Consider the following 115,343-nt stretch of genomic DNA (forward strand, 5'->3'; position numbering starts at 1 on the left):
CAGACAACATTCGTTTTGGCGGCGCGCTGATGGCGGTGAAAACCGCTGAGAAACTGGTTCAGGAGTATCTGTAACCATGTCCGATGGTCAGACGCAAAAACTGGCGCTCGGCATCGAGTATGACGGCAGCCGTTACTACGGCTGGCAGCGTCAGAATGAAGTCCGCAGCGTGCAGGAGAAGGTAGAGCGCGCGCTGTCGAAAGTTGCCGATCATCCGGTCAGCATTTTTTGTGCCGGCCGTACCGATGCGGGCGTTCACGGGACGGGGCAGGTGGTCCATTTCGAGACTACGTCGCAGCGACCTGATGGCGCCTGGACGCTGGGCGTGAATGCTAACCTGCCGCCGGATATTGCCGTGCGCTGGGTGAAAGCGGTGCCGGATGAATTTCATGCCCGCTTCAGCGCTACGGCCCGCCGTTATCGCTACCTGATCTACAATCAGCGTCTGCGCCCGGCGGTGCTGGCACAGGGCGTCACGCACTTCTACCATCCACTGGATGCCGAGAAGATGCAGCGCGCCGGGCAATGTTTGTTAGGCGAGAATGATTTCACCTCATTCCGCGCGGTGCAGTGCCAGTCGCGTACCCCGTGGCGCAACGTGATTCACCTCAACGTGACGCGTCAGGGGCCCTACGTGATTGTGGATATCAAAGCCAACGCCTTTGTGCATCACATGGTGCGCAATATCGTGGGCAGCCTGATGGAGATAGGCTGCGGCAACAAGCCGGAGTCATGGATGGCAACGCTGCTGGCGGCGAAGGATCGGACATTAGCCGCAGCCACAGCCCGGGCAGAGGGGTTGTATCTGGTGGCGGTGGATTACCCATCCCACTTTGCGTTACCACAGCCGTCGATGGGACCATTGTTCCTCGCGGATTAATTCACTTTCAGGACTTAAAAGGGCGCGCTATGGAGTTTCTCCATTTTCTGGTTGATTTCATTCTGCACATTGATGTGCATCTTGCCGAACTGGTTGCACAGTACGGTATCTGGATTTACGCTATTTTGTTCCTGATTTTGTTCTGCGAAACCGGACTGGTGGTGACGCCGTTCCTGCCGGGTGATTCGCTGCTGTTTGTGGCGGGCGCACTGGCCGCGCTGCCGGGTAACGATCTCAATGTGCACATTATGGCGGCATTGTTAGTGGTCGCGGCCGTTCTGGGTGACGCGGTGAACTACACCATTGGTCGCCTGTTTGGCGAACGGTTGTTCAGTAACCCGAACTCGAAAATTTTCCGTCGCAGCCATCTGGATAAAACCCATGCGTTTTATGCCCGTCACGGCGGAAAAACCATTATCCTGGCGCGCTTTGTGCCGATCGTCCGTACGTTCGCGCCGTTTGTTGCCGGTATGGGCCATATGTCCTATCGCCACTTCGCGCTGTTCAACGTGACGGGGGCGCTGTTATGGGTGCTGCTGTTCTCCTATGCCGGCTACCTGTTCGGCGATCTGCCGGTGGTGCAGGAAAACCTGAAGCTACTGATTGTGGGCATTATCCTGGTCTCGATTCTGCCGGGTGTGATTGAAGTCTGGCGTCATCGCCGCCAGGCTAAGCAGCAGAAGCTGCCGTAAGACTTCGCTCAGGGATAAGACCAGATTTTTATCCACAGTCTGAACAGGTTGTGGTTTAATGAGCGACATTTACCGTCTGCTGAAGCGGTTTTCAGCAGTATCAAGACGACTGGACCAGGTCAGTTTTAAACAGAAAGGTCATCAATGAGCTGGATTGAACGCATTCTTAATAAAAGCACCGGAACGCCTGTGCGCAAAGCCAGTATCCCGGAAGGGGTCTGGACCAAGTGTGACAGTTGTGGCCAGGTTCTTTACCGCGCCGAGCTGGAGCGTAACCTTGAGGTCTGCCCGAAGTGTGACCATCACATGCGTATGCACGCACGTGAGCGTCTCAACAGTGTCCTCGATCAGGGCACGATGGTTGAGCTGGGCAGTGAACTTGAACCAAAAGATCTGCTCAAGTTCCGTGACTCCAAGAAGTATAAAGACCGTCTGGTAGCGGCCCAGAAAGACACCGGCGAGAAAGATGCGCTGGTCGTCATGAAAGGTCAGCTGCACGGCATGCCGGTTGTGGCGGCAGCCTTTGAATTTGCCTTCATGGGCGGTTCAATGGGTTCTGTAGTCGGTGCGCGCTTTGTGCGTGCGGTTGAGCAGGCGTTAGAAGATAACTGCCCGCTGATCTGCTTCTCCGCCAGTGGTGGTGCCCGTATGCAGGAAGCGCTGCAGTCGCTGATGCAGATGGCGAAAACCAGTGCGGCTCTGGCCAAAATGCGCGAGCGCGGTCTTCCGTATATCTCCGTGCTGACTGACCCGACCATGGGTGGTGTTTCGGCCAGTTTTGCGATGCTGGGTGACCTCAACATTGCGGAACCTAAAGCGCTGATCGGCTTTGCTGGTCCACGCGTGATCGAGCAGACCGTGCGTGAAAAACTGCCGCCGGGCTTCCAGCGCAGTGAGTTCCTGATTGAGAAGGGTGCGATCGATATGATCATTCGCCGTCCGGAAATGCGCTACAAACTGGCAAGCCTGCTGGCAAAAATGATGAACCTGCCGGCACCGCTGCATGATGGTGAACAGTCCGCTCCTGCGACGACTGAATCGGAAAGCAACGAGGCCTGACAGGAGATAGAGAGGCGCGTCCACAGCGCCTCTTACCAATGCACCGTATACCGCAGCACCAGTCTGCCAGGTATAAATAAGCAAAACGGGACATATGGACAATCTTCACCTTCCTCAAGCCACGTCGCCTTTGGCCACGTGGCTTTATTATCTTGAGCACCTGCATACTCAGGCCATCGAACTGGGTCTGGACCGTATTCGTCAGGTAGCACAACGTCTCGACCTGCTGAAACCCGCTCCCTTTGTCTTTACCGTGGCCGGTACAAATGGCAAAGGCACGACCTGTCGCACTCTGGAAACGCTGCTGATCGCTGCGGGCTACCGCGTTGGCGTCTACAGCTCGCCGCATCTGGTGCGCTACACCGAGCGCGTTCGGGTGCAGGGCGGGGAGTTGAGTGAAGCGCAGCACTGCGCCAGCTTTGCGGAGATTGAAGCCGGACGAGCCGACATTTCGCTGACCTATTTTGAATTTGGCACGCTCTCCGCGCTCAATCTGTTCCGCCAGGCGCAGCTGGATGTGGTGATCCTGGAAGTCGGCCTCGGCGGACGACTGGATGCCACCAACATAGTGGATGCCGATGTCGCCGTGGTCACCAGCATTGCGCTGGATCACACCGACTGGCTGGGCCCGGATCGCGAAAGCATCGGGCGCGAGAAAGCGGGCGTATTCCGTGCGGGGAAACCGGCGGTAGTGGGTGAGCCCGATATGCCACACAGCATCGCTATGGTCGCGCAGGAAAAAGGCGCTCAGCTGTTACAGCGCGACCGCGACTGGTCCTGGCATGCCCAGGCCGAAAGCTGGTCGCTGCGTGATGCGCAGGGCGAGCTGAACGATCTGCCGCTGCCACAGGTGCCGCTGCCTAACGCGGCGACCGCGCTGGTGGCGCTGCGTGTTTCAGGGCTTGAGGTCAGTGAAGCGCAGATTCGCGCCAGCCTGCCGCTGGCGATGCTGCCAGGGCGTTTTCAGACTATCAGTGAATCACCGCGCGTGATTCTGGATGTCGCCCATAATCCGCATGCGGCGACCTGGCTGGCATCGCGGCTGGCGGCTCTGCCGAAACGCGGCAAAGTGCATGCGGTCGTGGGCATGCTGCATGATAAAGATATCCCCGGTACGCTGGCGGCGCTGGCACCCATGGTCGATGTCTGGTACTGCGCACCGCTTGACGGTCCGCGCGGCGCCAGCGCTGAGCAACTGCTGGAGTGTCTGTCGCAGGGCGAAGCCTTTACCTCGGTAGAGCTCGCCTGGCAGCAAGCGCGCAAGCGGGCAGCGCCGCAGGACACTGTGCTGGTCTGTGGTTCATTCCACACCGTTGCACAGGTCATGGAATCGATTGAAACGGAGAAAGGACGTGGCTAGTAAGTTTCAGAACCGTTTAGTCGGCACTGTTATTCTGGTCGCCGTTGGCGTGATTGTGCTGCCAGGGCTGCTGGATGGTCAGAAAAAGCATTACAAAGAGGAGTTCGCCGCCATTCCACTGGTGCCGAAACCTGACGATCAGCAGGACAGCGAAATGGTGCCGCCGGTCACCCAGTCGCTGCCGGCTCAGCCGCCGGAGGGCGCGGGCAATGCGGTCAGCAGCAGCACTGGCAATGGCAAAACCAACGCCACGGCAGAGCAGGGTCGGACTCAGCCGGACGAAGAGAGCGATCCGGTCGTTGTATCGCCGCCGCCGGTTCATCAGTCTGTACCTGCACAGACGGTGACGAAGCCGAAAGTGACAGAGCAGCAGAAACCTAAAGTCACTGAACAGCCTAAGCAGAAACCGGTCGAACAGCAGAAGCCAAAAGCCGTGGAACAGCCTAAACCGAAGCCGGTTGAACAGCCTAAAGCGGTCGAACAGCCGAAGCAGGAAGAGGCGCCGAAAGCCGCAGAGACGACGGCGCCAGCAGGGCAGGCTTATGTGGTGCAGTTAGGTGCGCTGAAAAACGCCAGCAAAGTGAATGAGATTGTCGCGCAGTTGCGGCTGTCGGGCTATCGCGCCTTTACCGTGCCGTCAACGCCGGTACAGGGTCAGATCACCCGCATTTACGTAGGCCCGGATGCCTCGAAAGCCAAAATGCAGAGCGCGGTTGGCGAGCTGAAAAGCATCTCAGGACTGGGCGGTGTGGTGAAACCGTACAGCGCCCGCTAAAGCCGGCGATTGGCGCTGCCGATAGCAGTAACAGGCAGCGTCTTTTGCCCGGCACGCAGCACGCTTACGGCGCGTTGCAGGATAAAATAGTGACGATTTTCAACGGCCTGTCCGGCTGAGAATCTACCGGGCGATTGAGGTTTTTTTCATCGCCGCATTTATGGATGCAGAAAAAGAAAACCGCTACGCAAACGTTTTCTTTTTCTGTTAGAATGCGCCCCGAACTGGATGCAGGGGTGCAATTGCACTGGCGCTGGAAGAGTTCATGATCTGGATTGATTACGTCATTATTGCGGTAGTTGGTTTTTCGGCTCTGGTCAGCCTCGTCCGTGGGTTTGTCCGGGAAGCCTTATCTCTCGTTACCTGGGGATGCGCGTTTTTTGTCGCCAGTCATTACTACGCCTACCTTGCAGTCTGGTTTACAGGTTTTGACGACGAACTGGTTCGTAACGGTATCGCCATCGGTGTGCTGTTTGTCGCTACCCTGATTGTGGGGGCCATTGTGAACTACGTTATCGGCACGCTGGTGGAGAAAACCGGCCTGTCGGGAACCGACCGGGTGTTGGGAGTCTGTTTCGGGGCGTTGCGAGGGGTGCTGATTGTAGCCGCCTTGCTGTTCTTCCTTGATACATTCACTGGCTTTTCCAAAAGTCCGGACTGGCAACAGTCTCAACTCATTCCCGAGTTCAGTTATATCATCAGGTGGTTTTTTGATTACCTGAAAAGCACGTCGAGTTTTTTACCCCGGTGATGTGACCGGGAGTGCGGCTTAATGAGGAAATGACAACATGTGCGGTATTGTCGGTATCACCGGTTTCATGCCGGTCAACCAGTCGATCTATGACGCGTTAACGGTGCTCCAGCACCGCGGGCAGGATGCCGCAGGCATTTGTACAATCGATGCGCTGAAATGTTTTCGCCTGCGAAAGGCAAACGGCCTGGTCAGCGACGTTTTCGAAGCACGCCACATGCAGCGTCTGCAGGGCAATATGGGGATCGGTCACGCGCGTTATCCAACCGCGGGAAGCTCCAGTGCCTCTGAAGCGCAGCCATTCTATGTAAACTCCCCGTACGGCATCACCCTGGCGCATAACGGTAACCTGACCAACGCCCATGTGCTGCGTAAGCACCTGTTTGAAAAGGGCCGCCGTCACGTTAACACCACCTCAGATTCTGAAATCCTGCTGAACATCTTTGCGCAGGAGCTTGATCGTTTTCAAAACGATCCGCTGGAAGCCGACAACATTTTCGCTGCGGTGGCTGCCGTGCATCAGCAGGTACGCGGTGCTTACGCCGTCGTGGCGATGATTATCGGTCACGGCATGGTTGCCTTCCGTGATCCCAACGGCATCCGTCCGCTGGTACTGGGCAAGCGCGTTATCGCGGATGGCCGTACCGAGTATATGGTCGCCTCCGAGAGCGTGGCACTGGATACGCTGGGCTTTGAATTCATCCGTGACGTCGCACCGGGTGAAGCGGTCTATGTCACTGAAGCGGGCCAGCTGTCTACCCGCCAGTGTGCTGAGAACCCGAAAAGCAATCCGTGCCTGTTCGAGTATGTCTATTTTGCGCGTCCTGACTCTTTCCTGGACAAAATCTCCGTCTACAGCGCCCGTGTCCGCATGGGCACCAAGCTGGGCGAGAAAATTGCCCGCGAGTGGGAAGATCTGGATATCGACGTCGTGATTCCGATTCCGGAAACCTCAACCGATATCGCGCTGGAAATCGCCCGTATCCTCGACAAGCCTTATCGTCAGGGCTTCGTGAAAAACCGTTACGTTGGCCGTACTTTTATCATGCCTGGTCAGCAGTTACGTCGCAGCGCGGTTCGCCGCAAGCTCAACGCTAACCGCGCTGAATTCCGTGATAAAAACGTCCTGCTGGTGGATGACTCGATTGTTCGCGGCACCACTTCAGAGCAGATCATTGAGATGGCACGTGAAGCGGGCGCAAAACGGGTTTATCTGGCCTCCGCGGCACCGGAAATTCGTTTCCCGAACGTCTACGGCATCGATATGCCGAGCGCCACGGAACTGATTGCGCACGGCCGCGAAGTGGAAGAGATTCGCCAGCTGATTAAAGCCGATGCGCTGATTTTCCAGGACCTGGACGATCTGATTGAAGCGGTGCGTGAAGAGAATCCGGACATTGCCCAGTTCGAATGTTCGGTGTTCAACGGAATTTACGTGACGAAAGATGTCGATCAGCAATATCTGGAGTATCTGGAGTCGCTGCGTAACGATGATGCCAAAGCGCTTCAGCGCCAGAATGAAGTCGAAAACCTTGAGCTGCACAACGAGGGCTGATACCTCTGACAGGCGGGCAGCATAAAACAGGGCGGGAGCAATCCCGCCCTGTTTGTTTTCAGAAACCCGCTGGCCGCGTATGATGGCGCATTGGCTGACATAAGGTTGGAATATGAAACGACTCATCATTGGCATCTCTGGCGCAAGCGGGGTGATCTATGGCGTGCGCATGCTGCAGGTGCTGCAGCAGGTGGAAGAAGTAGAAACGCATCTGGTCATGAGCCAGGCGGCACGTCAGACGCTGGGTCTGGAGAGTGATTATTCGCTGCGTGACGTGCAGGCGCTGGCCGATGTGGTGCATGACGTGCGCGATATTGCAGCTAATATCTCGTCGGGTTCGTTTAAAACGCTGGGCATGGCGATTTTACCCTGCTCAATGAAAACGCTTTCAGGCATCGTTCACAGTTACAGTGACTCATTGCTGACCCGTGCGGCGGATGTCGTGTTAAAAGAGCAGCGTAAACTGGTGTTGTGCGTGCGGGAAACCCCGCTGCATGTCGGCCATCTGCGCATGATGACCACAGCCGCCGAACTGGGGGCGATTATCATGCCGCCTGTACCGGCTTTTTATCACCGGCCTGAAACGATCGATCAGCTGATCGATCAGACCGTCAACCGGGTTATTGACCAGTTTGATATCGAATTACCGGAAGATCTTTTCGCGCGCTGGCAGGGTGCATAAAGTTCCGCTGGCGCACTTATTTAGTGCATAAGCGCGCCTCGGATCACTCTTCGTGCATTTGATGCACCAAAAGTTAACAACGTCGCTTTTTCTCTTTCACCACACTGCTATATTCCCCTCACAAACACAGCGTTTTCGCCTGTCTGACATCACGCTAACTGCGTGGATAACTTGCAGATCTGGCATGAAACATGCAAATTACTTTGCGCAAACACATCACGAACCACATAACAAAAAGCACTTCACTTGAGGGTAATCTATGAAAAAGCGTGTTCTGGCTCTTTCCCTGATGCTGGGCTTATCCAGTGCTGCCAGCGTCTTCGCGGCAGTGCCGGGTTCAATCCGCATCGGCACAGATCCAACTTACCCACCGTTTGAGTCGAAAGACGCGCAAGGCAAGTTAGTGGGCTTCGATATCGACCTCGCTAACGAAATCTGTAAACGTATTCATACCCAGTGTACCTATGTTGAAAGCGACTTCGATGCGCTGATCCCCTCGCTGAAAGCGAAGAAAATTGATGCCATCATCTCCTCACTTTCCATCACAGCAAAACGTCAGGAAGAGATCGCCTTCTCGGAAAAACTCTACGCCGCTAACGCGCGTTTAGTGGCACCGAAGGGATCGAAAATTCAGCCGACCATCGAGTCGCTGAAAGGCAAAAATATCGGCCTGCTGCAGGGCACCACGCAGGAAACCTATGCCAATCAGAACTGGCGGCCAAAAGGGGTTAACGTCACCCCTTATGCTAACCAGGATCTGGTTTATCAGGATCTGAATGCGGGTCGCATCGATGCAGCCTTCCAGGATGAAGTCCAGGCCAGCGAAGGTTTCCTGAAACAGCCAGTCGGTAAAAACTACGCCTTCGCGGGTCCGGCCGTGAAAGATGACAAGATCTTTGGCGTCGGCACCGGTATGGGACTGCGTAAAGATGACAGCGAACTGAAAGCGGCCATCGACAAAGCCTTCACTGACATGCGTAAAGATGGCACCTACGACAAGATTGCGAAGAAATACTTCGATTTCAATGTGTACGGCGACTAACCATCCTGTCGCTTTACCCTCTGTGTCCGTGTTGCCGGGACTGAGCCGGTTCTGCCTGATGCAGAAACCGGCGCCGTTCCGCTGATGACGGATGGCATCTGCAACGGAGAGGTAAAGCTAAACTGCCCGTCGATTGCTGACGGGCAGCGATTCGTTTCCACCCCACGACAGGACCCTCTCGATGCTGTATGGCTATTCTGATGTAATTCTTCGGGGCACGCTGGTGACGCTGGAGCTGGCTCTCACCTCCGTCGTGCTGGCAGTGCTGCTGGGCCTGATTGGCGCAGGCGCGAAACTGTCGCGCAGCCGGCCACTGGCGATGATTTTTGAAGGCTACACCACGCTGATCCGTGGCGTGCCTGACCTCGTACTGATGCTGCTGATCTTCTACGGTCTGCAGATTGTCCTCAACCAGATCACCGATGCGCTGGGCATGGCTCAGTTTGATATCGATCCGATGGTGGCCGGTATCATTACGCTCGGCTTTATCTATGGTGCCTACTTCACTGAAACCTTCCGCGGGGCCTTTATGGCCGTACCGCAGGGGCAAATTGAAGCGGCCACCGCGTTTGGTTTTACCGGCGCGCAGGTGTTCCGCCGCATACTGTTTCCGGCCATGATGCGCTATGCGCTGCCGGGTATCGGCAACAACTGGCAGGTGATCCTGAAAGCCACCGCACTGGTCTCGCTGCTGGGGCTGGAAGATGTGGTAAAGGCGACGCAGCTGGCCGGTAAAAGTACCTGGCAGCCGTTCTACTTCGCCATTGTGGCGGGTGTGATTTATCTGGTGTTTACCACGCTGTCGAACGGCGTGCTGTGGTGGCTGAACCGTCGCTATACGGTCGGTGTGAAGAGGGCGAGTTATGATTGAGATTATTCAGGAATACTGGAAATCGCTGCTCTGGACTGACGGTTACCGTTTTACCGGTGTGGCGATCACCCTGTGGCTGCTGATCCTCTCGGTGACCGTTGGCGGCTGCCTGGCCATCCTGCTGGCGATAGCGCGGGTTTCACCTAACCGGTTTATCAGTTTTCCGGTCTGGCTCTTTACCTATGTGTTTCGCGGTACGCCGCTCTATGTGCAACTGCTGGTGTTCTATTCCGGCATGTATACGCTGGAAATTGTGAAAGGCACTGAACTGCTGAACGCGTTTTTCCGCAGTGGCCTGAACTGTACGCTGCTCGCCTTTACTCTGAACACCTGTGCCTACACCACGGAAATCTTTGCGGGTGCGATTCGCTCGGTGCCACACGGTGAGATTGAGGCGGCGCGGGCCTATGGCTTCTCCACCTTTAAACTCTATCGCTGCATTATTCTGCCCTCGGCGCTGCGGACGGCACTGCCGGCCTACAGCAACGAAGTGATTCTGATGCTGCACTCCACGGCGCTGGCTTTCACCGCCACCGTGCCGGATCTGCTGAAAATCGCGCGGGATATTAACTCGGCGACCTATCAGCCGTTTACCGCCTTTGGCCTTGCGGCTGTGTTGTACCTGATTATCTCTTACGTGTTGATCAGCCTGTTCCGCCTGGCGGAACGTCGCTGGCTGGCCCACGTGAAACCCTCTTCATCGCATTGAGTAGAACTATGGCTGACAATAAATTAAGCGTCACCGAATTGCATAAACGTTACGGTGAACATGAAGTGCTGAAAGGGGTCTCGTTAACTGCTAAAGCGGGCGATGTGATCAGTATCATTGGATCGTCCGGTTCAGGGAAAAGTACCTTTTTACGCTGCATCAACTTCCTCGAAAAACCGAGCGAAGGCAGCATCGTGGTTAATAACCAGCAAATTACGCTGGTTCGTGACAAAGATGGTCAGCTCAAAGTGGCTGACAAAGAGCAGCTGCGCGCATTGCGTACCAGCCTCACCATGGTGTTCCAGCACTTCAATCTGTGGAGCCACATGACGGTGCTGGAAAACGTGATGGAAGCGCCGATTCAGGTGCTGGGGCTGAGCAAAGCGGAAGCGCGTGAGCGCGCCATTCGCTATCTCGATAAAGTAGGCATTGATGCGCGGGCGCAGGCGAAGTATCCGGTGCACCTTTCTGGTGGTCAGCAGCAGCGTGTGTCGATTGCGCGCGCGCTGGCGATGGAGCCTGAGGTGTTGCTGTTTGATGAACCGACCTCGGCGCTGGATCCGGAGCTGGTAGGCGAGGTGCTGCGCATCATGCAGAAGCTGGCGGAAGAGGGCAAAACCATGGTGGTGGTGACCCACGAGATGGAGTTTGCCCGTCACGTCTCAAATCACGTGATTTTCCTGCATCAGGGCAAAATCGAAGAGCAGGGTCCGCCTGCGGACGTGTTCGGCAGCCCGAAAAGCCCGCGTTTACAGCAGTTCCTCAAGGGATCGCTGAAGTAAGGGTTACCTGTCAGTTAAGGCGAGGGAAGCAGGGCACTGGCGTAACGTGCCCTGCGCGCAATAAGTGCGAACCGCGTTTGAGAGTTTGCGTCATCCCTGCGTTCTGCCCTCGCACTCAGTATCCAGTCTGAGATATCACTTCTGCAGTAGCTTCAGCGCCGTATCCTCATCGGTCACCAGTCCCGATACCCAGCCGCCCTGTAATGCGGCACGGATGGCTGGATACTTGCGCTCACTACCCGCAAAGCCAATAATTTTGCGCTGAGTCTGGCTTTCCAGCCGTACGCTGGTCAGCAGTTCATCCGTTTCGCCCCACACCCGTTCACCCTGGTGATTGAAAAAGTGACCAAGCATTTCGCCCACCACGCCGCGCCCATTTAGCGCCCCGACCTGCGCATCGGTGATAAATCCCTCGGCGTTCAACGGACAGCCCGGCATCACTTCTCCAATCCCCACAAAGGCTACGTCCGCCTGTAAGGCGCGATCAATGACACGCTGGTACACCTTATGCTGAACCCACATCGCTTTATCCTGTGGGGAGTCGGCGTATAAGGGCGCAGGGATGAAGAAATACTTGCCCTGCATCTTTTCGGCCATTTTCAACGGTACGTCATAGCGTGTACCGGAATCATCCCGCGCGATGGCACCAATCATGGAAACGCAATGATGCTGGGGACGATCAACCCAGGGAAGCGCATCGATCATTGAGCGCAGGGTTTTGCCGGAACCAATACCGAACACCTGTGGCGTTTCCTCATGAATAAATTGTGCCATCACCGCCGCGCCTTCTACTGCCAGCATTTGTTGAATAGCCTCATCATTCAGACTGGCCGATGGCACAACGCGACACAAATCCAGACCAAATTTCGCCTGTATCTCACTCGCCAGCTGCAGGCAGTGAGTGACGGGATGATCAATTTTTACATTCACCATGCCCATTTCGCGTGCACTGGAGACCAGACGCTGCGCGACCTGTCGTGACAATCCCAGTGCCTGCGCTATCTCCTGCTGTGTCACGCCTGCGACGTAATACATCCATGCGGCACGTGCGGCCAGCTCCTGCTTTTTCTCTTCTTTGCTCATCACGCTGTTCCGTCGAATTCGAGGGGACATCTTAACGCTGCGCGGCAGGAAAAGCACTAACTGAGCAAATGCCCTTAAAAGGAGCAAAAGTGTTATTTGTGACCCGGCTCGCAGAAGGATCCGCCTAATGGAGACTATGCTACACGCAATCGGGCAAATGCCCTTTAGTGTGGCAAATGTTTAAAAGAGGCGATTATGAACAACCAATCAGTGTGGATGCACATCGGCGCGGGATCTTTTCATCGGGCACATCAGGCGTGGTATCTGCATAAACTGCGTGAGCAGGGTGACGAAAGCTGGAGCATCGCGCTCGGCAATATCCGTAATGACGCGGAGCCACTGCTTAATCAGCTCGCGGCACAGCAGGGAGAATATGTGCTGGAAACCGTAACGCCTGAAGGTGAGCGTGACTACGAAACCATCACCTCGCTGCGCAAAATTTTGCCCTGGGACAGTGATATCCGTGCGTTGATTGAGCAGGGAGCCCGTGCGGAAACACGTGTGATTAGCTTTACCGTGACCGAAGCGGGTTACTACCTGACCCCCGCGTTTACACTGGATCTTACTCATGCAGAAGTGAAGGCCGATCTGGATGGCGATATCCGCACCCTCTACGGCGCACTCAGCCATATTCTGACACAGCGAGTTAAGCAAGGCGGTGCGCCTGTTACGCTGCTGAACTGCGACAATCTGCGCCACAATGGCGAACGTTTTCGTGACGCCTTCCTGGCGTTTCTTATGGCCAAAGGCGATACCGGACTGGCCGACTGGGTGCGTACACAAACCCGCTCACCCAATACCATGGTCGATCGCATTACACCGCGTCCTGTGCCGGAAGTGGCAGAACGCGTGCTGGCGGCGACCGGCAAACAGGATGGCGCAGCAGTGATGGCCGAATCTTTTATTCAATGGGTCATTGAGGATGATTTTATTGCCGGGCGCCCGGCGCTGGAAAAGGTGGGTGCTGAACTGGTGGAATCGGTACTGCCGTGGGAAGAGGCGAAAATTCGCATCCTTAACGCGACACATGCTGCGATTGCCTGGGCGGGTACACTGATTGGTCTGAACTATATCGATGAGAGCACCCGCCATCCGGCGATTTATCAACTGGCTTACGACTACGTGACCCAGGATGTTATTCCCTCTCTGTCGCCCAGCCCGCTTGATTTAGCGGATTATCGAGACGTCGTGCTGGCCCGCTTCAGTAACCCTTACATTAAAGACACCAATCAGCGCGTCGGTGCCGATGGTTTGTCCAAAATTCCCGGTATGGTGACGCCAACCCTGCAACAGTGCTACCAGCGCGGTGCGCAGCCCACCGCAACGGCGGTCATTCCGGCTCTGTTCTTCCTGTTTATGCAGCGATGGGCCAGTGACGATTTACCCTATTGCTATCAGGACGGTGCGCTTCAGGCCGATACGCTCCGTGAGCAGTTCGCCAGCGCCGATCCGCTCCATGCGTTCCTGAGTGATAACGCGCTGTTTGCTGAACTGGCGTCTGATAAGGCGTTTCATGAACTGGTGACCCGCCGTGTTGCAGGTTTGCTGCAGTGGCTGAAACTGCCTGAACTGGCGGCGGTGTAATCATGTATCTCGGTATTGATATCGGCACCTCAGAGCTTAAAGCGCTGATCATTGACAGGCACGGTGAGATTGTTGCGTCTCAGCACGCCACGCTGAGCGTGCAGCGTCCCCATCCCCACTGGGCTGAACAGGATCCTGAATGCTGGTGGCAAGCCTGCAGTGAGGTTCTGGCAGGATTGCGTCATCAGTTTCCTCTGGCATGGGCCGCAATTCGCGCAATCGGGTTATCGGGACAGATGCATGGGGCCGTGTTGCTGGATGCCGGGGGCAAGGTGCTGCGTCCCTGTATTCTCTGGAATGACACGCGCAGTGCCCCGCAGTGTGAAAGGCTGAAGAAGAGCGATCCCCGGATAATGGCAATCAGCGGCAATATGATTATGCCCGGCTTCACGTTACCGAAACTGCACTGGATAGCGGAACAGGAGCCAGAAATCTTTAGCCGTATCGATAAGGTCCTGTTGCCGAAAGATTATCTGCGCTGGCGTCTTACCGGACACTTTGTCAGTGAGCCTTCGGATGCTGCCGGAACGCTGTGGCTCGATGTGTCCCGGCGTGACTGGTCGGATGAACTGCTGGCCATCACCGGACTGACGCGAAGCCAGATGCCTGAACTGGTAGAAGGCAGTGCAATAAGTGGACGCCTGCAGCCGTCACTGGCGAGCGAGTGGGGCTTGTCTGCTGCGGTCACTGTCGCGGGCGGCGGTGGTGACAATGCCGCATCGGCAGTGGGTGTGGGCGCGGTGAATCCCGGTGATGCGTTTATCTCACTGGGGACGTCCGGCGTGATCTTTGTCGTAAACGACCGCTTACAGGCTGACCCTCAATCCGGGGTACACGCCTTTTGCCATGCGTTACCGGGCCGCTGGCACCAGATGAGTGTGATGCTCAGCGCCGCCAGTTGTCTGCGCTGGCTGTGCAATCTGCTGTCGGTCAGTGAAAGCCAGCTGATGGAGGAGATGGTACAGATCAGTGATGAGCAAATGCGAAGCGCCCCGGTCTTCCTGCCTTATCTGTCAGGTGAACGCACGCCCCATAACGATCCTGATGCCTCCGGTTCTTTCTTCCATTTACGCCATGAAACACCGCGCGCCCTGTTGGGCTATGCGGTGGTTGAAGGCGTGGCATTTGGGCTGGCGGATGGATTGAAGGCGCTCGGCGATGTCCGGCATCACATTCAGCAGTGCAGCCTGACCGGGGGCGGTGCGCGTAGCACGCTGTGGGCTCAGCTGATTGCCGACGTGCTGCAACTGCCCATCGTTACCCATCCGGCCAGCGCATCTGGCGCGCTGGGCGCTGCACGATTAGCGTGGCTGGCTGATGGCGGCCTTGAGCATGAGGTGTGTCTCAAGCCGGCTGTGCAGGCGCGTTACCTGCCGGATGAGACGCGTGGTGCCGTGCTGCAAAAGCGGCACCGTCTGTTCCGGGAACTCTATATCCAGCAACAACAGGTGCGCAGCTTGCTGCCTGCATAACGACTAACCAGACAGAAGGTCATTGAAATGCAATCGAATGAATACTGGTTTGGCTTACCGAAAAAGATGTTCTGGGGCTTCCTCGCTATCGCCCTCTTTATGGCGGGTGATGGCTTTGAAATGGCGTTTCTGTCACGTCATATCACCGATATGGGCTTTACGCCCGCGCAATCAGCAGTCGTATTCACCTTCTATGGCTTAGCGGCAGCCCTGGCGGCCTGGGCATCTGGCGTGGTAGCCGAGTTGATCACGCCGCAGCGCGCGATGATGATTGGCTTTGTGCTATGGATCGTGATGCATGCGCTGTTTATGTCGCTGGGACTTGGCCTGCGCAACTATCCGCTAATGGTGCTGTTCTACGGCATTCGCGGACTGGCTTATCCGCTGTTTATCTACTCTTTCATGATGATGCTGGTGCAGGTCTTACCGCGCGAAAAACTGGCGGCGGCAACCGGCTGGTTCTGGGCGATGTATTCTGTAGGCATCGGGGTTATTGGCAGCTATCTGCCAAGTCTGACCATTCCTGTGCTGGGAGAAACCGGAACGCTGTGGCTGGCTATTATCTGGGTGGCCTGTGGTGGGATCCTCGCATACTTCAGTCTGCGCAAGGTACCGGTAGATCGCTCTCGTGTGAATTTGCCGATGCGTGACAAGATGACAGAAATGGCGCGTGCCGTGACCATTCTGTTTACCAATCAGCACGTATTTTATGCCTGCCTGATTCGCATCATCAACACGCTATCGCTGTTTGGTTTCGCCATTGTCATGCCACTGTTGTTTGTCGATCGTCTCGGCTTTACGATCTCTGAATGGCTACAAATCTGGGCGGTGTTCTTCTTTGTGACTATCTTTACGAATATCTTCTGGGGCCTCACGGGTGAGAAGCTGGGCTGGATCCGTCAGGTGCGCTGGTTTGGTTGCCTGGGGATGGCCATCTCCAGCCTGGCCTTCTATTACCTGCCGGTCTATGCGGGTCATAACTTCTGGGTCGCATTAATCCCTGCGGTCATGCTGGGAATCTTTGTCGCTGCATTTGTACCGATGACCGCCGTCTTTCCGACGCTGGAGCCGCATCATAAGGGGGCTGCAGTCTCGATTTACAACCTCTCCGCAGGACTCAGTAACTTTGTGGCACCGGCTATCGCCTCCGTCATGTTGCCCTTTTTCGACATTGTGGGGGTGGTATGGGCCTATACCGGGTTATACCTGTTCGCTGGCGTGCTGACCTTTATTATTCGTGTGCCACAACCGGGGCACACGCGTGACGAAAAGGCAATGAAGTCGCCGGTAGCAGAGCAGCGTAGCTAATTAAACACAGGGCGGCTCAGGGCCACCCTGTGTTTATCCTGCGACATCCTGCAACGCCTCCTGCAAATCGTACCAGCGGAAGCCAAAACCAGAGGCTTCCAGCCGCTTTGGCAGCACATGCTGTCCTCCCAGCACCAGCACCGACGATTCGCCCATCATGAGCTTAATGGCGCTGGCTGGCGTGCGCATAAAAGCCGGACGATGCATGACCCGGCCGAGTGTGGCGGCAAACTGCTCATTACGCACCGCGTAAGGCGCGACCATGTTGAACGGACCCCGCAGATCGTCATGATCCAGCAACCAGATAATGGCGTTAAGCATGTCATCTATGTGGATCCACGGCATGTACTGTTTACCACTGCCGATCGGCCCGCCGATGCCGAGCTTAAAGGGCAGCTTCATTTTGCTGAGTGCGCCGCCCTCCGGGGCCAGCACCACGCCGGTGCGCAGCAGACAGACGCGCGTACGTTCGCTTTCCGCCGTGAGCGCCAGCTGCTCCCAGCGGGCGCAGAGTTGATGCGTGAACTCATCCTGACCCTGATCCTCTTCCGTCAGCACCAGGTCGCCGGTATTGCCATAAAAGCCGGTCGCCGAGCCTGAGATCAATACGGAGGGTGGCGTGGCGCTGGCGTTGATCAGTGAGGCGATCTGCTCGGTGATCTGCCAGCGGCTTTCGCACAGCTGCTGTTTATGCGGCTCCGTCCAGCGTTTGTCAGCAATAGGTTCTCCTGCCAGATTAATCACCGCATCGATGTTATCCAGGTTCGGTTGTTGCGCCAGTCCTGACCAGAGCGCGACGTTTTCGCCCAGTTTTTCACGCGCGCTGACCACGTCACGCGTCACCACACTGATCTGATGCCCCAGCTGCTGCAGGCGCGGAATCAGGTGACGGCCAATCAGTCCCGTGCCACCGGTAATTAGAATGTGCATGTTGCGGCTCCCTTGATGTTTTTGTTATTTGCACCTTTCAGCATAGAAGAGTGGAGCCACTCTATAGTGAGTCGCGTCGCGCTTTCTTCTTCCGGAGCAAGAGATCGGATCAGCTCAGCGTTGCCTTCCCAAAAAAAAATCGGTAAACATGATGCAACCCTGACAGCCAATTGAGGTAACCGATGAATTATCCGTCCATCACCCTGTGGTCAGATTCATCATTTTTCAGTCCTTACGCCATGTCGGCTTATGTAGCTCTTACCGAAAAAGGGGTCCCGTTCCACCTCAAACGCGTCGATTTGTCGCAGAACCAGCAATATGCCGCGGCCTACCGTGAGCTATCGCTGACCTGCCGGGTACCGACCCTGCAGATTGATGACTTTCTGTTGAGCGAATCCTCGGCGATTACCGAATATCTTGAAGAGCGTTTTCCGGCGCCCGAGTTTGAACGCCTCTATCCCCGTGACCGCGAGAAGCGTGCCCGTGCCAGAGAGATTCAGGCCTGGCTGCGCAGCGACTTCCTGTGGATCCGTCAGGAACGTCCGACGGAAGTGCTGTTTGCGGGTGAACGCTTTGCCCCGCTGACCGCGTCAGCGCAGCTGGCGGTAGATAAACTCGTTGCGGCTGTCGATCGCCTGCTGCCGGACGGGCAACAGAACCTGTTTGGCGAGTGGTCAATTGCAGATACCGATCTGGCGGTGATGCTAAACCGGCTGGTCCTGCATGGCGATCCTTTGCCCGCACGCTTACAGCATTATGCTGAGTTTCAGTGGCAGCGAGCCTCGGTACAGCTGTGGTTAGCAGAAAGTGGTAAAAATCGGTAACAGCCAGGGCTTGCTCAGGCTGGCGTAAGTGATTACCTTACGCCACATAAAAATAACGACGTGGCAAACTGCGTATGCAACTGTACGCCAAACAGGAAAGGGTTACGGATGGTGGATCAAACTGCGGGTGACGGCATCGAGTGGGTCGATATCGTAAACGAAGAGAATGAAGTCGTTGCTCAGGCAACACGTGCACAGATGCGTGCTCAGTGCCTGCGTCACCGCGCCACCTATATCGTCGTTCATGACGGTATGGGTAAGATTCTGGTACAGCGTCGCACCGAGATAAAAGATTTTATGCCGGGCAAACTGGACGCTACCGCGGGCGGCGTGGTGCAGAGCGGTGAAGACATGCTGGAATCTGCGCGACGTGAAGCGGAAGAGGAGTTAGGGATTGCCGCGGTGCCGTTTGCTGAGCATGGCAAATTCTACTTCGAAGATCAGCATTGTCGTGTCTGGGGCGGTCTGTTCAGTTGCGTGTCACATGGTCCATTCGCCATGCAGGAATCGGAAGTCGATGAGATTATCTGGATGACGCCCGACGAGATCACCGCACGCTGTGATGAATTTACGGACGATTCGCTGAAAGCGCTCTCCCTATGGATGAGCCGCAACGGCGATAACCGGGCCTGATAACGGCCGCTTAACTGCGTAACATCAACCCGCGTTAAAGCGGACAGCGTTGTTACCGGCGAAAAAAAAGGCATGCTCTGGGGCATGCCTTTTTTGTTTTCTTCTGACGCTTAGCCTTCAGCCTGCTGAGACTGAATGGCGGTCAGGGCGATGGTGTAAACGATGTCATCAACCAGCGCACCCCGTGACAGATCGTTGACCGGCTTACGCATACCCTGCAGCATCGGTCCGATTGAGATCAGATCGGCTGAACGCTGTACCGCTTTGTAGGTGGTGTTACCGGTGTTCAGATCCGGGAAGATAAACACAGTCGCGCGACCTGCAACCTGTGAGTTGGGCGCTTTCGATTTCGCCACATCTTCCATGATCGCAGCGTCATACTGCAGCGGACCATCAATCACCAGATCAGGGCGTTTCTCCTGCGCAATACGCGTTGCTTCACGCACTTTCTCTACGTCGCTACCCGCACCTGACGTGCCGGTAGAATAAGAGATCATCGCAACACGCGGATCGATACCAAAGGCGCTGGCAGAATCGGCTGACTGGATAGCGATCTCAGCCAGCTGCTCAGCGGTTGGATCCGGGTTAATGGCGCAGTCACCGTAGACCAGCACCTGCTCTGGCAGCAGCATGAAGAACACTGATGAAACCAGTGAGCTGTTAGGCGCGGTTTTGATCAGCTGCAGTGGCGGACGAATGGTGTTGGCGGTGGTGTGAACCGCACCTGAAACCAGGCCATCCACTTCGCCGCTTTCCAGCATCATGGTGCCGAGCACCACGTTATCTTCCAGCTGCTCCTGGGCGACCACTTCGGTCATGCCTTTGCTCTTGCGCAGCTCAACCAGGCGCGGCACGTAGTTTTCACGCACCTGTTCCGGGTCAACAATCTCAACCCCTTTGCCCAGGACAACACCCTGAGCCGCAGCGACACGCTGAATCTCATCCGGGTTGCCTAACAGGACGCAGGTGGCGATACCGCGTTCTGCACAGATCGAGGCCGCTTTAACCGTACGCGGCTCATCACCTTCTGGCAGTACGACGCGTTTGCCCGCTTTACGCGCCAGCTCAGTCAGCTGATAGCGGAAGGCTGGAGGCGACAGGCGACGGCTGCGTTCTGACGTGGCGGTCAGTGACTCAATCCACTCCGCATTAATGTAGCCGGCAACATACTCCTGCACTTTCTCGATGCGCTGCGTATCGTCAGCAGGCACTTCAAGATTAAAGCTCTGCAGGCTCAAAGAGGTCTGCCAGGTATTGGTTTTCACCATAAACACCGGCAGGCCGGTCTGGAAAGCACGGTCGCAGAGACGGGCGATACGATCGTCAATCTCGTAGTTACCGGTCAGCAGGATTGCGCCAATCTCAATGCCGTTCATCGCGGCCAGACAGGCGGCGACCAGCACGTCCGGACGGTCTGCAGAAGTCACCAGCAGTGAGCCAGGACGGAAATGCTCCAGCATGTGCGGGATACTGCGGGCGCAGAAGGTGACAGATTTAACCCGGCGGGTCTGAATCTCACCTTCGTTGATGATGCGCGCATCCAGGTGGCGGCACATATCGATCGCGCGGGTGGCGATCAGATCAAAGCTCCACGGCACGCAACCCAGCACCGGTAGCGGGCTGTCTGAGAACAGCTGCTTAGGATCGATGTTGGCGATGCTGGCTTTTGACGAGTCATCAAAGATTTCTGACAGGTCAGGACGGGTACGGCCCTGATCATCGACCGGCGCGTTGAGTTTGTTGATAATCACGCCAGTGATGTTTTTGTTCTTCTGGCCACCGAAGCTGCTCTGCGTCAGTTCAATGCGCTCTTTCAGCTGTGCCGGAGAGTCATTGCCCAGCGCCATCACGAAGACGATTTCCGCGTTCAGGGTTTTGGCGATTTCATAGTTAAGCGCGTTGGCGAACTGATGCTTACGGGTCGGAACCAGACCTTCAACCAGTACCACTTCCGCATCCTGGGTGTTGGCATGGTAACGGGAGATGATCTCTTCCATCAGCACATCCTGCTGGTTCGATCCCAGCAGTGACTCAACACGTGACATCTGCAGCGGTTCAGCGGCAGGAATCGAGGAGTTCTTACGGATGATGGTGGTGGTTTGATCCGGGGTATCGCCGCCGCTACGCGGCTGAGCAATCGGCTTAAACACGCTGAGACGAACGCCTTTGCGCTCCATGGCGCGGATAACGCCGAGGCTGACGCTGGTCAGGCCGACGCTGGTGCCGGTCGGAATGAGCATAATTGTACGTGACACGTTTGAACCTCTCAGTAATGGCAGGGTGTCAAAAACAACTCCGTCAGCCTGAGCTGACGGAGAGAAGTGTTTTACGCAGTCAGACGCGCGGCGTCCTGGGCGATGACCAGCTCTTCGTTGGTCGGAATCACCAGCGCCGGGCGGGTGCCTTCTTTATTGATGTAACCAGACTTGCCGAAGCGGGCCGCCAGGTTGCGATCGTGGTCGACTTCAAAGCCCAGCAGCGCCAGCTTTTTCAGTGAGAGTTCACGTACCATCGCGGCGTTTTCACCGATGCCGCCAGTGAAGACGACTGCGTCAAGACGGCCATCCATCAGCGCGGTGTAGCTGCCGATATATTTTGCCAGGCGATGACAGAAGACATCCATTGCGCGCTTCGCATCTTCTTTGGTGGCGTAATTATCTTCTACGTAGCGGCAGTCGCTGGTGACTTCGGTCAGACCTAACAGGCCAGACTCTTTGGTCAGCAGTTTATTGATGGCGTCAACGCTCATACCCAGCGTATCGTGCAGGAAGAAGATAATCGCCGGGTCGATGTCGCCACTGCGGGTTCCCATCACCAGGCCTTCCAGCGGGGTCAGGCCCATAGAGGTGTCCACGCACTCGCCGTTGCGAATCGCAGAGACCGAACCGCCGTTGCCGAGGTGGCAGGTGATGATGTTCAGTGACTCAAGTGGCTTGTTAAGCATTTTGGCCGCTTCGTGAGTGACATAGAAGTGGCTGGTGCCATGCGCGCCATAGCGACGAACGCCATGCTCTTTATACAATTTGTACGGCAGCGCATAGAGATAGGACTCTTCCGGCATTGTCTGATGGAAAGCGGTGTCAAATACCGCGACATTCTTATCAGACAGGTGAGGGAAGTTTTTCATCGCTTCATCAATACCGATCAGATGAGCCGGATTGTGCAGCGGTGCAAAAGAGGAGGCGTCTTTGATGCCCTGTACCACTTCTTCCGTGATGATGACTGACTGCGTCAGCTTCTCGCCGCCATGTACGATACGATGGCCGATTGCAGCAATTTGTGCCGAAAGCTCAGGTTTTTGTGCCAGAATGGTTTTAACGATAAAGTTCAGCGCTTCGCTGTGCGCTGCGCCAGCACCCAGAGGCGCTTCCTGTTTTTCGCCTTCCAGCTTCCATTTGATGCGGGCTTCAGGAAGATGGAAACATTCCGCCAGGCCAGACAGGAACTCTTCACCGCTGGCAGGGTTGAGGATGGCAAACTTAAGGGAAGAGCTGCCACAGTTCAGAACCAGAACTAACTTACTCGACATGGAAGTACCTATTTTTTGAGAGTGGCTAAATAAAACGCAATCAGACTATCAGCGTAGCCCATGAAAGCTGGTAGATTAATGACAAACATCATGCGGTAGATAGAAAACTGCGTTTCCGCAAAAAAATTTCAGCAATCTTACGCGAAAATTTGAAGATTGCCTTGTCGTAATATGGCTCAGGCCTCTTCCCAAAGGCGCATTCCGCTTCCGGAGAGGTGTAAAACGGCGTCAGAATAGCCGGAGTCATCTTTAAAGACAAAAATAATTGAAGGTTGTTACGTAAAGTTGTGTCTTTATAACTATTTTTTAATTTTTGCAGCATTAGTTGAGGTGAGCTATGGCGAATGAATCTGGCAGTACCAATTGGTTTCGGATGTTTCAGCGCGGCCAACACTATATGAAGACCTGGCCTGCTGATAAGCGCCTGGCCCCCGTGTTCCCGGAAAACCGGGTTTCATCGGCAACGCGTTTTGCCATTCGTTTTATGCCACCTCTGGCGATTTTTACGCTGACCTGGCAGATCGCGATGGGCGGTCAGTTAGGCCCGGCGGTGGCGACCGCGCTGTTTGCCTGCAGCCTGCCGATGCAGGGACTGTGGTGGCTGGGCAAGCGTTCAGTAACGCCACTGCCGCCCACTCTGCTTAACTGGTTTCATGAAGTGCGTATCCGGCTGGAAGAAGCAGGGCAGGCGATAGCCCCGGTCGAAGGCAAGCCAACTTATCAGGCGCTGGCCGATCTGCTGAAGCGGGCATTTAAACAGCTCGACCGTACTTTCCTCGACGATCTCTGACCTATCCCGGGCTGGCGGTAAAATAGTTACCGCTAACCTGCGGCCAAATCAAAGAAAGGCGATACGGCGATTTCCGTGTTGCTAACGCTGTGCAATCATTTCTCCATTGTTGATTAACTGAGCGGTCTCTGACCGGGAGTGAATGATGGAAATGACCCATGCACAGCGTTTGATTCTCACCAACCAGTACAAAATCATGGCCATGCTTGAGCCAGAAAATGCTGAACGTTTTCGCCGTTACCAGACCATCATCGAACGCGGTTATGCGCTGCAGATGCGTGAGCTGGACAAGGAGTTTGGCGAACTCAGCGAGGCGATCTGCCGGACGGTGATCGACATTATGGAGATGCATCACGCGCTCCACGTCTCCTGGTCGAACCTGAAAGATAAAGGTCAGCTGGAAGAGCGCCGTCTCGCCTTTCTGGGCTTTGATGCGGCAACCGAGGCACGCCTGCTGGGCTACGTCCGTTTTATGGTCAATACCGAAGGGCGCTATACCCACTTCGATTCCGGCACGCATGGTTTTAATGCGCAGACCCCGATGTGGGAAAAGTATCAACGCATGTTAGCTTTGTGGCAGACTTGTCCGCGCCAGTACCATTTAAGTGCAAACGAAATTGCGCAAGTGATTAATGCCTGATGAGGAGGAGTGCGTGACCTACAGAGGTTTTCTATTTGATTTAGACGGCACGCTGGTGGATTCATTGCCAGCGGTTGAACGAGCCTGGAGCCAGTGGGGTGCCCGTCATGGCATCGCCGCTGATGAGATCCTGGATTTCATCCATGGTAAACAGGCGATTACCTCTCTGCGTCATTTCATGGCAGGCCAGTCGGAAGAGGCTATCCAGGCGGAGTTTGTTGCGCTGGAGCAGGCTGAAGCGGCGGACACCGACGGTGTGCAGGCGCTGCCAGGTGCCAGTGCGCTGCTGAACCGGCTGAACGAACTGGAGATTCCCTGGGCGATAGTGACCTCAGGCTCAGTGCCGGTTGCTCATGCTCGTCATAAAGCCGCAGGCTTACCCAGGCCTGCCGTGTTTATTACCGCTGAGCAGGTGGCGAAAGGCAAACCTGAACCCGATCCCTATCTGCTTGGCGCGAAGAAGCTGGGATTACCGGCAACATCGTGCGTGGTGGCAGAAGATGCCCCCGCCGGAATTTTATCCGGCCTGAACGCGGGCTGTACGGTGATTGCTATCAACCCCCCGGCGGAGACACCGCGTCTGGATGACGTGGCGCTTAAGCTCGACTCACTGGCATCGCTGGTGGTCACCCGCGAATCCGACGGCAGCTTTACCTTCAGTCAGCAGGCTTAAGGGGCGGCCCGGCGGCCAGACCGTCGGGCTTACAGTGGCGTATCCTGTGAGATCTCATCCAGCGACAGGCTGAAGCTCGGAATAAATACCTCAACGAAGTAATCCATCTCCGGCGAACGCCGCTGCGCTAACGTCTTTTCCAGTCGCGCTTTGGCCAGTAAAAATTCGTTATTCCCGGCAGACAACTCCTCAAGACACTTAACGTAGGCGCAGAGTGCATCCGCCTGTTTCACAACGGCCTGTTCCTCTTCACTGTGCAGATGCTCATCAATCAGCGGGCGATAGATTGCCTGAAACTCTTCCGGCAGCATCTCAATCAGCTTCTGCTGGGCAATCTTCTCGATTTTTTTATATTCGTGAGCAATCTGCGCGTTGTAATACTTAACGGGCGTCGGTAAATCGCCGGTGAGCACTTCGCTGGCATCGTGATAAAGCGCCAGCATGGCAATGCGATCGGCATTAAGCGACCCGCTGAACTTAAGATTTTTGATCACCGCCAGGGCGTGCGCCACCATGGCGACCTGCAGGCTGTGTTCAGAGACATTTTCGGTGCGCACGTTGCGCATCAGCGGCCAGCGATTGATCAGCTTAAGACGGGAGAGGTGAGCAAAGAAGTGGCTTTGTGTCATGCGCGTTCCTGTTGGCAGGCAGGGGAGAGACCGGCTCTCCCCAAATAGCGTCAGTATACGCGGGCGGGATTACTGACGATAGCCTTGCAGGAAACGACCAAATTTATTAATCGCCATCTCCAGATCATCGACGCGAGGCAGCGTAACGATGCGCAGGTGATCGGGCCACGGCCAGTTAAAAGCACTGCCCTGAACCAGCAACACTTTCTCCTGTAACAGAAAATCCAGCACCATCTTCTGATCGTCAAAGATGTTGAATTTTTTGGCATCGATTTTCGGGAACATATAGAGCGCGCCCTGCGGCTTCATACAGCTGACGCCAGGAATATCGTTAATCAACTCCCAGGCGCGCTGGCGCTGTTCATAGAGACGACCGCCAGGCATGATAAATTCGCTGATGCTCTGATAACCGCCCAGTGCCGTCTGAATCGCATGCTGCGCCGGTACGTTGGCACACAGTCGCATCGAGGCGAGCATTTCCAGCCCTTCGATGTAGCCTTTCGCATGTTTCTTCGGCCCGTTCAGTACCATCCAGCCCTGACGGAAACCAGCCACGCGATAGGTTTTGGAGAGGCCATTGAACGTCACGGTCAGCAGATCGGGTGCCAGCGCCGCGATGCAGTGGTGTTGTGCGTCATCGTAGAGGATCTTGTCGTAGATCTCGTCGGCGAAAATGATCAGGTTATGCTGACGCGCAATTTCAACCACCTCTAACAGCAGTTCTTTGCTGTAGACGGCACCGGTAGGGTTATTCGGGTTGATAATGACGATGCCGCGGGTGCGGGGCGTTATCTTGCTGCGAATATCATCCAGGTCAGGGAACCAGCCAGCTGACTCGTCACAAAGATAGTGCACCGCTTTACCGCTGGAGAGGGAAACCGCAGCCGTCCATAACGGATAGTCGGGAGCCGGCACCAGCATTTCGTCGCCGCTGTTCAGTAAGGCCTGCATCGCCTGCACGATAAGCTCTGACACACCGTTGCCGATGTAGATATCTTCTACCGTGACATCGCGCATGTCGCGTGCCTGGTAGTGCTGCATGATCGCTTTACGGGCGGAATAGAGACCCTTGGAGTCGCAATAGCCCTGCGAGCTGGGAAGGTTACGAATAACATCGACCAGGATCTCATCCGGTGCTTCGAAACCAAACGGCGCCGGGTTGCCGATGTTCAGCTTCAGAACTTTATTACCTTCTTCTTCGAGGCGTTTAGCCTCTTTCAATACCGGGCCACGGATGTCATAGCAGACGTTATCGAGTTTTCCGGATTTATCAATTTGAAAAGTCATTGTTACCGCCTTAATGGGCAGAATCCTTTTGGCTGCCGCAGAATTCGAACCAGCACAATGTACTCTCCTGACGGTCACAAAAGAAGGGTGCCGCCCCGTTTTGGCGGGTTCAACACCTTTTTGCACAGTGCGCAGCGTAAAAAATAAGGGTTAAAGCCGGATGTGGTTAATAATCCCATAAATAGTGATTAAGGCAGGATTTAAATGTGCACAAAGCACTGCTGAGCCAACATCTGGCTCTGACATTAAGAAAGCTATGCGTACGTTATCGAAATAACCGTTTTCTTTGCACCTGAAATATACCCTTAGAGAAATAGTTAAAGGATATTTTATAAATGTTCATTTTATGGACGATTTTATAACGTGCGTAATGATTACGCCTTAACGCTGCTTAAGAGTGCTGTGTTTAAGGCCTTGTGATCGCCGGAAAAGTATCAAAAGAAGCCTTTAAGATGGCTCGCTAATCGCAGGATAGTGAGCACTACTTAACACTTCTTCACTAAATTTCAGAACGTTGAAGGCTTAAAAAGTGATCAATAATGTGGCATAAGGGTCCGGAAATGCGTTTGCCTCAAAATTTACAGCGCTTTTCACAAAATCATTTCCATTTTGAAGTCAAAAATGATTAAGTATAATTTATTATTTAGTGCACTAAGCCGCTTCGTCTTAATGGCCCGCAAAGTGCGATTTTTAGCCCGCCCGATTCTTTCAGGTGGGAATAAGACAACTACGCAGCTTCCTGCATTTGCGCACCCAGCGCCATCGGTTCAGAAGTTGTATCTGTCTTAATAACACTGTGACCCCTTCAGGTGAGTCAACAGTGCAGGTACCACATAAAAATTTTTTTTGTGTCAGTCTTCACACAGGACTGTCATTAAGCACCATTACTGCTTATCACTTTGATAAGCTTGTAATAACACCAGGGTAGTAGTTCGTAAAAATCTTATAAGTGAAGAAAAAACATGACTAATGCAAATCGTCCGATACTGAATCTCGACCTCGATCTGCTGAGAACCTTCGTTGCCGTTGCGGATTTGAATACCTTTGCGGCAGCCGCTGCAGCGGTCTGCAGAACCCAGTCAGCAGTCAGTCAGCAGATGCAGCGTCTGGAGCAATTGGTAGGTAAAGAGCTGTTTGCCAGACATGGACGTAATAAGCTTCTGACAGAGCACGGTATCCAGCTTTTAGGCTATGCGAGAAAAATTCTTCGTTTTAACGACGAAGCCTGCACGTCTCTGATGTACAGCAACATTCAGGGCGTTCTGACCATTGGTGCCTCTGATGACACCTCTGACACTATTCTGCCGTTCCTGCTAAACCGCGTGACCTCGGTTTATCCGAAACTGGCAATCGATGTGCGGGTTAAACGTAATCCATTTATGATGGAAATGCTCAATCAGGGTGAAGTGGACCTGGTTGTGACGACGTCCAGCCCGGGTAACTTTACCTATCAGGTTCTGCGTACTTCACCTACCTTGTGGTACTGCGCAGCGGACTACATCTTCCAGCGCGGCGAAGCCATTCCATTGGTACTGCTGGATGAGCCAAGTCCTTATCGTGATATGGCCATTGATCATCTTAATGAAGCCGGTATTCCGTGGCGTATTTCTTACGTCGCGTCAACGCTGGCTGCAGTGCGAGCTGCGGTGAAAGCCGGTCTGGGTGTGACTGCACGTCCGGTTGAGATGATGAGTCCGGAACTGCGTGTTATGGGTGCAGCTGAAGGCCTGCCGGTTCTGCCAGATACGCAGTATCTGCTGTGCCGTAATCCTGACAGCGATAATGAACTGGCACTGGCTATCTTCAATGCCATGCAGTCCACCAATGATCCGTATAACCTGAGCAACAATCCAGACGGTACATTGCTGCTGGATGACGAAGAGTAGTTTCGCTAACGTGTTGTACCCAACACCCGCGTCATTGCCTTAACAAACGCTTATAAATGAGCCTCTCCTTCTCTGAACAGAACGAGAGGCTTTTTTTATCTCTGACCCTCTTCAGAGGCTCTCCGCCTGCCACTTCCCCTGATGTCATCCCCTCACTGCGTTTCACGCGCTAAAAAACTGAAATCTGCCATCCACCTGAATGAACCATTTGTTCCGTATTGTCCTGCTGGCTGGAGAAAATTAACGCAAAAAGGGCAAAAGTGTGCTCTGGATCAAGAAAATACCCCTGATAAGGGGAAGGAAAACAGAGGCATACCTGTCAAAATATGTTTGTTAAATGCACGATCCATGCGTGTGAATACCCGCTACACTAAAATTAACCCTACAGACTGAAGCGATTTAGCTGGAAAGCGGGGCATCATTTGTTAATAATATGATGCAGGTGTGAAATAATGTTTGGATACTTTTGTCAAAGTTGACAAAAGGTTATAGAAAGGAGTAAAAAACCCCATTAATTAGCTGTTTATTGCCTGATAACAGCGACATTTATAAGGTTTTTACCCTTCCCTTGAATCGATGTGGTCAGTTTGCTGCGGGAAACGCGTGCAGGATGCCAGCGCCACTTTTGATGAGTAAGCAATGAGTATGTCAACAACCACCGAAATCATCGCTCAGCACTGGGCGTTTATCGTATTTATCGTTATTGCCTTTGGCCTGTGTGCTTTCATGCTGACCGGAGGATGGCTGCTTGGCGGCAGAGCACGCGCCCGCTACAAAGACACGCCATTCGAATCGGGCATTGAATCCGTTGGTGATACCCATATCCGCCTGTCGGCGAAATTTTATCTGGTTGCGATGTTTTTCGTCATCTTTGACGTCGAAGCCCTCTTTTTATACGCATGGGCGACTTCAATCCGTGAAAGCGGTTGGATCGGCTTTGTGGAAGCCGCAATTTTCATTTTGGTGCTCCTGGCGGGTCTGGTCTATCTGGTACGCATTGGCGCACTGGACTGGGCGCCAGCACGCCGTCGCGTAGTGGTGAAAACGACTACGGTCAGCCACACCAATCCTCATAAGCAGTAAAAGAGAGGCAATAAGATGGACTATACGCTCACCCGCATAGACCCGAACGGTGGTGAGAACGACCGTTATCCTCTGCAAAAGCAGGAAATCGTCAGCGATCCGCTGGAGCAGCACGTTCATCGCAGCGTTTATATGGGCAAACTCGAAAATGCCCTGCATGACATGGTGAACTGGGGACGTAAAAACTCCCTCTGGCCGTATAACTTTGGCCTGTCCTGTTGTTACGTAGAGATGACAACATCGTTTACCGCCGTTCACGACGTGGCACGTTTTGGTGCGGAAGTGATGCGCGCCTCGCCACGTCAGGCGGATTTCATGGTGATTGCCGGTACGCCGTTTACCAAAATGGCCCCGGTTATTCAGCGTTTGTACGATCAGATGCTGGAGCCAAAATGGGTGATCTCCATGGGGGCCTGCGCCAACTCGGGCGGCATGTATGACATCTATTCGGTGGTGCAGGGCGTCGATAAATTCCTGCCGGTAGATGTCTATATTCCTGGCTGCCCGCCACGTCCTGAAGCCTACATGCAGGCACTGCTGCTGTTGCAGGAGTCGATCGGCAAAGAGCGCCGTCCGCTTTCATGGGTTGTCGGCGACCAGGGCGTTTACCGCGCCAACATGCCTTCAGAGCGTGAAAGAAAACGCGGCGAGCGCATCGCAGTCACAAACCTGCGCAGCCCGGACGAAGTCTAAAACCGTATGGATGGAAAACAGCGCCTGCAGCAGAACATCACAATTTAATGCATGGCCCCATCCTGACGCCTTCATTTGAGTGCCTGAGACCAGGCCGGAATGGTGAGTAACGTATGACAGATTTGACCACGCAAGATCTCGCTCAGCCTTCATGGCAAACCCGTGATCACCTTGATGACCCGGTGATCGGCGAGTTGCGTAACCGTTTTGGGCCGGATGCCTTCACTGTACAGCCAACCCGCACCGGCATTCCGGTGGTCTGGGTTAAGCGTGAACAGATACTGGAAATTACCGAGTTCCTGCGTAAATTACCGAAGCCGTACGTCATGCTGTATGACCTGCATGGCGTGGATGAGCGTTTACGTACCCACCGTGCAGGCCTGCCTGCGGCGGACTTTTCCGTTTTCTACCACCTGCTGTCGATTGAGCGTAATCGCGACATCATGCTCAAGGTGGCACTCTCTGAAAACGATATGCATCTGCCGACCATTACCCGTCTTTTCCCGAATGCCAACTGGTATGAGCGTGAAACGTGGGAGATGTTTGGTATCACCTTTGATGGTCACCCGCACCTGACGCGCATCATGATGCCGTCGACGTGGGAAGGCCATCCGCTGCGTAAAGATTACCCGGCGCGCGCCACCGAATTCGATCCTTTCACGCTGACTAAGCAGAAAGAAGATTTAGAGATGGAGGCGCTGACCTTTAAGCCTGAAGACTGGGGTATGAAGCGCAGCACCACCAACGAAGACTTCATGTTCCTGAACCTCGGGCCTAACCACCCGTCGGCGCACGGTGCGTTCCGCATCATTCTGCAGCTGGATGGTGAAGAGATTGTCGACTGCGTGCCTGACATCGGTTATCACCATCGTGGTGCCGAAAAGATGGGCGAGCGTCAGTCCTGGCACAGCTATATTCCTTACACTGACCGTATCGAGTACCTCGGCGGCTGCGTAAACGAAATGCCTTACGTGCTGGCGGTGGAAAAACTAGCCGGTATCGTAGTGCCCGATCGCGTTAACGTGATCCGCGTGATGCTCTCCGAGCTGTTCCGCATTAACAGCCATCTGCTCTATATCTCGACCTTTATTCAGGACGTCGGTGCTATGACACCGGTGTTCTTTGCCTTTACCGATCGCCAGAAAATCTATGACGTGGTTGAAGCCATTACCGGTTTCCGTATGCACCCCGCCTGGTTCCGTATCGGTGGTGTCGCGCATGACCTGCCGCGTGGATGGGAACGTCTGCTGCGTGACTTCCTGGACTGGATGCCGAAGCGTCTGAAGGAATATGACAAAGCGGCACTGCGTAACACCGTGCTGATTGGTCGTTCCAAAGGCGTTGCTGCGTACAACATGGAAGAGGCGCTGGCGTGGGGTACCACCGGTGCCGGTCTGCGTGCAACCGGTCTCGACTTTGACGTGCGCAAATGGCGTCCATACTCCGGCTACGAAAACTTCGATTTCGAAATCCCGGTCGGCGATGGCGTTAGCGATGCTTACAGCCGTGTTCAGCTGAAGATGGAAGAGATGTGGCAGTCGCTGCGTATTCTTGAGCAGTGTCTCAACAATATGCCAGAGGGTCCGTTCAAAGCGGATCACCCGCTGACCACGCCGCCACCGAAAGAGCGTACGCTGCAGCACATTGAAACGCTGATCACCCACTTCCTGCAGGTTTCGTGGGGACCGGTGATGCCAGCCAACGAATCGTTCCAGATGATTGAAGCGACGAAAGGGATCAACAGCTACTACCTGACCAGCGATGGCAGCACCATGAGCTACCGCACCCGCGTGCGTACGCCGAGCTTCCCGCATCTGCAGCAGATTCCTTCAGTAATCCGTGGCAGCCTGGTATCCGACCTGATCGTATATCTGGGTAGTATCGATTTTGTTATGTCAGACGTGGACCGCTAAATTATGCACGATCAACACATTGCCATTAAAACGATCGACCCTAACGAGGTCTTCGTGCTGAGCGCGGAAGAGCATCACGCCATTGAGCACGAAAAACACCACTACGAAGATGCGCGTGCAGCCTCGATTGAAGCGCTGAAGATCGTGCAGAAACAGCGCGGCTGGGTGCCGGACGGCGCGATCAACGCGATTGCCGACGTCCTGGGTATCCCGGCGAGTGATGTTGAAGGTGTGGCGACGTTTTACAGCCAGATCTTCCGCCAGCCGGTTGGCCGCCATGTGATCCGTTACTGTGACAGCGTGGTCTGTCACATCACCGGTTATCAGGGCATCCAGTCCGCACTGGAGCAGCAGCTGAATATCAAACCGGGTCAGACGACCTCTGATGGCCGCTTTACGCTGCTGCCGACCTGCTGCCTGGGCAACTGCGACAAGGGCCCAACGATGATGGTGGATGAAGACACGCATGTGCATCTGACGCCGGAAGGCATCCCTTCTTTGCTGGAGCAGTATCAATGACAATTAAACAGATCATTCGTACTGCTGAAACCCATCCGCTGACCTGGCGGATGCGTGACGATAAGCAACCTGTCTGGCTTGACGAATACCGCAGCAAAAACGGCTATGCCGGTGCGGAAAAAGCGCTGAAAAGCATGTCACAGGATGAAATCGTCGCAGCAGTCAAAGATTCCGGCCTGAAAGGGCGCGGCGGTGCGGGCTTCTCTACCGGTCTGAAGTGGAGCCTGATGCCGAAAGATGAGTCGATGAACATCCGTTACCTGCTGTGTAACGCCGATGAGATGGAGCCAGGCACCTATAAAGACCGCCTGCTGATGGAGCAGATGCCGCACCAGCTGGTGGAAGGCATGCTCATCAGCGCCTTTGCGCTGAAGGCCTACCGTGGCTATATCTTCTTACGTGGCGAATACATTGAAGCGGCGGTGCATCTGCGCCGTGCGATTGCTGAAGCGACGGAAGCGGGCTATCTCGGTAAAAATATTCTCGGTACCGGCTTCGACTTCGAGTTGATCGTCCACACCGGCGCAGGGCGTTATATCTGCGGCGAAGAGACGGCGCTGATTAACTCACTGGAAGGCCGTCGTGCTAACCCGCGTTCCAAACCGCCATTCCCGGCGAGTGCAGGCGCGTGGGGCAAACCGACCTGCGTGAACAACGTGGAAACCCTCTCCAACGTGCCAGCGATCCTGGCCAACGGCGTGGAGTGGTACAAAAACATCTCTAAAAGCGAAGATGCCGGAACCAAAATGATGGGCTTCTCCGGACGGGTTAAAAATCCCGGCGTCTGGGAACTGCCATTCGGTATCACCGCGCGTGAAATCCTTGAAGATTATGCGGGCGGCATGCGTGACGGACTGAAGTTCAAAGCCTGGCAGCCGGGCGGGGCAGGGACCGACTTCCTGACCGACCAGCATCTGGATCTGCCGATGGAATTTGTCAGCATCGGCAAAGCGGGCAGCCGTCTCGGTACCGCGCTGGCGATGGCCGTCGATCACGAGATCAATATGGTCTCGCTGGTCCGTAACCTGGAAGAGTTCTTTGCCCGTGAGTCGTGCGGCTGGTGTACACCGTGTCGCGATGGCCTGCCGTGGAGCGTAAAAATTCTGCGTGCGCTGGAGCAGAAACAGGGACAGCCAGGGGATATTGAAACCCTGCTGCAACTCTGCCGTCAGCTTGGTCCGGGTAAAACCTTCTGCGCGCATGCGCCGGGTGCGGTTGAGCCGTTGCAGAGTGCAATTAAATATTTCCGTGAAGAGTTTGAAGCTGGCATGGCACCGCAGGTGTTTGGCAATACCCGCGCCATTGGCGGGATCCAGCCAAACCTGCTGAAAGCGCGCTGGTAATTCACCAAAGAATACGGAACAGGCCTGGTGCCGCCGCCCCGACAATGTCGTGCGTCGGGGCAAGAATATGATTAACGCTCGTCTCTGACGAGCCTTACGGAAGCATGTCACTATGGCTACAATTCATGTAGACGGTAAAGAGTATGATGTGAACGGAGCGGACAACCTGCTACAGGCATGTCTCTCTCTGGGCCTTGATATTCCTTACTTTTGCTGGCATCCGGCGCTGGGAAGCGTTGGGGCCTGCCGCCAGTGTGCGGTAAAGCAATTCCAGAATGCCGAAGATACCCGCGGTCGTCTTGTCATGTCCTGCATGACACCGGCCTCTGACGGCACATTCATCTCCATCGATGATGGCGAAGCGAAAGAGTTCCGCGAAAGCGTGGTGGAGTGGCTGATGACCAACCACCCGCACGACTGTCCGGTGTGTGAAGAGGGCGGTAACTGTCATCTGCAGGATATGACAGTAATGACCGGCCACAGCTTCCGCCGCTATCGCTTCACCAAACGTACTCACCGTAATCAGGATCTCGGCCCGTTCATCTCCCACGAGATGAACCGCTGTATCGCCTGTTACCGCTGTGTGCGTTACTACAAAGATTATGCCGATGGCAAAGATCTGGGTGTCTACGGCGCGCATGACAACGTCTACTTTGGTCGCCCGGAAGATGGCACGCTTGAGAGCGAGTTCTCTGGCAACCTGGTTGAAATCTGCCCGACCGGCGTCTTCACCGACAAAACCCACTCTGAACGCTATAACCGTAAATGGGATATGCAGTTTGCACCGAGCATCTGCCAGCAGTGCAGCGTCGGCTGTAACACCAGTCCGGGTGAGCGTTATGGTGAGTTACGCCGTATCGAAAACCGCTATAACGGCACCGTAAACCACTACTTCCTGTGTGACCGTGGCCGCTTTGGCTATGGCTACGTGAACCGCAAAGATCGTCCACGTCAGCCGATGCTGCTGCGCGGCAACGACTGGGTCACGCTGAATGCAGAGCAGGCGGTCAATGCCGGTGCAGATTTACTGCGTCAGGCGAAGAAAGTGATCGGTATCGGCTCACCGCGCGCCAGCATTGAAAGTAACTTTGCCCTGCGTGAACTGGTGGGTGCAGAGAACTTCTCAACCGGCATGCCAGCGGATGAGCAGGCCCGTCTGGAACTGATGCTGAAAGTCCTGCGTGAGGGCGGAATCTATACGCCATCGCTGCGTGAAATTGAAAGCTACGATGCGGTGCTGGTGCTGGGTGAAGATCTGACACAGGTGGGCGCACGTGTAGCACTCTCTGTTCGCCAGGCAGTGAAAGGTAAAGCGCGTGATATGGCCGCGGCGCAGAAAGTCGCAGACTGGCAGATCGCCGCCATCATGAACATCGGTCAGAACGCCAAACATCCGCTGTTTGTAACCCACGTTGATGAAACCCGTCTGGATGATATCGCGGCGTGGAGCTATCGTGCGCCGGTCGAAGATCAGGCGCGCCTCGGCTTCGCTATCGCCAGTGCGCTGGATGAATCTGCGCCAGCAGTCACCGATTTCGACAGCAAACTCAACGGAAAAATGGATGTTGTCGTTCAGGCGCTGGCCGGAGCGAAAAAGCCATTAATCATCTCCGGTACGCACTCAGGCAGCAGCGCAGTCATTGAAGCCGCGGCTAACGTGGCGAAAGCCCTGAAGGCACGTGGTGCAGATGTCGGCATTACGCTGCTGGCGGGCCACGCCAACAGCATCGGTCTGGGCATGATCGGCGGTAATCCGCTGGAGCATGCGCTGGAACAGCTGAGCAACGGCGAAGCCGATGCGCTGGTCGTGCTGGAAAATGATCTCTATCGCCATGCACCGAAAGCCGTGGTGGATGCGGCGCTGGCCCAGACCACAAACGTGATTGTGGTTGATCATCAGCGTACCGCCACGCTTGAGAAAGCGGGCCTGGTGTTATCTACCGCCAGCTTCGCTGAAAGTGATGGTACGTCGATCAACCATGAAGGCCGCGCACAGCGCTTCTTCCAGGTTTATGACCCTGCTTATTACGACAACAACATTGTAATGCTCGAAAGCTGGCGCTGGCTGCACTCGCTGCACAGCACGCTGGAAAGCCGTCACGTGGACTGGACGCAGCTCGATCACGTGATCGATGCCGTAGTTACCCGCCTGCCACAGCTGGCGGGCATTAAAGACGCGGCGCCTGATGCCAGCTTCCGTATTCGTGGTCAGAAACTGGCGCGTTCTCCGATCCGTAACAGCGGACGTACTGCGATGCGCGCGAATATCAGCGTTCACGAACCGCGTCAGCCACAGGATCAGGACACCATGTTCGCCTTCTCCATGGAAGGGAACAACCAGCCATCGGCTCCGCGTTCGCAGATTCCATTTGCCTGGGCGCCAGGCTGGAACTCACCGCAGGCGTGGAACAAGTTCCAGGTGGAAGTGGGCGGCAAACTGCGTCATGGCGATCCAGGCGTGCGCCTGTTTGAAGCCAGCAGTAGTGAGTTGCCGTGGTTCACGACCGTGCCTGAAGCCTTTGTCAGTGATGCGCAGTGGCGTGTGGCGCCTCTCCACCGGTTGTTCGGTAGCGAAGAGATGTCACAGCGTTCACCGGTCTTCCAGCAGCGTATGGCTGAGCCTGCCCTGGTGATTAACCCGGAGGATGCAGCCAGACTGGGCGTCAACAATGGCGCAGCGGTTGAGTTCAGCTGTGCCGGTGAGACAGTGCGTCTGCCGGTCCGTTTCTCGGCGTCACTGCAGGCGGGACAGATTGGTCTGCCGCTGGGTATGCCGGGCGTTCCGCCATTCCTGGCGAACGGTAAAATCGATACTCTGCAGGAGGCGGCGCAATGAGCTGGTTAACACCGGACGTTATCGACATTCTGCTGGCCATTGTTAAAGCCATCGTGATTCTGCTGGTGGTTGTGGCCTGCGGCGCGTTCATGAGCTTCGCCGAGCGTCGTCTGCTCGGCCTGTTCCAGAACCGTTACGGACCCAACCGCGTAGGCTGGGGCGGCTCGCTCCAGCTGGTCGCGGACATGATCAAAATGTTCTTTAAAGAGGACTGGGTCCCGCCGTTTACCGACCGCTTTATCTTTACCCTTGCGCCGGTTATCGCCTTTGTTTCCCTGCTGCTGGCCTTTGCTATCGTGCCGGTGTCGCCCACCTGGATGGTGACAGACCTGAATATCGGTCTGCTGTTCTTCCTGATGATGGCGGGCCTTGCGGTCTACGCGGTGCTGTTTGCCGGCTGGTCGAGTAATAACAAATACTCGCTGCTGGGTGCGATGCGCGCCTCAGCGCAGACCCTGAGCTACGAAGTGTTTCTGGGGCTGTCGCTGATGGGTGTAGTGGCGCAGGCGGGCTCGTTCAACATGAACGATATCGTCAACAGCCAGACGCATCTGTGGAACATCATTCCGCAGTTCTTCGGTTTCGTGACCTTCTGTATTGCTGGCGTGGCGGTGTGTCACCGTCATCCGTTTGACCAGCCAGAAGCGGAGCAGGAACTGGCGGACGGTTATCACATTGAATATGCCGGTATGAAGTTCGGCCTGTTCTTTGTCGGCGAATATGTGGCGATTACCACCGTTTCAGCGCTGATCGTAACGCTGTTCTTTGGTGGCTGGCACGGACCTTTCCTGCCGCCGTTCATCTGGTTCGCCCTGAAAACGGCGTTCTTTATGATGATGTTCATCCTGATTCGTGCTGCGCTTCCGCGTCCACGCTACGACCAGGTGCTGTCATTCGGCTGGAAAGTGTGTCTGCCGTTGACGCTGTTGAACCTGCTGGCGACTGCCGCAGTGATTCTCTACACAGCGCCGTAAGGGGTTAACAAATGACTTTGAAAGATATTGTCGTAGGTTTTGGCACGACAGTTCGCAGTATCTGGCTGATCGGGCTGCACGCCTTCGCCAAACGTGAAACTCAGATGTACCCGGAAGAGCCGGTTTATCTGCCACCACGCTATCGTGGCCGTATCGTGTTAACCCGCGATCCGGATGGTCAGGAGCGTTGCGTCGCCTGTAACCTGTGTGCGGTTGCCTGTCCGGTGGGCTGTATTTCACTGCAGAAAGCCGAAACCAAAGATGGCCGCTGGTACCCGGAGTTCTTCCGCATCAACTTCTCACGCTGCATCTTCTGCGGCATGTGTGAAGAAGCCTGTCCGACCACGGCGATTCAGCTGACTCCCGATTTCGAACTGGGTGAGTTTAAGCGTCAGGATCTGGTGTATGAGAAGGACGATCTGCTGATTTCGGGACCGGGTAAATATCCGGAGTACAACTTCTACCGCATGGCAGGTATGGCGATTGACGGTAAAGATAAGGGCGAAGCGGAAAACGAAGCCAAGCCTATCGACGTCAAAGGCTTATTACCTTAAGGAGCAAGGCATGGAATTTGCGTTTTATCTTTGCGGACTGGTGGCGGTGCTGACGACGTTGCGCGTCATTACCCACACTAATCCGGTACATGCGTTGCTGTACCTGATCGTTTCGCTGTTATCGATCGCGGGCGTCTTCTTCTCGATGGGGGCCTATTTTGCGGGTGCGCTGGAGATTATCGTTTACGCCGGTGCCATCATGGTGCTGTTCGTCTTCGTGGTCATGATGCTGAACCTGGGCAAACAGACTGAGAAGCAGGAGCGCGAGTGGCTCAGCCCGTCACTGTGGATTGGCCCGGGCATCGTTTCATTACTGCTGCTGGTGGTGATGATCTACGCCATCCTGACAGCCAATGACCAGGGCATTGATGGCACCATCATCGACGCCAAAGCGGTCGGCATCAGCCTGTTTGGTCCTTACGTACTGGCGGTCGAACTGGCCTCTATGCTGCTGCTGGCGGGTCTGGTCGTGGCGTTCCATATCGGTCGTGAAGAGCGTCAGGGCGAAGTCCTGAGTAACCGTAATGCTGACGCCGCTCAGGTGAAAAAGGAGAACGCATGATCCCGTTACAACATGGATTGATTCTTGCTGCCGTGCTGTTTGTCCTTGGACTGACGTCGCTGGTGATACGCCGCAATCTGCTGTTTATGCTGATCGGCCTTGAAATCATGATCAACGCCGCCGCCTTAGCCCTGGTGGTTGCCGGGAGCTATTGGGGTCAGGCCGATGGACAGGTGATGTATATCCTGGCGATCAGCCTGGCGGCAGCGGAAGCCAGTATTGGTCTGGCACTGCTGCTTCAGCTCTATCGTCGTCGTCAGACGCTGAACATTGATACTGTGAGCGAGATGCGCGGATGAATCTTCTCTATTTAACTGTCTTGTTTCCGCTGATTGGCTTTCTGCTGTTAGCGTTTTCCCGCGGTCGCTGGTCAGAGAACCTGTCGGCCACGGTAGGTATGGGATCGGTGGGTCTGGCAGCACTGACGACATTGATGCTCGGTTTCGAGTTCTTCGCCAGTGGTCAGCAAGCCTACACCCAGTCACTCTGGACCTGGATGCATGTCGGCAACTTCGACATGAAGGTGAACCTGACGCTGGACGGCCTGTCGCTGACCATGCTGTCGGTGGTAACCGGCGTCGGCTTCTTCATTCACATGTTCGCCTCCTGGTACATGCGTGGAGAAGAGGGTTACTCCCGCTTCTTCGCCTATACCAACCTGTTTATCGCCAGCATGGTTGTTCTGGTGCTGGCCGATAACCTGATGCTGATGTATCTGGGCTGGGAAGGGGTAGGGCTTTGCTCTTATCTGCTGATCGGCTTCTATTACAGCAATCCGGAAAACGGCAAAGCGGCGATGAAAGCCTTCATCATCACCCGCGTGGGCGACGTCTTCCTGGCATTTGGCCTGTTCATTCTCTACAACGAGCTGGGCACGCTGAACTTCCGCGAGATGATGGAACTGGCACCGGCGCACTTTGCCGCTGACAACCATATGCTGCAGTGGGCAACGCTGATGCTGCTGGGCGGCGCGGTCGGTAAATCGGCACAGCTGCCGTTACAGACCTGGCTGGCAGATGCGATGGCAGGTCCGACACCGGTTTCGGCTCTGATCCACGCCGCGACCATGGTGACGGCGGGTGTTTACCTGATTGCCCGCAGTCACGGTCTCTTCCTGCTGACGCCGGAAGTGCTGCATCTGGTTGGCATCATCGGGGCCATTACCCTGGTGCTGGCAGGCTTTGCCGCGCTGGTGCAGACCGACATTAAACGTGTTCTCGCTTACTCCACCATGAGCCAGATTGGCTACATGTTCCTGGCGCTGGGTGTTCAGGCGTGGGATGCGGCGATTTTCCATCTGATGACGCACGCCTTCTTTAAAGCATTACTGTTCCTCTCCTCGGGTTCAGTGATTCTGGCCTGCCATCACGAACAGAACATCTTCAAAATGGGTGGTCTGCGTAAGAGCATTCCGCTGGTCTACACCTGCTTCCTGGTTGGCGGCGCGGCGCTGGCGGCACTGCCGCTGATTACGGCGGGCTTCTACAGTAAAGATGAGATTCTGTTTGGTGCACTGGCTAACGGCCACATCAATCTGATGGTTGCGGGTCTGGTAGGGGCGTTCCTGACCTCTATCTATACCTTCCGCATGATCTTCATCGTGTTCCACGGCGAAGAGAAAATTCATGCGCATGCCGGTAAAGGCATCACCCATCATCTGCCGCTGATTGTGCTGCTGCTGCTCTCTACCTTCATTGGTGCGCTGATTACGCCACCGCTAGCGGGCGTACTGCCAGCCAATGAGTTTGGTGAAGCGGGCAAAGTGGGACTGGAAATCACCTCGGGCGTCGTAGCGATTGTCGGCATTCTGATCGCTGCCGCACTGTGGCTGGGCAAACGTGAGCTGGTTACCCGTATCGCAAACAGTGCGCCAGGCCGCTTCTTCGGCACCTGGTGGTTTGCGGCCTGGGGCTTCGACTGGCTCTACGATAAAGTGTTCGTCAAACCTTATCTGGGTATTGCGTGGCTGCTGAAGCGCGACCCACTGAATGGCCTGATGAACCTGCCTGCGCTGCTGTCACGCATTGCCAACAAAGGCCTTGTGGTCAGTGAGAACGGCTACCTGCGCTGGTACGTTGCGTCAATGAGCCTGGGTGCCGTACTGGTGCTGGCTCTGCTGCTGGTGATTTAAAGATTGATGAGCGGGGCAGGTTAGCTAATCTGCCCATTGAGAATGTCAAAAATTGTCCTGAGCAAGGGCGTTATCGTCGCGGCCAGTTTGGTTACCGCCAGCGCACAGCAACCGGAGCATACCGAGGTATGTGAGGATTGCGAGCACTGCCGGGAAGCAAAATGGCAAGTAAGATAGCCCGAACTAAGACAAAGAAAAGGGAAGTGTGCCGTGTTATTACCTTGGCTAATTATCATACCCTTCGTCGGCGGTCTGATCTGCTGGCTCACTGAGCGCCTTGGCGCGAAGGTGCCACGCTGGATCGCGCTGATCACCATGGGGCTGACGTTGGCGCTTTCGCTGCAACTCTGGTTGCAGGGAGGCTATTCACTGACGCAGGCAGCGGGCATTCCGCAGTGGCAGTCAAGTTTCTCCGTTCCGTGGATCCCACGCTTCGGCATCAGCTTCCATTTAGCCATCGATGGCCTCTCGCTGCTGATGGTGGTGCTGACCGGCCTGCTCGGTCTGATGGCGGTGCTCTGTTCATGGAATGAGATCTCAAAGTATCAGGGCTTCTTCCATCTGAACCTGATGTGGATCCTGGGCGGCGTAATCGGTGTGTTCCTCTCCATCGATCTGTTCCTGTTCTTCTTCTTCTGGGAAATGATGCTGGTGCCGATGTACTTCCTCATCGCGCTCTGGGGTCATAAAGCATCGGACGGTAAAACCCGTATTTCCGCCGCGACCAAATTCTTCATCTATACCCAGGCTTCGGGTCTGGTGATGCTGATTGCGATTCTGGGCCTGGTGTTTGTTCACTACAACGCGACCGGCGTGTGGACATTCAACTACGAACAGCTGCTGCAGACGCCAATGTCGAGCGGTGTTGAATATCTGCTGATGCTGGGCTTCTTTATCGCCTTTGCGGTGAAGATGCCGGTAGTACCGTTGCACGGCTGGCTGCCGGATGCGCACAGTCAGGCGCCAACAGCCGGTTCTGTTGACCTGGCGGGTATCCTGCTGAAAACCGCGGCGTACGGCTTACTGCGTTTCAGTCTGCCGCTGTTCCCGAACGCGTCGGCCGAGTTTGCGCCAATCGCCATGTGGTTAGGCATCATCGGTATCTTCTACGGTGCGTGGATGGCCTTCTCGCAGACCGACATCAAGCGTCTGATTGCTTACACCTCGATTTCGCACATGGGCTTTGTACTGATTGCCATCTACACCGGCAGCCAGCTGGCGCTGCAGGGTGCGGTGATCCAGATGATTGCGCACGGTCTGTCTGCTGCTGCACTCTTCATTCTGTGTGGTCAGCTGTATGAGCGTCTGCATACCCGTGATATGCGTCAGATGGGCGGCCTGTGGTCGCGCATCAAATGGATTCCGGGTCTGTCGCTCTTCTTTGCTGTTGCCAACCTCGGTATGCCGGGCACCGGTAACTTCGTCGGCGAATTTATGATTCTGACCGGCAGCTTCCAGGTGGTGCCGATGATTATCATCATCGCAACCTTTGGTCTGGTGTTCGCCTCGATTTACTCGCTGGTGATGATGCAGCGCGCTTACTATGGCGAAGCGAAATCGAAAGATCCGCTGCCAGGCATGTCACCGCGTGAGTTTATGACCATCGGTGTTCTGGTGGTGCTGCTGGTGCTGCTGGGCGTCTATCCACAGCCGATTCTGGATACTTCGCACGCTGCCATGAGCAATATTCAGCAGTGGTTTACCGCTTCAATTTCAACTACAAGGCCGTAATTCGCCATGACAATAACTCCTCACCAATTGATTGCGTTGCTACCGCTGTTAATCGTCGGATTGACGGTGGTGGTTGTGATGCTGTCCATTGCCTGGCGACGCAACCACTTCGTTAACGCCACGCTAACGGTAGTTGGCCTGAACCTGGCGCTGCTCTCGCTCTACTTTGTCGGTCAGGTGGGGGCGATGGATGTCACGCCGCTGCTGCGCGTCGATGGCTATTCGATGTTCTATACCGCGCTGGTGATGCTGGCGAGCCTGGCGACCTGTACCTTTGCCTATCCATGGCTGGCGGGTTACCCGGACAACAAAGATGAGTTCTACCTGCTGGTGCTGATTGCGGCGCTGGGTGGCATCGTGCTGGCCAGTGCAAACCATCTGGCCTCGCTGTTCATCGGCATTGAGCTACTGTCGCTGCCGCTGTTTGGTCTGATTGGCTACGCTTTCCGTCAGAAACGTTCGCTGGAAGCGGCGCTGAAATACACCATTCTTTCCGCAGCGGCCTCATCGTTCCTGCTGTTTGGTATCGCGCTAATCTACGCCGACTCCGGTAACCTGAGCTTCGTTGCGCTGGGTCAGAGCCTGACTGACAGCATGATCCACGAGCCACTGCTGCTGGTGGGTCTGGGCATGATGATTATCGGTCTGGGCTTCAAGCTCTCACTGGTTCCGTTCCACCTCTGGACCCCCGATGTTTATCAGGGTGCGCCTGCGCCGGTTTCAACCTTCCTGGCGACCGCCAGCAAGATTGCGATCTTCGGTGTCATCATGCGTCTGTTCATGTATGCGCCGGTGACTGACAGCGAAGCGGTGCGAACCGTGCTGGCCATGATCGCCTTTGTGTCGATTCTGTTCGGTAACCTGATGGCGATTTCGCAGAGCAACATCAAGCGTCTGCTGGGTTACTCCTCTATCGCCCACCTCGGTTATCTGCTGGTGGCGCTGATTGCGGTGAAAGATCATCAGCTGTCGCTGGAAACCTCCGGTGTTTACCTGGCAGGTTATCTGTTCAGCAGCCTGGGTGCCTTTGGTGTGGTGAGTCTGATGTCCAGCCCGTATCGTGGCCCGGATGCCGATTCGCTCTACTCTTATCGCGGTCTGTTCTGGCATCGTCCTATCCTGTCAGCCGTGATGACGGTGATGATGCTGTCGCTGGCGGGTATTCCGATGACGCTGGGCTTTATCGGTAAATTCTACGTGATCGCTTCAGGTGTGAGTGCGCACCTGTGGTGGCTGACCGGTGCAGTGGTCGCGGGTAGTGCGATTGGCCTCTACTACTATCTGCGCGTGACGGTAAGTCTTTACCTCAGCCCGCCGGAACTGCATACCCGTGATACCCCGGCGAACTGGGCATTTACGGCCGGTGGTGTGGTGGTTCTGATCTCTGCCATTCTGGTGCTGCTGTTAGGGGTTTACCCGCAGCCGCTCATCAGACTGGTGCAGATGGCTCAGCCACTGATGTAAGCAGATGACTGCAACTGATGAATCAGGCCTCCGGGCCTGATTTTTTTTGCCTGTCAGACGCGGTGACCAGCAGGTGCTGGCGACACCACACTGAGGTAGAGTGTTTTGTTTAGCAAGGAGAGACCATGAACATTGACTGGCAGGATAAACATCATAGTGAACTCACCGCTCCGGAACTCTATGCGCTGCTGGCGTTGCGCAGCGCCGTGTTCGTGGTCGAACAGCAGTGTGCTTACCTTGATGTGGATGGCAAAGATTTGCAGGCGGAAAACCGGCATCTGCTGGGCATGGCGGATGACCAGCTGGTGGCTTATGCGCGACTTATCACGCCAGAGGATGAGACCAGCCCGGTGAAGATCGGGCGGGTGATCGTGTCAGATCGGGTTCGCGGTGCGCGTCTGGGCAATCGTCTGATGGAGCAGGCGATCAGCAGTTGTCAGCAGCACTGGCCGGGCCGGGACATGTTTCTCTCCGCGCAGGCGCATCTGGAAAACTTCTATGGCCAGCATGGCTTTGTGGCGGTGGGGGAGAACTACCTGGAAGATGGCATCCCGCACGTCGATATGCTGAAGAACGCGCCATAAAAAAGGCGAGGCCTGAGCCTCGCCTCATACTGCCGACAAACTCAGGTCAGAGTGAAACTGACAGCAACCTCTCAACTCAACGCGAAGGAAACACGGTCAGAGGAGGAAAGCGTCCCGCGCCAGGACGGCGCGGGCCGAGCATGTCATGGATGACGGCTTTTGCGACTTTCCGATCTGATCGTGTTCCCTGAGCAGGCTCGCTCTCATCGCAAATTGGTGCAGACTTTGTCAGAAAAAAAGGCGAGGCCTGAGCCTCGCCTTTTTCCATCAACCCACCGTCATCTGACGGTCGTCGACATATTTGCGCTGATCCGGCGCAGGCGGGAAATACTGATAAAGCCAGGTTTCACTCAGCGTCTCATCCTTGCTACGCAGGAACAGACGCATCTCCACCGGCTGGGTGGAATCGCTGTTCGGATACCAGTCAAACAGGATGCGGTAACCCTGGAGCGGATCGACATACAGAATCTCAACCTGCTTCACACTACCGGATGAAACGGTAATCACCGGCTCAATGCCTTTCGGCGCAGCGGCCTGCAGATCACCACCAATAAAATCGATGGCGAAGCGGCGGCACCAGGTTTCCGGGAAGTGTTCGCCAGGCGCCCAGCCTTCCGGGAAACCACCGATACCGGTACGGGTGGCATCCACGCGCGCCAGACCGCTGCGGACCGGCGGCAGACCACTCCAGTAAAGCTTGTAGGAGAAGTTCAGCTCGCTGCCCGCTTTGACCGGTTCAGCCGGTTGCCAGAAGCAGACCACGTTATCCAGCGTTTCGCCGGTGGTCGGGATCTCCATCAGGTTAATTGCGCCTTTGCCCCACTTGCCGACCGGCTCAACCCACAGGCTCGGACGTTTGTCATACCAGCCAATCACATCCTGATAATCTTTGAAGTCATGATTCAACTGCAGCAGGCCAAAGCCACGCGGATTCTCATCTTCATAGGCGTTGAACTGCAGACGCTGCGGGTTATTCAGCGGGCGGGCAATCCATTCGCCTTTACCGGTCCACATTGCCAGACGATCGGAGTCATGGATTTGCGGATGGTAGGTGTTGCACATGCGGCGCTCATTGGTGCCGCAGCTGAACATGCTGGTCATTGGCGAGATGCCGATCTGACGGATCTCTTTCCGCGCGAACAGGTGGTTCTCCACCTCCATCACCACGCGTTTCTCTTCGCAGTGGATGATGAACTTATAGGCACCGGTGACGCTGGCACCATCCAGCAGGGCGTAACAGGTAAAGGTTGTGTCTTCCGCTTTTGGCGTTTCAAACCAGAAGGCGGTGAAATCCGGAAACTCTTCCTGACCATTGCTGAAGGTGTTGATTGCGACGCCACGCGCCGAGAGGCCATACTGGTACGTATCGTCAACCGCACGGAAGTAGCTTGCGCCCAGGAACGAGACGATATCGCGACGGGCCAGTTCCGGTTTTTTAAAGGCGCGGAAACCGGCGAAGCCGAGGTCAGTTTTGCCTTCCAGCTGCTTCGTATCCACCTTCGCGTTGTTGTAGTTGAACAGCTCGGGGCGGAAGTGAATTTCGCGCGCCTGGCGGCTCTCGCCATCAACAGAGAACATGCGGATGCGCCGCTTAAAGCCCATACCAACATGGAAGAACTGCACGTCAAGCTGACGATCGGGCAGGTTGTTCCAGAGTGAGTGGTTGGCGTCATACTGAATTTCGTTGTACGCCTGCGGGGTCAGTGTGGCCAGCGTCTCCGGCAGCGCGCCTGGTGCACCGCCCCAGGGTTTCTTCGCCAGCGCAGCCGCGTTTTTCTTCAATACGTCGAAATCGAAGCGTACGGCGGTTCCGTCAGCAATGCCATCTTCTGCCCATGCGGATTGCGCAAACAGCGTTGACAGGCCGGTCATGCCGCTGACGGCAGAGAAGGCCATTGACGCTTTCATAAACATTCTTCGATTCATGCCAGAGATCATTCCTTAGCTGTTCGAGGGTGTCGTGACTGTTGTGCCAGATGCACTTTCATGGCCCGATAATCACAGGCAACAGAGGGGTACGACAGTAGGGTTACTGGAAAATTCACTCACGACAAAATTTATCAGATTAATCAAAGAAGCGAAGCGAAATTCGGCGGTTGCCGCTGCGTTTTCCACTTCTTTGCGCAGCGAAACGGCGTACCGCCTGCACTGAGGAAGATTAACGAATGAAAAATCAGGTGATTCCTGGAGCAGGAAATCAGCAGAGCGTCAGATTATGTCTATAGTTAATGGACTGCTTTGCAATTCACACGGAGGAAATGATGGTAAATCAGACAAATCAATTCGAATCGGGCCTCGATGACGATATTGCGTTACTGACCGAAACCCTGGAAGAAGTGCTTAAGGCATCAGGCGATCCGGCCGATCAGAAGTACATTGAGCTTAAAAGCAAAGCCGAACAGGCGCTGAACGACGTGAAATCCCGTGTCAGCCAGGCGTCCGATAGCTACTACTATCGCGCTAAACAGGCGGCGTACCGTGCAGATGATTACGTGCACGAAAAACCGTGGCAGGGTGTCGGTATCGGCGCAACCGCCGGTCTGGTACTCGGTCTGCTGCTGGCGCGTCGTTAATCGCGACTCGCTGTCTGAGTTTTAGCAGACATCAGCAGTAAAAAAGCGGCGGGGAAATCCCGCCGTTTTTATTGGTTTTTTTACGCGCATGACACACCCACCTCCCTTTAATCCTGCTTCGCCCCCGCTATCTTTATGTGCAACGTGCTGCCCCAGGCGCAACGGTCACGATCACGGGTGAAGCCGATTGTGTTTCGCGTGTGGACTTCCTACAGTTAAGCAAACGTGAAAAGGAGAACCGGACGTGATTAGAGTAGAGATGCTGTCAACCGGGGATGAGGTGCTGCATGGCCAAATCGTCGATACCAACGCAGCCTGGCTGGCGGACATACTGTTCCAGCAGGGCTTACCGATGACCAGCCGCACCACGGTAGGGGATTCACTGGCGTCGCTCATCGCCACGCTGCAGGCGCGCAGTCATGAAGCCGATGTGCTGATCGTCAATGGCGGGCTGGGGCCAACCAGTGACGATCTGAGTGCGCTGGCTGCGGCCCGCGCCTGTGGGGTTGAACTGGCGATGCAGCAGGACTGGCTGGAACAGATGGAAGCCTGGTTCGCCAGCCGCGGACGGGTAATGGCGGCCAGCAATCGCAAGCAGGCTGAAATCCCGGCCAATGCGGAGCTGATTGATAATCCGGTCGGAACCGCCTGTGGCTTTGCCCTGCAACTCAATCGCTGCTGGATGTTCTTCACGCCTGGCGTGCCGTCTGAATTTAAAGTGATGGTTGAGCAGCAGATCATCCCCCGCCTTAAAGCAAAATTCTCGCCGCCCGAGCCGCCGATTTGTCTTCGACTGACCACCTTTGGTCGCGGTGAAAGCGATATTGCCGCGGAACTGGAGCCGCTGGCGTTGCCGGAAGGCGTGGTGATGGGGTATCGCTCATCGATGCCGATTATCGAGATCAAACTCACCGGTCCGGCCAGCCAGCGGGTGGCGATGGAGCAGGTGTGGCAGCAGGTGCGTCTGCTGCTGGCAGAGTGCACCCTCTTTGAAGGCACGGAAGGATTACCGGCGTTGCTGGCACGTGAGCTGGAGCAGCGCGGTGAGCAACTGGCGGTCAGTGAGCAATACACCGCCGGGCTGCTTTACTGGCAACTGGCCGCCGCCAGCGTGCCGTTGCGTGGTGCTGACATCCTGCCAGCCCGACAGGAGACGCTGGAGCAGCAGATGACGCGCACCCGCGATCTGGCCGCGCAGCAGCAGGCAGCGCTGGCGCTCTCTGTTGGCAGCCTTGATCAGGAAGAGATTTCGATAGCGCTGCATACACCGGATGCCAGTTTTGGTCAGCGCGTGAAGTTCAGCACCGGTCGCCATAATCTGGAGACGCGGCAGAAGGTGGTGGCGATGATGGCGATGAACATGCTGCGTCGCTGGTTACACGGCAGCGAAGTGAGCACCGGTTACGGCTGGATTGATGTGGTTGAAACTGTCAGACAGTAATATCAGTGAAAATAAAACGGGCGCCTGAGGCGCCCGATTTGTATGTGACTGAGAATTACCCCAGGGGCACTCTCACAGCAATAAATAAGCTCAAAGCGCGGGGAACACGGGCAGAGGAGGAAAGCGTCCCGCGCCATGGACGGCGCGGGCCGAGCTGTCAGGGATGACGCTTTTTGCGTCTTTCCGATCTGACCGTGTTCCCTAAGCGGACTCGATCCCACAGCAAATCAAGCCAGACTTGCTCCGCCTCAGTTATAACTCAAGCTCAATCTCGCCTTTGGCTTTGCAGCAGCAGGGCAGGATCTCATCCTGCTGCACAAAGGCCAGCGGCCGCTGTGGATAATGCACTTCGCCTTTCAGCAGCCGCATCCGGCAGGAGCCGCAGTAACCTTCGCGGCACTGAAACTCCACGCAGAGATTATTAGCTTCCAGAAGGGACAGCAGATTGGGGTGATCTTCTGCGCACTCCAGCCGGGCGCCGGAACTGCGCAGAATAACAACGTCGCGGCTCATGATTAAAGCTGGAAGTCGTCGAAGTCGTTAGCGCCTACTTCAGAATCGATCTGACCTACCAGATAGGAGCTCACTTCTACTTCCTGTGGCGCAACCTGCACGTTGTCAGACACCAGCCAGGAGTTGATCCATGGAATCGGGTTAGAGCGAGTCTGGAAGGGCAGATCAAGGCCAACTGCCTGCATACGGATATTGGTGATGTACTCAATGTACTGGCAGAGAATGTCTTTGTTCAGGCCGATCATTGAACCGCCGCTGAACAGATATTCCGCCCACTCTTTCTCCTGCAGTGCCGCCTTCTTAAACAGCTCAAAGCACTCTTCACGGCACTCTGCCGCAATCTCTTTCATCTCCGGATCGTCTTCACCGCTGCGCAGCAGGTTCAGCATGTGCTGAGTGCCGGTCAGGTGCAGCGCTTCATCGCGGGCGATCAGCTTAATGATTTTAGCGTTACCTTCCATCAGTTCACGCTCCGCGAACGCGAATGAACAGGCGAAGCTGACATAGAAGCGGATCGCTTCAAGCGCATTGACGCTCATCAGACAGATATAGAGCTGCTTCTTCAGGGCACGCAGGCTGACGACAACCTCTTTATCGTTGACCTTATGAGTGCCTTCGCCCAGCTGATGCCAGTAGTTGGTCATCTCAATCAGATCGTCGTAATAGCGTGAAATATCCTGGGCACGCGCCAGAATCTGCTCATTGGTGACGATATCGTCAAACACCACCGCAGGATCGTTAACGATATTACGGATGATATGGGTGTAAGAACGGGAGTGAATCGTCTCGGAGAACGCCCAGGTTTCAATCCAGGTTTCCAGCTCAGGAATCGAGATCAGCGGCAGCAGGGCGACGTTCGGGCTACGACCCTGAATTGAATCCAGCAGCGTCTGATACTTCAGGTTGCTGATGAAGATATGCTTTTCGTGATCCGGCAGCGCCTGATAGTCGATACGGTCGCGGGAGACATCAACCTCTTCCGGACGCCAGAAGAAGGAGAGCTGCTTTTCGATCAGCTTTTCAAAAATGTCATATTTTTGCTGGTCGAAGCGCGCCACGTTTACGGACTGACCGAAAAACATCGGCTCTTTCAGCTGATCATTTTTGTTCTGTGAGAAAGTGGAGTAAGCCATAAAAGTTGTCCAAAAGTAGACGAAGCCAGGCCTCGTGAAATGAATGAGGCGGGAGAATCTCCCGCCTGACCATTAGATTTTACAGGCGCCGCTCTCGCAGCCATCATCCTGGATAGAAGGTGCCAGGTCATCCTGCGCATCTTCCGCACCGTCACGGGTGTTCTGATAGTAGAGCGTTTTCACGCCGAACTTGTACGCCGTCAGCAGATCTTTCAGCAGCTGTTTCATCGGCACTTTACCGTTGGCAAAGCGTGACGGATCGTAGTTGGTGTTAGACGAAATCGCCTGGTCGATGAATTTCTGCATCAGACCCACCAGTTGCAGGTAGCCGTCGTTGTTCGGCATTTCCCACAGCAGTTCGTACTGATCTTTCAGACGCTCATACTCCGGCACCACCTGACGCAGGATGCCATCTTTCGATGCTTTGATGCTGATGTGGCCGCGTGGTGGCTCAATGCCGTTGGTGGCGTTGGAGATCTGCGACGAGGTCTCAGACGGCATCAGCGCAGACAGCGTCGAGTTACGCAGGCCGTGCGTTTTAATCTCTTCACGCAGGCTCTCCCAGTCGAGATGCAGCGGTTCGTTGCTGATCGCGTCCAGGTCTTTCTTGTAGGTGTCGATGGGCAGAATGCCCTGCGCATAGGTGGTTTCATTGAACCACGGGCAGGCACCTTGCTCTTTCGCCAGCTCGTTTGAGGCTTTCAGCAGGTAATACTGAATCGCTTCAAAGGTTTTATGGGTCAGGCCGTTGGCGCTGCCATCGGAGTAGCGCACACCATGCTTCGCCAGATAGTAGGCGTAGTTGATCACGCCGATACCCAGGGTACGACGACCCATTGCGCCACGCTGTGCTGCCGGAATCGGGTAATCCTGATAATCGAGCAGGGCATCAAGCGCACGCACCGCCAGGGTAGCCAGCTCTTCCAGATCGCCGAGGCTTTCGATGGCGCCGAGGTTGAACGCAGAGAGCGTACACAGGGCGATCTCACCGTTTTCGTCGTTAACATCTTCCAGCGGTTTGGTCGGCAGGGCGATTTCCAGGCAGAGGTTAGACTGGCGAACCGGCGCGATGCGCGGATCAAACGGGCTGTGAGTGTTGCAGTGATCGACGTTCTGAATGTAGATACGGCCAGTAGAAGCACGTTCCTGCATCATCAGTGAGAAGAGATCGACCGCTTTAACACGCTGCTGGCGGATGCTCTTATCCTGCTCGTATTTGGTGTAGAGGCGCTCAAACTCATCCTGATCGGCGAAGAATGCGTCATACAGGCCAGGCACGTCAGACGGACTGAACAGGGTGATATCTTCGCCTTTCAGCAGGCGCTGATACATCAGCTTGTTGAGCTGTACGCCGTAGTCCATGTGACGCACGCGGTTACCTTCAACACCACGGTTGTTCTTCAGTACCAGCAGGCTTTCGATTTCCAGATGCCACATCGGGTAGAACAGCGTCGCTGCACCGCCGCGCACGCCGCCCTGAGAACAGGACTTCACCGCCGTCTGGAAATGCTTGTAGAACGGGATACAGCCAGTGTGGAACGCTTCCCCGCCGCGAATCGGGCTGCCCAGCGCACGGATACGGCCGGCATTGATGCCGATACCGGCACGCTGAGAGACATATTTCACAATCGCGCTAGAGGTGGCGTTGATGGAGTCCAGGCTGTCGCCGCACTCGATCAGCACACAGGAGCTGAACTGACGCGTTGGCGTACGCACGCCCGACATGATTGGCGTCGGCAGCGAGATTTTGAACGTCGAGATCGCATCATAGAAACGCTTGATGTAATCCATGCGCGTGTCGCGCGGGTAGCCAGAGAACAGGCAGGCCGCGACCAGAATGTAGAGGAACTGCGCGCTCTCGTAGATTTCACCCGAGACGCGGTTCTGCACCAGATATTTGCCTTCCAGCTGCTTCACAGCGGCGTAGGAGAAGTTCATGTCACGCCAGTGGTCGAGGAACTCGTCCATCTGTGCGAACTCTTCCTGGCTGTAATCTTCCAGCAGGTGGCGATCATATTTGCCCATGTCGACCATCTTAACGACCTGGTCATAAAGCTTCGGCGGCTCAAACTGACCGTACGCTTTTTTGCGCAGGTGGAAGATCGCCAGGCGGGCAGCCAGGTACTGATAGTCAGGGGCATCGCGAGAGATGAGGTCTGCTGCGGCCTTGATGATGGTTTCATGAATGTCAGAAGTTCTGATTCCATCATAGAACTGAATATGGGAGCGCAGTTCAACCTGTGAAACTGAGACGTTGTTCAGCCCTTCAGCTGCCCAGTCCAGCACACGGTGAATTTTGTCGAGATCAATGCGCTCCTGGCGGCCATCGCGTTTAGTAACGAGCAGACTCTGGTTCATGTCGCGTATTTACCTTTGCGTGAGTATCCAAAAATTAAAAGAAATCCCGGTTTATACACAGCCTATTCATTGTGAATAATGTGTGGATAAACACTACATCTAGGGGGTGATGTGAAAAGTCATAACTACATGGGGGCATATTTTAGTATTTTACGGCCGCTTAACAAGAGCAAAAAATGATGGCTGGAGGGGTTGTAATTCTTGCGAAATTTCTTAGCCCACGCCTTGTAAGGCCTGGCATCATGTCAACCGGATCACACTTTTTTTTCTTATTATGATCGGGCGCGTGTTTCTTATTCAATCCGCAGGTTTCAGGAAAAAAAGAAGGGCCAAAGGGGGGAAAGCCGCTAGCGGGAGCCGCAACATTGAACGGGCTGACGTAACCCACTGGCAGATATCACAATGCCTGGGAAGCCGTCTCTGTTGTGACCCATCTGGCAGAGAGCGTCTCCGGAAAAGAACGAGCCCGCCCTGAATCAGGCGGGCTGTTTGTTCAGACGGCGCGGTGGGTATGCACCATATAATTCACGTCCGTACCGGGGGCCAGTTTGAAGCGATTAGTCAGCGGATTGTAGTGCAGGCCGATGATGTTACGTTCACGCAGCGTCGTTTCATCGACCCAGCCCAGCAGTTCGGAAGGACGGATAAACTTCTTCACGTCATGGGTGCCGCGCGGCAGCATACGGAGCACATATTCCGCGCCAAAGATCGCCAGCAGCCAGGCTTTGGGATTGCGGTTCAGCGTAGAGAAAAAGACTTCGCCGCCGGGTTTAACCAGTTTCGCACAGGCGTGAATCACCGAGCGGGGATCCGGCACATGCTCCAGCATCTCCATGCAGGTCACCACATCATATTTCCCGGCGTTCTGCTCAGCATGCTCTTCAACGGTCTGCTGCACGTAGTCCAGCGTTACGCCGCTCTCCAGGGCATGCAGGCGCGCCACGGCCAGCGGTTCCGCACCCATATCCAGGCCGGTCACGACGGCGCCTTCACGCGCCATGCTTTCGGATAAAATGCCGCCGCCGCATCCGACGTCGAGCACGGTTTTACCGAACAGGCCATTGCTGTGCTGCGCGATGTAGCCCAGGCGCAACGGGTTGATACGGTGCAACGGTTTAAATTCACCCTCCAGATCCCACCAGCGCGAGGCAACGGCCTCAAACTTGGCAATTTCCTGCGCATCGACGTTATGCTGATGATTCTGCGGTTGTGCATTCATTGAATCGTAACTCCTGACAAAATGTGCCCACAGTATAAACGCTTAACCGCAGTTGGCACACCTTTCAGGGGCAATGAAAAGCGGGGGAAATCGGTGGTTAACGTTCACCAGAGCATTGCAGTGTGATATACTTTCGCACCTTTAAAATCCGGGATTAAGTAGAGGGATAGCGGCTCCATGAGCGACCTTGCGAGAGAAATTACACCGGTCAATATCGAAGAAGAATTAAAGAATTCTTACCTCGGTTACGCCATGTCGGTCATCGTTGGCCGAGCTTTACCCGATGTGCGTGATGGCCTGAAGCCGGTTCACCGTCGCGTTCTTTTTGCGATGAGCGTACTGGGTAACGACTGGAACAAACCCTATAAAAAATCTGCCCGCGTCGTCGGTGACGTTATCGGTAAATATCACCCGCATGGTGATTCCGCCGTTTACGACACCATCGTACGTATGGCCCAGCCTTTCTCCCTGCGTTACATGCTGGTGGACGGACAAGGCAACTTCGGTTCCATCGACGGCGACTCCGCCGCGGCGATGCGTTACACCGAAATTCGCATGTCGAAAATCGCCCACGACCTGTTAGCTGACCTGGAAAAAGAGACCGTCGATTTCGTCCCGAACTACGACGGCACTGAGCAGATCCCTGAAGTTCTGCCGACCAAAATCCCTAACCTGCTGGTGAACGGTTCATCCGGTATCGCCGTGGGTATGGCAACCAACATTCCACCGCACAACCTGCGTGAAGTGATTAACGGCTGCCTGGCGTACATTGAAAATGAAGACATCAGCATTGAAGAGCTGATGGAGCACATTCCGGGGCCAGATTTCCCGACCGCTGCCATTATCAATGGTCGCCGTGGTATTGAAGAAGCGTACCGCACCGGACGCGGTAAGATTTATATTCGTGCGCGTGGCGAAGTGGAAGCCGATGCTAAAACGGGCCGCGAAACCATCATTATTCATGAGCTGCCGTATCAGGTTAACAAAGCACGCCTGATTGAGAAGATTGCGGAGCTGGTGAAAGAGAAGCGTGTCGAAGGCATCAGCGCACTGCGCGATGAGTCTGATAAAGACGGCATGCGTATCGTGATTGAGATTAAGCGTGATGCAGTCGGCGAAGTGGTTCTGAATAATCTCTATTCACTGACCCAGCTGCAGACCTCGTTTGGTATCAACATGGTGGCGCTGCATCAGGGCCAGCCAAAGATTATGGCACTGAAGGAGATTCTGGACGCCTTCGTTCGCCATCGTCGTGAAGTCGTTACGCGTCGTACCATTTTCGAACTGCGTAAAGCCCGTGACCGTGCGCATATCCTGGAAGGTCTGGCGATTGCGCTGGCGAATATCGATCCAATTATCGAGCTGATTCGTCGTGCACCTAACCCGGCTGAAGCGAAAGCGGGTCTGATTGCTCAGGCGTGGGATCTGGGTAACGTGTCAGCGATGCTGGAACGTGCAGGCGATGACGCCGCCCGTCCGGAGTGGCTGGATCCGCAGTACGGCATCCGTGATGGTCAGTACTATCTGACCGAGCAGCAGGCTCAGGCGATCCTGGATCTGCGTCTGCAGAAACTGACCGGCCTTGAGCACGAGAAGCTGCTGGATGAGTACAAAGCGCTGCTGGAGCAGATCGCTGAGTTGCTGCACATTCTGTCGAGCGCCGATCGTCTGATGGAAGTGATTCGCGAAGAGCTGGAGCTGATGCGTGATCAGTTCGGCGATGAGCGTCGCACAGAGATTACGGCCAACACCGCAGATATTAATATCGAAGACCTGATTAATCAGGAAGATGTTGTGGTGACCTTGTCGCATCAGGGCTATGTGAAGTATCAGCCGCTGACCGACTATGAAGCGCAGCGTCGTGGTGGTAAAGGCAAGTCAGCCGCACGTATCAAAGAAGAGGACTTCATTGATCGTCTGCTGGTGGCGAACACCCATGACACGATTCTTTGCTTCTCAAGCCGTGGCCGTCTCTACTGGATGAAGGTTTATCAGCTGCCGGAAGCAAGCCGTGGCGCGCGTGGACGTCCAATCGTCAACCTGCTGCCGCTGGAAGCCAACGAGCGTATTACGGCGATTCTGCCGGTACGTGAGTATACCGAAGGCTTCAATATCTTTATGGCGACCGCTCTGGGAACCGTGAAGAAGACTGCGCTGAAAGAGTTCAGCCGTCCACGCAGCGCCGGCATTATTGCCGTGAATCTGCGTGACGACGATGAGCTGATCGGTGTGGCGCTGACCAACGGTAACGATGAAGCCATGCTGTTCTCAGCGGCCGGTAAAGTGGTGCGCTTTGCAGAAACCGCAGTCCGTGCGATGGGTCGTACCGCCTCTGGCGTACGCGGCATCAGGCTGGCTGAAGGCGATCGCGTTGTCTCTCTGATTGTGCCGCGTGAAGAGGGTGCAATTATGACTGTGACGCAGAATGGCTACGGTAAGCGTACTGCCAACAGCGAATACCCGACCAAGTCGCGTGCGACGCAGGGTGTTATTTCAATCAAAGTGACCGAGCGTAATGGTCCGGTGATTGGCGCAGTTCAGGTTGTTGATGGCGATCAGATTATGATGATCACCGATGCCGGTACGCTGGTGCGTACACGCGTGTCAGAAGTGAGCGTCGTGGGTCGTAATACCCAGGGTGTGATTCTGATTCGTACCGCAGAGGATGAGAACGTAGTCGGACTGCAGCGTGTTGCTGAGCCGGTTGAAGAAGAAGAGCTGGATTCAATCGACGGTAGCGTGGCGGAAGGCGAGGATGATATCGCGCCGGAAGCCGAGATCGACGATGAAGAGATTGCACCGGAAGCGGATGCAGAAGACGAAGGCGACGCGGCTGAAGACGAAGAGTAATTTGTCTGAGGTAAGCTGAGGTTCGTTGCAGAAACGGCAGGTCAGGGGAAACCCGGCCTGCCGTTTTTTTTGTGCCTGCGGACAGGGGCTGGATAAAAGCGGCTGTGAGTCGGGAGCCGCCGAAAGACCCGCTATGCCCGATCGCAAAGGATTCCCGCATCCCTGCGGATCGGCCACGCCATCGCAGGCCAGACGCTTTGCTTTTAGGGCATTGCAGGTCTTTCTTGTTGGGATTACTGCGTTGCTTTAAGTGGGGCAGGGTCGGGGTGGCTGGGGAACAGGAGTGGGTGGCTGTGAGTCGGGAGCCGCCGAAAGACCCGCTATGCCCGATCGCAAAGGATTCCCGCATCCCTGCGGATCGGCCACGCCATCCCTGGCGTGGACGCTTTGCTCTTCGGGCTTAGCGGGTCTTTCTTGTTGGGATGGTGGAATTGCTTTGAGTAAATGCAGATGCCGCTTTCACTATCCTAAAAGATTCCCAAACCTTCCGCTAAGCCTGCGGCTGGCTGGCTTTTTTCGCCCGATAAAGCTAGTGTATGGGCATTAAAAATCGATGATGCGACTAACCTTGCCAACTGCGAGTTACCTTTGAAATATCCTGTCTCTTTCCGCACTACGCTTCGCATCTCGCGCTATCTTTTCCGCGCGCTGGCGCTGCTAATCTGGACGCTGGGCGCTGTTCTGACGGCGTTTTACATCATCAGCGTGCTGCATAACAAAGAGACGCAGGTCCGGCAGGAGTTCGCCAGTAACTACGGCACCATTCAGTGGTATGTGCGCCATTCGGCGGACATGATGCGTGAGCTGAAATATATCACCGAGAACCGCTTAACCAACGCCAGCAGTGGTCTGGATGTGCTGACCGGCATGATGCCGGGCAAAGCCACCCAGCCGCAGTTTACGCCGCTGTTCTCAGATGGCGACTGCACCTCAATGAGCAATACCTGGCGCAACTCACTCGATTCACTCAGCTACTACATCAATTACTGGAAAAGTAACTTCGCCTCATCGTATGAACTCAATCGGGTGTTCTTTATCGGTGGCGAGAGTCAGTGTCTGGCCGATTTTACGATTGGCAGCAACAATGCGGATCGGGACCGCAGCCTGAAATCGCTGCGTGAGAATGTGCTGCGCTATCGCAATAGCAGCGAAGAAGAGCGCCGTAATCCGATGTACTGGATCAACAGCAGTGCTCAGCCCGGTGTCGGAACCTTCTACATGGTGGTGCCGGTTTACGTCGCCAATAAGTTACAGGCACTGCTGGGTGTTGAGCAGAATATCCGTCTGGATGAGTTTATCCAGCCGGGCAGCCTGCCAATTATCGCCTCTATTACCGATGAAAATTATCGTCCACTGCTGAACTCACGGCGCGGCGGGCTGGGCTTCTCGCTTGATAATCTGCCGGATGATAAAACCTGGTTCGGTTATCTGAATGGTTATCGTCAGCTGGTCCTGAAAAAACCATTGCCGCCTTCCGATCTTAACGTGGTGTGGTCGATACCCACCGACGTAATGGTGGATCAGCTCAAGCTGATGATCATTAATGCGCTGCTGCTGAATATTTTCACTGCGGTGATCCTGTTTACGCTCGCCTGGGTGTTTGAGCGGCGGATGTTCCTGCCCGCAGAAGAGAATGCGCACCGGCTGGAAGAGCATGAGCAGTTTAACCGTAAGATTGTCGCCTCTGCGCCGGTCGGGATCTGTATTTTACGCACCAGCGACGGCACCAATATTCTGAGTAACGAGCTGGCGCACAACTATCTGACGTTGCTGACGCAGGAAGATCGCCTGCGGTTGAATGAGATTATCGGCGGCCAGCAGGTCAACTTCGTCGATGTGCTGACCGGCAGCAATACCAACCTGCAAATCAGTTTTGTGCATTCGCGCTATCGTAATGAAAACGTGGCGATCTGCGTGCTGGTCGATGTCTCGGCACGTGTGCGGATGGAGCAGTCTCTGCAGGAGATGGCCCACGCGGCAGAGCAGGCGAGCCAGTCGAAATCGATGTTCCTTGCCACCGTCAGTCACGAACTGCGCACGCCGCTGTATGGCATTATCGGTAACCTCGATCTGCTGCAGACCAAAGAGCTGCCCAGCGGTATCGACTCGCTGGTGACGGCGATGAACAACTCCTCCAGCCTGCTGCTGAAGATCATCAGCGATATTCTCGACTTCTCCAAAATCGAGTCCGAGCAGCTGAAAATTGAGCCGCGTCCGTTCGCCCCACGTGAAATCGTCACGCACATCGTCGGCAACTATCTGTCGCTGGTGGTGAAGAAGCGCCTGACGCTCTACTGCTTTATCGAACATGACGTTCCGCAGGTGCTGGACGGCGATCCGCTGCGCCTGCAGCAGGTGATCTCTAACCTGCTGAACAACGCGATTAAGTTCACACACACCGGCTGCATTATCCTCCACGCCTATGTGGCTGAGGGCTATCTGGCCTTCCGCGTCCGTGATACCGGCGTCGGTATTCCGGCCAAAGAGCTGCCGCGACTGTTTGATCCCTTCTTCCAGGTGGGAAATGGCGTGCAGCGTAATTTCCAGGGCACCGGGCTGGGACTGGCGATTTGTGAAAAGCTGATCAATATGATGGACGGGGATATTGAGGTCGACTCAGAGCCGGGCATGGGCAGCCAGTTCATTGTGCGAATCCCGATCTACAAAGGACAGAAGCCGTCACTGATGCTGCTGGAGGATTTACAGGAGACGAAAATCTGGCTGGCAATGCGCAACGACTATCTTGCCGCGTTTATTACCCGTCAGATGGAGCAGCAGGGCATTCAGGTCGCGGAGTATAACGGCAAGCCAGGGCAAGACGATGTGGTGATGACCGATTACGACGTGGAGATTGATGCACCGTTGCGCGCACTGATCACGTTTGATGGATCGCATGTGGATATGCCGCGTGAACGTCAGCCGGGGCGCTGGATCCATTCGACCGCCACGCTGCATGAAGTGCCGGCACTGCTGGCGCGCATCTATCGCATCGCGCTGGGCAACGACGCGGCGGATGCGCTGTTACTGGCGGCACCGGTTGAGGAGAAAGTGCATAACGACGACATCATGGTGCTGATTGTCGATGACCATCCGATTAACCGTATGCTGCTGTCGGAACAGCTCGGCACGCTGGGCTATCAGGTGAAAACCGCGCAGGATGGTGTTGATGCGCTGAATGTCCTGAGCCGCAATGAGATCGATATCGTACTGACCGACGTGAACATGCCGAACATGGATGGCTATCGCCTGACGCAGCGTTTACGTCAGCTGGGCCATCTCTTCCCGGTGGTGGGCGTGACGGCGAATGCGCTGGCGGAAGAGAAACAGCGTTGTATGGATGCGGGAATGGATAACTGTCTGTCGAAACCGGTGACGCTGGATGTACTGAAAGTGACGCTGGCAATCTATGCAGATCGGGTGCGTAAAACGCGGACAGGATAAGGCAGAGGAGAGGCGGTGCAGGGTGCACCGCCTTTAAGTCACTTAGTCTCTTTCGACCTGACTCTGGCTGACAGAGGAGAGGTAGTTCAGCAGCGCGATATCGTTATCCACGCCCAGTTTCATCATCGCTGATTTCTTCTGGCTACTGATGGTTTTGATACTGCGGTTCAGTTTCTTGGCGATTTCGGTGACCAGGAAACCTTCTGCGAACAGACGCAGCACTTCGCTCTCTTTCGGTGACAGGCGCTTGTCGCCATAACCACCCGCGCTGATCTTCTCCAGCAGCTTCGCAACGCTTTCCGGCGTATATTTCTTGCCTTTCTGCAGTGCAGCCAGTGCTTTTGGCAGATCGGTAGGCGCGCCCTGTTTCAGGACGATCCCTTCGATATCGAGATCAAGCACCGAACTCAGAATCGCCGGGTTATTGTTCATGGTCAGAACAATAATCGAAAGATCCGGATAGTGGCGTTTAATATATTTAATCAGCGTAATACCATCGCCATACTTCTCACCTGGCATAGAGAGGTCGGTGATCAGGACGTTGGCGTCAAGCTTGGACAGATTGTTGATCAGTGCTGTTGAGTCTTCGAACTCACCTACAACGTTGACCCATTCAATTTGCTCCAGAGACTTTCGGATACCGAAAAGGACAATTGGATGGTCATCGGCAATAATTACGTTTAAGTTATTCATCTTATTGGTTACCTTGCTGCAGCAGTTGATTGACGTAAGCGTCAATATCACTGGTGGTATTTGTAATGTTTGAATCGTCACACGCTTTAATGTGGTGTTCTAACTCTTCACAAAGCTGTTTGCCGGGAGTCAGATTGAGCATGGCAAACACGCCCTTTAGGCGATGCGCTGTCTGAGCAAGCGAGGCGTAGTCCTTTTCCGCCGACTCAGTATACAGTCTCTTCACATCAACCGGTACTGTCTCCGTAAACAGCTGGAAATAGCCGCCGCTCATCAATGGCGTGGCCGCGTCGTCTTCCATGTCGTTATCCATCACATCATGCGACAGTTGTTTCTCAATCAGGGCCAGCAATGCATCGAGCATCGCATTACTGAGATTGAAATTGACCCGATACTGCTGGTCGTTCAGTGCATGATGACCCAGTTCATCTTCCGCCAGCAGCAGTGCCCAGCCGCTAAGCTTCGATGGATCGTCGGTCACCATGACATCGTGATCCTGTCCGGAGATACGCTCATCAGGCGTCAGACAACGCGCTCCCCAGTTCTCCAGATGGCGGCAGACGATTTTATGCACGTCCTCCACGGTGATCTCCACCAGCGCGGTCACACCATCCAGAATTTTTTCCTCTTCTTCTTCGCGCTTCTCTTCCAGCACCAGCGGCAGCTGCATGTTGTAGCGCGTACCGATATCGGCTTTTGCCACGATATCGAGACTGCCACCCATCTGCTTGCAGAGCTGCTTACACAGGAAGAACGCCATACCGGAAGCCTGTCCATAGCGATCCTGACTGGTATCGCCCAGGAACGGGAAGTCCACATTCGCCAGTTCATCCACCGTCAAACCGGCACCGGTATCCACCAGTTCGATGATCACTCTATCGGCCTGCTTTTCGGCAGCCTTAACTTCCAGGGTGATTTTGCCCCAGCGGGTCGTGGTCAGGGCGTAGTGCATCAGCGTGGTCAGCACTTTACGCAGAGCGCGACGGTCGCCAAAGCGTGTCTCGTCATTCGCCAGATGATTATTCACCACCAGCGACAGCCCTTTGCGGCGCATCAGCGGCAGACTTTCCAGCGCGATTTCATCCAGCAGTTCCTGCAGGTTAAAGACCGTCGCATCGGGTGACCAGTCATGCGCTTCAAGGCGGTTCAGCAGCACGATATCATCCACCAGTCGGGCCAGGCCCTGACTCTCATCGAGCAGGTCCAGCACGGTTTCATCGGCATCACGCTGGCTGAGCTGCACCAGCTGCGTCACCATTTTCTCCAGGGGCTGATTCAGCGCATGGCCCAGATTATGCAGCAGTTGCTGGCGCATCTGATGGTTGCGATCCAGCACCTGTTGCGCTTTCTGCAGTTTTTTATTCACCAGCAGCTCGCGATCCTGGTCACGCATCATAAACAGCTGGGTATGCGGTGACAGCACGCTGCGGGCGTGGCGAATCTCATACACTTCGTTATTGATGGTGGCCTGCAGCACGCCCTGATGCTGGTCGGACATATTAATGATCTTCTGCAGATTGAGGTGAGGCAAAAGATGTTCAGCAATCTTATTGCTCAGCAGGGTGCGGTTGCTGGCAAAGTCATACACCAGCAGGCCGACCGGCAGGCTGGCGACAATCTCTTCATTCAGAACCCGAAGGGAGTCGAGTTCAGCGCTCTGATTCTCGCTGGGACGCAGTGACTGCTGGCGCAGCAGCACGATACCCGCCAGCGACAGCAGGAACAGCAGCAGGTTGATCAGCAGCGGCCAGAGCAAGTTGTGCAGGGTATCGATAATCAGGCGGGTAATCGGCACCTGATAGACCAGCTGCAGCGAGGTACTGGGCAGGGTGGCCGCAATCTCAATATTGGGATTAACCAGTGAAACACGGGTGTTTTCCACTTCCTGCTGTTCACTGCTGCTGGCCGGCATCGAGCTATCCTGTCGCAGCTGGAAGTTTTCCAGCGGCATGTTCTGCGGAACGAGATCGTTAACCGGCAGATCAAAGGCGACGACCGTGGCCAGATGGCCTGGCTGGTTAAAGGTGGTGCGCAGCGTGAAATAGTGATCGTTCTGGAAGGCGAGGTGGCGCAGCGGCGAGAAACTCTCGCGCTCATCCAGCGCATTGGCCTGCTGCAGCATCTCAGCGCGACGGCCATCCACCATGGAACTGATGGCGCTCTCTTTGTAGCGTGTCGCCATATCTTTCAGCGGCAGGGTCGAGATCATGATCAGGCTGTTGTCCTGACCATTTAAAAAGTACATCGACCAGGTCGGATTTTCCGCGCCCCACAGCGTGTCGAGATAGTTCGACATCCGCATGGTCATGTCCAGCGTGCTGCTGTCATGGGAGCCGAAAATCAGCGCTTCGGTTTTACGGCGGGTTTTTTCCAGATAATAGACGTCAGGACGCAACCGCGTTTCCTGCAGGTTACTGCCAGGCGTCGCACCGGCGGCACTGGTCGAAAGGTTTTCATAGATTTGCCAGGTGGCAAAGCGATAGGCGTCGATGCGCTTCTGCACGTCGCGCGCCAGATCGTCCATGGCATAGCGTTTCCCGGTCAGCCAGGCGTTGACCGAGTTATGCACCATAAAGCCCAGCGCCAGCAGGAGCACCAGATTGAAAACCACAAAAAAGCGGGTGACATTGCCGGAGGTCAGTGGAAACTTATACAACATAGCGTGTCGGGTACCTGAATTATCGCGCAACTTTTCGCGCACTGGCGGCTACCGCTAACAGCAACAGGGCGATGACTATAAATGCGCCGCTGAGGCTGATCCATTGCGAAATGAATCCGATTAAAGCCGGACCTGAGAGAATACCCGCATATCCCAGCGTTGTCATGGCAGAAATCGCCAGGTTCGCAGGCATATCCTGTTGATTCCCGGCAGCATTGAACAACATCGGCACCGTGTTGGATAAACCAAAGCCGACCAGCAGGAAAGCGAGCAGGGCGATCTCCGGCCACGGCAGCCAGACGGCCAGACTCATGCCCGCTGCGGCGGTCAGCGCGCCGGTCAGCATTACCGGGTAGCGACCAAAACGCTGGATGATCTTATCGCCGCTGAAACGGCCCAGCGTCATCGCCACGGAGAAGACCGCATAGCCGAGTCCGGCCGAGGCGGGTGTCATTTCCGGATTCTGCAACAGCAGCAGCGCGCCCCAGTCCAGAACCGCCCCTTCCGCCAGAAACAGGATAAAGCAGAGCAGGCCCAGGAAGGCCACCCAGCCACGTGGGATCACCAGCCAGGGCTGATCGGGCTGGTGCAGACGTTCGTTCATTAACACCGGAAGTCGCCACAGCAGCAGTAACAACATCACTGCCATCACGACCAGCGTGGCGGTCAGCGGGGTGAAAGACTGGCTCAGCAACAGACTGACCGTGCCCGCGCCCAGAATCCCGCCAAGACTGAAGAATCCATGGAAGCCCGACATCATCGGCTTATCCGCCGCCTGCTCAACCTGAACCGCCTGATAATTCATTGCCACATCCAGCATGCCCAGCCCGGCACCAAAAAGCATCAGCGCAGCCGCCATCACCAGATGAGAGTCAGCCGTCGCCAGCAGCGGCATCATAATCAGCACTAACAGGGTAGAGAAGCACATCACCCGGCGGCAGCCAAACTTCGCCACCAGTGTGCCGGTCACCGGCATCGCGGCTAACGAACCGACCCCCAGACAGAGCAGTAACGCGCCCAGTGAGGCCCCGCTGAGCTGCAGACGATCGCGGGCAAAGGGGACCAGCGGCGCCCAGGCCGACATCCCTAACCCATTGATTAAGAAGATGGTGCGCGTGCCCCAGTTCAGGCGGCTCTGATGTTTATGTTGTTGTGCAGCGTCCAGTGCAGTCATAGGTCAGATTCATCAATGGTAAAGCGGAAAAGTGTAGCACTGGCCGCGAGTCAGTGGCCGTTTCGCCTCTTATCCGAAGGGGTGCAGCAACATCGTATAAATGACAAAACCGGGAGTTTACCGACTTTTGTTGCGCCGCGAATTTTTTCCAGAACTTTCCTGGTATGACCACCCACCGCCCGAGGTGACTTAACTCAAATTTCAGTTTCTCTTTTCAACGGCTTGCGGCTGGAAAAAGCGGATCAGGACCACGCATAAATGATGGCTGAATCGCATAATTAACAAATTTTTTTTGCAGCCCTCATGTTTATGAAACGGTGGTTTTTTAACCTTTTCGCATCATTTATGGAAACAGTCAGTAATAAATTGACATGAAAAAACAAAGGCAAAGCGCATTTTCTGAAAACCTTATCTCAGGCAGTGCTTAAGTAATAAAGATTAAAACATAATAAATTCTGCATATTGAAATTGATTTCTGAGACCGTTACGCTAAAAATTAAGCTGTCAGAACCGTTACAGTTTGCTTGAGTCTGTACAACTAAAACTAACAATAATACCGTCATCCACCGCTTCCTTTGGGTTTGTGACGCGGCTTTGCTTTGCCGTATCTGCATACACCAGGTTAAGACACTTTCTGAACTTCAGAAGGTGAAACTATGAGTGAAGACTGTAAGCATAAAATAATTTTATGTTTATGGATTCAGTATATTAGCTAATCTGGTGGAACAGAGGTTACAAATGGCAGAACTCACGCAAGGCCGTGTAGACATCATCTCGCGCGAAAACGGCACCCTCATCTCGCAGTCTGTTGGCAGTTCGTCACAAACCATTAACCTCACAGAGCCCAGCGTTGTCCGCATCAGCGGCACCCGCGACATCGTGACGCAGTACGAGCGTCAGGGTAACGATCTGGTGCTGCACATGCGTGACGGCCAGACGGTCCGCTATCAGAAATTCTTCCTCGACGACGCCGATGGCCAGCACAGCGAACTGGTGTTCGATGATGGCGTCAATCCACCGGAGCATGCGCTCTTTCCGCAGACTGCAGAGGGGGCTGAACTCGCGTCCAGCTCTGTCACACCAACCTATGAATCGCTCGACAGCGTAGAGCCGCTGCTGCTGGCGGATAACGCCAACACCTCAATGGGTGTGATCACCGCGGGCGGTCTGGGTGTGCTCGGCTTAGCGGGACTGGCCGTTGGCATCGGCGGTGGTGGCGGCGGAGGTGGTGGGGGTAACGGCGGCGGTAACGCCGGTGGCACCGATCCGGGAACACCGGGAACTCCGGTCACGCCGGGAACGCCTGCCATTACCCTGAATACGTTCGCTGGCGATGATGTGCTGGATAACGCGGAAAAAACCACCGATCAGGTGCTGAGCGGGACCACCAGCAACGTCGAAGCCGGTCAGATTGTCACAGTCACGCTGGGCGGGCAGACCTTCAACACCACCGTCGGCGCGGACGGCAGCTGGAGCGTCACCATTCCGGCCGCCGTGCTGGCAGGGCTTCCGGCTGGCGCCACCACCATCGACGTCAGCGTCACTAATGCGGCGGGCACCGGCGCTACCGGCAGCCTGCCGGTTACCGTCGCTGCCGCCGATCCCGGCACACCCGCCGGGCCTTCTGTCAGCCTGAATCCGTTTACAGGCGATAACCAGCTGGATAACAGCGAAAAAACCACGCCACAAACGCTCTCCGGCAGCACCAGCAACGTCGAGGCCGGGCAGGTGGTCACCGTGACCCTGGGCGGCCAGAGCTACAGCGGCAGCGTTGCCAGCGATGGCAGCTGGAGCATCACCGTTCCTGCGGATGCGCTGGCTGCACTCGCCTCCGGCACCACCACGGCCACGGCAACCGTTACTAACCAGGCGGGAACCGCTGCCAGCGGCAGCGTGACGTTTAACGTCGAGCCGCCCCTGACCGAGCCGGGAACGCCTGTTATCACCATCAATCAGTTTGCCGGTGATGACGTCCTCAGCAATGCGGAAAAAAGCAGCGACCAGCTGCTGAGCGGTTCCACCAGCAACGTGGAAGCGGGACAGGTTGTCACCATCACGCTGGGCGATCAGACCTTCAGCGCAGTGGTGGATGCGCAGGGCAACTGGAGCGTCACGCTCTCGCCAGCAGCGCTGAATGCGCTGAATAGCGGTTCAGTTGCGATCTCTGCGGTCGTCACCAATCAGGCTGGCACTGAGGCCAGTGAAAACCGCGACATCAGCGTCGATACGCCAGTCGTTACAGGCCCGCCTGCAGTCACGGTGGAGGCGTTTACCGGTGATAACCAGCTGAGCAATGCGGAGAAAGGCGCCGACCAGACCGTTACCGGCAGCACCAGCAACATCGAACCCGGACAGGTCGTGACGGTCACGCTGGGCGGTCAGACATACAGCGGCAACGTAGATGCACAGGGCAACTGGAACGTGACGCTGCCATCGGCGGCCCTGAGTGCGCTGGCGGCCGGTGAAACGACGCTGACGGTTTCAGTCAGCAATGCGGCCGGTGATACCGTGACCAGCAGCCTGCCCATCAGCGTGGAAGCCCCGGCCACACAGCCGGGCGAACCGACCCTCATCATCAACCAGTTTGCCGGGGATGACATCCTCAGCAACGACGAAAAAGGCACGGCTCAGACGCTTTCCGGCACCACCACCAATGTCGAAGCAGGCCAGACGGTCACTGTCACCTTAGGGGGACAGACTTACGTTGGCACCGTGGATGGCAGTGGCAACTGGAGCGTGGTCGTTCCGTCCGCTGCGCTGGATAACCTGCCATCAGGATCCAACGCCATCAGCGCCACCGTTACCAACAACGATGGCGTGAGCGCCAGCGAAACCCGCGATATCTCGGTTGAGACGCCGGTGACAGAGCCAGGCGTGCCGACCCTGACCCTGAATGACTTTGCCGGCGATAACGATCTGAGTAACGACGAGAAAGCGTCCGATCAGCCTGTCAGCGGCACCACCACCAACGTTGAAGCCGGTCAGATCGTTACCGTAACGCTGGGCGGTCAGACCTACAGCGCCAGCGTGCAGGGTGACGGCAGCTGGAGCGTCACCGTGCCATCCGCCGCGCTGAACGCGCTGGCAGCAGGCACCACCACTCTGACCGCTTCAGTCAGCAATGCGGCGGGCGACACCGCGACGAACGCGGAGTCGATCACCGTGGAAGCCCCGGCGACGCAGCCGGGTGAAGCGACCCTCACCATCTACGAATTTGCCGGGGATGACATCCTCAGCAACAGCGAGAAAGCCACCGATCAGCTGCTGAGCGGCACCACCACCAATATCGCTGAGGGCCAACAGGTTACTATCACCCTGAACGGGGAGACCTTTATCGCCACGGTTGGCGCGGATGGCAGCTGGAGCGTCCCAATCCCAGCCAGTTCGCTGGCGGCGCTGGCCACCGGAAGCGTGACCCTGAACGCGACTGTCACCGATTCGCTCGGCGCGCCGGTCACTGAAACCCGCGATTTCCGGGTGGAGTCATCCGGCACTTCACCGAATGCCCCGACGTTAACCATCAATCCCTTTGCTGAAGATAACATCCTCAGCAACGACGAAAAGCAGGAGGCGCAGGCGGTCTTCGGCAGCACCACCAACGTCGAAGCAGGCCAGATTGTCACCGTGACGCTGGGCGGAGAGAGCTACAGCGGCACGGTCAATCCTGACGGCAGCTGGAACATCGCGATTCCGGCCGATGCACTGAATGCGCTGGCCGCAGGAACGGCCTCGCTGGTGGTGACGGTCAGCAACGCGGCGGGCACCACCGTCAGCGACACCGTGCCGATCACCGTGGAGCCACCGGTGACTGAGCCGGGCCAGCCCACCATCACCATCAACCCCTTCGCCGGTGATGACGTGCTGAGCAACGAGGAAAAAACCAGCGAACAGCTGCTGAGCGGCAGCACCACCAATGTCGAGGCGGGTCAGATCGTGACGGTCACGCTGGGCGACCAGACTTACAGCGCCACGGTCGGCGCGGATGGCAGCTGGAGCCTGAACGTTCCCGCCAGCGCGCTTTCAGCCCTGGCGGCGGGCAGCGCGACCATCGAGGCCACGGTCAGCAATCAGGCGAACGTAAACGCCATTGAAGATCGGCCGATTTTGGTGGATGCCCCGGCGCAACCGGGGACGCCAGCGGTGACCATCGCCGTGTTTGCCGGTGACGATCTGGTAGATAACAGCGAGAAAGCCGTCGATCAGACGCTCTCCGGCAGCACCAGCAACGTGGAGGCGGGTCAGACGGTCACCATCACCCTGGGCGGTCAGAATTACAGCGCCACGGTCAATCCAGACGGCAGCTGGAGCACGCAGATTCCGTCTGAGGCGCTCAGCGCACTGGCGGCGGGCAGCAGCTCAATCGCGGTCAGCGTCAGCACGGTAGCCGGTACCCTGGCCACTGACACCCGCGACATCAACGTCGCGCCTGCGGCAGGCGAACCTGGTGTGGTCTCGATTAATGAACCGGTCAGCGTGGATGGCTTCCTTAACCAGCAGGAGCTGAACAGTGATCTGATCATCAACGGCTCTGCGGTGGGCGTTAATCCGGGCCAGACGGTGCAGCTTAACTTTAACGGCATCAATTACAGCGCGGTGGTGGGCAGCAATGGCTTCTGGAGCGTCACCGTTCCGGCAGCCGATCTCGGGGGCATCACGGACGGTGTGAAACAGATTTCAGTAACCACCAACGACACCACGGGTGCGCTGCTGACTGACTCCGCGCCGCTGAATGTGGTTGTGACCACGCTGCCGCAAATCACGCTGAACGAGAGCGCGATTACCGACGGCATTCTCAACCAGACAGAATCGGGCAGCGATCTGCTGCTCAGCGGCAGCACCGGTAAAGCCGTGGCAGGCCAGCTGGTTGAAGTCGAGCTCAACGGCAAAACCTACAGCACCACGGTCAATACCGACGGCAGCTGGAGCCTGCCGCTGCCTGCCGCCGATCTCGCTTTACTGGCGCAGGGTGCTAACAGCCTGACCGTCACCGCCATTGACGAGGCGGGCAACCGCGTGGACCAGCTGGTGAACTTCAGCGTCGACACGCTGCCACCGAATCTGATTGTGGCAGAGGTCGCAGGCGGCGATGGCATTCTCAACAGCAGTGAAGTAGCGGCAGGCGTGCCGGTCAGCGGTTCAGGTGCGTTGCCGGGCGACGTGGTAACGGTCACGCTGAACAACGAAGTTTATAGCGCGACCGTGGATGAGCAGGGCAACTGGACAGTGCCACTGCCGTCAGCGGCGCTGCAGGCGCTGTCAGATGGCAGCAGCTATGCGCTGACCGTCACACTGACCGACGCCAGCGGCAACATCGCCACTCAGACCCAGACACTGGCCGTCAGCACGCAGCCACCGGTTGCGACCGTGACCGCACCGGGTGGTGATGGCGTTCTTACCAACAATGAACTGACCCAGCCGCTGTTGATCAGCGGTACCGGCACCCCGGGCGACACCGTGGCGGTGGCGTTAAACGGCAAGACCTATAACGCGATTGTCGATGAGAACGGAATCTGGAGTGCCTCGGTTCCGGTTGCCGATCTGGGCTCGCTGACCAATCAGACCTATCCGGTCACGGTCACCGTGACCGATCCGGCCGGTAACAGCAGCACGCAGGATACGGCATTGCGGGTCGCGACGGCGGTACCGGCGCTGACGCTGAACGAGCTCACCGATGATGGCGTGATCAACAACAGCGACGCGCAGCAGCCGCTGACCATCAGCGGCACCGGCGACGAAGGCGACATCATTCGCGTTACGCTGAATGAGGTCTCTTACACCGCCGTGGTGGCGCCGGATGGCAGCTGGAGTGTCAATGTTCCGGCCTCCGATCTGGCCGCTGTCTCTGACGGCACTCAGACGGTATCGGTGGTGGCTACTGACGCCGATGGCAACACGACACAAACCGGCAGCTCACTGATTTTCGCCACCACGGCGCCGCTGCTGGAAATCTCGACGCCGGGCAGCGATGGTTATATCAATATCGCTGAGCACACCCAGGATCTGATACTCGACGGGCGCGGCGGTGCGCAGGGCGATACGGTCACGGTGACGTTCAACAATGAAACCTACACCGCCATCGTGGATACCAGTGGCGCGTGGAGTGTGACGGTGCCCGCCGCAATCGTCAGTCAGCTGGGCGATGAGAACTACCCGATCAACGTGCAAATCAGCGATGCGTATGGCAACACCACCACGCAATCGACCAGCGTCGTCGTGCTGGCGGCCACGTCGCCAGCGCTGACCATCGATCCAGTGACCGGCGACAACCAGGTCGACAGCGCGGAACAGCTCACCGATATTCTGGTCACCGGTAGCGTCACGGGCGTACCGGCCGGTCAGCCGGTATCACTGACCCTCAACGGTCAGTCGTACGATGGCGTGGTTCTGGCAGATGGTCGCTGGAGTGTATCGCTGCCCGCCGGATCGCTGGGCGGCATAGGTGAAAAAACCTTTACCGTCGCGATTACCGACGTAGCCGGTAACCCGGCGCAGCCTGCGGAAGGGCAGTTCAGCGTGGTGACCTCACCCGCACCGTCGCTGTCGATTGGCCCGATCAGTGGCGATAATGCGCTGAATGCGGAGGAAGTGCAGAGCGATCTCATCCTTAGCGGCGGTTCCGCTAACCTGCCCGCTAACAGCCCAATCAGCGTGACGCTGGAACCCAACGGCACTGTTTACTCAACGATCACCGATGCCAGTGGCAGCTGGACCCTGACTGTGCCCGCCGCCGACCTGGCGAATCTGGCACAGGGCAACACCACGGTTACGGTGACCTCCGGGGAGGTGCAGAGCACCCAGACGCTGCTGGTGGCGACCACGCCGCTGGTAGCCCCGGAAATCAATACGCCGTTCACTGACGGCATACTTAACACCGCGGAAGCCAGCGTCGCGCAGACGCTGACCGGCACAGTCCAGGCAGGCCAGGCCGTCAGCGTGACCCTGGGCGGCGAGACATATCCGGCAACCGTCGATGCCAATGGTCTCTGGAGCGTCACGCTGCCACCGGCTGCACTCCAGGCGCTGGCGCAGGGCAGTAATCCGATTACCGTGACGGTGAGCGACACGGCGGGTAACAGCACCAGTTCCAGCGTACCGCTGACTGTGGATACCGGCATTCCGGCGCTGACCGTTAACCCGATTGCCACCGATAACATTATCAATGAGGCTGAAACGGCCACGGATCTGACCCTGAGCGGCACCGTTGCGCCGGGCAGCAGCGTCAGCCTTGCGCTGAATGGTGAGACCTATAACGCGGTGGTTGCCGCCGATGGCAGCTGGACCGCCTCTGTGCCGTCTGCCGATCTGCAACAGCTGCCAGATGGACGTTACGATCTCAACGTGACCGTCACGACCGTGGGCGGCAACGTGGTCACCACGCCTGTCGGAGTTATCGTGGACACCACGCCACCTGACTTCAGCATTGATCCGCCAGCTGGCGATGGCGTGCTGAACATTGCGGAACAGGCCGCAGGCTTCAGTTTCAGCGGCGCAGGTACGGAAGGCGATCGGGTCAGTGTGACGCTGAATGGCGTGACCTACACCGGCAACGTTGAGGGTGACGGAAGCTGGACGCTGGCCGTACCGCCAGCGGCACTGGCCGGTCTGACCAATGGCACGACTTATCCGGTGGTGGTCACCGTCACCGACGAGGCGGGTAACAGCAACAGCCAGAACAGTGCGCTGACAGTTGCCACAACGCCGCCTCCGCTGGTGGTCGCACCGATCAGCGGGGATAACGCGCTGAACGTCGGCGAGCTGGCTGAGCCGCTGGTAGTCAGTGGCAGCGGTCAGAACGGCGATGTGGTCACGGTCCAGCTTAACGACCAGCTTTACAGCACGACCGTCGGTGTTAATGGTCAGTGGACGCTGGAGATCGCGCCGGAAGCCCTGGCGGCACTGCCTCCGGGCAGCAATCTGGTGACCGTCACCGAAAACAGTGCAAACGGCAATCAGACCAGCCAGGTGGTGGATCTGAATGTCGCCACCTCGCCTGACGATCTGCCTGTACTGACCATCGACAGCAGCACTTTTGCCGGTGACGGCATCGTTACGGCGGCGGAGCAACTGCAGCCGATTACGGTGCGCGGCAGCAGCAGCAACGTCGAGGCGGGCCAGCAGGTCATCATCTCCCTGAACGGCACCGAATACAGCGGAGTGGTCGCGGCCAGCGGCAGCTGGAGCATTATTCTGCCTGCGGGCGCCCTGGCGGAGCTGGGTGAGGGCAATCAGACGCTGAACGTCAGCGTGATCAACCTCGTCGGCAATACCACCAGCAGCCCGCTGAACTTCAGCGTGGATAACACCCAGCCGTCGATCGCGCTGGCACCGATCAGCGACGACAACTACCTGAATGCTATTGAGCAGAATGGCGCCGTCGTCGTTAGCGGCAGCACCAGCGGTCTGCCTGACGGCAGCATTGTCACTGTAGTGGCTAACGGAACGCCGGTCAGCACTACCGTAGCGGCAGATGGAAGCTGGAGCCTGACCTTACCGACAGGTACCTTTACCGGAACTGCGGATGGCCCGCAGACCATCACCGCCACCGTCACCGATGTTAACGGCACACAGCTGGCGACCGGTGACACCACGCTGACGATCCTCGCCAGTGCACTGCCGGTAGCGACGCCAGGCGTGGCCTTTGGTGATGGCATTCTCAACGGTGAGGAAGCGGCCAGCGTCGGCCTCATTACCGGCAACACCGGCGTCAACGGTGACGGTCAGACCGTTGTCGTAACGCTAAGCGGCACTGACTACAGCGGCACGGTCGATGCTCAGGGCAACTGGCAGGTCGCGGTTCCGGCTGATGTTCTGGCTGCGCTGCCTCAGGGCAACACACCTTACACCGTGGTGGTCAGTGACGTGGCGGGCAACAGCAGCCAGGCCAATGGCACCGTTGTGGTGGATACCGTGCCGCCGGTGCTGAACTTCATCACGCCATCCGATGGCATTATCAACGCCGCCGAGAGTCAGCAGCCGCTGACGCTGAACGGCAGCAGCGAAGCGAACGCGCTGATTGTTGCCAGCTTCAACGGCACCACGCTGAGTACCACCGCTGGCGCCAACGGCAGCTGGTCGCTGGAACTGCCCGCCACGGTTTACACCGGGCTGGGCAATGGCAGCTACCCACTGACCGTGACCGCCAGCGATGCGGCAGGCAATGCCACCACCACCAGCCGCGACCTGGCGCTGAAAGTGGACCCAGCCACGCTGCCCACCCTGACGCTGGATGCGTTTGCCGGTAACAACGTGGTCGATGGCGCGGAACGCCTCACCGATCAGCGTCTCTCCGGCACCACCACCAATGTCGAAGCGGGCCAGCTGGTCACTGTCAATATTGAGGGGACGGTTTACAGCGCCACCGTGCAGGCGAGCGGCGCATGGAGCCTGACCGTGCCAGCCGGTGCGCTGGCGGCCATTAATGATGGCACCGCCAGCTTCACCGTGGCAGTCAGCGACGTGGCGGGCAATACAACTTCCAGTAACCTCACCTTTGACGTTAACAGCAACGCCTCTGGTCTGGCGATGGATGCGATCAGCCAGGATAACTATCTGAATGCGCAGGAGCTGGGTCAGGCGCTGATCGTGACCGGCACCTCAGCGAACGTGACTGAGGGCAGCACGGTTACGCTGCTGTTTAACAACGTCAGCTACACCGCGCAGGTCTCGGCCACGGGCCGCTGGAGCGTGATCGTTCCGGCTGAGTCACTGACGGCGCTCGCCGACGGGCCTTACACCGTGACGGTTACCGCCACGGACAGCGGCGGGGCGACGTTGAACAGTGAAGCAACGCTTAGCGTGCTGGCGACGCTGCCAGCACCGCAGATTGTCTCTGCTTTCGGCGATGGTCTGCTCAACAGCAGCGAGATCGCCACAGCACAGACGCTGAGCGGCACCACAGGGGTGACCGGTGATGGTCAGAGCGTCAGCGTGCTGCTGAATGGCGTCACGTATAACGGCACGGTCGACAGCAACGGCAACTGGCAGATCAGCGTGCCAGCCACGGCGCTGGCAGGCCTGCCGGAAGATAGTCTGAACTATACCGTTACGGTGCAGGATGCCGCGGGTAACACCGGCAGCGCGCCGGGCAGCGTAACGGTGGATCTGACGCCACCGACCCTGACCCTGAACGCGGTTGCGGGCGATGACAGCGTTAACATCGCCGAAAGCCTCGCACCGATTGTCCTCAGCGGCAGCACCAATGCTGAAGCCGGACAGCAGGTCACCATTACCCTTAACAACCAGGTCTGGACCACTACTGTTACCCAGGATGGCGACTGGAGCCTGACGCTGCCTGCGGGATCGCTGGCCGGTATTCCGGCCGGCGCCTACATCCTGACGGTCACGGTCAGCGATGCGGCGGGCAACCCGGTCACAGAAACGCGTGACCTCACCGTGTCAACGGCGGCGCTGGCCGTCAGCATTGACACGCCGTTTGGCGATGGGTACCTGAACCTGGCGGAACAGGGTGTCGGACAGACGCTGACCGGCAGCACCGGTGTGGCCGGCGACGGCCAGACCGTCACCGTGACGCTGGGCGGAAATGATTACACCGCTACGGTCGATGCGCAGGGCAACTGGACGCTGAACTTAACCCCGACGGAGATGCAGACGCTGACCGAGGGGATCAATACCCTGGTCGTCAATGCCAGTGATGCGGCCGGTAACAGTGGTTCGCTGACCAGCGCCGTCACGGTTGATCTCACACCGCCGGTGCTGACCGTCAACCCCATTGGCGGCGACAACATCATTAATTCCCTGGAGGTGCTGGAAGCGGTCGCCATCAGCGGCACGGCGACGGAGGCCGACGCCGGACAGACCGTTACGGTCAGTTTCCAGAATGTTGATTACACCACCCTGGTGCTCTCTGACGGCACCTGGCAGGTGACGCTGCCTGCCAGCGTCGTGCAGGGGCTGACAGACGGCAGCTATCCGGTTGTTGTCTCAATGACCGATGCGGCGGGCAACCCGGCGGTTGCGGTTCAGACCACCCTGACGCGCGATGCTGACAGTCTGAACCTGCCGACTCTGACCATCGGAACGCTCAGTGAGGATAACTTCCTTAATCTGGCGGAGTCGCAGCAGGATCTGAGCGTTGGCGGCACCAGTACTAATCTGGCTGAAGGCCAGCTGGTGACGGTGACGCTGAACGGCGTCCAGTACAGCGGCACGGTAACCGCGGATGGCAGCTGGACGGTGACCGTTCCGGCCGCCGCGCTGGGGACGCTGCCGGATGGCGATCAACTGGTGCAGGCGGTGGCGACGGATGCCTCTGGCAATCCGGCCAGCAGCAGCGCCAGCCTGGTTGTGCTGGCCAGCGCACAGGCACAGCCGACGCTGACCATGAACGTGGTCGCAGGCGATGATGTGATTAATGCCACCGAGGCCACCGCGGAGGTTGCGGTCAGCGGCGGCAGCACCCAGCTGGCAGCGGGAACGGTGGTGACGGTGACCATGAGCGTCTCCAGTGGCGCGGCTTTCAGCACCACCACCACGATCGACGCTGACGGTAACTGGACGGTGAATGTACCCTCTGCGGCCTTTGACAATGTCGCGCCGGGCAGCACACAAACCTTTACTGTGACGGCCACGGATGTCGCGGGTAACCCGGCGACCGCCACGCAGGAGGTGAGTTTCAGTACGACACCGCCTGTGCTGACGGATATCACGGTCAATGCGGGTGACACCCTTAACCTGGCGGAGTCGCTGCAGGATCTCACCCTCAGCGGCACCACTACGGGCGCATTGCCGGTGACGGTGACGCTGAATAACGTCAGTTACACCACCACGGCAGATGCTGACGGGAACTGGACCCTCACCATTCCGACGGCCGACGTACAGCAACTGGCGGATGGCCCTAACGCGATCGCCGTTTCGGTCACCGACGCGGCGGGCAATATCACCACGGATACCAGCACCTCACTGGATGTGGCGTTTAACACGCTGCCAGCGCTGACTCTGAATACGCCGTTTGGCGATTCGCTGCTCAATGTGGCAGAGACAGAAGGTGCAATAACGCTGAGTGGTGACAGTACCAATCTGCCGGAAGGCAGCGTGGTCAGCATCGCTGTCGGCAATCTGACGTTCAGCACCACGACGGATGCCAGTGGCAACTGGACGCTGAATCTGGCTCCGGATGCGCTGGATGCTCTGGCTGATGGACTGACACAGGTTGTCGTCACTGCTGTGGATGCTGCCGGAAATCCGGCGGAGGCCATAGCAGACGTTGAGATCCTGCAGTCCCTGCCGGTTTCCGCAAGCTTCGCTGCTACGCAGTTCGGCGACAATATCATTAACATCACTGAAGCGGCCTCGGTTCAGCTGGTGACCGGCACCTCTACCGTCGTGGCGGGCCAGACTCTCAGCGTCACGGTGGGTGATGACAATATTCCGCTGTCGGTAACGGTCGATGCCAATGGTGACTGGACGGCCAGCCTGACACCCGAGGTGATTGCCAGCCTGGGGGCCGGTGTCCACACGCTGACCCTCACCACTACGGATCGGGCCGGTAACAGCATCACAGACACGCAGACCTTTACCTCCGCGATTACCCCGATTGCTGCGCCAACGCTGGATACGCCATTTACGGATGGCCGTCTTAATGCGGCGGAAGCGGCAGCGGATGGTATCCTGACCGGTGCCGTCAGCAGTGGTGATCCGGCCTCGGTTGCAGTGACCATCAATGGCACCGTCTATGCCGCGACGCTCATTGATGGGGGAGCGAACTGGTCACTGGAACTGCCGTCTGCCGTCTTGCAGTCATTGCCGGATGGCAACCTGCCGGTAACGGTGACCGTCACCGATGATAACGGCAATACGGCCAGCATCACCGGCACGCTGCTGGTGGCGGTTAATACGCTGCCGGATGTCACGCTGAATCTGCCATTTGGTGACGGTGCGCTGAACGCCACCGAGGCGGGAACTGAACAGATCCTCACTGGCACCACCGGCATTACCGGTGCCGGTCAGACGGTCTCGGTGCTGATCTCCGGCTTTAACAACGATCAGCCGCTGGCCGCCACGGTGCAGACCGATGGCAGCTGGTCGCTGGCCCTGTCGCCTGCGCAGCTAGCCACCTTTACCAGCGGTGCCCACACCGTGACCGTGACCGCGACCGATGTCGCGGGTAACAGCGACAACACGGCGCTGAGTGTGGTAACCGAAGTGGCCGTGCCGGTGCCGACCTTCACCCCTGGCGCGTTTGGCGGCGATAACCTGCTGAACATCGGTGAAGCCGCAGCAGGGTTCACTCTGACCGGCAACACCGGCAGCGTGGGGGCGAACCAGGCGGTCAGCATTACCGTGGATGTCAACGGCAGCCTCTATTCTGGCACCGTAGCCAGCAACGGTAACTGGAGCGTGGATATTCCGCCGAATGCCCTGAGTTCTCTGGGTGATGGCCCGCAGTCACTGACGGTTAACGTGGTGGATGCGGCGGGCAACAGCGCGTCGGCACAGCTGCCGTTCACTGCGGATCTCACCGCGCCGCTGCCTGTGGTCAGTCCGGAATTCCTCGGCGGCTATGTGAACAGCGCCGATGTTGCCACAGGCATTACGCTGAGCGGCACCACCGGCGAGACGGGCGCGAATCAGACGGTGCAGCTCACGCTGGGCGGCACGGCTTACCCTGCAACCGTCGATGCCAATGGCAACTGGACAGTGCCGCTGACACAGGCGCAGCTTTCAGCGCTGCCGGATGCCACCTATCCGGTCACCGTGACGGCAACGGATGCGGCGGGCAACAGCACCACCATTAATAGTTCGCTGGTGCTGGACAAAACCCCGCCGGTGCTTAGCTTCACTGCTTTTGCTGGCGACAACGCACTGAACTACGCCGAGAGCATTCAGCCGCAGATCCTCAGCGGTACCGCGACAGGCGCTGAAACGGGCGCCGTCGTCACGGTGTCGCTGAATACCACAACCCTCGGCACGGCAATAGTTGACGGTAGCGGCAACTGGAGCGTGACGCTGACGCCAGAGCAGATGGTGACCTTTACGCCATCGACCACCCTTACGCTGGCAGTGACCGATCTGGCTGGCAATACCGCAGCGGTGCCGGTCAATCTCACTGTGGATCTGACACCACCGCCAGGCCCGCTGGTGACGCTGGGTACGGTGTCGGGCGACAACATTATCAGCACCCAGGATGTGGCGGGTGGCGTGGTGTTAAGTGGTACTTCGGCTAACCTCGGCACGAGTGGTTCAGTGACGGTCACTATTAACGGTCAGACCTATGCCACTACGCTGGATGCATCGGGCAACTGGTCAACGGCGGCCTTGCCGGTCAGCGCCTTTGGCAATGCGGACGGCAGCGTCGGCATCACCGTGACGGCCACTGATGGCACGACACCGGTGACCACCAGCGGTAACGTCCTGATCGACCTGACGCCACCTACTCTGACGATCAACGCCTTCGCGGGTGATAACCAGGTCAATGGCAATGAAAGTACCACCAGCCAGGCGATTAGCGGCACCGCCGATATCGCTGAAGCAGGCCGTACGGTCGTAGTGACTTTCAATAACCAGACCTACAGCGCGGTGGTCCAGAGCAACGGCACCTGGTCCACTACCGTGCCTGCCAGCGCGATGCAGGCACTTCCCGATGGCAGCACGTCGGTCATCACCGCGCAGCTGGCGGATGTCGCCGGTAACGTGGGGACGGCCACCCAGACAGTGACGGTAGATACCGCCGCGCCGCTGGTGCAGGTTGACGCTTTCCTCGGCGACAACGTGGTCAACGCCGCAGACCTGGTGGTTGGTCAGGTGCTGACCGGTACTGCGCAGGGAGCCGAAGGCCAGACTATCGGTCTCTACCTGGGTGATGCCTCGCCGATCGCCACCGCGACGGTGGGGGCTGACGGACGCTGGAGCATCGATCTTGCGCCGAACGTCCTGTCGAACCTCACTGACGGTGCGCTGGTGTTTGGCGTGCGGGTCAATGACCTTGCAGGCAACCAGACTGACGCCACGCTAACGGTCAACAAAGTCGCCAATACTGCCCTGACGCTGGTGGTTGATTCGGTGTTCGGCGACGGCACGCTCAGCGCGCTGGATACCACCGTCGCGCAGACGATTTCCGGGACCGCGCTCTCGGCGGGCGTCGGTGCCACAGTTTCAGTGGTACTGGGCGGGACCACGCTCTCTGCCTCAGTGGGCCAGGATGGTAAATGGGCCATCGTAGTGCCACCTGCCGTGCTTGATCTGCTCACCGATGGCAACCTTGCCGTTAACGTCACCCTGACGGATGCCGCAGGTAACACCCGCACCCTGGGTGAAACCGTCACGGCGATTGTCGATTCGGTGCCGGTAGTAGGCCCGCTCACCGGGCTGTTTGGCGGTGATAACCTGCTGAACATTGCTGAAGCCGCCGCCGGACAGCTGGTCGGTGGCGTGATCAGCAATGCGGCTGAGGGATCACAGGTGACGGTCACCTTTGGCAGCAAGACTTACAGCACCACGGTGCAGGCGGGCGGAACGTGGAGCGTTAACCTGCCGGGCAGCGATCTCACGTCACTGCTGGATGGCAACCTGACGCTGGGCGTCAGTGTCCGGGATGCGGCGGGTAACGTCGCCACGAATAGCGCGTCGATCGGTATCTTTACCCAGGCGCCATCGATTTCACTGACCTCACTGTTTGGCGATGGCGTGCTGAATCTGGCCGATATCGCCACCGGACAGGTGATCAGCGGCGTGGTAAATAACGTTGCGCAGGGCAGTGTGGTCACTATCTCGGTGGGCAATAGCCAGCTCAGCGCGACCGTGGGTGCGGGCGGCGCCTTCAGCACCACGGTGACGCCGGATATTCTGGGCACGCTGGCACAGGGCAACGTGACCGTAGGGGCCTCGGTTACCGATGCAGCGGGTAATACCGCCAGCACCAGCGCCGGTGTCCGCGTCGATACGCTGCTGCCGACCATCACAGTGAATCCGCTGTTCGGTGATGGTCTGCTGAACGTGGCAGATGCGCTGTCGACGCAGATCATCAGCGGCGTCGTGGGCGGTGCCGAAACAGGATCGCGCGTGGTGGTGTCGGTGGGCGCACAGCAGTTTGTGACGGCGACCGATGCGAATAGCAGTTTTAACGTCTCGCTGACGCCAACGCTGCTGCAGGGGATTGCCGATGGCAACCTGACAGTGGGCGTCAGCGTCACCGACAGCGCCGGTAACACCACCAGCACCACTGCCGGGGCGCTGGTGGGTATTCACAATCTGCCGAAAGTGACGCTCAATCCGCTGTTTGGTGACGGCGTGCTGAACCTGGCCGAATCGCTGGTCACGCAGACTATCAGCGGCACCGTCTCCGGGCTGGCGGCGGGCAGCAGCGTCAGGCTGGCGATTGGCAGTACCAACGTCACCGCGCTGGTCAACGCCGACGGCACCTTCTCGACGACCGTCTCGCCAGCGGTGCTCTCGACGCTGCTTAACGGTAACTTCACCGTCAGTGCGTCGGTCACCGACACGGTCGGTAACGTCAGCAGCACCAGCGCGGGCGTCTCCCTGGGACTGGTCCAGCCAACCCTGACAGTGAATACGGTGTTTGGCGACGGGGTACTGAGCGCCTTTGATCTGGCCTCTAACCAGACCCTGAGTGGCACCTCCAGCCTGTCAGCGGGTTCTACCGTCAGCGCCACGCTGAATGGTCTGACCTACACCACCAAAGTGGTGAGTGGCGGCAACTGGAGCATCAGCGTGCCGAAAGCGGATCTTGCCGCTATTACTGACGGCACGAAAACCGTGGCGGTCACCGGCACCGATACGTACGGCAACACGGTGAACAGCACCGGCACGCTGAGCGTCATCAGTCAGTCGACGCCTGTCGTCGCCATTACTTCACTGTTTGGTGACGGTGCGCTGAGCGCGGTGGACGTGAAAACCGCACAGACTATCTCCGGTACCGCCAGCAACGCGGAGGGATCGGTGGTGCGCGTCACGCTGGGTGGCCAGACTTACAGCACGACCGTAAGCAGCAACGGCAACTGGAGTCTCTCTGTTCCGGCAGCTAACCTCGCCGCCATTACGGATGGTCTGCAGACCGTCACCGCCAGCGTCATCAACGGTGCAGGCACCAGCGGCTCCACTTCGGCGTCGCTGGGCGTAGTGAGTCACACCACGCCGACAGTCAGCGTGAACAGCTTCTTTGGTGGCGATGGTTACCTCAACATCTCAGAAGCCAATGCCCCTGAAACCATCAGAGGAACCAGCACCAACGCAGCGGGCGGCACGGTCACGGTGAACGTGGCGGGCAATATTCTCACTACGACCATCGGTGCGAATGGCGCATGGAGCATCAGCGTGCCGTCAGCGACGCTGAAAGGGATCTCTGATGGCAGCCATCCGCTGACCGTGACGGTGGCAGACATCGGGGGCAACACCGCAACCAGCACCAGCAGCTTTACCGCGCTGTCGCATAATCAGCCGCTGGTGGGGGTCGATCCGGTGCTCAGCATCGTCGGATCGCTGCTTGCCGGTCTGGTGGTGCAGGGCGGTTCGCTGAATGCTGCGCAGGGATCGAAAGTCACCGTCACGCTGCTGCTGGCTAACGGCAACAACGGACCGACGCTGACGACCACCACCGATGCGCTGGGACGTTACGCGGTTAACTTCTCACCGTCACTGCTGTCAGTGGGGGGCCTGCTGCTGTCGCTGAATACGCTGGCAAAAGTCTCCATCACCGACGTGGCGGGTAACAGCTACACCACCACCAACACGTTGCTGCTCGGCTCACTGCTGCCGGTGACACTGGCGGCAACTGAGTCGCTTGCTCTGTTCTCGGTGGCGGATGACAGCGCCACGGTCGCCAGTGCCAGCACGGAAACGCAGCACAACAGCAGCACCAGCAGCGACGATAACAGCGCCCATGTAGCAGTGGCCTCGACGCTGATTACCGAAGCGGATACGGTGACGCCGGTCAGCAGCAGTGAAACCGTGGTGGCTACTGACACCGCTGTGGCGGCAGCACCGGTTGAGGAGGTGGGTTACACCATCGGCGGCGTCGTCATTACGCTGGCTGATGGCACCACAGCTGAGGGCGCCACGGTCACCGGCAGCAGCGGTGCGGATACCGTGACGGTCAGTGACCTTAACTTTACTCATATTGATGGCGGCGCAGGCACCGATACCCTGGTGCTTAACGGAGAGCATCTCAATCTGGATCTCACCGCGCTGGGCCTGAAAGTCGAACACATTGAAGTGCTCGATTTGGGTAAAACCGGCACTAACGCCGTGAAACTCGATCTCAATGAGGCACTCAATATTACGGATAAACAGAGTGATGACTTGATGATCAAAGGGGCGGATGGCAGTCAGGTAACCCTGGCGAACAGCAACGGTGGGATCTGGGAAGTCACCGGCGAGCGCACGGTGGAGGGCAGGGTGTTCGAGATCTACCACAACTCGGCGCTGACCAGTGAAAACACCCTGGGTGATGTGCTGGTGCAGCAGAACCTGCAGGTACATGTCGTGTAGTTGATTTCACGTCTGTCAGGCTGCTCTGAGAAGCGGGTGCGAAAGCACCCGCTTTTTTTTGTTTTAGTCACCTGATAATTCCATTTTCCAGACAATCGCCAATATTCATTAGCGGAATGAACGATTAGGGTAGGCGCAGCAAACGGCATCAAGCCGTAAATTAACGATTCTGGCTCCATTTGTCGCTTTTATTAGCGTTCTCTTTCCTGATCTTTGTTACCTGCGGGTAATCAGTTCCGACCAGCGGAAACGGGCAGCAACAGCTGACCCTTTATCACGTCGTCAGAGTTAACAATCTGTTTATCAGAGGGTTTTGCTCTGCGTTTCTGTTCTGAACTGAGGTTACCCATGTCATCACGCGATACGCTTCGTCATATTCGCCTTGAATCCATTTTCCAGACGGCAGTCAGCGACTTTGCCGTTGCCGACAGCACTCTGCCAGCCATTGCGTCACTCCCCCTGCAAAGCCTGAGCCTTCCTGTTGCGACACAAAGCCTTAACCTGCCGATTAGCACGTTCTCTGCGGAGTCGCTGGATAGCAGCCCGGTTAATTACAACACGCTGGCCACGGTTAAGAGTTCGTCGCCCGCCGCACTGCGGCCGTACGAACCTGTCGCCAGTGATGGCGTGATCGCGGGCTGGGAAGCGCAAAAGCCGGTGCATCTGCGTGGCCGGGCCGAAGGCGAAGCGGGCTCCACCGTCACGCTCACCTTCAACGATCAGAGCTGGCACAGCACGGTGAATAAGTGGGGCTACTGGAACGCTTCGATGCCAGCGGAGGCGCTCAAGGGCGTGGCGGATGGTAATCACAGCCTGGAGCTGACCATCACCAATAAAGGGGGCCACAGCACTACTACCGACGTCGACTTTGGTCTCTATGTTGATCGCACCATCAAACCGACCCTGACTGTGGACACAGTCAGTGGTGACAACGCGGTGAGTATTGCCGAGAGCATTTATGGCGTTGAGATCAGCGGCAGCGCAACGCACCTGCCGGTGGGATCGGTGGTGAAACTGACTCTGGGCACGCAAACCGCCATTGCCCACATGGAAAGCGACGGCAAGTGGTATGGCTCATTTAATGAAAGTGACATGAAAGCGCTGGCGGATGGCGTTTACAGCCTGAAAGTCACGGCCACTGATCCCAATGGCAAAACGGCGACCGACTATCATGATGTCACGCTGATCACCCATGTCAGCAGCCTGCCGTTCATTACCTTCGATAATATTACTGCGGATGATGTGATTAACGAGGCGGAAAGCCAGCAGGATCTGCTGCTGAGCGGCACGCTCAGCACCGTCATGCCGGGCCATCAGCTGGTGATCAGTGGCGCTAACGGAAAAGATTACAACGCCACCCTGGGCCAGGAAGGACACTGGCAGGTGGTCATCCCGGCTGAAGATGTGAACGCGTTTATCAGCTCCGGTGAGATCCGTGCCTGGTCCATTGATGGTGCAAAAAACTACACCAACGTCACGCATGAACTGAATATTCATACGGACTTACAGCAGATCTACACCGAAATGGATATCGGCGGCGACATGATCCTCAACTATCAGGAAGCGCAGCACGATCTGAGCTTCTATATTGAGGGCTGCAGAACCCTGGAGATCAACGGGATAACCTATCAGCCCGACGCGAAAGGCATGGTCACGCTCACCTCCAGCGAACTCATGGCGCTGCCGGATGGTCCGGTCGCCGCTACTTTCCATCGCCAGGATGACTATGGCAACAGCGACACCCAGAGCTGGGACACGCTCTTTACCGTCGCCGTGCATCAGCGACCCACACTGACGCTGGACACCGCGTTTGGTGACAACAAAATCGATGCTGCCGATGTGAACAGCTGGCATCTGATTCAGGGCAGCTCCAGTAATCTGCAACCGGGCAGCCAGGTGGAATTAACCCTGGGCGATCAGCACTACAGCGCCAGTGTCAAAGCGGATGGCGGCTGGGCGCTGACCATTCTGGCCGGACAGCTGGCCCCGCTGGATGATGGTGAATACCCGATGACGGTCAGTGCCAAAGACAGCGCCGGTAATGTGGCGACGGCCAGCCAGACGGTGCAGGTGGCCTCGCATACCGACACGGCCAGCCTGATGGAAGGTCAGACGGTGGATCAACTGCTGGAAACGGTCAGTCTGACCCAGCAGACGGAGACGTCGCACCTCGCACAGGCATCTGCTGCTGCTGCCGTGCCGCAGGAGAGCCATCTCTTCTCTGATGTGTCTTACACGCTTGCCGATCACCTGCTGCTGCATCCTGCGGCGCAACCCATCGTCTGACGCCAACTCATTAGTAAACGCACTGCCTTCCGGACGGGTCTGTTAAGCCCGTCTGGATTGGTGTGGCATCATCATGTGGTTACTTTTCGAACGCTCAGAAGAAATATTAACGATTTCATCTGTTTTTAGCAGGAATAAGCCCGGGTTCTGATCTAATAATGTTAAAGGTCGTTCAGCGTCTCGCTTGCGAACCATAAATAAAATAACGCAATAAATCTGTCAGGCTCTGAGTCGTACCCCCTTTGCTCGCTTTGTTCACCAGGAAAAACACCATGATGATAAGAACCCCTGCTGGTATGGATAATGAACAAAGCGCGATTAACTCTTTTGTTGTGCGCCCTGAGTGGCGTGGCAGTCAATGCGGCCTTTGCCGCACCCTTACCGAAAGCTGAATTTAACTGGCGCGCCGCGCCGACCGAAGAACAGATTGCCAGCTTAACGCTGCGCGATGCCATTCTCCGGGCCTTCGCCCGCAATCCGAAAATCTCGGAAGCGGCGGCACAGATCCACGTGGGGCAGGGCGATCTTGATGCCGCCCGCAGCGCCTGGTATCCGCAGATCTCCCTGCAGGGTGCAGCTGGGCGTTCCCATCAGACCGACTCCGCGGGCAGCCTGAATAACAATGGCTCCGGCGGTATCACGCTCAGCCAGCTGCTCTATGATTTTGGCCGTACCGGCAGCGCCATCGATGAACAGCATGCGCTGTCGGATGCTTATCGATTCGGCCTGTTCGACTCCATGACCACCGTGGCGGAAGATACGCTGCAGGCCTACCTCGAAGTCAAACGCTACCAGGCGCTGGCAGATATTGCGCATACCAATATCGCCTCACTGCAGCGGGTGCGGGATATCGCGAAACTGCGCGCCGATGCCGGGCTCAACTCCCAGTCAGACGTGCTGCAGGCGGAAACCCGCATCGCCGCGATGCAGGCGACGCTGGAGCAATATCGCGCCCAGCTGCGTTCCGCCACTGCGCAGCTGACCGTCCTGACCGGCGTGGTGCCCGCCACGCTGCCAGAACTCCCCCAGGCGCTGCTGAAACAGCAGATCACCCTCGATAAAATCGCCTATGAAAGCAGCGCGGCGGTGCGCAGCGCGCAGTCTAAACAGGAGGCCGCCCGTGAACGGGTGCGCCAGGCAGAGTCCGGTCACTGGCCGACCATCAAAGTGCAGGCGGGCCGGACCCGCTATGAAAACGATCGTTCGTCTTACTGGGATGATGAAGTGCAGCTGCAGGTGGAAGCGCCGCTCTACCAGGGCGGCATGGTGAATGCCAAAACCGCGTCAGCAGAGGGCGATCGGGAAGCGGCTCAGGCTGCCGTTCAGCAGGCCAAACTCGCCATCAATCAGAACGCCTCGACCGCCTATGCCGACATGATTGGCGCACAGCAACGGCAGGCTGCCGGGGAAGTGCAGCTGGCCAGCGCCGACCATACCCGCAATGTCTACGCCGATGAATATCGCCTGAGCAAGCGCAGCCTGAATGATTTGCTGAGCGTGGAACAGGATGTGTTTCAGGCGGACAGCTCACGTATCACCGCGCTTTACGATGGCTGGGACGCCACCGTGCGGTATGCCGCCGCGGTAGACAATCTGCTCGATATCATGGGTATCGATCGCCAGAAAAGCAGCGGCGATCTCCTTCCTTCGCTGCAATAGCGATAAGGTGTTAATAATGAGTACATCCACCCTGAATACCGATAACTGGATTGCCGCCATGCTGCGCGTCGCTGCGCGATTCGGTAAACCTGCCGATGGCAAAACCCTGCGTCAGCAGATGCGCTGGTTTGAACATCTGCCGGTGTCACAGCAGCTGGAGCGGCTTTCCGGCCTGCTGGGACTGCATCTGACTATGGTGCCGCAGAACAAACTGCGCTGGCGTCAGGAGATCACGCCCGTGGTGCTGGTGCTGGAAAATGCCAGCGTGGCGGTGCTGGAGAACATCGATTCCGACGGCAGCGCGCGCTACTGGCTGAGTGAAGGCGGCGATGTAGTGCGTGAAAGCGCCTTATCGGAACTGCTGGCACGCGCTCAGGGCGATGTCGGTGTGATTGGCGTGGCGGCGCGTGGCCGTGATGCGCGCATCGACGAATTTGTTCAGCCCTATGAGCCACATTGGTTCTGGAAAAACTTTCGCGGCATGGGTCGCCGCATCACCGAGATCTCGCTGGCCTCGGTGATCGGCAATGTGCTGGCGCTGGCCGGTATTCTCTTTTCGATGCAGGTCTACGATCGGGTTATTCCGGCGCAGTCGCAGTCCACGCTGTGGGTGCTGTTTGTCGGGGTGCTGATCGCGGCGGCCATTGAGTATCTGATCCGGCTGATGCGAACCCAGGTGTCTGACCTGATGGGCAAACGCATCGACCTGAAAGTCTCGGCCATGCTGTTTGCCAGGGCGATGAGCATCCGTAATGAAGCCCGGCCAAAATCGACCGGCTCCTTTATCTCGCAGCTGCGTGAGATCGACCAGGTGCGCGAGTTGCTGACCTCAACCACGGTCGGCGCAGCGGCCGATCTGCCGTTTGTCATCCTGTTCCTGTTTATCATGTCGTTTGTGGGCGGCTGGCTGGTGCTGATTCCGCTGGCGGCCATCCCGCTGATCGTTATTCCCGGCATGCTGGTGCAGATCCCGATGGCGCGGCTGGCGAAAGAGGGGCTACGCGAAGGGGCGCTGCGCAATGCGGTGCTGGTGGAGACCATCGAAGGCATTGAGGATATCAAGGCGCTGCAGGCGGAACCCTATTTTCAGCGTCAGTGGGAGCAGACCCATGAAGTCAGCGCCGCCATCAGTAATCAGCAGCGGTTATGGGGCGCGCGCCTTACCGGCTGGGCCTCGACGGTGCAGCAGCTCACCTATGCGGGGATGCTGGTGTTTGGGGTCTATCTGGTGCTCGATTCGCAAATTACCACCGGTACGCTGGTCGCCTGTAGCCTGCTCTCGTCACGCACCATCGCCCCGCTGATGCAGCTGACCATGGTCTTCTCGCGCTGGCAGCACGCCAAAATGGCGATGAAAGGGCTGGATGAGTTGCTGAAAAAGCCGCTCGATCAGCCTGAAGCCGCCACGCTGGCGCACTGTCCCACGCTCACCGGCCAGTACGATCTGCGCAATGTGCATTACAGCTATGACGAAGAGAATGAAAAGAACGTGCTCAACGTGCAGCAGCTGCAGATTAAACCCGGCGAGAAGATTGCCATTCTGGGCAAGGTCGGGGCAGGGAAATCGACGCTGCTGAAGATCCTCGCCGGTCAGGCGCAGGCCAGCCAGGGCAAGGTGATCGTCGATGGCGTCGATATTGAGCGTATCGATCCCACCGATTTACGCCGTCAGCTCGGCTGGCTCTCGCACGACTCCCGCCTCTTCTTCGGCACGCTGCGGCAGAACCTGATGCTGGGCAACCCGCATGCCAGCGAACAGGAGATGCTGCAGGCGCTGCGTATCAGCGGCGCGCTGTCGCTGGTTCAGCAGGATGCCGCCAGTCTGGATCGCATTATCAACGAAGGCGGGCGCGGGCTTTCGGGCGGGCAGCGCCAGATGGTGATGCTGAGCCGGTTGATCCTGCGTCAGCCGCAGGTGGTGCTGCTGGATGAGCCCACGGCGGCAATGGATGAACAGCTGGAGGAGCATGTTATCCGTCAGCTGCAGGGCTGGATTAGCGGCCGGACGCTGGTGCTGGTGACGCACCGTCCGGCGCTGCTGAAGATGGTCGATCGTATTGTGGTGATGGACAACGGCCGCATCGTGGCCGATGGCCCGCGTGACGAGATCCTGCGCCGTGCAACCCCGCCCGCGACGCCAGGTAAAGGAGATGCCGCATGAGTCTGGTGATTGTTGATAAAGATCTTGCCCGTCATGAGCGCCGGACATCGGCGATTATCTGGCTCTGCACCGCCGCGCTGGCGATATTTCTGATCTGGGCGCACTTCGCCATTCTGGATGAGGTCACCGTCGGCACCGGTAAAGTCACGCCCTCCAGCCGCGCGCAGGTGATCGACAGCCTGGATGGCGGCATCGTTAAGCAGCTTAACGTGCATGAGGGCGATATCGTCGAGAAAGGGCAGGTGCTGGCGACCCTCGATCCGACACGCTTCCAGTCAAATTTCGGTGAAGCGCAGGCCAAAGTGCGTACGCTGCGTGCCTCGTCCGAGCGGCTGGAGGCGGAGCTGTCGGGCACGCCGCTGAAGTTCAGTGCCGAAACGCTGAAGGAGCCGAATCTGGTCACCCGTGAGCGGCAGCTCTATGAGTCGCGACGTCGTAATCTCACCGAAACCATCAGTAACCTGCAGCAGTCGCTGAAACTGGTGCAGGATGAGCTGCGGCTGACCGAACCGCTGGTGGCGAAAGGCGCGGCAGGGCAGGTTGAGGTAATTCGTCTGCGTCGTCAGGTCAGCGATCTGCGCGGTAAAATTGATGAGGCGCGCAATGACTATCTGGTGCGTGCTCACGAAGAGCAGGTGAAAAACAATGCTGAACTGGATGCGCAATTGCAGGTTGCCGCAGGCAAAGAGGATCAGCTGACGCGTGCCACGCTCTACTCGCCGGTGCGCGGCATCGTCAAAGATATTCAGGTCACCACGGTGGGGGGCGTACTGGAGCCGGGCGGTAAACTGATGGAAATCGTGCCGCTGGAGGATCAATTGCTGATTGAGACGCGTATCAACCCACGCGATATTGCCTATATCCGGCCGGGTCTGGCTGCTACCGTGAAAGTCACCGCCTATGACTCCTCTATCTATGGCGATCTGCACGGTGAAGTCGAAACGGTCTCGCCAGATACGCTGCAGGATGAGGTAAAACGTGATCAGTATTACTATCGCGTCTACGTTCGTACCCAGAAAGCCGAGCTGACCAACCGCGCCGGACGAAAATTCCCGATTGTGCCCGGAATGGTCGCCAATGTGGAGATTAAAACCGGTCAGAAATCCGTCATGGATTATCTGATTAAGCCGCTGAATAAAGTCAAAGAATCGCTGCGCGAGCGCTGAGAATCCGCGCCAGCCTGACTCTCCGCCTGCTTAATTACGGTGATAAATTAACATGGCGGATATTTGGGCAATATTGGCGCAAAGCGTGCGCAATTTAACAATCTGTGCGGAGTCAGGCCGAAGTTAATTTAACCCGATAAAGAAAGTTTACGAAGATATAGCGCAACGGCAAATGGCGGGCAAAAAAATGCCGGACAAATTGTCCGGCGGGAAATAATAAGTTGTACATCTCATTCGGGGAGAATGAAGGTAATAATGGAATAAATGATGATAGCGGGGTCTATTCTATTACCAGATGCCGTATAAGTTTTATCATTCAGTGCTTCGGAATACTCTTATGTAACCTGTTGATAAAAATGAGTTCAGATCGGGTTTATCATTTTGTGCGCCATTTTTTACCGATCCGTGCTGCTTATTAGTTCCCCGATATTTACATTTTGAAATAACTGTTTCGATGTATGAAACAGTTTTGGAAATTTAGTAGCATTTTCCTGGTGGATTATTACCCGCTATAAAACAACAATGGCCTGCCGGCTGAATTTTTAATCGTTCAGTTAGCAGTGGCAAATAATAAAGGCACATAACAGAGGGTAATAAAATGAAACGTCGCGTTCTCTCCCTGATGATCCCTGCATTGCTGGTTGCAGCAGGATCAGCAAACGCAGCTGAAATCTATAACAAAGACGGCAACAAATTAGATCTCTTCGGTAAAGTTGATGGCCTGCACTACTTCTCTGACAACAGCAGTTCCGACGGCGATCAGTCATATGTTCGCTTCGGCTTCAAAGGCGAAACGGAAATCAGCAATGAGCTGACCGGTTACGGCCAGTGGGAATACCAGGCAGCACTGAACAATTCTGAAGATGAAGGGACAGCCAACAGCTTCACCCGTGTTGGTTTTGCGGGTGTGAAATTTGGTGATGCGGGATCGTTCGACTACGGTCGTAACTACGGCGTTAACTACGACATCGGCGCATGGACCGACGTGCTGCCAGAGTTCGGCGGCGATACTTATGGCGCGGATAACTTCATGTATCAGCGCGGTAACGGCATGGCGACCTACCGTAACAACAACTTCTTTGGTCTGGTGGATGGCTGGAACTTCGCAGTCCAGTATCAGGGCAAGAATGGCAACAGCAGCGAATCACCGAATGGCCGTGACGTACTGGGGCAGAACGGCGACGGCTGGGGTCTGAGCACAACGTATGATCTGGGTTCAGGTTTCGGCATTGGTGCGGCAACCTTCCAGTCTGACCGTACCAACGATCAGAACAGCACAACATCAGGCATCCTGGGCCGTGGCGACAAAGCGGCGGTGTATACGGGCGGTCTGAAATATGACGCGAACAACGTCTATCTGGCGGCGATGTACTCACGCTCCTTCAACGCAACGCGCTTCGGCAGCAACGACTCTTCAGTCTTTGGTTATGCGGATAAAGCGGATAACTGGGAACTGGTTGCGCAGTATCAGTTCGACTTCGGTCTGCGTCCGTCCCTGGCGTATGTCACCTCACGCGGCACCGATGTTCAGAACTTCGGCAAACAGAATCTGAAAAAATACATTGATGTTGGCGCGACTTACTACTTCAACAAAAACATGTCCACCTATGTTGATTACCAGATCAACCTGCTGGACGACAACGAATTCACCGACGCAGCCGGTATCAATACCGACGACGTGGTGGGTGTAGGCCTGGTTTACCAGTTCTGATTTGTCGGGGAGCGCAGTTACGGCTGCGCTCCTGCGTTATCTTCCGGGCTGAGCGCTTCAGCCTTTGGCCACGTCGTGGCTTCCGGCGCCGTCCTCACTGACGACATCACACTGCCGAATCGTGCCCCTTCAAACGCCACGCCTGCCAGGGTGAAGGCTGAAAAGCTCAGCCAGTGATGCCATGCTGACTGCCACTTCTGTGAATTTTTCATTCTGCACCTCTCAGAGATAAACACTGTTTCAACAGTGCAGAATTCATGCCAGCTTTACCGCTCTCACAGCCACAGACATTACGCCCGTTTTGGTACACTTGCCGCGCGCGTCAGAGAGCGGATGCCCCAAATCGGTGCAGCTAAGCCTGTTACTGGCGCGGCCGTGAAGGCGTCATATGGCGATGACGGCGCTGTTCGACCACTTTATAACTGCCGTAGACAAACAGACCCAGGGCAACGACAAGAATCATATAGATCATCTGTAACTCCTTACGTTGTTAATGTTAATCGCCTGGTAAGAGGCGGGATCAGGATAGATGACCGGTGAATGTTCTCGTGATTCAGAAAAAGATTCAACTCTCTTTAAGCTAATTTACCCGAATTTTATGCTTTGTAGTGGCTCTTCATAAAGTGTTACAAGCGAGGAATGATGCGTTATAAGATTAATCTGCTGTTTATGTCACTTTTAATTCTGATGGTGGCGGGCTGTGATCAATCTGCCCCGACACCGTCGATGGTGCTGGAAGGGAAAACCATGGGCACCGTCTGGCGGGTCAGCCTGGCGGGTGTGGAGCGCGCGCGCAAAGCGGAACTGCAGCAGCGCATTCAGCAGCAGCTGGATGCGGATGATGCTGAGCTTTCAACCTGGAAGCCCGACTCCGCATTATCGCGCTTCAACCAGAGTCGTGACCTGTCACCGCAGCCGGTGAGTGAAAACATGGCGGATATTGTCACGACCTCGCTGCGGATTGGCCGTAAAACCGGCGGGGCGATGGATATCACCGTCGGACCGCTGGTCAACTTATGGGGCTTTGGTCCGACGAAACAGCCTGTCCATACGCCGGATGCGGCACAGATCGCCGCCGCCCGTGCGCAGACCGGATTGCAGCATCTGCGGGTACTGCAGGGCGCCGATGGCCAGTGGCTGCAGAAAGATCTGCCGGGCCTCTATGTCGATCTCTCGACGGTGGGGGAAGGCTTCGCCACCGATCATCTGGCACGCCTGATGGAGCAGCTCGGCATCAACAATTATCTGGTATCGGTGGGGGGCGCCGTGCTGAGTCGTGGCCTTAATGCGCAGCAGCAGCCGTGGCGGGTGGCGATTCAGAAACCGACCGATCGTGAGAATGCGGTTCAGGCGCGCGTCAGTCTGCAGGGACACGGTATCAGTACCTCCGGCAGCTATCGCAACTATTATGAACTGGACGGCAAGCGCATTTCTCATGTGATCGATCCCGTTACCGGGCGGCCTATTGAGCATAAACTGGTTTCTGCCACGGTAATCGCCACTACGGCGCTGGAAGCCGATGGCTGGGATACCGGACTGATGGTACTCGGCACGGAGAAAGCCAAAGCGCTGGCAATTGAACAGCACCTGGCGGTCTATCTGATCAGCAGGCAGGGCGACAAATTTGTCAGCTGGATGTCGCCGCAGTTTGCTGCTTTCCTGATCCCCGCTGAATCCGGAGAACCCTGATGTTAGATCTTTTTAGTGAAGAGCAACCCTGGCAGGAGCCGCTGGCTGAAGGTGCCGTGATCCTGCGACGACGCGCGCGTGAAGATGCAGAGGCGCTGTATCAGCAGATACTGGCGATTGCGGAGCAGAACCCGTTTGCCCATCGCATCACGCCCGGCGGCCATCGCATGTCGGTGGCGATGACCAACTGCGGCGATTTTGGCTGGTCGGTGGATTCACGTGGCTACAATTATCAGCAGCAGGACAACCTCAACGGGCGCAAGTGGCCGCCCATGCCGCCGCTGTTTCGGACCCTGGCGCAGCAGGCCGCGGCAGAAGCGGGCTTTCCGGGCTTCAATCCGGATGCCTGCCTGCTTAATCGCTATGAGCCGGGTGCAAAGCTGACGCTGCATCAGGATAAAGATGAGAAAGACCTGCACCAGCCTATCGTTTCGGTGTCTTTGGGATTACCGGCGGTGTTTCAGTTTGGCGGCTTCGAGCGCGGTGACAGTACCCAGCGTGTGCTGCTGGAACATGGCGATATTGTGGTGTGGGGCGGGCCATCGCGCCTGCGTTACCACGGCATTCTGCCACTCAAGCCAGGCGTTCATCCGCTGGCCGGTCCGTGGCGTTATAACCTGACGTTTCGTCGCGCCTTTTAACCCGCCACGCCGGTGACGACGTGGTGAGAATAACTATTGCTATCATTTGGCATCCCATTACACTGCAGGCTGTTTTTTAGCTGATGGATTGCCTGCATGACGTTGTTACGCGTTGTTTTTCGCCAGTTCCGCTGGCCTTTTATCGGGGTGATTGCCCTGACGTTGTTAAGCGCCGTGCTGGGTATCGGCATGATCGCCTTTATCAACCGCGAAATGATTGTCGCCATTAACACCTCGTTTGCGGTACTGCCGCAGTTCCTGTTACAGCTGGTGGTGCTGATGGCGGTGACGCTCGCCTCGCAGCTGGCGCTGACGATGCTTGGGCATCAGTTTGTCTGGCGACTGCGCGGCGAGTTTATCAAGCGAATCCTCGATAGCCGGGTTGAACGCATCGAGCAGCTCGGCAGTGCGCAGCTGCTGGCGGGACTGACCAGCGACGTGCGGGCGATTACGCTGGCCTTTGTGCGCCTGCCGGAGCTGTTTCAGGGTGTCATCATTACCATCGGCTCAGCCATTTATCTCGCCTGGCTGTCGCCAAAAATGCTGCTGGTGACCAGTGTCTGGCTGGGTGTCACGCTGGTAGGCGGCTGGCTGCTGGTCTCGCGCGTTTACCAGCACATGGCAAAGCTGCGGGAAATTGAAGATAACCTCTATCGCGATTACCAGACGGTGATTGAAGGGCGTAAAGAGCTGCAGCTTAACCGCTCACGCGCGCAGCAGGTCTACGACACGGTTTATCAGGAAGATGCCCGCGCCTGGCGTCACCATATTGTGCGTGCCGATACTTATCATCTCAGTGCGGTCAACTGGTCAAATATCATGACCCTGGGCGCTATCGGCATGGTCTTCTTCATGGCTAACAGCCTGGGCTGGGCCAACACCGCGGTCGCCGCCACCTTCTCCCTGACGCTGCTGTTCTTACGCACGCCGCTGCTTTCTGCGGTGGGCGCATTGCCTACTTTACTCAGTGCCCAGGTTGCCTTCCGTAAGCTCAACGCCTTTGACCTTGCCCCTTATCAGGCCGGGTTCCACGCGCCATCGGCCTCCTCTGACTGGCAAACGCTGGAGCTGCGGGACGTCTCTTTTCACTATGGTGATAATGGCTTCCAGGTCGGGCCGATTAACCTGACGCTGCGCCGGGGTGAACTGGTGTTTCTGATTGGCGGCAACGGCAGCGGGAAATCGACGCTGGCGATGCTGCTGACCGGGCTGTATCAGCCTCAGTCCGGCACGCTGCTGCTGGATGGCAAGCCGATAACGGCGGATGAGCTGGATGTGTGGCGCAGTCAGTTCTCGGCGGTGTTTACCGACCTGCATCTGTTTGACCGGTTAATCGGGCGGGAAGGGGTTCCGGCCAATCCGGCGCTGGTGCAGCAGTGGCTGGAAAGGCTGAAGATGCAGGATAAGCTGAAGATTGAAGGCAATAAAGTGCTCAATCTGCGGCTGTCAAAAGGGCAGAGTAAGCGACTGGCGTTGCTGCTGGCGGTGGCAGAAGAGCGCGATGTGCTGCTACTGGATGAGTGGGCGGCCGATCAGGACCCCCACTTCCGGCGCATCTTCTATCGTGAGCTGTTACCCTGGCTACAGCAGGCGGGTAAAACGGTATTTGCTATCAGCCATGACGATCACTACTTCATTCATGCCGATCGGCTGCTGGAGATGCGTGAAGGCCAGCTGACAGAGCTGACCGGTAACGAGCGCGATCTCGCCACGCTCGACTCGGTAAAACGCACCGACACCGGGCTTTGACGGCAGATGGCAAAACTTAGCCGCTACCGTGTTAAGTTCTGTGCATGTCGCTGAACGTTGTGTTTAACATTTCTCTAAGCGTCAGCAGCAAGCTGCCGCGCCTATTGCCAGATGTACCTCCTGCCAATGCAGGAGGCATCCGATTAGTGGGCGAAATGTTGATCAAGCGGTGCACTGAACCAGCGATTGTTCAGCACGTTTTTGATAACACTATTTTTGTCTGCAGCTGACAGGGAGTTGTCCTGATCAATACGGGTGAGAATATCTTTATAGCTATAAGTCTTATTGCTCATGTAGATAATGGCTTTCTGCTTATTAGCATCCATCACTAACAGCGATTCCCCCGCAGCGGCATTTTCCGGCGTCCATTTCTTCCATTCCGGAAGGGTCTGATCGTTTGGTGACCCTGTTGCCAGGAAGTTTTTAATGTAGGTATTAAAAGATTGACCTAATGCCTGAGAGCCTTTCAGCTTCAGGGCATCCTGCGTAAATTCAGCATACTTATTTTTATCCCAAAAAGGCATAAATACGCCGTGAAAAGAACCGATGGCGGATAATTTATCACCCGTGACAAACGCATCCGTGCCATATCGGAACTCCATGCCATACAGCGGCGCGTTATAATTTTTATACATCATCTCAGCAGACTGATTAACATTAAACAGGCTGTATAGCAGCCCGCCATAGTGATTCGCAAAGGTGTATTTATTCAGCAACGTGGTGTTGTTTACAAGCGTTCCATCTTTCACTTGTTCTGCAAACATAGGGTCGTTACGAGCGAAGAAAGAAAACTCCTGTTGTCCTGTGGCCATGATGGCGGGGACAGCATTATATTTTTTGGTCTCAAAGCCATCTTTCGGGATCACCACACCATCGCGGTAGAGATGCGGAAATTGATTCATGCGGATTCCCGCATCGCCAAAAAGCATGGCCAGTTCTGCTGCCGGGAGTTGATAGAGAAATTGACGCACGTCTGTTGAACCTGACAGGAGCCAGGTTTTCGCCGCGCTGGCATCCGGCTTAATGCCCTGTTTGACGACCAGAGGTGCCAGTCTTTGTGCAAAAATGCTTTCCGCTTCATCTTTGTCAGAGGTGGTCATGCCACCACTGAAAACAATGGCTTTATCGAAAGTATTTTTAAAATAGGGTGAGATAAGCATCGCCATCACGTCCCTGCCGCCAGCCGAAAATCCGGATACGGTGATATTATTTTTGTTACCGCCAAAAGCCTCAATATTAGCTTTGATCCAATCCAGCGATTTTTTGATGTCGAGTAAGCTGTAATTACCGGAATCATCCAGCGGATTGCCATCGTTCAGGGCTTTTAAGGGATTAAAGCCGAGTGCGCCCAGCCGATAATTTACGGTAACAATCACTGCATTGTATTTTTCAGCGATAAATGCCGGAGCAAATTCACTGGAGCTGCCCAGCTGGTTATTGCCACCGTGAATATAAACCAACACCGGAAGCGGGGAGTGGGTCCCACTCGGGCGGTAGATATTCAGATTCAGGCAATCCTCATTACCTTTGGCTCCGTCCGGAGAAACCTGGATGCAGTTAGTCGCGGGCCGGGTCGCATCGAAGACGGTTTGCCATGCGTCAGGAGAAACCGGTTTTTTCCAGCGCAGTTCTCCGGCCGGCGCTTTCGCATAAGGAATCCCGGTCCAGGAGAGCGTATTGTGATGGTCAGCGCCTTTCACTTTGCCAAATTGCGTCGTAATCTCAGGGGAGATATTTTGAGCAGTGGCTGAAGAGGCAACCAAAAAGAGTAAAAATGTCCGGGATAATCTGGGTATAGAATTTTTCATGCGTACCTTGTTCCAGGGAAATATTCCTTATACCTGAAAGGTCGCAGTGCACCGTGATGTCTGGCTCACAAAACAAGATAAATCCAGCAATTATCGCATGTTGCTGTTTTTCGGTGATGAAATATGCCTGTCGCCTGCAGAACGCATCTTACCTGTTTAGCCGGTTTTTAAAGCCGATGGGTGATCAGCGTGATTACCTGAGTATCCCGCCACATAAAGCCCGCCTCCAGTAATGTCCCTGACGTAAAACGCCCACCGAAGTCCTGAGTCAGCTGCAGCGTCGCCCGCTGCTGCGCGAAATCTGCTGAAACCAGTGCCGCATCCAGAAAGTCCATCGGCTGATGCAGTTGTGGCCACAGTGCTTTGTAGAGGCTCTCTTTAAGTGAGAAGAGCAGAGTAGCGGCCGCACTGAAGGAGATGGGCAACGTCCGCAACAGTTCCTGCTCCTGCTCACTCATCAAGAGCTCTGCTGTTTCCTGCGCCGTCGTCTCCGGCATGACCTGTTCGACATCGACCCCAACGGCCCAGGGCTGCCGGGTTGCCGCCACCACGACGACGCCACCACTGTGCGACAGCGATGCCTGAACGCCAGCGGGCCAGCAGGGAGACCGATCGGGAGCGTTGGTCAGAATGAAATCAGGAATCCCCAGCTCTGCCATGACTGACCGGACCAGCAGTCGGCTGGCAAGGTATTCGGCACGCCGTTTTCTGACTGCCTGCTGAAGCCGGGCTGGCAGGGGAATACCCGATTCGGCAGCCAGCGCGTCACGATATTTTTGCGGATCAAAGTGACTCACCGCCAGCAAGGGCTCGCTGCGGTTCAGGTGGCCGGAAAGGATAAAGCCGCCTGTAGAAGGCGGCAGCGGCAGGTCGGGATAGCGCATGCGAAACCATTAAAGCCAAAACGGCATTAAATCAGGCTCGATGGATCAGGGCAAGCAGCCCGCCGGAATCAGTCGTTGGGAGGAATGGCAAAACTCTTCAGAGAAACTACGAAATGGTGGTGACCCCTGCTGATACGTGCACCCCGGTCGCACCAGTGGCTTGCCAGACGAAAGAAATCGTCGCTGCCAATGTCATACGCCAGTTCCACTTTGCTAATGCCCGAATGCAGTAACGCTTCTGCATCTTTCAGGCTTTTCGCTTTGATCGCCATAAAAATTATCCGTCAATTTCTGGGGAGTTCAGGGTAGTCATTTTCTGTGACATTTTTGTTTCAGTTTGATGAAAAAGCGCGACGGCAGGCCGATTTTGTGAGGCGGATCAGATTCTGATGCAAGCGTTAACCTGCTGATTGTTAGATAAATGTTAACTGCTGCACGGGACGATTCTGAATGTTGAGAGGGGGAGGGGCACCGATATCAGACAGAGAAAGGCCGCGTCAGACGCGGCCCTGTGGGTTACTTCTGGTCTGGCGGGGAAGGTTGCTTATCGCCGGACTCGGGTGCTTCGGTTGGATCGTCTTTTTCAATAACTGTCATGAACTCTCCTCTTGTTACCCACACATCCAAAGTATAGATCGATTTGCGAGAGGTGCGAGGAAAGTTAAGGTCTGATGACAGAAACGAAAAAAGCAGCCTTTTGGGCTGCTTTTCAGGGAATTTGGTCGGCACGAGAGGATTTGAACCTCCGACCCCGGACACCCCATGACCGTGCGCTACCAGGCTGCGCTACGTGCCGAACACTGGAAGATAAGTCTACTGGTTATCGTCATTAAAGCAATATACCCACCGACTATTTGCCTGATAATTAATCAGTTAGCGATAAACCGCTTCTCTTCGGTCAGAACCTGCAACAGCAGCGCCAGCTCTGGCTTATGATCCTTCAGCGTGTTGCCCTGCGGATCATAAGCGCGATAGCTGCCGTTGTTGTTGAGTACCAGCGTCACCTGCGGCGTGGTAATCACCAGCTTGTTCTCTTCACTGCTCGCGACCCAGTCGTGGCGACGACGCGCAGCAAACAGATCTTCACCCTGTGAATAGTTCACCGGATTGGTGCGCACATGCAGCAGTCGCTGCATCAGCGTCGCCATCACATCCTGATGATCAGAAAGACGATCAACGGTCTGCGCCGGGGTATCAGGCCAGTGAATCACTAACGGCACCTGCAGGGTCTGGCGGTTTCCGGCGCTGTCAGGATCGCCATCCAGTGCGAGTCCACGCTGCGCGGTGATCACCACCACGGTGTTCTTCAGCAAATCACGCGCCTTCAGGCTGTCGAGTACCGCATGAATCTGCTCATCAACGGCCGGTGCCTGGCGCAGATAGCTGCGCTGACGGGCTTTGGCACTGTCGCCGGTGACATCAGGACCATTCAGGGCAACCCATGAGAACCACGGTGCCTGTGAACCCTTCTGTTTCTCCAGCCAGTCCTGCCATTGCGCTACGGTACTGGCGTTAGGCTGGCTGTTTGTCGCAGGCAACGAATAATCGGTCAGCAATGCCTGGCGGTAGAGCGGTGGATTAAAGCCTTCCGAGGAGAACAGGCCAAACTGATAACCCTGGGTGCTAAGCGCGCCCAGCAGGGCCGACGGCGTTCGGGAGGCCAGAATACCGTTCATATAGCTGGAGGAGATACCGTAGAACAGGCCAAACAAGCCTTTCTCCGGCGTATCACCCGCGCTGTAGTGCTGGGTAAAACGCACGTTCTCGCTGGCGAACTGATTCAGTTCCGGCAGCGCTTTGGCGAGCGTCGCGTTGTTCAGGCCATCGACAGTCAGCACCAGCAGATTGTTACGTGTGCCGGCATCACGGAACGTAATGTCGCTCAGCGGATACTCGACTGCCACCGCTTCCGGGTCGCCCTGCTGAATCAGCCGACGCTGATACTCCTGCGCATCCAGCAGGCCGTGACGCTCAAGGAAGCGGCGGGCGGTCATCGGATAGGAGAGCGGCAGATTGGCGCGCTGCATGGTAATCGGGCGATAGAAGTTGGCATCAGCCCAGATATACATCAGGTGGCTGGCAAAGAAGGCGCTGATAAAAAGCGCGGCGACAGGCTTGCCAAACGAACGGCGATTCAGGCTGCGCAGCTTCTGCCAGCTCCAGGTCGCAAACAGCATCTCGACCAGGAAAATCAGCGGCACGCTGATAAACATCAGCTGCCAGTCGCGCGCCATCTCACTCTGATCGGGGTTGATGACCAGCTCCCACACCACCGGATTAAGGTGCAGGTGGAAGCGGCTGAACACCGCACTGTCGACCATCACCAGCGTCAGCCCGGCGGTAGCGACCACCGCAGAGAGCACCCGCATCAGCCGTTGCGACATCACCACAAAGGTCAGCGGGAAGATAATCAGCAGATAGGCGGCAAATACGACAAAACTGAAGTGGCCAACCCAGCTGGTATAGGCGTAGATGCGCCCCGCCAGCGAAGAAGGCCAGTCGGCGACCAACAGGTAGCGACTGCCTAAAATCAGCGCGAATAAGATGTTAAACAGAGCAAACCAGTGCCCCCAGCTAATCATCTGGGAGACTTTTTCGCGGTAGCGCTGCCGGTTGGTTACCATATTATGAAGTCAAATCAGCCAATTAATGGGCGTTATCGTCACGCACTGATGCCTGAAGGGCATCGGCGAAAGAACGTGCCAGAGAACGACGTTGCGCCGGGGCGACATCGCTGTTAATTAAGTTGGTCACCATATTTCCCAGAACCATCAGGGAGAGATCGGTGGGGGCCTTGTCCTTGTGCAGGATTTGGGCCATTTCCGCGAGGAGTTGTTCCACGCGTTCGTCACTGTAACGGGATGATTGTGCCATATCGTCGTCTAAGCTCATTTCAAAAGGCGATATATTACCGGAACAGCGTACTTTTTACCGCAATTTTATCGAAAGCAGCCTGTTCGCTTCACGCATAGAGTTGAAAGCCGATGCTGGCGGTGTTTGAATACGCGCCTGTGCTAAAAGGAGAGTCTACCATGAGTCTGGATATCGACCAGATTGCCCTGCATCAGTTAATCAAACGCGATGAAAACCAGCTTGAGCTGGCGCTGCGCGATTCGCTGCTGCCTGCCACCAACACGGTTAACGCGATGGTGGAGGAGTTACACCGGGTTTACAGCGCAAAAAGCAAAGCCTATGGCCTGTTCAATGCAGAGAGTGAACTGGCCGAAGCGCTGCGTAATTGTCGTAAGGGCAACGATGATTTTCTCGCTTTTAGCCGTGCCGCGACCGGCCGTCTGCGTGACGAGCTGGCAAAATATCCGTTTGCGGAAGGCGGCGTGGTGCTATTTATTCACTACCGTTATCTGGCGGTGGAATATCTGCTGATTGCGGTGCTGAACAGCCAGTCCAGCATGCGCGTCAACGAGCAGATGGATATCAGCAGCACCCATTATCTCGACATCAACCATGCGGACATCGTGGCGCGTATTGATTTAACCGAGTGGGAAACCAACCCGGAATCGACCCGTTACCTGACCTTCCTGCGCGGCCGCGTCGGCCGTAAAGTGGCTGACTTCTTTATGGACTTCCTCGGTGCCGAAGTGGGATTAGACACCAAGGCGCAGAACCGCGGTCTGTTGCAGGCCGTCGATGACTACTGCAACGAGTCGGAACTGGATAAGCAGGAGCGCCAGAACTATTGCCAGCAGGTTTACAGCTACTGCAACGAGCAGTTGCAGGCGGGCGAGGAGATTGCGCTGGAAGATCTGTCGAGCGAACTGCCACCGCTGGGCGAAAAAACCTTCCAGGCTTTTACCCAGGAGCAGGGCTACGAACTGGAAGAGAGCTTCCCGGCGGATCGCAGTACGCTGCGTCAGCTGACGAAATTTGCCGGAAGCGGCGGGGGACTGACCCTGAATTTCGATGCGATGTTACTGGGCGAACGCATTTTCTGGGATCCGGCCACGGACACCCTGACGATTAAAGGCACACCCCCCAATCTGCGCGACCAGCTTCAGCGTCGTACCAGCAGCAAATAAAAAAGCCGGGCTTAGCCCGGCTTCTGTTCTCTGACACATCGATTATCTCGGTGTATCAGGGACAAAATAAAAGGGCCGGTTTCTCAACCGGCCCTTCTACCTTTCAACGTCATTCGCGATTAAGCGCGAACGAAGTCGATGTGGAACAGTTTTGGCTTGAACGGGTGACGCTGAACAGCCTGAACTTTCACTTTAGTTTCTTTACCGTCAACGGACAGGGTCAGAACTTCGTCGTAGAAACCTGGTTTAGATTGCAGGTTCATTACTGAGTCGTGATCCAGATCGATGGCAACAGCCGCTTCAGAACCACCGTAGATGATGGCCGGGAAACGGTTTGCTGTACGCAGGCGGCGGCTCGCACCCTTACCCTGCTCTTTACGTTCTACTGCATTGATAGTGAGCATTAATATATCTCTTTATTTAAATCCTGCTACAGGCGACCCAGTAACAGGCAGGTTATTCAATACCGCTGATGCACATGCAAAAGCGGGCGGCAGTATAGCCGTTATGCCGGGTGGTAGCAAACGATATACCCGTCCGCCGGGTTCGGCATCCGGTCAGCCCTGCCACGCATCATGCATTAACGCAGCTCATTGGCGCGGCGATAGCGGCCCTGATAATCGAACATTTTCTCGCGTATCTGCCAGAACTGGCCTTTGGCCCGCGCCACGACAAAGTCGGGATGACGCAGCAGCGGCTGCAGCGCCAGAACATCAGCAGCCGTCTGCCAGCCCAGCGGCACGCCGGGTGCGCGCTGATGCGGACGCATAAACAGCTGTTCAAACGCCTTACGCTGAGCGGGCGTCTGCAGGCGGAACCGTTCGCTGACGCTGGTGCCTTCCTCATCAAAATAGGTTGCCTTCAGCCATTCGCCTTTGGCGTCATGGCCCTGTTCCAGCGTCATACCGCCGCAGCGCAGCACCAGCGCATCTTTCAGTTTCAGCGCCGCTTTGAGCATATCGTCGGGATCGACCAGAATTTTGTCGCACTGATGACAGCGCCGCGCGGCAATATCATTTTCTGCGCCGCAGTCAGGGCAGCTTTTAAAGCGGAAGCGGAAGTCACACTGTTCGCGCCCGCCCTCATCATCTTCCAGCACGCCCTGACAGCGTCGGCCAAAATGCTCGATCACCATGCCATCTTCGGTCGCCTTGCCCCAGAAGGTGTTGGCGAAACCGCAGGCGGGACAGAAAACCTGCACTGGCTGGTTGTCGCTCTTCCCTTTGGGCGCGCCGACTTCGGGCGTAAAGAGATCGTGCGGATTCCCGGCGTAATCCAGGATCAGGCAATCGGTTTTACCGGGCGAGAGCCGCAGGCCGCGTCCGACGATCTGCTGATAGAGGCTGACCGACTCGGTCGGACGCAGGATCGCAATCAGATCCACGTGCGGGGCATCAAATCCGGTGGTCAGTACGGCGACATTGACCAGGAATTTCAGCTGCTGCGCTTTAAACGCCAGAATCAGGGCATCGCGCTCTCTGGCGGGCGTTTCGGCGGAGACCAGCGCGCTGTTTTCCGGCAGCAGCCGCAGGATTTCCCGTGCATGCTCCACCGTTGAGGCGAAAATCATCACCCCCAGCCGATCTTCGGCGAACTCCACAATCTGCCGGATAATATGGGGCGTGACGCGCTGCTGTTGTTTCAGTTCACGGTTAAGATCGGCTTCGCTGAACAGGCCATTGGACTGTGCTGTCAGACGGCTGAAATCATACTGCACCACCGGCATATCCAGCCGCTCCGGCGGCACCAGGAACTGATGCTTGATCATGTAGCGCAGCGGAAGCTCGTAGATACAGTCGCGGAACAGCGATTTTTCGTCGCCACGCACCATGCCGTGATAGTGGAACTGATAAATCCAGCCTTTACCCAGCCGGAACGGCGTGGCGGTCAGGCCCAGTAAACGCAGCTGAGGATTGTGCTGACGCAGATGATTAAAAATCTGCTGATACTGACTCTCTTTGTCATCGCCGATGCGGTGACACTCATCGACAATCACCAGTGAGAAGGCGCTGTCGAACAGGTCAAGGTTACGCGCCACCGACTGCACGCTGCCAAACACCACTTTGCGCTGACTCTCTTTGCGCTGAAGTCCGGCGGCAAAGATATCCGCCTCCAGTCCATAGGCCTGATATTTGCTGTGGTTCTGCGCTACCAGCTCTTTGACGTGCGCCAGCACCAGCACCCGGCCACGCGCCAGCCGTGCCAGCTCGGCAATTACCAGACTCTTTCCGGCACCGGTCGGCAGCACAATGACGGCAGGCTCCTGATGACGACGGAAATGGGCGACGGTGGCATTCACCGCATCCTGTTGATAGGGGCGTAAGGTAAAAGACATGTTGCTCACTTTTGTATAACTGGTGGCAATTATGCCATGAAAGGGCGGTAAACGCGCTGTCAGGCTGGCGCGGATCACGTTATACTTCCCGCACATTTTCAACGGTTAACCAGGCCGTTTCAGATTCCCTCCGCAGTAACAGGCAAAACGAATTCATGCGACTCGACAAATTCATCTCTCAGCAACTGGAAATCAGCCGCGCCATCGCTCATCGCGAGATCCGTGGCCAGCGTGTCACCGTCAACGGGGAAATTGTACGCGATACCGCGTTCAAACTGCTGCCCGACCACGAAGTCGTCTATGACGGCAACGTCCTGCAGATGCAGACCGGTCCACGCTACTTTATGCTGAACAAACCGCAGGGTTACGTCTGCTCAACCGACGATCCCGATCATCCGACCATCATCTATTTCATCGAAGAGCCGATGTCATTCAAACTGCACGCGGCAGGGCGTCTGGATATCGACACCACCGGACTGGTGCTGCTGACCGATGATGGCCAGTGGTCACACCGCATTACCTCGCCACGTCATCACTGCGAGAAAACCTATCGCGTTACGCTGGAATCGCCGATCAGTGACGATACGGCCGCGCAGTTTACCGCGGGCGTGCAGCTGCATAACGAGAAGAGCCTGACGAAACCGGCACAGCTGGAGGTGATTACCCCCACAGACGTGCGTCTGACGCTGAGCGAAGGCCGTTATCACCAGGTGAAACGGATGTTTGCCGCCGTCGGCAATCGGGTCATTGAGCTGCATCGCGAACGCATCGGTGACATCGTGCTGGACGACGATCTGGAACCGGGCGAATACCGCGCGCTGACGGAAGAAGAGATCGCCAGCATCGGTGTGCCAAAAGAGCTGCAGACCAGATAACCGGTCGGGTCAGATGGCCCGTACCAGACTCATTCGTGCAGGAGAAGATGTGCGTAAGGAAAAGAACTCGCCAACAGGGCTGGTGGTTATCCTCGGTCTGTTAGCCATGCTGATGCCGTTGTCGATCGACATGTATCTGCCTGCCATGCCGCAGATTGCGCGTGAGTTCGGCGTGTCAGCCGGTAGCGTGCAGATGTCGCTTAACCTCTACATTCTTGGCTTCGCGATTGGCCAGCTTATCTATGGCCCGCTGGCAGACAGCTATGGGCGTAAGCCGGTGATCGCGCTCGGCACCCTGATCTTTGCCTGCGCCGCTGCGGCCTGTGCGCTGTCACAGACCATCGATCAGCTGATTCTGATGCGCTTCCTGCATGGCCTGTCGGCCGCCGCCGCCAGTGTGGTGATCAACGCATTGATGCGTGACAGTTACTCGAAAGAGGACTTCTCGCGCATGATGTCCTTTGTGATGCTGATTACCACCATTGCGCCGCTGCTGGCCCCGATCATCGGTGGCTGGCTGCTGGTGCTCTGGAGCTGGCACGCCATCTTCTGGGCGCTCGCAGGCGCGGCACTGGTGACCACCGTGCTGGTGACCACGCAGATCCGCGAAACCCTGAAGCCGGAGCAGCGACAGCGGTTTCATCTGCGCACGACGCTCGGCAATTTCGTGACGCTGTTCCGCCACAAGCGGGCGTTCAGTTACATGCTGTCGAGCGGTTTCTCCTTTGCCGGACTCTTTACCTTTCTCAATGCCGGTCCCTTTGTCTACATCGAGCTGAATCACGTCTCACCGCAAAATTTTGGCTACTACTTTGGCCTCAACGTGGTGTTTCTGTTTCTGCTGACGCTGATTAACAGCCGCGCCGTGCGCCGCTTCGGCCCGGTGGCGATGTTCCGGCTGGGCCTGCTGATACAGTTCTGCATGGGGATCTGGTTGCTGATTGTCAGCACCTTCAGCCTCGGCTTCCTGCCGTTAGTGATGGGGATCGCGATGTTTATCGGTTGCGTGTCGATGGTCTCATCGAATGCGATGGCGGTGATCCTGGATGAGTTTCCACATATGGCCGGCACGGCCTCTTCTCTGGCGGGCACGCTGCGTTTTGGCGTCGGCGCTTTTGTGGGTGCGCTGCTGTCGCTGGTGAGTTTCAACAGTGCCTGGCCGATGGTCGGCACCATCGCGCTGTGCGCGACAATCTCTCTGCTGCTCTTTTTCTACGCTTCACGTCCCCGTACTGCGCCCCGTTAATCGGGCGCAGTGGTTCTCTCCGATTGCCCGCAGTGATGCACATTCCGCCGGTTATGTTTCGTGATTGTGAAAATTTTTAGTTAAAAAAGTAACCACAATGCGTCTAAAATGATTGTTAACGGCGTGTGAACGCGGTACATATAGGCTGAAGTGCGAGGTAAGTCGCAAAAAATGCGCTTCTGTCATCCGCACGGACGGGGCATGACTGCCTGTCCGGTCCTGGCGGTGATCAACCCGTTTTCAGCCGGGCTGCTGTGTTGCGACATCAACTCATCCGGGGAAAGTAAACCATGCTGCAACTTTCAATTGTGCATCGCCTGCCACAGCATTTTCGCTGGGCCAGCGATCAGCATAGTGCCATCGAATCCGATGACACGACGCTGGATGAGCAGGATTTTGTTGCGCTGCGACTCATCAGCCATGACGGCATTCCGGCGTGGGAGATTCTGCAGCAGTTAAAAGAGGTGCTGGCCGATATTCAGGTCGACTGCAAAATTGCCGAATGCGAAGGGCAGCCCTGCCTGTTCATCCGGCGTGGTGACGAGAGCGCCACCAACTGCTGCCTGAAAAATCAGGGCGTGGCGATTGCGGAAACCTTTATCGCAAATTGAGTTGCGCCGACTGCAGCAGCTCGCGGGTATAGTCTGCCTCGGGTGAAGCAAACAACCTTTCACACTCTCCCTGTTCCACCACTTCTCCCTGACGCAGCACGATAAGCTGGTGACACAGGGCGCGGACCACATCCAGATCGTGACTGATAAACAGATAACTGAGCTGCCGCTGCTGCTGTAAACGGCGTAACAGCGTCAGGATCTGCTTCTGCACCGTCCGATCCAGCGATGACGTCGGTTCATCCAGTACCAGCAACTCCGGCTCAAGAATCAGTGCCCGCGCAATCGCGATACGCTGTCGCTGACCGCCAGAAAATTCGGCCGGATAACGATGGCGACTTTCCGCGTCAAGCCCCACCTCTGCCATTACCGCAATGACCCGCTGATCCTGCTGCGCACCGTTCAGTTCAGGCTGATGCACCGCCAGACCTTCAGCAATAATCTGCTGCACCGTCATACGCGGATTGAGTGAAGAGTTCGGATCCTGAAACACCACCTGAATGCGCCGACGCAACGGCAGAAGTTGCCCGCGTGACAGCTGATGCAGCGGCTGGCCGTCAAACCAGATTTCGCCGCGCGAGGCAATCAGCCGCAGCAGCGCCAGCCCGGTGGTGCTTTTCCCCGAGCCGGACTCACCCACCAGCCCCAGACTTTCGCCGCGCCGCAGGCTGAAACTTAGCCCGGATAGCACCTGTTTTTCACTCTTTTGTCGCCGGAACAGCCCGCGCCGCAGCGGGAAACTGACCTGAAGCTGGTCGACGGTGAGAATGACCGGCGCGTCCGCGGGCAGCGGCAGCGCTTTTCCCTCCGGCTCGGCAGCCAGCAACTGCTGACTGTAAGGGTGTTGCGGCTGGTTCATCAGGGTCTGACAGCGGTTCTGCTCCACAATGTGACCATTGCGCATCACGCTGACGTTATCCGCCAGCTGACGCACGATATTCAGGTTATGGGTGATAAACAGCATGCCCATATTCAGCTCCCGCTGCAGTTCGCGCAGTAGCGTCAGGATCTGCGCCTGTACTGTCACATCCAGCGCCGTTGTGGGCTCATCGGCAATCAGCAGTTGCGGTTCAGTCAGCAGCGCCATGGCAATCATCACCCGCTGGCGTTCCCCGCCTGAAAGCTGGTGGGGAAAATCATTGAGGCGGGCGGCGGGCTGACGGATACCGACCCGATCGAGCACGCTGAGAATCTCACCGCGTGCCGCCGGACGACGCATCCCGCGATGCAGCGACAGCACTTCAACCAGCTGCTTCTCTACGGTGTGCAGCGGATTCAGCGATACCATCGGCTCCTGGAAAATCATCGCGATCTGGTTGCCACGAATACCCCGCAGGCGCTGCTCGCGGGCGCGCAGCAGATCTTCACCGTTAAACAGAATCTCGCCGCGGGGATACACCACCGCAGCCTCATGCAGCAGTCGCATTACCGACAGCGCCGTGACGCTCTTGCCGGAACCCGATTCGCCCACCAGGGCCAGCGTTTCGCCCGCGTCGATGCGCAGTGAAACATCATTCACGACCTGGCGAAGCTGCTCGCCCTGACGAAAGGCGACGGAGAGATGATTGATGGCAAGCAGTGGCGTCGTCATTCAGGCTCCTTTGCCCGGATCAAAGGCGTCGCGCACCGCTTCGCCGATAAAAATCAGCAGCGAAAGCAGGATCGCCAGGGTGAAAAAGCCCGCCAGGCCCAACCAGGGCGCCTGCAGGTTATTTTTGCCCTGCAGCAGTAACTCGCCCAGCGAGGGCGATCCCAGCGGCAGACCAAAACCGAGGAAGTCGAGTGAGGTGAGCGTGGTGATCGATCCGCACAAAATAAACGGCAGAAAGGTCAGGGTAGCCACCATCGCGTTAGGCAGCATGTGGCGCAGCATAATGCGTCCGTCGCTGACGCCCAGCGCCTGCGCCGCGCGGATATAATCGAAGTTTCGGGTGCGCAGAAACTCGGCCCGGACCACGCTCACCAGGCTCATCCAGCCGAAAGCCACGGTGACCAGCAGCAGCCACCAGAAGCCTGGCTGGATGACGCTGGAGAGGAGGATGAGCAGAAACAATGACGGCATTCCGGACCAGACTTCAATCATCCGCTGGCCAATCAGGTCAATCCTGCCGCCGAAATAGCCCTGCACCGCACCGACCACAATCCCGATGACGCTGGACAGCAGCGTCAGCAGCACGCCGAACAGCAGGGAGATGCGCGTGCCATAGAGCAGCCGGGCCAGGACATCGCCGCCGTTGGCATCCGTGCCGAGCCAGTTCTGTGCCGAGGGCGGAGAGGGGAAGGGCACCTGAGTCGCAAAGTTGATGGTACTGTCGCTGAAGCGAATCGGTGCCCAGAGAGCCCAGCCGTTCTGCTCAATGCGCTGCCGCAGCCAGGGATCCTGATAATCCGCCGCTGTCGCCAGCACGCCGCCATAATCGGTTTCGCTGTAGTCAGACAGCAGCGGCACCGTCCAGCGCTGCTGGTAATGCACCAGTAGCGGCTTGTCGTTGGCAATCAGCTCAGCACCCATCGACAGCAGAAAAATAACCAGAAAGATCCACAGCGACCAGTAGCCGCGTCGGTTGTGACGAAAGCGCTGCCAGCGCTGTTGATTAAGCGGAGAGAGCGTCATGAGCGGCTCCCGAAATCGATGCGGGGATCGACCAGCGTATAGGTCAGATCGCTGAGGATATTCATCAGCAAACCGATCAACGTGAAAATATAGAGCGTGCCGAACATCACCGGGTAATCACGTTGCAGCGTCGCGTCATAGCCGAGCAGCCCAAGCCCGTTGAGCGAGAACATCACTTCGATCAGCACCGAACTGGTAAAGAACATGCTGATAAAGGTGGCGGGGAAGCTGGCAATCACCAGCAACATCGCATTGCGAAACACGTGGTGATAGAGAATCCGGCGCTCCGGTACCCCTTTGGCGCGCGCGGTCACCACATAGAGTTTACGGATCTCATCCAGAAAGGCGTTTTTCGTCAGCATGGTCAGCGTGGCGAAGCCGCCAATCACTGTCGCCAGCACCGGCAGGGCGATATGCCAGAAGTAGTCCAGCACTTTGCCATACCAGGGCAGCGTGTCGTGCTGCGCAGAGGTGAGTCCGCGCAGCGGGAACCAGTCCAGGTAGCTGCCACCGGCAAACAGCACGATCAGCATGATGCCGAACAGAAAGGCCGGAATGGAGTAGCCGATAATAATAAAGGCGCTGCTCCAGACATCAAAGGCGCTGCCATTGCGCACCGCTTTGCGGATCCCCAGCGGAATCGACACCAGATAGATAATCAGCGTGCTCCAGAGTCCCAGACTGATCGAGACCGGCAGGCTCTCCTTGATCAGCCCGATCACCGAGGCGCTGCGAAACAGGCTGTCGCCAAAATCCAGACGCAGGTAATTCCACAGCATCTCACCGTAGCGCTGCCAGAGCGGTTTATCGAAGCCGTAACGCTTTTTGATCTCCGCAATCACTTCGGGATCCAGCCCGCGTGCGCCACGGTACTGATTATCGGCAGGATTGAGATGACTGAAGCTGGCGCGTGAGCTGGCGCTCTCCGCGCCGCTGCCGGGCAGGCCGGTTGTCTGACCAAACTGAATGTTAGCCAGCGCCTGATCGACCGGGCCGCCGGGCGCGATTTGCACGATAAAAAAGTTAAGCGTGATGATCGCCCATAAGGTCGGGATAATCAGCAGCAGTCTGCGCAGAAAGTAAGCGGCCAACGTTATCTCCTTAGCGTTTGCTGGCCGGCAGGCGTCCGGCTTTGTTTGTGTCGTACCACCAGTTTTCCAGCCCGACGCTATAGGCGGGCTTGCGGGCAGGGTGAGAAAACTTATCCCAGTACGCCAGCCGCTGTTCAGCGTTGTACCACATCGGGATCATATACGCATTCCACAGCAGCACCCGATCCAGCGCCTGAGCCAGCGGCCGCAGTGCAGTGAGATCACCCTGATGCGCCACAATCTGTTTTACGAAGTGATCGACCAGCGGATCTTTGACCCGCGCGGTGTTCCATGACGAGTTGATGTAGTCGGACTGCCACAGAATCTGCAGGCTGGAAGTCGGAACTGGCATCGCTGAATAGACCGTGGCAATCATGTCGTAGTCGCCTTCACGCAGGCGGCGCAGATACTGCGAGCTGTCGATCTGCCGCAGATTCAGCGTGATGCCGAGCCGCGAAAGATTGTGCTGCAGCGGTAACGCCCAGTCGTTGTTCGTGCCGCTGCGCAACAGCAACTCGACGGTGAACGGCTGACCGGTTTTGTCATTGACCAGGCGGCGATTTTTAATCTGCCAGCCCGCCTGTTTCAGCAGATCAAACGCTTTCAACAGACTGGCGCGGTCATAGCCGCTGCCATCGGTTTGGTGTGGCTGATAAGGCTGACTGAACAGCTCAGGCGGCAGTTGCGCGCGCCAGGGTTCAAGCAGCGCCCGTTGCTGTTCATCCGGCACGCCGCTGGCCGCATACTCTGTGTTCTGGAAGTAGCTGCTGGCGCGGTGCCAGGCCCCGTAATAGAGCGCCTTTTTCATCCACTCGAAATCGAACATCAGTGAAAAGGCCTGGCGCACGCGACGATCCTGGAACGGCGGTTTTTCATTGTTAAATGCCAGCCAGCGGGTATCGATAGCGGCTTCATTGGGCGCGGTCTCTTTGACGATGCTGCCATCGTCGAAATTGCGGCCGCGATACTGAGTGGCCCATTTCTTCGCCGAGGTCTCTTCACGCCAGTCGTACGCGCCCGCTTTAAAGGCTTCGAACGCCACATTGTCATCCAGATAGTAGTCGTAGCGCATGCGATCAAAATTAAAGCGTCCGCGGTTCACCGGCAGGTCGGCGGCCCAGTAATCTTTTACCCGGCTGAACTCAATAAACTGACCCAGCTTCCAGCGGGTAATGCGATAGGGGCCACTCGACAACGGCGGTGCGCTTAACGGCTCGTTAAACTTCTTATCGTGCCAGAACGACTCCGCGATCACCGGAAACGTCAGTAACCCCAGCATCAGATCTTTATCCGGCTTCTGTGCCTCAATGCGAACCGTGAGGTCGTTCAGCGCTTTAACGGTAAAGCCGCGATAGGCGACGCGGAACTGGGGCACGCCCTCAGTCATGAATTTCTGAAAGGTAAACGCCACGTCGCGGGCGGTGATTGGGGTGCCATCCTGGAAACGCGCGCGGGGATTGAGGTGGATCTCAATCCATGAAAAATCGCTGGCGTAGCGTGCCGATTCGGCAATCAGCGGATAATAGCTGCCCGGTTCATCATCTGAGCTGGTGTAAAGCCCGTCATAAAGCGAGCCGGTGTTAATGCCCGGATTGCCGCGTGAGGCATAGCGGTTGAAGTTGTCGTAAGTGCCGGTCACCGCCTGCGTGATGCTGCCGCCTTTGGGCGCGTCGGGATTGGCGTAATCGTAATGACTGAAGCCAGGCGGATATTTCGCGTCACCGGCCTGAGTGAAGGCGTAGCTTTGCAGAACCGTGGCAGCCAGCAGCGGAGTGCTGAGCAGGCTGCATAGCAGCAGAAAACCGGAACGAAACAGCATGTTCTCTCCTGTTAAATGTCCGGCACCTTTCGGCCGGACCGGGTCAGGCGTTATGACGCCGGAAATAGTCTATCAGCGTTTCCGGCCGCAGCGGACGGCTAAAGATGTAACCCTGCAGATGAGTCACACCGCGGTTAACCAGCCAGGCAGCCTGCTCGCCAGTCTCCACGCCTTCGGCCACACTTTTCAGGTTCAGCTTTTTCGCCAGCTGCAGCACCGTATCCAGCACCGGTGAGGTCTGGGTATCTGTGCCGATGCTCTGAACAAAGCCGCGATCGATTTTCAGGTAATCAAAGTCATAACGTTCCAGATAGATCAGCGCGCTGTGGCCGGTGCCGAAATCATCAATGGCGATGTGGATCTGCTGCTGATGCAGCCAGTCGAACAGTTCTCCGACGTTTTCACCACGCACCATGGCCTGCTCGGTAATCTCAAACACGTAATTAAAGTGGTTCGCAGGCATGGTATCAAGCCAGTGCAGGACATCCTGACGGAAGCCGTTATCAGCCAGATGCAGCGGCGAAATATTAAGGCTCAGGCACGCATGACGGGGAATGGTATGACACAGCAGGTGCGCATCACGGGACACCAGCTGAAACAGATGCCGCGTCAGCGGAATAATCAGGTTCTGCGACTCGGCATAGGGAATAAACACATCGGGTGGAATCGGGCCCTTCGTCGGATGCGTCCAGCGCAGTAACGCTTCCATGCCATAAGGATGACCATCATGCGAGGTGACCAGCGGCTGGTATTCAACATGAAATTCGCCGCGCTTCATGCCCCGAATCAGCTCTTTACCCGGGCGCTGATAAACCGACAGTAACAACCAGCAGCCGCCAGCAACCAGCAGCGACAGCAGCAGGCCGCTCAGCACAATCGTCTGGTAATCGCTGAACGCTAGCGTGGAACCGTACAATACAAACTGCAGCGGATAACCTGTCAGCGCCTGCTGGTGCAGTGCCTGCGGCAGCTTTGTATTCTCAACGACGCCGGACTGCCAGCTGGTTAAGGCACTGCGCTGGGCCATCAGTGCCATACCGGTGATTTCGGGATGCCGTGACGCCAGCAGCTGATAGGGCGCCAGGGTGATATTCAGCGTCGCGAACACGCCTGACTGCTCGCTGCCGGGATTTTTAATCCATAACGCCAGCGCCGGTTTATTTGGCTGCAACGGCGTGCCTGACATCAGCTGTAGATCGGTATCACGCGAGATATCGCTGTGAGGCGCAATCACATTAATCGGCAGACTGAAACTGCCGGTGGCTGAGGAGCAAAACGCATTGCCGTCATTTACAAGCAGGATAGCGCGAAGATTACCGGCAAAGGCGGCGCGTGAGGTGAGTTCACGATTAATGTTATGGCAGGCAGTATGGGTAAACGGAAGCAGAGGACTGAGGGTGCTGTTGAGCAGACTGGAGAGCGTTTGCTGTAAGGCTGTGCGGCTGTTCTCAAGCAGTTGCTGATGTTGTCGTTCGCGCTTCTGCCAGGTCTGGTGAAGCGACAGTGCGGTAAATAAAAGAAAGAATAAGCCGCCGGCCATCGCGCTAGTCCATGCGATACGGCGAGGATAGGTTGCATGGCGCTGTAACGCCCCCGACAGTGGCATGAGGAACTTCCCCTGATCAAATTATT

General features: G+C 56.5%; 82 protein-coding genes and 1 tRNA gene (1 of these 83 running past the window's edge). 53 read left to right on the forward strand and 30 right to left on the reverse strand.

What is annotated here, in order from left to right; translation table 11 throughout:
* The 13 genes from PU624_RS09800 to hisP all read left to right on the forward strand — a co-directional run.
* On the forward strand, nucleotides 1-74 hold the final stretch of the coding sequence (locus PU624_RS09800; RefSeq protein ID WP_283547466.1) for an aspartate-semialdehyde dehydrogenase. It extends 934 nt beyond the left edge of the window; only the last 74 of its 1,008 coding nucleotides appear in the window; its start codon lies beyond the left edge, outside the window; its stop codon occupies nucleotides 72-74.
* Between the two features lie 2 nt (nucleotides 75-76).
* Nucleotides 77-880 carry a tRNA pseudouridine(38-40) synthase TruA gene (truA, locus tag PU624_RS09805; RefSeq protein WP_008926481.1) on the forward strand — a complete coding sequence of 268 codons (804 nt, stop codon included), beginning with the start codon at nucleotides 77-79 and terminating at the stop codon, nucleotides 878-880.
* 29 nt (nucleotides 881-909) lie between these two features.
* Entirely contained in the window at nucleotides 910-1,572 is a 663-nt protein-coding gene (locus tag PU624_RS09810) for a DedA family protein (RefSeq protein WP_090959147.1), read from the forward strand.
* Nucleotides 1,573-1,716: 144 nt separating this feature from the next.
* Nucleotides 1,717-2,631 carry an acetyl-CoA carboxylase, carboxyltransferase subunit beta gene (gene accD / locus PU624_RS09815; RefSeq protein ID WP_266308066.1) on the forward strand — a complete coding sequence of 305 codons (915 nt, stop codon included), beginning with the start codon at nucleotides 1,717-1,719 and terminating at the stop codon, nucleotides 2,629-2,631.
* Between the two features lie 94 nt (nucleotides 2,632-2,725).
* A complete protein-coding gene (folC, locus tag PU624_RS09820; RefSeq protein ID WP_283547467.1) occupies nucleotides 2,726-3,991 on the forward strand; it encodes a bifunctional tetrahydrofolate synthase/dihydrofolate synthase in 1,266 nt (421 codons plus the stop codon).
* Nucleotides 3,984-4,766: a cell division protein DedD gene (gene dedD / locus PU624_RS09825; protein ID WP_283547468.1), complete on the forward strand. Its 783-nt coding sequence runs from the start codon at nucleotides 3,984-3,986 to the stop codon at nucleotides 4,764-4,766. The genes folC and dedD overlap by 8 nt, the downstream gene beginning before the upstream one ends.
* A gap of 265 nt (nucleotides 4,767-5,031) precedes the next feature.
* On the forward strand, nucleotides 5,032-5,517 hold the full coding sequence (gene cvpA, locus PU624_RS09830; RefSeq protein ID WP_003854265.1) for a colicin V production protein: 486 nt from the start codon (nucleotides 5,032-5,034) through the stop codon (nucleotides 5,515-5,517).
* Nucleotides 5,518-5,554: 37 nt separating this feature from the next.
* Nucleotides 5,555-7,072 (forward strand): amidophosphoribosyltransferase, encoded by a 1,518-nt coding sequence (gene purF / locus PU624_RS09835; protein WP_013358590.1) that lies wholly within the window; start codon nucleotides 5,555-5,557, stop codon nucleotides 7,070-7,072.
* Nucleotides 7,073-7,184: 112 nt separating this feature from the next.
* Nucleotides 7,185-7,754, forward strand: coding sequence for a UbiX family flavin prenyltransferase (locus PU624_RS09840; RefSeq protein WP_283547469.1), 570 nt, complete (start codon nucleotides 7,185-7,187; stop codon nucleotides 7,752-7,754).
* Between the two features lie 259 nt (nucleotides 7,755-8,013).
* Entirely contained in the window at nucleotides 8,014-8,796 is a 783-nt protein-coding gene (gene argT, locus PU624_RS09845; protein WP_283547470.1) for a lysine/arginine/ornithine ABC transporter substrate-binding protein ArgT, read from the forward strand.
* A 181-nt stretch (nucleotides 8,797-8,977) separates the two neighbouring features.
* Complete coding sequence (locus PU624_RS09850; RefSeq protein WP_010258006.1) at nucleotides 8,978-9,667, forward strand: histidine ABC transporter permease HisQ; 690 nt, start codon at nucleotides 8,978-8,980, stop codon at nucleotides 9,665-9,667.
* A complete protein-coding gene (locus PU624_RS09855) occupies nucleotides 9,660-10,376 on the forward strand; it encodes an ABC transporter permease (protein WP_090959168.1) in 717 nt (238 codons plus the stop codon). The genes PU624_RS09850 and PU624_RS09855 overlap by 8 nt, the downstream gene beginning before the upstream one ends.
* Before the next feature lie 8 nt (nucleotides 10,377-10,384).
* Entirely contained in the window at nucleotides 10,385-11,158 is a 774-nt protein-coding gene (gene hisP, locus PU624_RS09860; protein ID WP_283547471.1) for a histidine ABC transporter ATP-binding protein HisP, read from the forward strand.
* A 135-nt stretch (nucleotides 11,159-11,293) separates the two neighbouring features.
* Here the strand turns inward: hisP and PU624_RS09865 are convergent, their stop codons facing one another.
* Nucleotides 11,294-12,241 (reverse strand): sugar-binding transcriptional regulator, encoded by a 948-nt coding sequence (locus PU624_RS09865; RefSeq protein WP_283547472.1) that lies wholly within the window; start codon nucleotides 12,239-12,241, stop codon nucleotides 11,294-11,296.
* Nucleotides 12,242-12,436: 195 nt separating this feature from the next.
* On the opposite strand from PU624_RS09865, the gene dalD reads away from it, so the two are divergent.
* Genes dalD through PU624_RS09880 form a run of 3 tightly spaced genes read left to right on the forward strand, consistent with a single transcriptional unit; the run spans nucleotide 12,437 to nucleotide 16,605 of the window.
* Nucleotides 12,437-13,825: a D-arabinitol 4-dehydrogenase gene (gene dalD / locus PU624_RS09870; protein ID WP_283547473.1), complete on the forward strand. Its 1,389-nt coding sequence runs from the start codon at nucleotides 12,437-12,439 to the stop codon at nucleotides 13,823-13,825.
* Nucleotides 13,826-13,827: 2 nt separating this feature from the next.
* Nucleotides 13,828-15,297: a xylulokinase gene (gene xylB / locus PU624_RS09875; RefSeq protein WP_283547474.1), complete on the forward strand. Its 1,470-nt coding sequence runs from the start codon at nucleotides 13,828-13,830 to the stop codon at nucleotides 15,295-15,297.
* A gap of 27 nt (nucleotides 15,298-15,324) precedes the next feature.
* The gene (locus tag PU624_RS09880; RefSeq protein WP_283547475.1) at nucleotides 15,325-16,605 is read left to right on the forward strand and encodes an MFS transporter; all 1,281 of its coding nucleotides are present in this window, start codon (nucleotides 15,325-15,327) and stop codon (nucleotides 16,603-16,605) included.
* A gap of 33 nt (nucleotides 16,606-16,638) precedes the next feature.
* Here PU624_RS09880 and PU624_RS09885 read toward each other — a convergent pair whose 3' ends face one another.
* Nucleotides 16,639-17,535 (reverse strand): TIGR01777 family oxidoreductase, encoded by an 897-nt coding sequence (locus tag PU624_RS09885; RefSeq protein WP_283547476.1) that lies wholly within the window; start codon nucleotides 17,533-17,535, stop codon nucleotides 16,639-16,641.
* A gap of 182 nt (nucleotides 17,536-17,717) precedes the next feature.
* Between PU624_RS09885 and yfcF the strand changes: the two genes are divergently transcribed.
* Nucleotides 17,718-18,359, forward strand: a complete 642-nt coding sequence (gene yfcF / locus PU624_RS09890) for a glutathione transferase (protein WP_283547477.1) — start codon at nucleotides 17,718-17,720, stop codon at nucleotides 18,357-18,359.
* A gap of 108 nt (nucleotides 18,360-18,467) precedes the next feature.
* Nucleotides 18,468-18,992: an NUDIX hydrolase YfcD gene (gene yfcD / locus PU624_RS09895; RefSeq protein ID WP_003854255.1), complete on the forward strand. Its 525-nt coding sequence runs from the start codon at nucleotides 18,468-18,470 to the stop codon at nucleotides 18,990-18,992.
* Between the two features lie 110 nt (nucleotides 18,993-19,102).
* On the opposite strand, the gene pta is transcribed toward yfcD, so the two are convergent.
* The 3 genes from pta to PU624_RS09910 form a co-directional block, all read right to left on the reverse strand.
* The gene (pta, locus tag PU624_RS09900) at nucleotides 19,103-21,232 is read right to left on the reverse strand and encodes a phosphate acetyltransferase (RefSeq protein ID WP_283547964.1); all 2,130 of its coding nucleotides are present in this window, start codon (nucleotides 21,230-21,232) and stop codon (nucleotides 19,103-19,105) included.
* 86 nt (nucleotides 21,233-21,318) lie between these two features.
* On the reverse strand, nucleotides 21,319-22,521 hold the full coding sequence (gene ackA / locus PU624_RS09905; RefSeq protein ID WP_283547478.1) for an acetate kinase: 1,203 nt from the start codon (nucleotides 22,519-22,521) through the stop codon (nucleotides 21,319-21,321).
* 88 nt (nucleotides 22,522-22,609) lie between these two features.
* Complete coding sequence (locus tag PU624_RS09910; RefSeq protein WP_283548063.1) at nucleotides 22,610-22,915, reverse strand: hypothetical protein; 306 nt, start codon at nucleotides 22,913-22,915, stop codon at nucleotides 22,610-22,612.
* Between PU624_RS09910 and yfbV the strand changes: the two genes are divergently transcribed.
* The 3 genes from yfbV to PU624_RS09925 all read left to right on the forward strand — a co-directional run bounded on the left by yfbV (nucleotide 22,859) and on the right by PU624_RS09925 (nucleotide 24,624).
* Entirely contained in the window at nucleotides 22,859-23,311 is a 453-nt protein-coding gene (yfbV, locus tag PU624_RS09915; protein WP_283547479.1) for a terminus macrodomain insulation protein YfbV, read from the forward strand. The genes PU624_RS09910 and yfbV overlap by 57 nt on opposite strands.
* 145 nt (nucleotides 23,312-23,456) lie before the next feature.
* A complete protein-coding gene (locus PU624_RS09920; protein WP_033783734.1) occupies nucleotides 23,457-23,951 on the forward strand; it encodes a YfbU family protein in 495 nt (164 codons plus the stop codon).
* 13 nt (nucleotides 23,952-23,964) lie between these two features.
* Complete coding sequence (locus PU624_RS09925; RefSeq protein ID WP_283547480.1) at nucleotides 23,965-24,624, forward strand: sugar phosphatase; 660 nt, start codon at nucleotides 23,965-23,967, stop codon at nucleotides 24,622-24,624.
* A gap of 29 nt (nucleotides 24,625-24,653) precedes the next feature.
* On the opposite strand, the gene yfbR is transcribed toward PU624_RS09925, so the two are convergent.
* Nucleotides 24,654-25,253 carry a 5'-deoxynucleotidase gene (gene yfbR / locus PU624_RS09930; protein ID WP_013358577.1) on the reverse strand — a complete coding sequence of 200 codons (600 nt, stop codon included), beginning with the start codon at nucleotides 25,251-25,253 and terminating at the stop codon, nucleotides 24,654-24,656.
* Between the two features lie 69 nt (nucleotides 25,254-25,322).
* Complete coding sequence (locus PU624_RS09935; RefSeq protein ID WP_283547481.1) at nucleotides 25,323-26,540, reverse strand: pyridoxal phosphate-dependent aminotransferase; 1,218 nt, start codon at nucleotides 26,538-26,540, stop codon at nucleotides 25,323-25,325.
* Between the two features lie 962 nt (nucleotides 26,541-27,502).
* Between PU624_RS09935 and lrhA the strand changes: the two genes are divergently transcribed.
* The 15 genes from lrhA (at nucleotide 27,503) to PU624_RS10010 (ending at nucleotide 44,813) form a co-directional block, all read left to right on the forward strand.
* A complete protein-coding gene (gene lrhA / locus PU624_RS09940; RefSeq protein WP_013358575.1) occupies nucleotides 27,503-28,426 on the forward strand; it encodes a transcriptional regulator LrhA in 924 nt (307 codons plus the stop codon).
* Between the two features lie 639 nt (nucleotides 28,427-29,065).
* The gene (locus PU624_RS09945) at nucleotides 29,066-29,509 is read left to right on the forward strand and encodes an NADH-quinone oxidoreductase subunit A (RefSeq protein ID WP_010258058.1); all 444 of its coding nucleotides are present in this window, start codon (nucleotides 29,066-29,068) and stop codon (nucleotides 29,507-29,509) included.
* 15 nt (nucleotides 29,510-29,524) lie between these two features.
* Nucleotides 29,525-30,202, forward strand: a complete 678-nt coding sequence (locus PU624_RS09950) for a NuoB/complex I 20 kDa subunit family protein (protein ID WP_003854245.1) — start codon at nucleotides 29,525-29,527, stop codon at nucleotides 30,200-30,202.
* Between the two features lie 113 nt (nucleotides 30,203-30,315).
* Nucleotides 30,316-32,115 (forward strand): NADH-quinone oxidoreductase subunit C/D, encoded by a 1,800-nt coding sequence (gene nuoC / locus PU624_RS09955; RefSeq protein WP_008926471.1) that lies wholly within the window; start codon nucleotides 30,316-30,318, stop codon nucleotides 32,113-32,115.
* A gap of 3 nt (nucleotides 32,116-32,118) precedes the next feature.
* Nucleotides 32,119-32,634: an NADH-quinone oxidoreductase subunit NuoE gene (nuoE, locus tag PU624_RS09960; protein WP_283547482.1), complete on the forward strand. Its 516-nt coding sequence runs from the start codon at nucleotides 32,119-32,121 to the stop codon at nucleotides 32,632-32,634.
* Nucleotides 32,635-32,636: 2 nt separating this feature from the next.
* Nucleotides 32,637-33,977: an NADH-quinone oxidoreductase subunit NuoF gene (nuoF, locus tag PU624_RS09965; RefSeq protein WP_283547965.1), complete on the forward strand. Its 1,341-nt coding sequence runs from the start codon at nucleotides 32,637-32,639 to the stop codon at nucleotides 33,975-33,977.
* A 112-nt stretch (nucleotides 33,978-34,089) separates the two neighbouring features.
* Entirely contained in the window at nucleotides 34,090-36,813 is a 2,724-nt protein-coding gene (gene nuoG, locus PU624_RS09970; RefSeq protein ID WP_283547483.1) for an NADH-quinone oxidoreductase subunit NuoG, read from the forward strand.
* Entirely contained in the window at nucleotides 36,810-37,787 is a 978-nt protein-coding gene (gene nuoH / locus PU624_RS09975) for an NADH-quinone oxidoreductase subunit NuoH (protein WP_003854240.1), read from the forward strand. Before nuoG ends, nuoH begins: the two co-directional genes overlap by 4 nt.
* A gap of 11 nt (nucleotides 37,788-37,798) precedes the next feature.
* On the forward strand, nucleotides 37,799-38,341 hold the full coding sequence (gene nuoI, locus PU624_RS09980; protein ID WP_003854239.1) for an NADH-quinone oxidoreductase subunit NuoI: 543 nt from the start codon (nucleotides 37,799-37,801) through the stop codon (nucleotides 38,339-38,341).
* Nucleotides 38,342-38,351: 10 nt separating this feature from the next.
* Nucleotides 38,352-38,903, forward strand: a complete 552-nt coding sequence (nuoJ, locus tag PU624_RS09985; RefSeq protein WP_003854237.1) for an NADH-quinone oxidoreductase subunit J — start codon at nucleotides 38,352-38,354, stop codon at nucleotides 38,901-38,903.
* Nucleotides 38,900-39,202, forward strand: a complete 303-nt coding sequence (nuoK, locus tag PU624_RS09990) for an NADH-quinone oxidoreductase subunit NuoK (protein ID WP_003854236.1) — start codon at nucleotides 38,900-38,902, stop codon at nucleotides 39,200-39,202. The genes nuoJ and nuoK overlap by 4 nt, the downstream gene beginning before the upstream one ends.
* On the forward strand, nucleotides 39,199-41,034 hold the full coding sequence (gene nuoL / locus PU624_RS09995) for an NADH-quinone oxidoreductase subunit L (RefSeq protein WP_283547484.1): 1,836 nt from the start codon (nucleotides 39,199-39,201) through the stop codon (nucleotides 41,032-41,034). Before nuoK ends, nuoL begins: the two co-directional genes overlap by 4 nt.
* Before the next feature lie 210 nt (nucleotides 41,035-41,244).
* Complete coding sequence (gene nuoM / locus PU624_RS10000) at nucleotides 41,245-42,765, forward strand: NADH-quinone oxidoreductase subunit M (RefSeq protein ID WP_010258081.1); 1,521 nt, start codon at nucleotides 41,245-41,247, stop codon at nucleotides 42,763-42,765.
* A 6-nt stretch (nucleotides 42,766-42,771) separates the two neighbouring features.
* Nucleotides 42,772-44,229, forward strand: a complete 1,458-nt coding sequence (gene nuoN, locus PU624_RS10005) for an NADH-quinone oxidoreductase subunit NuoN (RefSeq protein WP_003854230.1) — start codon at nucleotides 42,772-42,774, stop codon at nucleotides 44,227-44,229.
* Nucleotides 44,230-44,354: 125 nt separating this feature from the next.
* Nucleotides 44,355-44,813: a GNAT family N-acetyltransferase gene (locus PU624_RS10010; RefSeq protein ID WP_283547485.1), complete on the forward strand. Its 459-nt coding sequence runs from the start codon at nucleotides 44,355-44,357 to the stop codon at nucleotides 44,811-44,813.
* A 267-nt stretch (nucleotides 44,814-45,080) separates the two neighbouring features.
* Here the strand turns inward: PU624_RS10010 and PU624_RS10015 are convergent, their stop codons facing one another.
* Nucleotides 45,081-46,739 (reverse strand): glucan biosynthesis protein D, encoded by a 1,659-nt coding sequence (locus PU624_RS10015; RefSeq protein ID WP_283547486.1) that lies wholly within the window; start codon nucleotides 46,737-46,739, stop codon nucleotides 45,081-45,083.
* A 335-nt stretch (nucleotides 46,740-47,074) separates the two neighbouring features.
* On the opposite strand from PU624_RS10015, the gene elaB reads away from it, so the two are divergent.
* Both elaB and PU624_RS10025 read left to right on the forward strand, forming a co-directional pair.
* Complete coding sequence (gene elaB, locus PU624_RS10020; protein ID WP_003854223.1) at nucleotides 47,075-47,386, forward strand: stress response protein ElaB; 312 nt, start codon at nucleotides 47,075-47,077, stop codon at nucleotides 47,384-47,386.
* A gap of 244 nt (nucleotides 47,387-47,630) precedes the next feature.
* Nucleotides 47,631-48,827, forward strand: coding sequence for a nicotinamide mononucleotide deamidase-related protein YfaY (locus PU624_RS10025; RefSeq protein WP_283547487.1), 1,197 nt, complete (start codon nucleotides 47,631-47,633; stop codon nucleotides 48,825-48,827).
* A gap of 252 nt (nucleotides 48,828-49,079) precedes the next feature.
* Here PU624_RS10025 and yfaE read toward each other — a convergent pair whose 3' ends face one another.
* The 4 genes from yfaE to ubiG form a co-directional block, all read right to left on the reverse strand.
* Nucleotides 49,080-49,340, reverse strand: a complete 261-nt coding sequence (gene yfaE, locus PU624_RS10030; RefSeq protein WP_003854219.1) for a class I ribonucleotide reductase maintenance protein YfaE — start codon at nucleotides 49,338-49,340, stop codon at nucleotides 49,080-49,082.
* A 2-nt stretch (nucleotides 49,341-49,342) separates the two neighbouring features.
* Nucleotides 49,343-50,473 carry a class Ia ribonucleoside-diphosphate reductase subunit beta gene (gene nrdB / locus PU624_RS10035; RefSeq protein ID WP_283547488.1) on the reverse strand — a complete coding sequence of 377 codons (1,131 nt, stop codon included), beginning with the start codon at nucleotides 50,471-50,473 and terminating at the stop codon, nucleotides 49,343-49,345.
* Between the two features lie 72 nt (nucleotides 50,474-50,545).
* The gene (gene nrdA, locus PU624_RS10040; protein ID WP_283547489.1) at nucleotides 50,546-52,831 is read right to left on the reverse strand and encodes a class 1a ribonucleoside-diphosphate reductase subunit alpha; all 2,286 of its coding nucleotides are present in this window, start codon (nucleotides 52,829-52,831) and stop codon (nucleotides 50,546-50,548) included.
* 493 nt (nucleotides 52,832-53,324) lie between these two features.
* Nucleotides 53,325-54,050: a bifunctional 2-polyprenyl-6-hydroxyphenol methylase/3-demethylubiquinol 3-O-methyltransferase UbiG gene (ubiG, locus tag PU624_RS10045; protein WP_090959232.1), complete on the reverse strand. Its 726-nt coding sequence runs from the start codon at nucleotides 54,048-54,050 to the stop codon at nucleotides 53,325-53,327.
* Nucleotides 54,051-54,227: 177 nt separating this feature from the next.
* On the opposite strand from ubiG, the gene gyrA reads away from it, so the two are divergent.
* Nucleotides 54,228-56,900, forward strand: a complete 2,673-nt coding sequence (gene gyrA, locus PU624_RS10050) for a DNA topoisomerase (ATP-hydrolyzing) subunit A (protein WP_283547490.1) — start codon at nucleotides 54,228-54,230, stop codon at nucleotides 56,898-56,900.
* A gap of 588 nt (nucleotides 56,901-57,488) precedes the next feature.
* Entirely contained in the window at nucleotides 57,489-60,341 is a 2,853-nt protein-coding gene (gene rcsC / locus PU624_RS10055; RefSeq protein WP_283547491.1) for a two-component system sensor histidine kinase RcsC, read from the forward strand.
* Nucleotides 60,342-60,383: 42 nt separating this feature from the next.
* Here the strand turns inward: rcsC and rcsB are convergent, their stop codons facing one another.
* From rcsB to PU624_RS10070, 3 genes are read right to left on the reverse strand one after another with little or no spacing between them, the layout of a single operon-like run.
* Nucleotides 60,384-61,034 carry a response regulator transcription factor RcsB gene (gene rcsB, locus PU624_RS10060; protein ID WP_003854204.1) on the reverse strand — a complete coding sequence of 217 codons (651 nt, stop codon included), beginning with the start codon at nucleotides 61,032-61,034 and terminating at the stop codon, nucleotides 60,384-60,386.
* 1 nt (nucleotide 61,035) lies between these two features.
* Nucleotides 61,036-63,693 (reverse strand): phosphotransferase RcsD, encoded by a 2,658-nt coding sequence (rcsD, locus tag PU624_RS10065; protein WP_283547492.1) that lies wholly within the window; start codon nucleotides 63,691-63,693, stop codon nucleotides 61,036-61,038.
* A 19-nt stretch (nucleotides 63,694-63,712) separates the two neighbouring features.
* Nucleotides 63,713-64,867, reverse strand: coding sequence for an MFS transporter (locus tag PU624_RS10070; RefSeq protein ID WP_283547493.1), 1,155 nt, complete (start codon nucleotides 64,865-64,867; stop codon nucleotides 63,713-63,715).
* 738 nt (nucleotides 64,868-65,605) lie between these two features.
* Between PU624_RS10070 and PU624_RS10075 the strand changes: the two genes are divergently transcribed.
* The 6 genes from PU624_RS10075 (at nucleotide 65,606) to ompC (ending at nucleotide 92,312) form a co-directional block, all read left to right on the forward strand.
* Nucleotides 65,606-83,329 (forward strand): Ig-like domain-containing protein, encoded by a 17,724-nt coding sequence (locus PU624_RS10075; RefSeq protein ID WP_283547494.1) that lies wholly within the window; start codon nucleotides 65,606-65,608, stop codon nucleotides 83,327-83,329.
* 348 nt (nucleotides 83,330-83,677) lie between these two features.
* Nucleotides 83,678-85,615: an Ig-like domain-containing protein gene (locus PU624_RS10080; protein WP_283547495.1), complete on the forward strand. Its 1,938-nt coding sequence runs from the start codon at nucleotides 83,678-83,680 to the stop codon at nucleotides 85,613-85,615.
* A gap of 303 nt (nucleotides 85,616-85,918) precedes the next feature.
* On the forward strand, nucleotides 85,919-87,274 hold the full coding sequence (locus PU624_RS10085; protein WP_283547496.1) for a TolC family outer membrane protein: 1,356 nt from the start codon (nucleotides 85,919-85,921) through the stop codon (nucleotides 87,272-87,274).
* Nucleotides 87,275-87,290: 16 nt separating this feature from the next.
* A complete protein-coding gene (locus PU624_RS10090) occupies nucleotides 87,291-89,435 on the forward strand; it encodes a type I secretion system permease/ATPase (protein WP_283547497.1) in 2,145 nt (714 codons plus the stop codon).
* Nucleotides 89,432-90,601 (forward strand): beta-barrel domain-containing protein, encoded by a 1,170-nt coding sequence (locus tag PU624_RS10095; protein WP_283547498.1) that lies wholly within the window; start codon nucleotides 89,432-89,434, stop codon nucleotides 90,599-90,601. Before PU624_RS10090 ends, PU624_RS10095 begins: the two co-directional genes overlap by 4 nt.
* Nucleotides 90,602-91,199: 598 nt before the next feature.
* On the forward strand, nucleotides 91,200-92,312 hold the full coding sequence (gene ompC / locus PU624_RS10100; RefSeq protein ID WP_283547499.1) for a porin OmpC: 1,113 nt from the start codon (nucleotides 91,200-91,202) through the stop codon (nucleotides 92,310-92,312).
* A 17-nt stretch (nucleotides 92,313-92,329) separates the two neighbouring features.
* Here the strand turns inward: ompC and PU624_RS10105 are convergent, their stop codons facing one another.
* Complete coding sequence (locus PU624_RS10105) at nucleotides 92,330-92,524, reverse strand: hypothetical protein (RefSeq protein ID WP_283547500.1); 195 nt, start codon at nucleotides 92,522-92,524, stop codon at nucleotides 92,330-92,332.
* A 149-nt stretch (nucleotides 92,525-92,673) separates the two neighbouring features.
* The gene (locus tag PU624_RS10110; RefSeq protein ID WP_207308297.1) at nucleotides 92,674-92,784 is read right to left on the reverse strand and encodes a response regulator; all 111 of its coding nucleotides are present in this window, start codon (nucleotides 92,782-92,784) and stop codon (nucleotides 92,674-92,676) included.
* Nucleotides 92,785-92,951: 167 nt separating this feature from the next.
* Here PU624_RS10110 and apbE point away from each other — a divergent pair, with 167 nt between their 5' ends.
* The 3 genes from apbE to PU624_RS10125 all read left to right on the forward strand — a co-directional run bounded on the left by apbE (nucleotide 92,952) and on the right by PU624_RS10125 (nucleotide 96,391).
* Nucleotides 92,952-94,001 (forward strand): FAD:protein FMN transferase ApbE, encoded by a 1,050-nt coding sequence (gene apbE / locus PU624_RS10115; protein WP_283547501.1) that lies wholly within the window; start codon nucleotides 92,952-92,954, stop codon nucleotides 93,999-94,001.
* On the forward strand, nucleotides 94,001-94,642 hold the full coding sequence (gene alkB / locus PU624_RS10120; RefSeq protein ID WP_283547502.1) for a DNA oxidative demethylase AlkB: 642 nt from the start codon (nucleotides 94,001-94,003) through the stop codon (nucleotides 94,640-94,642). The genes apbE and alkB overlap by 1 nt, the downstream gene beginning before the upstream one ends.
* Before the next feature lie 96 nt (nucleotides 94,643-94,738).
* Nucleotides 94,739-96,391: a multidrug ABC transporter permease/ATP-binding protein gene (locus PU624_RS10125; RefSeq protein ID WP_283547503.1), complete on the forward strand. Its 1,653-nt coding sequence runs from the start codon at nucleotides 94,739-94,741 to the stop codon at nucleotides 96,389-96,391.
* Between the two features lie 143 nt (nucleotides 96,392-96,534).
* Here the strand turns inward: PU624_RS10125 and PU624_RS10130 are convergent, their stop codons facing one another.
* The 6 genes from PU624_RS10130 to PU624_RS10155 all read right to left on the reverse strand — a co-directional run bounded on the left by PU624_RS10130 (nucleotide 96,535) and on the right by PU624_RS10155 (nucleotide 101,957).
* A complete protein-coding gene (locus tag PU624_RS10130; protein WP_283547504.1) occupies nucleotides 96,535-98,199 on the reverse strand; it encodes a carboxylesterase family protein in 1,665 nt (554 codons plus the stop codon).
* A gap of 167 nt (nucleotides 98,200-98,366) precedes the next feature.
* Nucleotides 98,367-99,083, reverse strand: coding sequence for a 4'-phosphopantetheinyl transferase family protein (locus tag PU624_RS10135; protein ID WP_283547505.1), 717 nt, complete (start codon nucleotides 99,081-99,083; stop codon nucleotides 98,367-98,369).
* A 68-nt stretch (nucleotides 99,084-99,151) separates the two neighbouring features.
* Complete coding sequence (locus tag PU624_RS10140) at nucleotides 99,152-99,355, reverse strand: hypothetical protein (protein WP_003854174.1); 204 nt, start codon at nucleotides 99,353-99,355, stop codon at nucleotides 99,152-99,154.
* Between the two features lie 447 nt (nucleotides 99,356-99,802).
* A tRNA-Pro gene (locus tag PU624_RS10145) sits at nucleotides 99,803-99,879 on the reverse strand.
* A gap of 73 nt (nucleotides 99,880-99,952) precedes the next feature.
* On the reverse strand, nucleotides 99,953-101,707 hold the full coding sequence (gene yejM, locus PU624_RS10150) for an LPS biosynthesis-modulating metalloenzyme YejM (protein WP_283547506.1): 1,755 nt from the start codon (nucleotides 101,705-101,707) through the stop codon (nucleotides 99,953-99,955).
* A gap of 22 nt (nucleotides 101,708-101,729) precedes the next feature.
* Nucleotides 101,730-101,957 carry a YejL family protein gene (locus PU624_RS10155; protein WP_010248348.1) on the reverse strand — a complete coding sequence of 76 codons (228 nt, stop codon included), beginning with the start codon at nucleotides 101,955-101,957 and terminating at the stop codon, nucleotides 101,730-101,732.
* 158 nt (nucleotides 101,958-102,115) lie between these two features.
* Here PU624_RS10155 and yejK point away from each other — a divergent pair, with 158 nt between their 5' ends.
* Nucleotides 102,116-103,120: a nucleoid-associated protein YejK gene (gene yejK / locus PU624_RS10160; RefSeq protein WP_283547507.1), complete on the forward strand. Its 1,005-nt coding sequence runs from the start codon at nucleotides 102,116-102,118 to the stop codon at nucleotides 103,118-103,120.
* Nucleotides 103,121-103,239: 119 nt separating this feature from the next.
* Here the strand turns inward: yejK and rplY are convergent, their stop codons facing one another.
* Nucleotides 103,240-103,524: a 50S ribosomal protein L25 gene (gene rplY, locus PU624_RS10165; RefSeq protein WP_003854168.1), complete on the reverse strand. Its 285-nt coding sequence runs from the start codon at nucleotides 103,522-103,524 to the stop codon at nucleotides 103,240-103,242.
* A 176-nt stretch (nucleotides 103,525-103,700) separates the two neighbouring features.
* Complete coding sequence (gene radD / locus PU624_RS10170) at nucleotides 103,701-105,455, reverse strand: DNA repair helicase RadD (RefSeq protein ID WP_283547508.1); 1,755 nt, start codon at nucleotides 105,453-105,455, stop codon at nucleotides 103,701-103,703.
* A 155-nt stretch (nucleotides 105,456-105,610) separates the two neighbouring features.
* Between radD and rsuA the strand changes: the two genes are divergently transcribed.
* From rsuA to PU624_RS10185, 3 genes are all read left to right on the forward strand, one after another.
* Nucleotides 105,611-106,330 carry a 16S rRNA pseudouridine(516) synthase RsuA gene (gene rsuA / locus PU624_RS10175; protein ID WP_283547509.1) on the forward strand — a complete coding sequence of 240 codons (720 nt, stop codon included), beginning with the start codon at nucleotides 105,611-105,613 and terminating at the stop codon, nucleotides 106,328-106,330.
* A gap of 49 nt (nucleotides 106,331-106,379) precedes the next feature.
* On the forward strand, nucleotides 106,380-107,576 hold the full coding sequence (locus PU624_RS10180) for a Bcr/CflA family multidrug efflux MFS transporter (protein WP_283547510.1): 1,197 nt from the start codon (nucleotides 106,380-106,382) through the stop codon (nucleotides 107,574-107,576).
* Between the two features lie 290 nt (nucleotides 107,577-107,866).
* The gene (locus PU624_RS10185) at nucleotides 107,867-108,187 is read left to right on the forward strand and encodes a YejG family protein (protein WP_283547511.1); all 321 of its coding nucleotides are present in this window, start codon (nucleotides 107,867-107,869) and stop codon (nucleotides 108,185-108,187) included.
* Here the strand turns inward: PU624_RS10185 and yejF are convergent.
* Genes yejF through pdeN form a run of 5 tightly spaced genes read right to left on the reverse strand, consistent with a single transcriptional unit; the run spans nucleotide 108,174 to nucleotide 115,317 of the window.
* Nucleotides 108,174-109,778, reverse strand: coding sequence for a microcin C ABC transporter ATP-binding protein YejF (gene yejF, locus PU624_RS10190; protein WP_283547512.1), 1,605 nt, complete (start codon nucleotides 109,776-109,778; stop codon nucleotides 108,174-108,176). The two genes, PU624_RS10185 and yejF, sit on opposite strands and share 14 nt — an antisense overlap.
* A complete protein-coding gene (locus tag PU624_RS10195) occupies nucleotides 109,779-110,801 on the reverse strand; it encodes an ABC transporter permease (RefSeq protein WP_283547513.1) in 1,023 nt (340 codons plus the stop codon).
* Nucleotides 110,798-111,892: a microcin C ABC transporter permease YejB gene (locus PU624_RS10200; RefSeq protein ID WP_283547514.1), complete on the reverse strand. Its 1,095-nt coding sequence runs from the start codon at nucleotides 111,890-111,892 to the stop codon at nucleotides 110,798-110,800. Before PU624_RS10200 ends, PU624_RS10195 begins: the two co-directional genes overlap by 4 nt.
* A 10-nt stretch (nucleotides 111,893-111,902) precedes the next feature.
* Nucleotides 111,903-113,711 carry an extracellular solute-binding protein gene (locus tag PU624_RS10205; RefSeq protein WP_283547515.1) on the reverse strand — a complete coding sequence of 603 codons (1,809 nt, stop codon included), beginning with the start codon at nucleotides 113,709-113,711 and terminating at the stop codon, nucleotides 111,903-111,905.
* Between the two features lie 43 nt (nucleotides 113,712-113,754).
* The gene (gene pdeN, locus PU624_RS10210; protein WP_283547516.1) at nucleotides 113,755-115,317 is read right to left on the reverse strand and encodes a cyclic di-3',5'-guanosine monophosphate phosphodiesterase PdeN; all 1,563 of its coding nucleotides are present in this window, start codon (nucleotides 115,315-115,317) and stop codon (nucleotides 113,755-113,757) included.
* Nucleotides 115,318-115,343 lie beyond the last annotated feature (26 nt).

Source organism: Pantoea sp. Lij88 (genome assembly GCF_030062155.1).
In the GTDB taxonomy this organism is placed as follows: domain Bacteria; phylum Pseudomonadota; class Gammaproteobacteria; order Enterobacterales; family Enterobacteriaceae; genus Pantoea.

Excerpts from the sequence above, each read along its gene's own strand:
- truA (WP_008926481.1), top strand. The coding sequence starts at position 77 with ATGTCCGATGGTCAGACGCAAAAACTGGCGCTCGGCATCGAGTATGAC.
- PU624_RS09810 (WP_090959147.1), top strand. The coding sequence starts at position 910 with ATGGAGTTTCTCCATTTTCTGGTTGATTTCATTCTGCACATTGATGTG.
- accD (WP_266308066.1), top strand. The coding sequence starts at position 1,717 with ATGAGCTGGATTGAACGCATTCTTAATAAAAGCACCGGAACGCCTGTG.
- folC (WP_283547467.1), top strand. The coding sequence starts at position 2,726 with ATGGACAATCTTCACCTTCCTCAAGCCACGTCGCCTTTGGCCACGTGG.
- cvpA (WP_003854265.1), top strand. The coding sequence starts at position 5,032 with ATGATCTGGATTGATTACGTCATTATTGCGGTAGTTGGTTTTTCGGCT.
- purF (WP_013358590.1), top strand. The coding sequence starts at position 5,555 with ATGTGCGGTATTGTCGGTATCACCGGTTTCATGCCGGTCAACCAGTCG.
- PU624_RS09840 (WP_283547469.1), top strand. The coding sequence starts at position 7,185 with ATGAAACGACTCATCATTGGCATCTCTGGCGCAAGCGGGGTGATCTAT.
- argT (WP_283547470.1), top strand. The coding sequence starts at position 8,014 with ATGAAAAAGCGTGTTCTGGCTCTTTCCCTGATGCTGGGCTTATCCAGT.
- PU624_RS09850 (WP_010258006.1), top strand. The coding sequence starts at position 8,978 with ATGCTGTATGGCTATTCTGATGTAATTCTTCGGGGCACGCTGGTGACG.
- PU624_RS09855 (WP_090959168.1), top strand. The coding sequence starts at position 9,660 with ATGATTGAGATTATTCAGGAATACTGGAAATCGCTGCTCTGGACTGAC.
- hisP (WP_283547471.1), top strand. The coding sequence starts at position 10,385 with ATGGCTGACAATAAATTAAGCGTCACCGAATTGCATAAACGTTACGGT.
- PU624_RS09865 (WP_283547472.1), bottom strand. The coding sequence starts at position 12,241 with ATGAGCAAAGAAGAGAAAAAGCAGGAGCTGGCCGCACGTGCCGCATGG.
- dalD (WP_283547473.1), top strand. The coding sequence starts at position 12,437 with ATGAACAACCAATCAGTGTGGATGCACATCGGCGCGGGATCTTTTCAT.
- xylB (WP_283547474.1), top strand. The coding sequence starts at position 13,828 with ATGTATCTCGGTATTGATATCGGCACCTCAGAGCTTAAAGCGCTGATC.
- PU624_RS09880 (WP_283547475.1), top strand. The coding sequence starts at position 15,325 with ATGCAATCGAATGAATACTGGTTTGGCTTACCGAAAAAGATGTTCTGG.
- PU624_RS09885 (WP_283547476.1), bottom strand. The coding sequence starts at position 17,535 with ATGCACATTCTAATTACCGGTGGCACGGGACTGATTGGCCGTCACCTG.
- yfcF (WP_283547477.1), top strand. The coding sequence starts at position 17,718 with ATGAATTATCCGTCCATCACCCTGTGGTCAGATTCATCATTTTTCAGT.
- yfcD (WP_003854255.1), top strand. The coding sequence starts at position 18,468 with ATGGTGGATCAAACTGCGGGTGACGGCATCGAGTGGGTCGATATCGTA.
- pta (WP_283547964.1), bottom strand. The coding sequence starts at position 21,232 with ATGCTCATTCCGACCGGCACCAGCGTCGGCCTGACCAGCGTCAGCCTC.
- ackA (WP_283547478.1), bottom strand. The coding sequence starts at position 22,521 with ATGTCGAGTAAGTTAGTTCTGGTTCTGAACTGTGGCAGCTCTTCCCTT.
- yfbV (WP_283547479.1), top strand. The coding sequence starts at position 22,859 with ATGGCGAATGAATCTGGCAGTACCAATTGGTTTCGGATGTTTCAGCGC.
- PU624_RS09920 (WP_033783734.1), top strand. The coding sequence starts at position 23,457 with ATGGAAATGACCCATGCACAGCGTTTGATTCTCACCAACCAGTACAAA.
- yfbR (WP_013358577.1), bottom strand. The coding sequence starts at position 25,253 with ATGACACAAAGCCACTTCTTTGCTCACCTCTCCCGTCTTAAGCTGATC.
- PU624_RS09935 (WP_283547481.1), bottom strand. The coding sequence starts at position 26,540 with ATGACTTTTCAAATTGATAAATCCGGAAAACTCGATAACGTCTGCTAT.
- lrhA (WP_013358575.1), top strand. The coding sequence starts at position 27,503 with ATGACTAATGCAAATCGTCCGATACTGAATCTCGACCTCGATCTGCTG.
- PU624_RS09945 (WP_010258058.1), top strand. The coding sequence starts at position 29,066 with ATGAGTATGTCAACAACCACCGAAATCATCGCTCAGCACTGGGCGTTT.
- PU624_RS09950 (WP_003854245.1), top strand. The coding sequence starts at position 29,525 with ATGGACTATACGCTCACCCGCATAGACCCGAACGGTGGTGAGAACGAC.
- nuoC (WP_008926471.1), top strand. The coding sequence starts at position 30,316 with ATGACAGATTTGACCACGCAAGATCTCGCTCAGCCTTCATGGCAAACC.
- nuoE (WP_283547482.1), top strand. The coding sequence starts at position 32,119 with ATGCACGATCAACACATTGCCATTAAAACGATCGACCCTAACGAGGTC.
- nuoG (WP_283547483.1), top strand. The coding sequence starts at position 34,090 with ATGGCTACAATTCATGTAGACGGTAAAGAGTATGATGTGAACGGAGCG.
- nuoH (WP_003854240.1), top strand. The coding sequence starts at position 36,810 with ATGAGCTGGTTAACACCGGACGTTATCGACATTCTGCTGGCCATTGTT.
- nuoI (WP_003854239.1), top strand. The coding sequence starts at position 37,799 with ATGACTTTGAAAGATATTGTCGTAGGTTTTGGCACGACAGTTCGCAGT.
- nuoJ (WP_003854237.1), top strand. The coding sequence starts at position 38,352 with ATGGAATTTGCGTTTTATCTTTGCGGACTGGTGGCGGTGCTGACGACG.
- nuoK (WP_003854236.1), top strand. The coding sequence starts at position 38,900 with ATGATCCCGTTACAACATGGATTGATTCTTGCTGCCGTGCTGTTTGTC.
- nuoL (WP_283547484.1), top strand. The coding sequence starts at position 39,199 with ATGAATCTTCTCTATTTAACTGTCTTGTTTCCGCTGATTGGCTTTCTG.
- nuoN (WP_003854230.1), top strand. The coding sequence starts at position 42,772 with ATGACAATAACTCCTCACCAATTGATTGCGTTGCTACCGCTGTTAATC.
- PU624_RS10010 (WP_283547485.1), top strand. The coding sequence starts at position 44,355 with ATGAACATTGACTGGCAGGATAAACATCATAGTGAACTCACCGCTCCG.
- PU624_RS10015 (WP_283547486.1), bottom strand. The coding sequence starts at position 46,739 with ATGAATCGAAGAATGTTTATGAAAGCGTCAATGGCCTTCTCTGCCGTC.
- elaB (WP_003854223.1), top strand. The coding sequence starts at position 47,075 with ATGGTAAATCAGACAAATCAATTCGAATCGGGCCTCGATGACGATATT.
- yfaE (WP_003854219.1), bottom strand. The coding sequence starts at position 49,340 with ATGAGCCGCGACGTTGTTATTCTGCGCAGTTCCGGCGCCCGGCTGGAG.
- nrdB (WP_283547488.1), bottom strand. The coding sequence starts at position 50,473 with ATGGCTTACTCCACTTTCTCACAGAACAAAAATGATCAGCTGAAAGAG.
- nrdA (WP_283547489.1), bottom strand. The coding sequence starts at position 52,831 with ATGAACCAGAGTCTGCTCGTTACTAAACGCGATGGCCGCCAGGAGCGC.
- ubiG (WP_090959232.1), bottom strand. The coding sequence starts at position 54,050 with ATGAATGCACAACCGCAGAATCATCAGCATAACGTCGATGCGCAGGAA.
- gyrA (WP_283547490.1), top strand. The coding sequence starts at position 54,228 with ATGAGCGACCTTGCGAGAGAAATTACACCGGTCAATATCGAAGAAGAA.
- rcsB (WP_003854204.1), bottom strand. The coding sequence starts at position 61,034 with ATGAATAACTTAAACGTAATTATTGCCGATGACCATCCAATTGTCCTT.
- rcsD (WP_283547492.1), bottom strand. The coding sequence starts at position 63,693 with ATGTTGTATAAGTTTCCACTGACCTCCGGCAATGTCACCCGCTTTTTT.
- PU624_RS10070 (WP_283547493.1), bottom strand. The coding sequence starts at position 64,867 with ATGACTGCACTGGACGCTGCACAACAACATAAACATCAGAGCCGCCTG.
- PU624_RS10075 (WP_283547494.1), top strand. The coding sequence starts at position 65,606 with ATGGCAGAACTCACGCAAGGCCGTGTAGACATCATCTCGCGCGAAAAC.
- PU624_RS10080 (WP_283547495.1), top strand. The coding sequence starts at position 83,678 with ATGTCATCACGCGATACGCTTCGTCATATTCGCCTTGAATCCATTTTC.
- PU624_RS10085 (WP_283547496.1), top strand. The coding sequence starts at position 85,919 with ATGAACAAAGCGCGATTAACTCTTTTGTTGTGCGCCCTGAGTGGCGTG.
- PU624_RS10090 (WP_283547497.1), top strand. The coding sequence starts at position 87,291 with ATGAGTACATCCACCCTGAATACCGATAACTGGATTGCCGCCATGCTG.
- PU624_RS10095 (WP_283547498.1), top strand. The coding sequence starts at position 89,432 with ATGAGTCTGGTGATTGTTGATAAAGATCTTGCCCGTCATGAGCGCCGG.
- ompC (WP_283547499.1), top strand. The coding sequence starts at position 91,200 with ATGAAACGTCGCGTTCTCTCCCTGATGATCCCTGCATTGCTGGTTGCA.
- PU624_RS10105 (WP_283547500.1), bottom strand. The coding sequence starts at position 92,524 with ATGAAAAATTCACAGAAGTGGCAGTCAGCATGGCATCACTGGCTGAGC.
- PU624_RS10110 (WP_207308297.1), bottom strand. The coding sequence starts at position 92,784 with ATGATCTATATGATTCTTGTCGTTGCCCTGGGTCTGTTTGTCTACGGC.
- apbE (WP_283547501.1), top strand. The coding sequence starts at position 92,952 with ATGATGCGTTATAAGATTAATCTGCTGTTTATGTCACTTTTAATTCTG.
- alkB (WP_283547502.1), top strand. The coding sequence starts at position 94,001 with ATGTTAGATCTTTTTAGTGAAGAGCAACCCTGGCAGGAGCCGCTGGCT.
- PU624_RS10125 (WP_283547503.1), top strand. The coding sequence starts at position 94,739 with ATGACGTTGTTACGCGTTGTTTTTCGCCAGTTCCGCTGGCCTTTTATC.
- PU624_RS10130 (WP_283547504.1), bottom strand. The coding sequence starts at position 98,199 with ATGAAAAATTCTATACCCAGATTATCCCGGACATTTTTACTCTTTTTG.
- PU624_RS10135 (WP_283547505.1), bottom strand. The coding sequence starts at position 99,083 with ATGCGCTATCCCGACCTGCCGCTGCCGCCTTCTACAGGCGGCTTTATC.
- PU624_RS10140 (WP_003854174.1), bottom strand. The coding sequence starts at position 99,355 with ATGGCGATCAAAGCGAAAAGCCTGAAAGATGCAGAAGCGTTACTGCAT.
- yejM (WP_283547506.1), bottom strand. The coding sequence starts at position 101,707 with ATGGTAACCAACCGGCAGCGCTACCGCGAAAAAGTCTCCCAGATGATT.
- PU624_RS10155 (WP_010248348.1), bottom strand. The coding sequence starts at position 101,957 with ATGGCACAATCATCCCGTTACAGTGACGAACGCGTGGAACAACTCCTC.
- yejK (WP_283547507.1), top strand. The coding sequence starts at position 102,116 with ATGAGTCTGGATATCGACCAGATTGCCCTGCATCAGTTAATCAAACGC.
- rplY (WP_003854168.1), bottom strand. The coding sequence starts at position 103,524 with ATGCTCACTATCAATGCAGTAGAACGTAAAGAGCAGGGTAAGGGTGCG.
- radD (WP_283547508.1), bottom strand. The coding sequence starts at position 105,455 with ATGTCTTTTACCTTACGCCCCTATCAACAGGATGCGGTGAATGCCACC.
- rsuA (WP_283547509.1), top strand. The coding sequence starts at position 105,611 with ATGCGACTCGACAAATTCATCTCTCAGCAACTGGAAATCAGCCGCGCC.
- PU624_RS10185 (WP_283547511.1), top strand. The coding sequence starts at position 107,867 with ATGCTGCAACTTTCAATTGTGCATCGCCTGCCACAGCATTTTCGCTGG.
- yejF (WP_283547512.1), bottom strand. The coding sequence starts at position 109,778 with ATGACGACGCCACTGCTTGCCATCAATCATCTCTCCGTCGCCTTTCGT.
- PU624_RS10195 (WP_283547513.1), bottom strand. The coding sequence starts at position 110,801 with ATGACGCTCTCTCCGCTTAATCAACAGCGCTGGCAGCGCTTTCGTCAC.
- PU624_RS10205 (WP_283547515.1), bottom strand. The coding sequence starts at position 113,711 with ATGCTGTTTCGTTCCGGTTTTCTGCTGCTATGCAGCCTGCTCAGCACT.
- pdeN (WP_283547516.1), bottom strand. The coding sequence starts at position 115,317 with ATGCCACTGTCGGGGGCGTTACAGCGCCATGCAACCTATCCTCGCCGT.